This window comes from Pseudomonas sp. BIGb0176 (assembly GCF_024810175.1).
Taxonomy (GTDB): Bacteria; Pseudomonadota; Gammaproteobacteria; order Pseudomonadales; family Pseudomonadaceae; genus Aquipseudomonas; species Aquipseudomonas protegens.
The window spans coordinates 674,874-785,845 of sequence record NZ_JANUEC010000004.1 but is presented as its reverse complement, the minus strand read 5'-3'; the positions used below and the strand labels follow the sequence as shown (position 1 = coordinate 785,845).

Below are 110,972 nucleotides of genomic sequence, written 5' to 3'. Positions count from 1 at the left end.
GCCTGGATGCGCGGCTGATTCGTGGCTACGACCAGAAGATCCTCGCCAGCCGGCGCTTCGAAGTGCGCCAAGCGCTGGCTGAAACCGGGGTGCCGGCGGTGGTCACAGGATTTGGCCAGGCCGGCGATGCGCTGACCCGGCAAGTGGTGGATTGGGCAGTGGGGCAGGGCAATCGGGCGCTGAAACATTGAGAGCCCTTTCGCCGGCAAGCCGGCTCCTACAGAGGGAGTAGGAGCCAGCTTGCCGGCGAAGGCTCGCTCAACTCATCCAAAGAACCAGTAGCAAACCGCAATCGCCGCCACCACACCGGCGAATTCCGCCAGCAAGGCACAGCCCACGGCGTGCCGCACCCGCTGGATGCCTACCGCGCCGAAGTACACCGCCAGCACATAGAAGGTGGTTTCGGTACTGCCCTGGATGGTGGCCGCCACCAGGGCCGGGAAGCTGTCCACGCCTTGGGTCTGCATGGTCTCGATGAGCATGGCCCGTGCCGCACTGCCCGAGAACGGCTTGACCAGGGCAGTGGGCAAGGCGTCCACGAAACGTGTGTCCCAACCGGCCCACTCCACCAGATGACGAATGCCGTCGAGACCGAAATCCAGGGCCCCGGACGCCCGCAGCACGCCGATGGCGCAGAGCATCGCTACCAGGTATGGCAAGAGGCTCTTGGCGACGTCGAAGCCCTCCTTGGCGCCCTCGACAAAGGCCTCGTAGACCTTGACCTTGCGCAGCGCGCCGACCACCAGGAACAGCATGATCAGCCCAAACAGCGTGAGGTTGCCGAGAATCGACGACAGGGACGCCAGGGCCGTGGCCGACAGGGTGGCCAGCAAGGCCATGAAGGCGCCCAGGGCCAGGGCCCCGGGAACCAGGTAGGCCAGTACCACCGGGTCCCACATGCGCAGGCGCTGCATCACCGCGACCGACAGCAGGCCCACCAGGGTCGAGGCGCTGGTGGCCAGGAGAATCGGCAGGAACACCAGGGTCGGGTCCGCCGCGCCTTGCTGGGCGCGGTACATGAAGATGGTCACCGGCAGCAGGGTCAGGGACGAGGCGTTGAGCACCAGGAACAGGATCTGCGCATTGCTGGCAGTGGTGGCGCTGGGGTTGAGTTCCTGCAGGGCGCGCATGGCCTTGAGGCCGATGGGCGTGGCGGCGTTGTCCAGGCCCAGGCCGTTGGCGGCGAAGTTCAGGGTGATCAGGCCCAGGGCCGGGTGCCCCGGCGGTACTTCCGGCATCAGGCGCTTGAACAGCGGCCCCAGGACCTTGGCCAGCCACTCGACGATTCCAGCCTTCTCGGCGATGCGCAGAAAACCCAGCCACAGGGTCAGGGTGCCGAACAGCAGGACCATGACCTCCACCGACAGCTTGGCCATGGCGAAGATGCTTTCCACCATGGCAGCGAAGATCCCGGCGTTGCCACCCACCAGCCACTGCGCCAGGGCCGACACGGTTGCCACGATAAAGAAGCCAAGCCACAGGCCATTGAGCATCGGTCATACCCCTCGAAAGATGCGGCGAATGATAGCGGGGCGGGCAGAAACGACAAACCCCGGATTAACCGGGGCCTGTCATCTGTAGGGGCTGGATTGCTGTCGAAGGCGATCTGCAGGCAGCTGAAGGGCTTGGGGCCTCTTCGCTGGCAAGCCAGCTCCTACACAATAGGCGCTTAGCCTTTGGACGCTTCGCCTGCTGGCAGTTTTTCCTTGCTGCGCCAGTGCGGCAGGGAGTTCCAGTAGCGCTGGCCCTTGGCGTCGTCGTACATGCCTTCCCAACGGGAGATGACCAGTACCGCCAGGGCGTTGCCGATCACGTTCAAGGCGGTACGCGCCATGTCCATCACACGGTCGACACCGGCGATGAAGGCCAGGCCTTCCAGAGGAATGCCGACGCTGCCCAGGGTGGCCAGCAGGACCACGAAGGACACGCCCGGAACCCCGGCGATACCTTTGGAGGTGACCATAAGGGTCAGCACCAGCAGCAGTTGCTGGCTGATGGACAGGTCGATGCCGTACAGCTGGGCGATGAAGATCGCCGCGATGCTCTGGTACAGGGTCGAACCGTCGAGGTTGAACGAGTAGCCGGTCGGCACCACGAAGCTGCAGATGGCTTTCGGCGCGCCGTAGGCTTCCATCTTCTCAATCACCCGCGGCAGCACGGTTTCCGAGCTGGCGGTGGAGTAGGCCAGGACCAGCTCATCCTTGAAGATGCGCATCAGCTTGATCACCGAGAAGCCGAACAGGCGGGCGATCAGGCCGAGGATCACGAAAGCGAAGAAGGCGATGGCCACGTACACCAGGATCACCAGCTTGGCCAGCGGCAGCAGGGAGGCGAAACCGAAGTTGGCGACGGTCACCGCGATCAGTGCAAATACGCCGATAGGGGCGTAGTTCATGATCATGTGGGTGACTTTGAACATGCTTTCCGAAACGCCCTGGAACATCTTCACCAGCGGTTCGCGCAGGTCGGACTGCAGGCTCGACAGGCCCAGGCCGAACAGCACCGAGAAGAAGATGATCGGCAGCATCTCGCCGCGGGCCATGGCCGCGAAGATGTTCGATGGAATCAGGTTGAGGATGGTCTCGATGAACGCGTGTTCATGCTGCACCTCGGCCGCAGTGGCCTGGTACTTGGAGATGTCCACGGTGCCCAGGGTGCTCATGTCGATGCCTGCGCCCGGATGGAACAGGTTGGCCAGCAGCAGGCCGACGACGATGGCGATGGTGGTCACGATTTCGAAGTAGATGATGGTCTTGAGGCCGATGCGCCCCAGTTTCTTCGCGTCACCGACACCGGCGATGCCGACGATCAGCGAGGAAATGACGATCGGGATCACGATCATCTTGATCAAGCGGATAAAGATATCGCCCGCAGGCTGCAGGACGTTGCTGATCCACCAGGCCTTTTCAGCACTGAAATGATTGAGCAGCGCGCCAATCGCAATCCCCAGGACCAGACCGATGAGGATCTGCCAGGCGAGGCTTAATTTTGCCTTCTTCATATCATTACCCTTACTTCAGTTGGACTCGGGCTGATGCGCGAACTGGAACGCTCAATGGCGGAAAAGTTTGTGCATCGGCCCCCGTATAAGGTCATCCCGAACGAGCATTTACGGCTCTCTGCGGGCGAAAAAAGGCGCAACTATTCCGATGCTAGGGAGGCACGTCTAATGCCGTAAACGCCTACCCTATGCCGAATCGGCATGAGTTTTTCCAAACAAAACGAGCGTCCCAACCGGTTCGAATACGACATTTCGGCAGGCAAAAATGCCGTGAAACGGCCATTTCAGGCGGCGTGCAGGCTTGTCGGAGGGGTCAGGAAAAAGGCTAAAAAAGTTTAGGATTGCTCTGATTCGGGCGCCCGGAAACGCTGCGCAATTCGCACAAAGTTTCTCGATATACGGTCGCAGAGAAACACCAGGAAACGTTTGATCGGAGTCAAAGGAAGATTTTTTCCCGCGCGAGCACGGAAATTGTCAGACGGGCGGCTCTAGCACAGGACTTTGCCATTCAAGCACGCCGCAAGCTCATCAGGTCGGTGGCCGACCTGGGAGCTTGCGCCGCCGCTCTTTCCTGACCCGGCCCTTGCGGAGGCACTCCCTGTACCCCTAGGTCACTCCGATCACCCGTGGATCAGAACATCCCGGCCCCTTGGTCATGCACTCGCCCTCCTCGGGTGGTGCAACAGCCGAAAGCGCCAGGGCGGCCCTTTCGTCTATCTGTTATGCAATATCGGCAATTTGCACATCAGTACCAGTTCGGGTCCTTGCGCAACTGCTCCTGGAGCAGCGCTTGCATGCCGTCATCGGGCTTGCCGAGGAACCGATAATTGGCGTGGCGGGTCGGTGACTTGTCCGCGGGCAAACCCGCCGGCACGTCCACCAGCATCGCGTAGGCATGCTTCTTGTCGAAACTGAAGGCCACAATCAAACGCTGGTTCTGACAACTCTGAGCGGTTTCGCACAGAGGGCCCACCAGATACTGATCGCCGTCTTCGGTCATGGCATTCATCTGTTGCGGCGCATCACCCGAGAGGTTCATCACCCACTCGGGCAGGCGCTCCTCCTTGTGCACGACCCCCTGCCAGGTTTCACGAAACTGCGGGTCCGACCCCAGCAGCTGATTGGCTCGTGCCTGGCCATCATTGGCCGCCGACGCCAGGGCGCTGGCGCCCAGCAGCAGCGCGGCAGTCAATGTCTTCAACGAGAGACTCATGGTCAGCCTCGGCCTCGACGGCCAAAGAAGAACGAAGCGATGAACATCACCAGGAACACCACAAAGAGAATCTTGGCGATACCCGTGGCGGTGCCCGCGATACCACCGAAGCCCAGGACCGCAGCGACAATGGCAATGATCAGGAATGTGATTGCCCAGCTCAGCATGATGATTCTCCTTACTCTTCTATTAGTGGTGCTGCCTATGGAGCCAGCCCGGCGCCGCCGATTGCGGGCCCGGCCTTGGTGCTAGAACACCCAGCGTTCCTGACGTGGCGCGTCCGCGACCGGCTGTGCCTGGTCGACGGCCATCAGTTGCATGGGGGCCTGGTCGTTGAGCTGGCTGCTCACCGAACTGAAATGGGTCTGGGTGAAGTGATGAACCGGCACGCGCGGCGCGGGTGCCTGGCTGTCCTGCCAGCGCTGGAACTGTTGCCCGGCGATCAGGGTGACCAGCAACGCCAGAACGGCGAAGAGGCCTTGCTGGAGATGCAGTGGCGCAATACGCAATTGGGCAAGACGTTGGCGATTCATCCTGAAACTCCTCCCACACTGGTGGTGATGTTGTTATGGAAGCCACGGCCGGCGCTTCTCGATGAGAGGGATATTGCAGGCTGCATGCCAGCTTTTTCTTTGAAATTAAATTCAATAAAATCAAATACTTAAATCAAATTACCAAAAGCATTCCACACGCATACTGCACGATGCCCCCATGCCGGCCGTGCGAAATGCACGATGTCCCGGGAAAACAGTGAGCGTTTTTTGATCACAGGGGGAACTTTGATGAATGGCCAATAGCCTGATACAGACCCACCCAGCAGCTACTCTGGGTAAAACATGCGTAATTTCAGCCTGTTAGCCGTTTCAGCCGGAGATATCTAACCTGCTGGCGCTGGAATGGATCAGAATCAACCTTGCAACTTGCCCGATTTTTCCGGGACTAAATAAAGATCATTCATTAAGGAGCCTCGGGAAATGGAGTCAGCGCCGGAGAATCAAGGCCGCATCCTTCTGGTGGATGACGAATCCGCAATCCTTCGCACCTTCCGCTACTGCCTGGAAGACGAGGGCTACACCGTGGCCACCGCCAACAGCGCGGCGCAGGCCGATGCTCTGCTGCAACGCCAGGTATTCGACCTGTGCTTCCTCGACCTGCGCCTGGGCGAAGACAACGGCCTCGACGTACTGGCACAAATGCGGACCCAGGCACCATGGATGCGGGTAGTGATCGTCACCGCTCACTCTGCCGTGGACACCGCAGTAGATGCGATCCAGGCCGGCGCCGCAGACTACCTGGTCAAGCCCTGCAGCCCCGACCAGTTGCGCCTGGCCACCGCCAAGCAGCTGGAAGTACGCCAGCTCTCGGCACGCCTGGAAGCCCTCGAAGGTGAGGTACGCAAGCCCAAGGACGGCCTGGACTCCCACAGCCCGGCAATGAAAGTGGTGCTGGAAACCGCGCGTCAGGTGGCCAGCACCGACGCCAACATCCTTATCCTCGGCGAGTCCGGCACCGGCAAGGGCGAGTTGGCGCGGGCCATTCACGGCTGGAGCAAACGCGCCAAGAAATCCTGCGTGACCATCAACTGCCCCTCGTTGACTGCCGAACTGATGGAGAGCGAACTCTTCGGCCACAGCCGCGGCGCCTTTACCGGGGCCAGCGAGAGCACCCTGGGCCGGGTCAACCAGGCCGATGGCGGAACCCTGTTCCTCGACGAGATCGGCGACTTCCCGTTGACCCTTCAACCCAAGCTGCTGCGCTTCATCCAGGACAAGGAATACGAGCGCGTCGGCGACCCGGTAACCCGCCGCGCCGATGTGCGCATCCTCGCCGCCACCAACCTCAACCTTGAAGACATGGTGCGCGACGGGCGTTTCCGCGAAGACCTGCTGTACCGGCTGAACGTCATCACCCTGCACCTGCCGCCCCTGCGCGAGCGCAGCGAAGATATCCTGACCCTGGCCGACCGCTTCCTCGCCCGCTTCGTCAAAGAGTATTCGCGCCCGGCCCGGGTCTTCAGTGATGAAGCCCGGGAAGCGCTGCTCAACTACCGCTGGCCGGGCAACATCCGCGAACTGCGCAACGTGGTGGAACGGGCGAGCATCATCTGCCCGCAGGAACGGGTGGAAATCAGCCACTTGGGCATGGCCGAGCAACCCACCAACAACGCCCCGCGGATCGGCGCCGCCCTGAGCCTGGACGAGCTGGAAAAGGCCCACATCGGTGCGGTCCTGGCCACCAGCGACACCCTGGATCAAGCCGCCAAGACCCTGGGTATCGACGCGTCGACGCTGTACCGCAAACGCAAACAGTACAACCTGTGAGCAACACCCTATGAAGTTAGCGATGAAACTGCGCACCCGGCTGTTTCTGAGCATCTCGGCCCTGATCACCGTGGCCCTCTTGGGCCTGGTGCTCGGGCTGGTCAGCGTGATGCAGATGGCCAGCACCCAGGAATCGCTGATCCGCAACAACTTCATCACCCTGGACCTGGGCCTCAAGCTGCGCCAGACCCTGGGCGACCAGCTGATCATCATGCTCGGCAAGCAGCCGGACCGCGCCGCCCTGGAAACCTCCCGGCAGCACTATCTGGAACTGCTCGACGAAGGCATCGCCCATGATCGGCAGACCCAGGTACAAAGTGGCTTCCAGCAGGCCCGTAGCGACTACCTGAGCTTCTACCAGGCCTTCGAGCGCAACAGCACCGCAAGCGGGCTGCATGACAACAACGAGCTGACCGAGCGCTTCAACGCCTTGCGCGGCGGGCTGATCAACGAACACAAGCGCGCCCTGGACAACATCAGCCAGGTGGAGCAGCAGGCCCGCAACCGTGCATGGCTGGTGGCCGGCCTTCTGGGCCTGGTGGCCCTGGCGGTGCTGATCATCGGCTTCGTCACGGCCCATGCCATCGCCCGGCGCTTTGGCGGGCCGATCGAAGCCCTGGCCAAGGCTGCGGACAAGATTGGCGAAGGCAATTTCGACGTCACCCTGCCCATTTCGGCGGCGGCGGAGATGAACCTGCTGACCCGGCGCTTCGGCATCATGGCCGAGGCCCTGCGCCAGCATCAGGCAACCAATGTCGATGAGCTGCTGGCCGGCCAGCAGCGCCTGCAGGCCGTGCTCGACAGTATTGACGACGGCTTGCTGATGATCGACCGCCAGGGCCGCCTGGAACACCTCAACCCCGTGGCCCAGCGCCAGCTGGGCTGGGACCAGGAGCGCCTCGGCCAGGGCCTGGGCAGCGCCCTGCAACGCCCGGAGCTGGATGAGCAGCTACAGCTGGTATTGCGCGGCGGCAACCTGGAACGGGCGCCGGACGACCTGGATATCGAGGTCGACGGCGAGTCGCGCCTGCTGACCTACAGCCTGACCCCCGTCAGCCATACCCAGGGCCATATTCTCGGCGCCGTGATGGTGCTGCACGATGTCACCGAGCAACGGGCGTTCGAACGAGTGCGCAGTGAGTTCGTGCTGCGCGCCTCCCACGAACTGCGTACCCCGGTCACCGGCATGCACATGGCCTTCGGGCTGCTTCAGGAACGCCTGCACTTTCCCGAGGAGTCCCGGGAAACCGACCTGCTCAATACGGTCAACGAGGAAATGCAGCGCCTGATGCAGTTGATCAACGACCTGCTGAATTTTTCCCGCTATCAGAACGGCCTGCAGAAACTCACCCTCGCTCCCTGCCCCCTGGAAGAGCTGCTGGTGCAGGCCCAGGGCCGCTTCAGCGAGCAAGCCCAACAGCAGGGCATCGACCTGCTGCTGGAGATCCAGGCGCCGTTGCCACGGCTGCATGCCGACCGCGCACAACTGGAGCGGGTGCTGGACAACCTGATCGACAACGCCTTGCGCCACACCGCCAGCGAGGGCCAGATCCGCCTGCAGGCGCGGCGCCATGGCGAGCGGGTGATCGTCAGCGTCGAAGACAATGGCGAGGGTATCGCCTATGGCCAGCAAGGGCGGATCTTCGAGCCTTTCGTCCAGGTGGGCCGCAAGAAGGGCGGTGCCGGCCTCGGGCTGGCGCTGTGCAAGGAGATCGTCCAGCTGCATGGCGGGCGCATGGGCGTCTACTCAAGGCCCGGGCAGGGCACCCAGTTCTATCTGGCCCTGCCGCTCTAGGGCTTCATGCTTCATCATCCAGGCGCCTGGCCACCAGCCGTCGGCCACGGGTAATCAGCTCAGTGAACTGCAAGGCACTCAGGGCATGGGCGAACAGCCAGCCCTGGCCGAAGCTCACGCCCTCGCTGCTGAGCAGCAGCGCCTGGTCCTCGAACTCGATGCCCTCGGCAATCACCTTGAGTTTCAACGCGTGGGCCATGCGAATGATGTGCGGCGCCACGCCGCTGCTGGCGGCATCGTGCCCCAGGGCATCGATGAACGCCTTGTCGATCTTCAGGCAATCCACCGGCAGGCTCTGCAGGTAGGCCAGGCTGCAATAGCCGGTGCCGAAATCGTCGATCAGCACCTGATGCCCGACATCGCGCAGGGCCTGCAGGTTGTTGCGCGCCACCACCACATCGATCAGCCCACGCTCGGTGACCTCGAAGGCGATCTGCCGGGCCGCTACCCGATGCGTGGCCAGCAGCCGCGCCATGACCATGCCGATCCGCGGGACCATCACGTCGCAGGCCGCCAGGTTGACTGAGATGTACAACTGGGGATTGGCCCGTAGCACATGCCCCAGTTGCTCCAGCAGGCGCTGCAGGACGAAGTCGGTGATCTGGCGGATCTGCCCGGTGTTCTCTGCCAGCGGGATGAACAGGTCAGGGCTGGTCAGGGTACCGTCCGGGCGGCGCCAGCGCAGCAGGGCCTCGGCCCCCACGCAGAGCCGGCTACTGAGATCGAAGATCGGCTGGTACAGCACCTGCAGCTCGCCGCGGCGCAGGGCCCCTTGCAGCTCCGCCCCCAGGGACTGGCGCTGGCGGACCAACTGATACACCAACCCACCGATGAACAGCGCCAGCACCAGGCTGGAGGGCAGCAACCACCACCAACCGTCGAGCACTTCGCCCTGCAGGCTGGCGCGGGGGGTGATCAGCACCAGTTGGTACTCGGGGTTGCGAGTGGGCATGCGATAGATCAGCAGGTCCGGGGTGACCTGCAAGGGCCCGTCGCGGCCCCCCCGCCAAGGCTGTGCGGGGGGCCAGGCATGGGCCGGGCCGAGCACCGGTATCGCCCGGGCACCATGATCCACCACCACCATCAGGCTGCCACCGGGAGGCAGATCGACCACATCGGTCAGGTGCCCGCGGGAAGTGGCCACGCGAAAGTTGCCGCGACCCAGCATCAGCGCAGCAAGGTTCTCATTGGGCTGGGTCGAGGTGTTGAGCCAGTAGCTGTAGGTCGGCCCGCGGATATCCGGCGGCCTGGCCGCCGGCAGGAGGTTCTGCCGTGGCCAGTTGGAACAAGTGTGGGTGGCGTCCCTGTAGGCCGCTTCATAAATGAAGCGATAGCTGTAGCTGACCTGCTGCAGAGCTGCGATGAGATCGGCGTTGCACTCGCGCAGCGGCTGCGCCTCCAGCACGTCGAGACCTTCGCGCAGTTGCCCGAACAACTGCTCCAGCCGCTCCAGGAAACGCTGCCCCTGGGCGTTCATCTGCTCGCTTTCCCGTTGCTGGACCTGGTGCATGGCCAGCCCGGCGCTGCCCAGCAGCAAAATCACCGCACTCAGCACAGCCGCCAGCATCGCCAGCGTCCAGGGGCGATGGAACCAGGTACGCAAGGGCTCGCGAGCGGCCGGCATCATGGGAGATCCGAAGGATTACCAATGAGTTATAGCAACTGATTGGACAATCGGCCCCAACCGTCCGGCGGCGTCATTATTTTGTCTGGTTGAGCACCATCAGGATGGCCGCGCTTTCTGCGTCCGGCGTACCATCGAAACGCCCCGGCCGGTAGTGCATCTGGAATGCGGCCAGGACGTTACGGGTCGCCTTGTCCAGCTCGCCGGTCTGCGGCGTGGCGTAACCCAGCTGGGCCAGTTGCTGCTGGTACCAACCGATGCTCGGCGGGCTCACGGTAAAGAACGCCTGCTGGCGTGCCACTGCCTGGGCATCGGGCCACAGTCCCAGGCCGGCCTCGGCCAGGCGTTTCCAGGGAAACAACGGGCCCGGATCCAGCTTGCGCATGGGGGCGATATCGCTGTGGCCAATGATGTGGCGCGGCGAGATGTTGTTGCGCTTGCTGATGTCCTTGAGCAGCACGATCAGGTTCTGGATCTGCGCTTCGCTGTAGGGGTACCAGAGCCGCCCGCTGGGGCCATCGCGGAACCCCGGGTTGACGATCTCGATGCCAATGGAACTGGAGTTGAGCCAGGTCCGGCCCTGCCACTGGCTGTCGCCGGCATGCCAGGCACGGTATTGCTCGTCCACCAGCTTGTAGATGGTGGCGGACTTGTCATCGCCGATCAGGTAGTGGCTGCTGACCTGGCCATGGGTCAACAGGGCCAGGGAGCGCTCCAGCGATGCCGAGGTGTAGTGGACGATGATGAACTGGGCGCGTTGATCGTAATTGACCGACGGGTGGCTGGTGTCGATGCGCGGGCCGCTGGCGCAGCCGGCGAGGATCAGCAGGGAGAGGGCAAGAGCAAGAAGTTTCATGGCAAAAGGCAGTACGCTGAAGACAATAATGCAACAGTGTAACGTACTGCCCTGGCGATCATGGGCAAAACAGCGCTTTCATTCAGCAAAGTGCTGGCTCCTCAACCAGCTTCCACCCGGTTACGGCCGGCATCCTTGGCCCGGTACAGCGCCTGATCGGCTCTTTTGATCACCAGATCGCTGCGATCACCGGCCTTGAACGCACTCAGCCCGACGGACACGGTGATGGTCACCGGCTCGCCCTTGAAATGGAACGGGCACGCCTCGATTGCCGCGCGCAGGGCTTCCACAATGCGCACACCCACCGGCCAGGGGGTGTTGGGCAGCAGCAGAACAAACTCCTCGCCACCGAAACGTGCGATGAAATCGCTGCCTCGCAGGCGTTTGCGCAGTACGTTGGCGATGATCTTCAACACCTTGTCACCAGCCAGGTGACCGTAGTTGTCGTTGATCCGCTTGAAATGATCGAGATCGAGCATGGCCAGCAGCAGGCTGTTGCCATGTTGTTGCCATTGGCCGACTTCATGTTCCAGGCGTTCGCTCCAGGCTGCACGGTTGGGCAGGCCGGTGAGCGGATCGATCAGCGCCTTCTGCCGCTGCTCTTCCAGGTGCTCACGGTAGCCCTGGGCTTCCTGCTCCATGCTCGAAACCCGCTCCGCCAGGCTTTGCAGACGGGCGGCCACTTCCCGTTCACGCTCGTCGCGCTGCTTCTGGTGGTGGTCCATGGTGCCCAGCAGGCCTTCCAGGTGGCTTTCCAGCACTTGCTTGAGGTCATCCAGATCGGCGGCCTCCTGCACGCTGCTTTGCAGGCCGTCGACCTGTTCACGGATCTGGCTGTCCATGGCCCGTGCTGCCGAACTGCTGTCGGCATGGCCGTCGCTGGCCGCCTGCAGGTTGCTCTGGAAGGCCTCCAGGCGCTCGTTGAGCTGCTTGAGGTAGGTCTCGAACTCATGCTGGCCAGAGTCGGTGATGGCCAGCATCAACACCGCCAGATCGTCGAGGATCGGCAGCAATTCGTACCAGTTCAGCCCATGCTGCAGACGATCGCGCATGGCCTCGGCCTGTGGCCGATGGCGCTCCGGCAGGCTCAGGTCGTCGAGCAGCCCCAGCAAGGTGTGCTCGATGTGCTTGGCCACCGAACTGTAGGAGGGCTCGGGCGAATCCGGCAGAGCGTAGAGCACATCGTGCTCCGACTGCTCCGGATCGATGGCGGCCAGGGCCTCGGCCATGACTGCCGGCAGGGGCAGGCTATCCAGCAGCACTGCCGGGGAAACCGTCGGCAGGGGCAACAACTCGTCGGGATTGAACGCGGCTTCGGCGACAGGCGCGGGCGGTGAATCGGAAGCGGCGACCACCCCGGGATCGACGGGCGCTTGTGGCTCCGCGACAGGCGAAATGGTTGCTTGAGGTTCGACCTCGATAGCGGGTACAGGCTCGGCGGGCGCCTCCTGCACCAGTACCGGAGGCACGAACGCCACCACCGGGGCCGGAGCGGGCACTGCAGCAACCTCCGGCTCGTCGCTGGCAACCGGCTCAGGTTCGAGCTGCGCTTCGGGCTGTGCCGTGGCGGGCGCGGCAGGCGCCGAAACCGCCTCAGGCAAGGCCTGGGTCGGCGTCTGATAGTGCTCGCGCGCGCCATCCTCCGGTGCTGGGGCTTCCTCGGCTTGTGGATGAGCCTCAGCCGCGGCTGCCGGGAGCGGCGGATTCGTCGCAACAGCTTCCTCCGCCGGGGCTGGCGTCTCGCTCGCCTCGCGGCTGCCGAACAGGCGCTGCAACAGGCTTGGGCGGTCGGGTTCGGCCGGGGTTTCCAGCTGGCTCAGGGCCTTGCCCTGCAGGCTGCTCAGTTCGCCGAGCAGCAAGGGAATTTCCCGCGCCTGGCCAACCCGGCCATCCAGTTGCTTGGCAAAGGCTTTCAGCGGACGGCTGACCTCCCGGGGCAGGGGCAGGGACTGCAACTGGCTGACCAGCGCCGTCAGCGCGCTGCTCATCTGCTCGACCCGGGTTTCCCGCCGCTGCTCGGAGTCCAGCACGGCTTTTTCCAGGCGCGGCAGCAGGGCAGCAAGCCCGGCGTCCATATCGTCGGTGCGTACCACCTCGCGCATTTCCTTCATGCACTGGTCGACCGCGCGATCGGTGCCCTCCGCCGCCAGGGTGCTGCGTACCAGGCCACGACGCAGCAAGTCGAGACGGGCCGCCCATCGGCGTTCGAGCTTTTCCTGCTGTTCGATACTTTTGAGGTATTTCTCTTTCCAGCGATTGGCGTCGTCGCTCATTCATCGGTTCCGCGAGGGGCAGGACTCAACGCGGGCAATGCATCAGCCGTGAGCGAACCCGGCAGACGAATCTCTACCGCGACCGGCAGGTGATCGGATATGGGTTGGGCCAGGACCTCCACGCGCTCCAGGGTCAGGCTGGGGCTGAGCAGAATATGGTCCAGGCAACGTTGCGGACGCCAGCTGGGGAAGGTCGCCTGCAGTTGCGGCGCCAAGAGGCTGAGGTCCCTTAGAGGGGAATGCTCCAGCAGGTCGCTGGCATGGGTGTTCATGTCCCCCATCAGCACCTGATGCTTGTAGCCGCCGATCAACTCGCGGATGTACGCCAGTTGCCGGGTTCGGGTGCGGGCACCGAGCGCCAGATGCATCATCACCACCACCAGTGCCTCGGGACCCTCGCCAAAACGCACGAGGATCGCGCCGCGCCCCTTGGGGCCAGGCAGCGGGTGGTCTTCGATGGCCCAGGGGCGCAGGCGGCTGAGCACGCCATTGCTGTGCTGAGCCAGGCGTCCCAGGTTGCGATTGAGCTGTTGGTACCAGTAGGGGAAGGCGCCCAGTTGGGCCAGGTGTTCCACCTGATTGACGTAGCCGGAGCGCAGGCTGCCGCCATCGGCCTCCTGCAGGGCCACCAGGTCGAAATCGCCAAGCAGGTTGCCGATTTTCTGCAGATTGTCGGCACGCCCATGATGGGGCAGCAGGTGCTGCCAACCACGAGTCAGGTAATGGCGATAACGTTCGGTGCTGATACCGACCTGGATATTGAAACTGAGCAAGCGCAGACGACTGTCTGCCGGCAGGCCGGACGACGCCAAATGGTGCTCGTTGACCTGCGGATCATGCAGGCCAACGATGCGTTCCGAGCTCCAGCGCGGCATGGCGGCGGGCGCTTACTTGGCTGCGCGCTCTTTGGCGATCAACTGGTCAGCCACGCTCAGCGCGCCTTCAGGACCACCGGCGGTGCCCAGGTCGAAACGATACTTGCCGTTGACCACCATGGTCGGTACGCCGGTGATCTGGTAGGCCTGGGCCTTTTTCTTGGCGTCTTCGACCTTGCCTTTGACGGCGAAGGAATTGTAGGTGCTCAGGAACTTGTCCTTGTCGACGCCTTCGCCAGCCAGGAACTCGGCCATCTCTTCAGGAGTAGCGAGCTTCTTGCCGCCATGGATGGCTTCGAATACGGCCTTGTGCACCTTGTGCTCGACACCCATGGCTTCAAGGGTGATGAACAGCTGGCCATGGATGTTCCAGATACCGCCGAACATGGCCGGGATACGGACGAAGTTGACGTCGGCCGGGAGTTTTTCAGCCCAGGGATTGATGGTGGGTTCGAAAGCGTAGCAGTGCGGGCAGCCATACCAGAACAGCTCAACCACTTCGATCTTGCCTGGCACGGCAACCGGAACGGCGCTGCTCAACTCGACATATTGTTTACCGGCTTCAAGCGGTTCGGCCGCTTGAGCGGTCACGCCAAACAGGCTGGCGGTGACGAGTGCGGCGCTGAGAATCAGATTACGCATGCTTTACTCCTGGACAATTTTGGCGCCTCGCTCGACCTGAATTCGACCAGGTCTTGGCGGGCTTGAGTTCGCTAGTGTAGCGGCAGACGCCATAAAAAAGGGCGGCCTGAGCCACCCTTTATGCTTGCACCGTCAGATTAATCAATCATTAACGTTGCCGTGGCTTAGCACCTTGGGCAACGCTGATCGTGCCGGCCTCAGTGCAGGCCCTGAATATAGCTGGACACCGCTTCGATGTCTTTGTTGCTCAGCTTGCCAGCGATGCTGCGCATCACCAGGGTATCGCCGTCGTTGGTACGGTTGCCTTCGCGGAAGTCGGTCAGCTGCTTGGCCACGTACTGTGCGTGCTGGCCGCCCAGATGGGGGAAGCCGGCTGCTGCGTTACCCGCACCGTTTGGCGAGTGGCAACCGGTGCAGGCAGGCATGCCCTGGTCCAGCTTGCCGCCACGGAACAGTTCTTCACCACGGGCCACGACTTTAGGATCTGCTGCGCCGACGCTGCCTTTCTGGCTGGCGAAGTAGGCGGCGATGTCAGCCAGGTCCTGATCGCTCAGGTTGGTCAACAGGCCTGTCATCTCCAGCACCTGGCGCTTGCCGGACTTGATATCGTGCAACTGCTTGTTCAGGTACTTTTCCCCCTGACCCGCCAGCTTGGGAAAGTTTGGCGCCATGCTGTTCCCATCAGGGCCGTGGCAAGCACCACAGACTGCGGCTTTCGCCTGACCGGCAGCAGCGTCGCCTGCGGCATGGGCGACACCTGTGATGCCCAAGGTCAACAGCAGACTCACGAGTAATTTGTTCATCAGCTAATCCAACTACGGCTAAGGGTTAAGAGTTATGGACCGGGATCACTCGCTCATCCAATGGATGATGACTCGGTAATCCTCGGCACTGCAGTCCATGCACAAACCACGCGGCGGCATCGCCTTGAAACCCTGGGTCACGTGTTGCACCAGCGTCTCCATACCTTGCGCCAACCTCGGCGCCCAAGCTTCCTGGTCGCCCTTGCGGGGCGCCGTGGGTAGTTGGCCGGAATGACAAGCCCCACAAACACGGTTGTACACAGCTTCCGGATCCTGTGTAGCCTGAGCGCCGTAAAACGGCATCAAGACACCGGCAGCTAGCAGCCATTTCGTCATAAAACGACCTTTTCAGGGTTGAGAGCGTGCTGCGTTCTAATGCGCATTCAAGGTTTATCGCTCTCGTGAACTTCATCCTACGCTGGGACAAAGCGCACACAAAATCTGCGGCATTATATACTGGCGTTACTGAAACGGAAACGACACCGCTCGCCGCGTCCACTCTCGGCATCGCCCCAATCGGAAATCCCATGCAACTCAAGAACCCCATCCTCGGTCTGTGCCAACAGGCTACGTTCATGCTCAGCGCCGCCAAAGTCGATCAATGCCCTGACGATGAAGGCTTCGAAGTGGCCTTTGCCGGGCGTTCCAACGCCGGCAAATCCAGCGCCCTGAACACCCTGACCCACGCCAGCCTGGCACGCACCTCGAAAACTCCGGGTCGCACGCAGTTGTTGAACTTCTTCAAGCTAGACGACGATCGCCGTCTGGTCGACCTGCCGGGCTACGGTTACGCCAAAGTGCCAATCCCGCTCAAGCAACACTGGCAGCGTCACCTGGAAGCCTACCTGGGCAGCCGCGAAAGCCTTAAGGGCCTGATCCTGATGATGGATATCCGTCATCCCATGACCGACTTCGACCTGCTGATGCTGGACTGGGCGGTCGCCAGCGGCATGCCGATGCACATCCTGCTGACCAAGGCCGACAAACTGACCTACGGCGCGGCCAAGAACACCCTGCTCAAGGTGCAGTCGCAGATCCGCAAGGGCTGGGGCGAAGCCGTCACCATCCAACTGTTCTCGGCCCCCAAGCGCATGGGCCTGGAAGAGGCCTACACCGTGCTGGCGGGCTGGATGGAACTGGCCGACAAAGGCGCCGAAGCCGAGGCCTGAGAGACGTAGGGAAAATTGCCTGGGGGATGATCAGGCAAGGCAAAAGCGCGGTGCGAAAGCGGAGTTTACTGGCTGTAAATGAGCATTTCGCGCCGCGCTTTTAACGCAGCATGATCATTTCCCAGGCGGTTTTCAGGCAAAAAAAACCCCGGACTTCGTATGGGGAGGGGGAAGTTCGGGGTTCAAGTTCTAGACCGCTAGGGCGGGGTCCAGATATCTGCCAACACTTAACACAACATAGGAGCATCGAAGGGCTTCACCAGCCATTCAGTAACTCTGAGTGGGCGTTCACCTATTTAGTTCCGGCCGGTTGCAAAAACTATTGGCAATAATCGATGAAATTTTCGGTGCTAATAGCTCTTCGCTAGTTTTTGCCGCGACACTATGCCGCGGCAAAAACACCTGAAAAGTGCCCTTAATGGGCCTCATCCCAGTTATTTCCCACCCCCACTTCCACCAATAACGGCACATCCAGGGTTGCGGCACCGCTCATGTGCCCGCGAATTTCCTCACGAACCTGGTCCACCAGGTCCTCGCGCACTTCCAGCACCAGTTCGTCGTGCACCTGGAGAATCACTCGGGCATCCAGCCCCGAGGACTCCAGCCAGTTGTCCACGGCCACCATGGCTTTCTTGATGATGTCTGCCGCGGTGCCCTGCATCGGCGCATTGATCGCGGTGCGTTCGGCGCCGGCGCGCTCCTGTGGCTTGTTGGAGTTGATCTCCGGCAGGTACAGGCGGCGACCGAAGATGGTCTCGACATAACCCTGGTCCGCGGCCTGGGCGCGGGTGCGGTCCATGTACTCGCGAACCCCCGGGTAACGCGCGAAGTAGGTGTCGATATAGGCCTTGGCCTGCTTGGTATCGACACCGATGTCCTTGCCCAGCTTCTGCGCGCCCATACCGTAGATCAGGCCGAAGTTGATGGCCTTGGCGCTGCGGCGCTGATCGGAAGTGACGTCCTTGAGCTCGACCTTGAACACCTCGGCCGCCGTGGCGGTGTGCACGTCCAGGTTGTTGCGGAAGGCGTTGAGCAAACCTTCATCGCGGGACAGGTGCGCCATGATCCGCAACTCGATCTGCGAATAGTCCGCTGCCAGCAGCTTGTAGCCTGGCGGCGCGATGAAGGCCTGGCGAATGCGCCGGCCTTCAGCGGTACGTACCGGAATGTTCTGCAGGTTCGGATCGCTGGAGGACAGCCGGCCGGTGGACGCTACCGCCTGATGATAGGAGGTATGGATGCGCCCGGTACGCGGGTTGATCTGCTCCGGCAGGCGGTCGGTATAGGTGCTTTTCAGCTTGCTCATGGAACGGTACTGCATCAGCACCCGCGGCAGCGGATAGTCGTCTTCCGCCAGCTTGGCCAGCACCTCTTCAGCCGTGGATGGCTGGCCCTTGGCAGTCTTTTTCAGCACCGGCAGGCCGAGCTTGTCGTAGAGGATGCTGCCCAGCTGCTTGGGCGAGCCCAGGTTGAACTCCTCGCCGGCGATCTCGAAGGCTTCGCGCTCCAGGGCGACCATCTTGTCCCCCAGTTCGATGCTCTGCACTCCCAGGAGCTTGTCGTCCACCAGTGCTCCCTGGCGCTCGATGCGCGCCAGGACCGGCACCAAAGGCATTTCGATATCGGTGAGCACGCTGGCCAGGCTCGGTATCGCGGTCAGCTTGTCGAACAGGACCTGGTGCAGGCGCAGGGTCACGTCGGCATCTTCCGCGGCGTAGGGGCCGGCCTGCTCAAGAGGAATCTGGTCGAAGGTCAACTGCTTGGCACCCTTGCCAGCGATGTCCTGGAAACTCACAGTGCTGTGGTCCAGGTACTTCTGCGCCAGGCTGTCCATGTCATGGCGGGTGGCGGTGGAGTTGAGCACGTAGGATTCGAGCATGGTATCGAAGGCCACGCCGCGCACAGTGATGCCATTGGCCTGGTCGCCGCCGATGGCGCAGTTGGCCAGGATGTTCATGTCGAACTTGGCGTGCTGGCCGACCTTGAGCAGCTTGGGATCTTCCAGCAAGGGCTTGAGGGCCAGCAGTACGCTGTCGCGATCCAGCTGTGCCGGCGCGCCCATGTAGGAGTGGGTCAGGGGAACATAGGCCGCTTCGCCGGCCTTGACCGAGAAGGACAGGCCCACCAGTTGCGCCTGCTGCGCATCGATCCCGGTGGTTTCGGTGTCGAAGGCAATCAGCTTGGCGCCCTTGAGCTTCTCCAGCCAGGCATCGAAACGCTCCTGGTCGAGGATGGTTTCGTACTGCAGCTCCAGCGGAGCTTGCTCCACAGTCTGCGGCGGCGGCACGGCGGCGGGTGTCGCCTCAGCGCCGCTGAGCTCGACACGCTTGGCATCGCGCTGCAACTCGTCGAGCCAGCTCTTGAACTCCAGCAGGCTGTAGAGCTCCACCAGCTTCTCGCGGTCCGGCTCGCCCAGGTGCAGGTCGTCGAGCCCGACATCCAGCGGCACGTCGACCTTGATGGTCGCCAACTGATAGGAGAGGAAGGCCATTTCCTTGTGTTCTTCGAGCTTGGCCGGCAAGGTCTTGGCCCCGCGGATCGGCAGGGTCGGTACGATATCGAGCTGTTCGTACAGCTCCTTCAACCCGCCATTGACCCCGACCAGCAGGCCGGAAGCGGTCTTCGGACCAATGCCCGGCACCCCGGGAATGTTGTCGGAAGAGTCGCCCATCAGCGCCAGGTAATCGATGATCTGCTCGGGAGCGACGCCGAATTTCTCCTTCACGCCTTCCACGTCCATGCTGCTACCGGACATGGTGTTGACCAGGGTAATGTGCCCGTCCACCAGCTGTGCCATGTCCTTGTCGCCAGTGGAAATCACCACCGGGCGGTCCGCTGCCGCGCTGCTGCGGGCCAGGGTGCCGATCACGTCATCGGCCTCGACCCCTTCCACGCACAACAAGGGGAAACCCAGGGCGATCACGCTGGCGTGCAACGGCTCGATCTGCACCCGCATGTCGTCGGGCATGCTCGGACGGTTGGCCTTGTATTCGGCATACATGTCATCGCGGAAGGTCCCGCCCTTGGCATCGAAGACCACGGCGAACGGGCTGTCCGGGTACTGTTTGCGCAGGCTCTTGAGCATGTTCAACACGCCCTTGACCGCGCCGGTAGGCAGGCCTTTGGAGGTGGTCAGCGGAGGCAGCGCGTGGAACGCGCGGTACAGATATGAAGAACCGTCCACCAGGACGAGGGGGGCTTGGCTCATGAGCGGGATCAACCTTTTCGGCGGGTCCGGCGCTAGAATAGCGGGACCGTTGACGACAAAGGGACAAGGTTATCATGCGCACACTAAATCGCTTGCTGCTGACCGGCTTGATTGCAATCGCTCCATTGGCCGCGATCGCCGCAGAAGATGCGCCATCAGCGGACCCGGAAGTAACCATTCGCACGGAAGGCGACAAGACCATCCAGGAATACCGGCAAAATGGCTTCCTGTATGCCATCAAGATCACGCCAAAGGGCGGCAAACCCTACTTCCTGGTGCGTGCCGATGGCTCGGACGGCAACTTCATCCGTTCGGATCAGCCGGATATGCTGATCCCTTCGTGGAAAATCTTTGAGTGGTAAACCACTCCGACTTCAACTCAATGGCGCTGGCTGGATAGCAGCGCCCGTACTGGCAGTTTTTAACCATGTCTGTGTTCACCCCCCTGGCTCGGCCCGAGCTGGAAACCTTTCTCGCCCCGTATGGGCTCGGCCGCCTGCTTGATTTCCAGGGGATCGCCGCTGGTAGCGAAAACACCAACTTCTTCATCAGCCTGGAACGGGGCGAGTTCGTCCTGACCCTGGTGGAACGTGGCCCGGTCCAGGAAATGCCGTTCTTCATTGAACTGCTGGACGTGCTGCACCAGGCCAACCTGCCAGTGCCCTATGCCCTGCGCACCACCGACGGCGTCGCCCTGCGCGAACTGGCGGGCAAGCCGGCGCTGCTGCAACCGCGGCTGGCGGGCAAGCACATCAAGCAGGCCAACGCCCAGCACTGTGCCCAGGTCGGTGAGCTGCTCGGCCACCTGCACGTGGCCACCAAGGACCACATGATCAAGCGCAAGACCGATCGCGGCCTGGACTGGATGCAGGAAGAGGGCAGGCAACTGCTGTCGCACCTGGCCCCCACGGCCCAAGACCTGCTGCAACGGGCCCTGGATGAAATCGCCGCTCAGAAGATGAAGATCCTCGCCCTGCCCCGGGCCAACATCCACGCCGATCTGTTTCGCGACAACGCCATGTTCGAAGGCACCCACCTGACCGGCCTGATCGACTTCTACAACGCCTGTTCGGGACCGATGCTCTACGACGTGGCGATCGCCCTGAATGACTGGTGCTCCGACGATGAAGGCGTACTCGACGGCCAACGGGCCCGAGCCCTGCTGGGCGCCTACGCGGCGCTGCGCCCGTTCACTGCGGCAGAGGCCGAACTCTGGCCGACCCTGCTGCGGGTAGCCTGCGTGCGCTTCTGGCTATCGCGGCTGATCGCCGCCGAGAGCTTCGCCGGGCAGGACGTGCTGATTCACGATCCGATGGAGTTCCAGCAGCGCCTGGCGCAGCGGCAACAGGTCAGCATCGCGCTGCCGTTCGCCCTGTAAAACGCTTCGCGGGCAAGCCCGCTCCTACAGAGATACGCTCAACCTGTAGGAGCGGGCTTGCCCGCGAAAGCCCTCGCGCAACAATCCCCGCTTAAAGCTGCTCCAAGCAGCCCGCCAGATCATTCCCCAACTTCTCCAGCACCTGCTCATAGCCTTGAGCGGTTGCCGGCGTGTAACCGCCCAACGCATCCAGCTCCGCCAGTTTCACCGGCAGGCCGGCCACCAGGGTTTCCGCCAGGCGTGGGCGCAGGGGCGGCTCGCTGAATACACAGGTCTTGCCCACCTGCTGCAAGCGCGCGCGCATGGCGGCGACGTGCTGGGCCCCCGGCTGGACTTCCGCTGCCACGCTGAACACCCCGGCGTGCTTGAGGCCGTAGGCGTCCTCGAAGTAGTCGAAAGCTTCGTGGAACACGAAGTAAGACTTGCCGGCGATCCCCGCCAGGCGGGCTTTCAAGCGGGCATCCAGGGCATCCAGACGCTCGCTGAACGCCTTCAGGTTGCTCTGGTAGCGGGCGGCATTGGCCGGGTCGGCGGCGCTCAGGTCCGCGGCCATGCGGGTGGCGATCACCCGGGCATTGACCGGCGACAGCCAGAGGTGCGCGTCCAGGGTGCCGGGGCGATGATCATGGTCATGTTCGTCGGCATCTTCAGCGTGGGAGTGGCTATCTTCGGCAAAGTGCCGGAGTTTCATGCCCGGCAGGTCCTGTACCGCCACCGAGGGCAGGCTACGGCCCTTCAGCACCCGCGGCAGGAAGCCTTCCATGTCCGGGCCGATCCAGTACAGCAGGTCCACACTCTGCACCTTGCGCACGTCCGAAGGGCGCAGCGCGTAGTTGTGCGGGGAAGCTCCGGGCGGCAGCAGCACCTCGGGAACCGCCACGCCATCCTGCACGGCGGCGGCAATCAGTTGCAGCGGCTTGATGCTGGTCAGCACCCGCACTTCGGCCTGGGCCGAGCCGATCGCGAACAGGCTGAAGGTAAAAGCGACAAAAAGGCGAAAAAGTCTGGGCACGATGGACACTCGAGGAGGCGAGAACGGGTAACATAATAACGTCTCTCACAAACCTCGTCGCCGCTCATGCCTAAAACACCCCTTGCCAGCCGTCCACACGACCACTCTCACTGCGTACACAGCGCACTGTCTGAGGCCGACGCCCTGTGCGCACGGCAAGGCCTGCGCCTGACCGCCCTGCGCCGGCGGGTGCTGGAGCTGGTGTGGCAAAGCCATAAGCCCCTGGGGGCCTACGACATCCTGGCCGTGCTCAGCGAGCAGGACGGCCGTCGCGCCGCCCCGCCAACGGTTTACCGGGCGCTGGATTTCCTCCTGGAAAACGGCCTGGTGCACCGCATCGCCTCGCTCAATGCCTTTGTCGGCTGCAACCACCCCGAGCACGCGCACCAGGGCCAGTTCCTGATCTGCCGCGAATGCCACGCCGCCATCGAGCTGGAACAGAAATCCATCAGCGACGCCATCATCAGCAGCGCCCGCGACGTCGGCTTCGTGGTCGAGGGCCAGACCGTCGAAGTGGTCGGGCTCTGCTCGGGCTGCCAGGGGGCTTGATGAGCAATGCGTTGATCCGCCTCGAGCAGGTCGGGGTGACCTTTGCCGGGCAGAACGTGCTGGAGAACATCCAGCTCAGCGTCGAACCCGGCCAGATCGTCACCCTGATCGGCCCCAATGGCGCCGGCAAGACCACGCTGGTGCGCGCCGTGCTCGGCCTGCTCAAGCCCGACACCGGCAGTGTCTGGCGCAAGCCCAAACTGCGGGTGGGCTACATGCCGCAGAAGCTTCATGTCGACCCGACCTTGCCGCTGTCGGTGCTGCGCTTTCTGCGCCTGGTGCCGGGAGTGGACCGTACCCGGGCGCTGGCAGCGCTCAAGGAAGTAGGTGCCGAGCAGGTGATCGACAGCCCGGTGCAGAGCATCTCCGGTGGCGAGATGCAGCGTGTGCTGCTGGCCCGGGCGCTGCTGCGCGAGCCGGAGCTGCTGGTGCTCGATGAACCGGTGCAAGGCGTCGACGTGGCCGGCCAGGCCGAGCTCTACAGCCTGATTACCCGCCTGCGCGACCGTCACGGCTGCGGCGTGCTGATGGTCTCCCACGACCTGCACCTGGTGATGAGCACCACCGATCAGGTGGTCTGCCTCAATCGCCACGTCTGCTGCTCTGGCCACCCCGAGCAGGTCAGCGGCGACCCGGCCTTCGTCGAGCTGTTCGGCAAGAACGCACCGAGCCTGGCGATCTACCACCACCATCACGACCATGCCCACGACCTGCATGGTTCGGTCGTCACCCAGCCCGCTTCGGGCCACGCCCATGTCCATGGAGAAAACTGCAAGCATGGCTGATTTTCTGCTCTACGCCCTGCTCGCAGGCCTGGCCCTGGCGGTGGTTGCCGGCCCCTTGGGGTCCTTTGTGGTCTGGCGTCGCATGGCCTATTTCGGCGACACCTTGTCCCACGCCGCGCTGCTCGGCGTGGCCCTGGGCTTTCTGCTGGATGTCAGCCCGGCGGTAGCGGTCACGGTCGGCTGCCTGCTGCTGGCGGTGCTGCTGGTGACCCTGCAACAGCGCCAACCCCTGGCTTCCGACACGCTGCTGGGGATTCTTGCACCCAGCACCCTGTCTCTGGGCCTGGTGGTACTAAGCTTCATGCATGAAGTGCGAATCGACCTGATGGCCTACCTGTTCGGTGACCTGCTGGCGATCAGCCCGGGCGACCTGGCGTGGATTCTCGGCGGTAGCGCGGCGGTGCTGTTGCTGCTGGTGGCGCTGTGGCGCCCCTTGCTGGCGATCACCGTGCACGAGGAGCTGGCCAGGGTCGAAGGCCTGCCTGTGGCCTCGCTGCGCCTGGCGCTGATGCTGCTGATCGCCGTGGTGATTGCCGTGGCCATGAAGATTGTCGGGGTGTTGCTGATCACTTCGCTGTTGATCATCCCGGCCGCTGCGGCACAGCGTCACGCCCGCTCGCCGGAGCAGATGGCCCTGGGCGCCAGCCTGCTGGGCATGCTCGCGGTGTGCGGCGGGCTGGCGCTGTCCTGGTTCAAGGACACACCGGCCGGGCCGTCGATCGTGGTCACCGCCGCCACACTGTTTCTGCTGAGTTTTGTTCTGCCCCGTCGAGGGGTGTAGACTTGCTCGCTTTTTGCGCAATTAGAGAGTCGCAGGAATGAAGCCGTTCGCCTCCCGTTATCTGCTCCTTGTCGCATTTTCCCTGCTACTGGGAGCCTGCCAAAGCACGCCACCAGCGGCCACCGAGGTCCCTGATGCACGGGCCACGGCCATCGCGCAGCTGGAACAAAACATCGCCAGCAGCGAACTGGCCACCGCGGAAGATCAACTCAGCGCCTTGCAGGCGCAGACGCCCGACGACCCGCAACTGGTGCAGTACCAGCGGCAGTTGGCCGAAGCCTATCTGCAGCGCAGCCAGATCGTCCTGCAGAAGGGCGATGTGAACGCCGCAGCCACGGCCCTGAGCCGTGCCCGGGCACTGATGCCCAAGGCTCCGGCGCTGACCGGTGGGGTCAACAATGCCATTGCCCACGCCCGCAAGGCGGAGCTGGACAAGGCCGAAGCCGCCCTGAAGGCCGCCGAAGCGCGCCCTGCGGCCAAGCTGATCGATCCGACCGCCGAGAGCACCACCGTCGCCTTGAACGTCACTGATATCCGCAAGCTGCGGCACCAACTCGATGCCCTGGCCGCCGATGTAGTGAATTACCAGTGCGACGTGAGCATCCAGGTACCACGCACCGAGGATTACCCCTGGCTATCGACCCTGCTCGGCAAGCGGGTGAAGAAGCTCGACCCGGACTTTGAACAGAAGATCAGTCGGCAAATCGTGCGCCATGTACCGGCGCAGATGGTGCTGACCCCGCGCAAGGCGCAGTAAAGCCTTCGCCGGCAAGCCGGCTCCTACACGGAGCAGGCTTGTCGGAGAAAGTGTGTTCAAGCCGGGATTGCCTTGGCCTTTTCCTCTCGGCTCCAGACCCGATGTTGCGCGATGGCGGCAATGAACGCCTTCAGCGCCTTGGCATCGCCCCCCACGATCAAGCCTTCATCCGCCTCCAGCCGCAGGCTGTGCAACAGCTCCCGGGCATCGCCGTGCAAGGCAATCGCCTTGAGGTGCTTGTACGCCTCCAGCAAGTAATGCAGGGCCACGCCATTGCCGCTCAAGGCCTTGATCGACTGCGCACCTCCGGGCACGAACACCGCATCGAAAGCCACCGATGGCAAGCCCTCCATGGACGCATCCACCGGCAGGCTCTTGCCGTCCGCCGTGGCGACCGGCGCCGAGGTCGGCCCCAGTAGCTTGGCGTGCGCCCCTTCGGCCTTGAGAGCCTTCTTCAGCGCATCGATCACTGCACCATCGACGCCGTTGGCCGCCAGAATCGCCACCTTCCGGGTTTTGATATTGCCCGGCAACAGGTTCGCCTGGCTCAGGGCCGGCGAGCACGAGAGCGAAGTCTTGCGCTCCGCCACCGTGGCTTTCTTCGGCGCCGCCAGCCCGAGGTTCTCGGCCACTCGCGCGGCCAGTTGCAGGTCGATGTTGGCCAGAATCTCGTTGACCTGGCGTTCGCGGATCCATTCACGTTCCACCTTGCCCAGCTCAAAGCTGTAGGCGGCGATGATGTGCTCCTGCTCGTGCTTGCTCATGCTCTTGTAGAAGAGCCGCGCCTGGGAGAAATGGTCGCTGAACGATTCGCTGCGCTGGCGGATCTTGTGCGCATCGATACGCTCGTTGTAACTCTCGAAGCCGCCATCCTCGGCCGCCGGTGGGGTTTCCCGGGGCCAGCCGCCGTCGATGGAATTGGGCTCATAGGAGGCCCGGCCCTTGTCCAGGGTGATGCGGTGCATGGCGTCGCGCTGGCTGTTGTGGAAGGGCGCCAGCGGCCGATTGATCGGCAATTCGTGGAAGTTCGGCCCACCCAGGCGGCTGATCTGGGTATCGGTGTAGGAAAACAGCCGTCCTTGCAACAGCGGGTCGTTGGAGAAGTCGATCCCGGGCACTATGTGCCCCGGGCAGAAGGCGACCTGCTCGGTCTCGGCAAAATAGTTGTCCGGGTTGCGGTTCAGCACCATCTTGCCCAGGGGCGTGATCGGCACCAGCTCCTCGGGAATCAGCTTGGTCGGGTCGAGGATGTCGAAATCAAAGTTGTGCTCGTCTTCCTCGGCGATGATCTGTACACCGAACTCCCACTCCGGGTAATCCCCGGCTTCGATCGATTCCCACAGGTCGCGGCGATGGAAGTCGGTGTCCTTGCCCGCCAGCTTCTGCGCCTCATCCCAGACCAGCGAACAGGTACCCACCGTCGGCCGCCAGTGGAACTTGACGAAGCTCGACCGGCCCTGGGCGTTGATCAGGCGAAAGGTATGCACGCCAAAGCCCTGCATGGCCCGCAGACTTTTCGGAATGGCCCGGTCGGACATGGCCCAGATCACCATGTGCGCCGATTCCGGCTGCAGCGAGACAAAGTCCCAGAAGGTGTCATGGGCCGAGCCGCCGGTGGGTATTTCGTTGTGGGGTTCGGGTTTCACGGCGTGTACGAAATCGGGGAACTTGATCGCGTCCTGAATGAAGAACACCGGCATGTTGTTGCCCACCAAGTCGAAGTTGCCTTCGTCAGTGAAGAACTTCACCGCAAAGCCGCGCACGTCACGCACGGTGTCGCCAGAGCCTCTTGGCCCCTGGACCGTGGAAAAGCGTACGAACACTGGTGTTTTCTTCCCCGGATCACGCAGGAAACCGGCCTTAGTCAATGCCGAATGGTTGTCATAGCTCTGGAAGTAACCATGGGCACCCACCCCTCGGGCATGCACGATGCGCTCGGGAATCCGCTCATGGTCGAAGTGGGTGATCTTCTCCCGCATGATGAAGTCTTCCAGCAGCGAAGGCCCACGAGCACCGGTTTTGAGGGTGTTCTGGTTGTCGGCGATCTTCACCCCCTGGTTGGTCCGCAGGGCCTGCCCGGTGGCGTCGGAGCGGAACGTCTCCAGGCTCTTGAGCTTGCTGTTGCTGTTGCCGCGGTCCAGGGTGTCGGTCCCGGCCATCTGGCTTTTTGGGGTATCGGGCTTCTTCGTGCTCATCAGGCAAAACTCCTCGTTGGCGAAATCCCTGGCGTGCCGGGGCTTCGTGGGCAAAGGCCTCCAGGCACGGCACCTGGCGGCTTTCGAGTGACTTAACTAATGACTGACGAGAAGGTGCGAGCGTTCCTTTTTTATGACCTTTGATCGCGTTATTGCCAAATGGCAGGATGATTGCGAAATAAATGCTAAGAACCTCTATACGGACAGGCTAAAATGCGCGCCCGGCTAACCGCTGATCCTTTTCTAACGCGCCCCACAAGGTTCGCTACGTGATCGAGTTTCAAAACGTCCATAAAACCTACCGGGTCGCCGGTAAGGATATTCCCGCCCTGCACCCGACCAGCCTTCGGGTCGAGAATGGCCAGGTGTTCGGCCTGATCGGCCACTCCGGTGCGGGTAAAAGTACTCTGCTGCGCCTGATCAACCGCCTGGAAAACCCCAGTGGCGGCACCATCGTCGTCGACGACGAAGACGTCACCGCCCTGGACGCCAGTGGCCTGCGCCGCTTCCGCCAGCAGGTCGGCATGATCTTCCAGCACTTCAACCTGCTGTCGTCCAAGACCGTGGCCGACAACGTCGCCCTGCCCCTGACCCTGGCCGGCGAGCTGTCGCGCAGCGACATCGACCGCCGGGTGGCCGAGCTGCTGGACCGGGTCGGCCTGGCCGACCACGCGAAGAAATACCCGGCGCAGCTGTCCGGCGGCCAGAAGCAGCGCGTCGGCATCGCCCGCGCCCTGGCCACCAAGCCGAAGATCCTGCTGTGCGACGAGGCCACCAGCGCCCTGGACCCGCAGACCACCGCCTCGGTCCTGCAACTGCTGGCCGAGATCAACCGCGAGCTGAACCTGACCATCGTCCTGATCACCCACGAGATGGACGTGATCCGTCGCGTCTGTGACCAGGTGGCGGTGATGGACGCCGGCGTGATCGTCGAACAGGGCCCGGTGGCCGACGTGTTCCTGCACCCCAAGCACCCGACCACCCGGCGCTTCGTCCAGGAAGACGAGCAGATCGACGAGAACGAGCAGCGCGACGACTTCGCCCACGTACCGGGGCGCATCGTGCGCCTGACCTTCCAGGGCGATTCCACCTACGCGCCGCTGCTGGGCACCGTGGCCCGGGAGACCGGGGTCGACTACAGCATCCTCGCCGGACGCATCGACCGCATCAAGGACACCCCTTATGGGCAACTGACCCTGGCCATCACCGGCGGTGACATGGAAGCGGCCTTCGCCCGCTTCACCGCGGCGGATGTCCACATGGAGGTGCTGCGCTGATGGATACCTTCTTCGCCAACATCGACTGGCTGGAAATCTGGCTGGCCACCGGCGACACCCTGATGATGCTCGGCGGCTCGCTGCTGTTCACCGTACTGCTGGGCCTGCCACTGGGCGTGCTGCTGTTCCTCTGCAGCCCGCGCCAACTGCTGGAGCAGAAGTCGCTGTATGCGCTGCTGTCGCTGGTGGTCAACATCCTGCGTTCGCTGCCGTTCATCATCCTGCTGATCGTGATGATTCCCTTCACCGTACTGATCACCGGCACATCGCTGGGGGTTGCCGGGGCCATTCCACCGCTGGTGGTCGGCGCCACGCCGTTCTTTGCCCGGCTGGTGGAAACCGCCCTGCGCGAAGTGGATCGCGGCATCATCGAGGCCACCCAGTCCATGGGTGCCAGCACCCGGCAGATCATTACCAATGCCTTGCTCCCGGAAGCCCGCCCGGGCATCTTTGCCGCTATCACCGTGACTGCCATTACCCTGGTGTCCTACACCGCCATGGCCGGCGTGGTGGGGGCCGGTGGCCTGGGCGACCTGGCGATCCGCTTCGGCTACCAGCGCTTCCAGACCGATGTGATGGTGGTGACCGTGGTGTTGCTGCTGGTGCTGGTCCAGGTTCTGCAAACCGTCGGCGACAAGCTGGTGGTGCACTTTTCCCGCAAATAAAATTGCCGGCCCAGGCCGGCAGGCGCCCGGGGTCGGGCGACTTACAAGGAGCTTGTTGGATGAAAAAACTACTCGTCGCTTTCGCAGCCGTTGCCGCGTTCTCCGCGCACGCCGCCGAAACCCTGACCGTGGCCGCCACACCAGTGCCCCACGCCGAGATCCTGGAGTTCGTCAAACCGGCCCTGGCCAAGGAAGGCGTGGACCTGAAGGTCAAGGTCTTCACCGACTACGTGCAGCCCAACGTGCAAGTCGCCGAAAAGCGCCTGGACGCCAACTTCTTCCAGCACCAGCCCTACCTGGATGAGTTCAACAAGGCCAAGGGCACCAAGCTGGTGAACGTTGCCGGTGTTCACGTCGAGCCCCTGGGTGCCTATTCCAGCAAGTACAAGCAGCTCTCCGAACTGCCGGGCGGCGCCACCGTGGTGATCCCCAACGACGCCACCAACGGCGGCCGCGCGCTGTTGCTGCTGGACAAGGCCGGCCTGATCAAGCTCAAGGATTCCAACAACATCCTGGCCACCATCAAGGACATCACCGAGAACCCCAAGGACCTGAAGTTCCGTGAACTGGAAGCCGCCACCATCCCGCGCGTGCTGACCCAGGTCGACCTGGCGCTGATCAACACCAACTATGCCCTGGAAGCCAAGCTGGATCCTTCCAAGGACGCCCTGGTGATCGAAGGCAAGGATTCGCCTTACGTGAACATCCTGGTGGCCCGTCCTGACGACAAGGATTCGGACGCCATGAAGAAGCTGGTCGCGGCCCTGCACAGCCCTGAAGTGAAGCAGTTCATTCTCGAGAAGTACAAAGGCGCCATCGTGCCGGCGTTCTGATCGGTTGCAGAAACACAAACGGGGCGCCTTGGGGCGCCCCGTTTCGTTGTAGCCGCTGCCGAAGGCCGGGATAAGGCGCCCAGCGTCTTCCAAGGGCCTCAGGAGCGCGTCCTCTTCGAGGCCGATCGCAGCCTGCGGCAGCGGCTACAGGGTTCAGCGGTTCAGCGGTTCAGCGGTTCAGCGGTTCAGCGGTTCGAGCATGTAGCGTTATTTGCGCTGCAGCATCACAGGCAGTTGGGCCACCAGCTTCTGGTTGTTCAGCGGAGCACGGATGAAACCGCGCTGGGTGCCGTCCGGGCCGATCACCGCCAGGTTGCCGCTGTGGTCCACGGTGTAGTTGGGCTTGCTGGTATCGGCCGGGATGAAGGGAATGCTCACGGCGTTGGCGAGCTTCTGCAGGTCTTCCACCGAGGAGGCGGTCAGGCCCTTGAAGTCCTTGTCGAAGTAGCCCAGGTACTGCTTGAGCTGCTGCGGGGTATCACGGTTGGGGTCGACGCTGACCAGGACCACCTGCAGCTTGTCCACCGCATCCTTGGGCAGCTCGCTCTTGATCTGCCGCAACTGGGCCAAGGTGGTGGGGCAGATGTCCGGGCAGAAGGTGTAGCCGAAGAACAGCAGCGACCATTTGCCCTTCAGCTCGTCGATCACCACTGGCTGGCCGTCTTGGTCGACCATCTTCACCGCAGGCAGGGTACGGCTTTGCGGCAGCAGGATGATGCCCGCATCGATCAGTGCAGTGGGGTCGCCCTGACCCTTGCCGGACAGTACTTTGTTGACGGTAAGCCCCAGCACCAGGGCAACCAGGGCAACGAGAATAAAGACGGTTTTCTGAGTTCGAGTCATAGGTTCAACAATAGGTAGTGGTCTACGAGCAGGGCGATGAACAGCAGGAACAAGTAATAAATAGAGTACTTGAAGGTGTTGATCGCCGCGTGCGGCCGAGTGCCACGGTACAGCACCCAGGCCCATTGCAGGAAGCGCCCGCCCAGGGCCAGGGCACACACCAGGTACAGCACGCCACTCATGTGGATGACATAGGGCAGCAGGCTCACCGCCAGCAGGGCAAAGGTGTAGAGCAGGATGTGCACCTTGGTGTAGTGCTCGCCATGGGTGACCGGCAGCATCGGGATATCGGCCTTGGCGTACTCCTCTTTGCGGTGGATGGCCAGGGCCCAGAAGTGCGGCGGGGTCCAGGCGAAGATAATCAACACCAGCAGCAGCGGTTCGGCGCTCATGTGCCCGGTGGCGGCGACCCAGCCCAGCAACGGTGGAGCCGCGCCGGCCAGCCCGCCGATCACGATGTTCTGCGGCGTCGCGCGCTTCAGAAACCCGGTGTAGACCACCGCATAGCCCAGCAGCGAGGCCAGGGTCAGCCAGGCCGTGAGTGGGTTGGTGAAGGTCAGCAGCAGCGCCTGCCCGGCTAGCGCCAGGAGCAGGGCAAAGGCCAGCGCCGCTCGTGGCGATACCCGGCCTTCGGCCAGGGGCCGCTTGTGGGTCCGGGCCATCAGCGCGTCGATGCGCCGGTCCACCACATGGTTGACCGCCGCCGCCCCGCCCGCGCACAGGGCAATGCCCAGGTTGCCGAACACCAGCACCGTCCACGGAACTCCGGCGCGGGTGGCGAGGAACATGCCCACCAGCGAGGTGATCAGCATCAGCACCACCACCTTGGGTTTGGTCAGTTCCAGGTAATCGCGCCAGATCGCCTGGGGGTGCTGACGTTCGCCGATCAGAGTCGCCATGGCATCTCTCCTTTGATGGTGATGGGACCCGCCATCTGTTTACGCGGGCTGAGCCGCCAGCCCAGGGGCAGGCGATCCCGGGCCCGTACCAAGCTGGTACGGGCGTGGTAGTTGACCAGCACCAGGGTCAGCAGCAGCGCCGCCCCCCCGGCGTTGTGGGCCACGGCCACCGGCAGTGGCAAATGAAAGAACACGTTGCTCAGGCCCAGGCTGACCTGCGCCCCCAGCGCCACCAGCACCAGCCCGGCCAGGCGGGTCATGCCGGTCTGCCGCAGCTGCCAGGCCAGGCCCAGCAACACCAGGGTCACCAGCACCGCGCCGATCCGGTGGGTCATGTGGATGGCGGTGCGGGCATCGCTGTCCAGTTGCCCGCCCAGGTAGTTGGGGCCGATGTGCTGGGTCAGGTGGAAGCCGTTGGCGAAGTCCATGTTCGGCCACCACTGGCCATGGCAGGTGGGCAGGTCGATACAGGCCACCGCCGCGTAGTTGGAACTGACCCAGCCACCCAGGGCGATCTGCCCGATCACCAGCACCAGCCCGGCGGTGGCCCAGTACTGCAAGCGCCGCGGCACGATCAGCGCCGGCAATACCCCGGACAGGCGCAAGGTCAGCAGGAACAACAGGCTCAGGGTGGCGAAACCGCCCAGCAGGTGCGCGGTGACCACTTGCGGCCAGAGCTTGAGGGTCACTGTCCACATGCCGAAGGCCGCCTGGGCGAACACCACTGCCAGGAGGAACAGCGGCAGCTTCAGGGGCTGCACCGGATGCCGGCGATGGGTCCAGGCCCGGGCCGCCAGGAGCACGATCAGCAGCCCCAGGGTACCGGCGAAGTATCGGTGGATCATCTCGTTCCAGCCCTTGTGGGCCTCCACCGGGGTATCGGGAAAATGCAGCTCGGCATGGGCCAACTGGGCTTCGCTTTTCGGCACGCTGATAAAGCCGTAGCAGCCGGGCCAGTCCGGGCAGCCGAGGCCGGCATGGGTCAGCCGGGTGTAGGCGCCGAGCAGCACCACGATCAGGGCCAGCAAGGTGGCAAACAACGCGAGGCGAAATCCAGGTTTGGCCATGACGATGCCCTTATCCGATGTTCGACAGTTTCAGCAGGTGGCGCAGGTCGTTGAGCAGGTCCTTGCCCTTGACCCGGGCGTCATAGCGCAGCACCAGGTTGCTGTGGGGGTCGACGATCCACAGCTGCGGCGCCTCCTTGTCGTTGGCGCCCTTGGTGAAGGTCGCCAGGTCCAGGGGGTAGCGTTGCAGTTGCGGGTATTCCCGCTGCAGCTTGGCTTCGTATTCGGCGCTCAGGGGCCGGGCGCTGGCCAGGGCATGGCTGGCCCGCGAGGCATCACGGCCCAGGGCGATCTGGATCTGCCGCGCCAGGTACACCAGTTGCTGGCAATCCACTGCGCACTCCCCGGGCGCGGTGACCAGAACCTGCCAGCGATCCTCCTCGGCCTGCACGCCGATCTGGGCGCGGGTCTGGCCATTGCCGATAAGCTCGCCGTGATAGCTGCGGCTTTCCGGTACCCAGAACTGCAGCTTGTACATACCGGTGGCAAGGATCATCGGGCCGATCACCATCAGCAGGATCAGCACCAGTTGCCAGCGGCCGCGCCGCCGGTTGGGCGCCTGGGCGTCAGAGATGTTGGGTGGATTCATGGCCGTTCCCATGGCGTTTCTCCCGAGTGTTGTGCCAGCCGAAATAGAGATAGAGAGCGAACAGCGCCAGGGCCATGGCGAACCACTGCACCGCATAGGCCTGGTGTTTTTCCGGGCCCATGGCGACCACCGGCCATTCGGTCAGGTAGGCCCCTGGGCCCGACTCCAGGCGCACTTCATGGTCGAAACCGCTGCGGCCCAGCTCGGCCCAGAGCGCTTGTGGCGCCACGGCGGTAATCAGCCGCGGCCAGCTTGCGCCGCTGGGGTCGGCGTGCAGCTGGAATGCCGCGCCCGGCGAAACGTAGACCCAGGCATCCAGGCTCAGGCTCTGCTGCGGGGTGCTGAATACGGGAGGCGTGCGCCGGTCGGGCCAGGGCAGCCAGCCGCGGTTGACCAGCAGCCAGCGACCGCTGGCCTGGTCGAGGAAGGGTTGCAGCAGCTCGACCCCGACCTTGCCGTCATGCAGGCGGTTATCCAGCAACAGGCTGTGGTCGGCATCGAAATGACCGTGCAGGCGTACCCGGCGAAAAGCCGGATCCTCGCTGGCCAACAGCTCGAACAGGGCCACCGGCTCCGCCGCACGGCGCTCGGCGTAGCTGGCCAGCAACTGGCGCTTCTGCTCGCCCCGGCCCAGTTGCCAGAAGCCCAGGGCAATCAGCACCGGCAGCAGCAAAAGCACCACCAGGGTCGGCCCGATGCCCGGCCGGAAGCCCTTCATGGCTGGCCTGCAAGGCTGAGAAATCCACTCGCTATACTGCTGTACATCGCGTTTCCCCCGGAGTCCCACCATGCTCAAAGCAGCCATCGTCCTGATGCTGATTGCCACGGTTGTCAGCCTGTTCAGCGGCCTGTTCTTTCTGGTCAAGGACGACAGTTCATCCAAGCGCCTGGTGACCTCACTGAGCATTCGGGTCGCGCTGGCCGTTGTCACCGTCGGCTTGATCGCCTGGGGTTTCTTCAGCGGCCAGCTGGTCTCCCACGCGCCCTGGTAGGGCGCCTCAGAGCACGTAGACGAAAACGAACAGGCCGATCCAGACCACGTCGACGAAGTGCCAGTACCAGCTGGCGGCCTCGAAGCCGAACTGGTGCTCGGCGTCGAAATGCCCGCGCATGATGCGCATCAGCATCACGAACAGGATCAGGGTGCCAATGGTCACGTGGGCACCGTGGAAACCGGTGAGCATGAAGAAGGTGGCGCCGTAGATCCCCGAACCCAGGGTCAGCCCCAGCTCGTGGTAGGCATGGATGTATTCCTCGGCCTGAAAGCCCAGGAAGGCGCAACCCAGCAGCACCGTCAGCGCCAGCCAGATCTTCAGCGCGCCCCGATGGCCTTTCTTCAAGGCGTGGTGGGCGATGGTCACGGTGACGCTGGAACTCACCAGCAGGATGGTGTTGAGCAGCGGCAGGCCCCAGGGGCTGATGGTGCCCTTGGGCGGCGGAAAGAGTTTCGGGTCGGGGTTGTTGAGCAGCGGCCAGACGAACTCGAAGTTCGGCCACAGCATGTGGGCGATGCCCTTGTGCCCCTCACCGCCGAGCCAGGGCCCGGACATGTGCCGCACATAGAACAGCGCACCGAAGAAGGCCATGAAGAACATCACTTCGGAAAAGATGAACCAGCTCATGCCCCAGCGGAACGAGCGATCGAGCTGGGCGCTGTAGAGCCCGGCGCGGCTTTCCTTGACCACCGCACCAAACCAGCCGAACAGCATGTAGGCCAGCAGCAGGCCGCCGACGAAAAAGATCAGCGGGCCGTGGGATTCCGGTCGCGCAGCCTTGAGGTCGTTGAACCAGATACCCAGGCCCACCACGGTGACGAACATGCCCACCGTTGCGATGATCGGCCACTTGCTCTGGGCGGGAACGTAATAGTGCTCATGAGTCGCCATGGGTTGTTCTCCTTATCGGGCACGCTAGATCGTCTAGCCACCGTTCTTGGCGGCAACCGCCACCGGTGGATGACGCGCGGTGATATCGAACAGCGTGTAAGCCAGCGTCAGGTGCTTCACATCCTTGGGCATGTCACGGTCAACGATGAAACGCACCGGCATCTCGATCTTCTCGCCCGGCTGCAGCACCTGCTGGGTAAAGCAGAAGCACTCGGTCTTGTGGAAATACATGGCCGCGCTGCTGGGGGAGATGCTCGGGATCGCCTGGGCGCTCATCGGGTGGTCGCTGGGGTTGCGGGCGATGAAGATCATCTCGTTCACCGCCCCCGGATGGACCACGATGTCATCGGACTTGGGATAGAAATCCCAGACCATGTCGATGGCATTGGTGGACAGGAACTGCACCCGCACCTGGCGCGATACATCCACCTGCTGCCCCTGGTCCGCATACTGCCCACCGGTCTTGCCGTTGATCCCCAGGGCCTTGCACATCACGTCGTAGATCGGCACCAGGGCAAAACCGAAGACGAACATCGCCACCACCACCAGCAACAGGCGGGTCACCAGTTTCTTCAGCGTTACCTCGGCCATCTCAACGTCCTCCCAAGCCTGCAGGAGCCGGCTTGCCGGCGAAGCGGGTACCATACTCTGGCGCCTTCGCGAGCGAGCTCGCTCCTACAGCACAGATGTTCATTTCACTTCCGGCGGGGTGACAAAGGTGTGGTACGGCGCCGGCGAGGGAATACTCCACTCCAGGCCTTCGGCACCTTCCCAGGGTTTGGCCGGAGCCGCTTTGCCGCCGCGGATGCACTTGATGACGATGAACAGGAAGAAGATCTGCGTCGCACCGAAAGTGAAGGCACCGATGGAGGACACCATGTTGAAGTCGGCGAACTGCAGGTTGTAGTCCGGGATCCGCCGCGGCATGCCCGCCAGCCCCACGAAGTGCATGGGGAAGAACGCCATGTTCATGCCGACGAAGGACAGCCAGAAGTGCAGCTTGCCCAGGGTCTCGTCGTACATGTGCCCGGTCCACTTGGGCAGCCAGTAGTAGGCCGAGGCGAAGATCCCGAAGATCGCCCCCGGCACCAGTACGTAGTGGAAGTGCGCCACCACGAAGTAGGTGTCCTGGTACTGGAAGTCCGCCGGGGCAATGGCCAGCATCAGCCCGGAGAAACCGCCGATGGTGAACAGGATGACGAAGGCCACCGCGAACAGCATCGGTGTCTCGAAGGTCAGCGAGCCCTGCCACATGGTACTCACCCAGTTGAACACCTTGACTCCAGTGGGCACGGCGATCAGCAGGGTGGCGTACATGAAGAACAGCTCGCCCACCAGCGGGATGCCCACCACGAACATGTGGTGCGCCCAGACGATGAACGACAGGAAGGCGATCGCCCCGGTGGCATAAACCATCGAGGTGTAGCCGAACAGTGGCTTGCGGCTGAAGGTGGGGATGATCGAGCTGACCGCGCCGAAGGCCGGCAGGATCATGATGTACACCTCGGGGTGGCCGAAGAACCAGAACACGTGCTGGAACAACACCGGGTCACCGCCGCCGGCCGCACTGAAGAAGCTGGTGCCGAAATGGATGTCCATCAGCATCATGGTCACCACCCCGGCCAGTACCGGCATCACTGCAATCAGCAGGAAGGCGGTGATCAGCCAGGTCCAGACGAACAGGGGCATCTTCATCAGGGTCATGCCCGGGGCTCGCAGGTTGAGGATGGTGGCGATCACGTTGATCGCGCCCATGATCGAGCTGACGCCCATCAGGTGGATGGCGAAGATGAAGAAGGTCACGCTTTCCGGGGCATAGGTGGTGGACAGGGGGGCATAGAAGGTCCAGCCGAAGTTCGGCCCGCCGCCGGGCATGAACAGGGTCGAGATCAGCAACAGGAAGGCCGCCGGCAGCAGCCAGAAGCTGAAGTTGTTCATCCGCGGCAGGGCCATGTCCGGCGCGCCGATCATCAACGGGATCATCCAGTTGGCCAGGCCGACGAAGGCCGGCATCACCGCACCGAAGACCATCACCAGGCCATGCATGGTGGTCATCTGGTTGAAGAACGCCGGCTCGACGATCTGCAGCCCGGGCTGGAACAGTTCGGCACGGATCACCATGGCGAACGAGCCGCCCAGCAGGAACATGCAGAAGCTGAACCACAGGTACAGGGTGCCGATGTCCTTGTGGTTGGTGGTCAGTACCCAGCGCATCAGGCCCTTGGCCGGGCCATGGGCGTGGTCATCATGGCCGGCGTGGCCGTGGTCATCGATCACAGCACTCATGTCCTGTCTCCTGCGAGCGAATGGACTGGATGATCGGCGGCGAAACGCCGCGACCGGTTGCGCACATACCCCATGAGCCGGCTCATTTGCTTTCCGCCTGCTTCAGCGCCAGGACTTCCTTGGGCGTCACCATGTCGCCCTTGTTGTTGCCCCAGGCGTTGCGTTCGTAGGTGACGACGGCGGCGATGTCGACTTCCGACAGCTGCTTGCCGAAGGCGGCCATGGCGGTGCCCGGCTTGCCGTGGAACACCAGGCTCAGGTGAGCCTCCTTGGGACCGGTAGCGATCTTCGAGCCCTTGAGGGCCGGGAACATCGGCGGCAGGCCCTGGCCTTCCGCCTGGTGACAGGCAACGCAGGTGGTGTGGTAGATCTTGTCACCGCGGGCCACCAGCTCGTCGAGGGTCCATTCCTTGCTGGTCAGCTCCTTGAGCTTGGCCGCCTCGGCCTTGCGCTCGCCCATCCAGGTGTCGTAGTCGGCCTGGCTCTTGACCTCCACCACGATCGGCATAAAGCCGTGGTCCTTGCCGCACAGCTCGGCGCATTGGCCACGGTAGATGCCGGGCTTGTCGACCCGGGTCCAGGCCTCATTGACGAAACCCGGGATAGCATCACGCTTGACCGCAAAGGCCGGCACCCACCAGGAGTGGATGACGTCGGCGGCGGTCACCAGAAAGCGCACCTTGGCCCCCACTGGCAGTACCAGCGGCTGGTCGACCTCCAGCAGGTAGTGCTCGCCCTTGGTGCTCTGGTTGTGGATCTGGTCGGCGGGGGTGGCCAGGTTGCTGAAGAACTCCACGTCCTGGCCGAGGTACTTGTAGTGCCACTTCCACTGATAGCCGGTGATCTGGATATCCACGTCCGGCTCGCTGGTGTCGTACATCTTGATCAGCGTCGCCGTGGCAGGCACGGCCATGGCCACCAGGATCAGGAAGGGAATGATGGTCCAGAGGATTTCCACCGTGGTGCTTTCGTGGAATTTGGCCGGGACCTGGCCGACGGAACGGCGGTGAACGATCATCGACCAGAACATCGCACCGAAGACGATGACGCCGATCACCACACAGATCCAGAAGATGGTCATGTGCAGGTCGAATACCGCGTGGCTTATCTCGGTCGCCCCAGGCGTCATATTCACGGTCCAGGCGGCTTGCGCCTGGCTGAATACCGACCACAACAGGAGGCCCATCCAGACATGTGGATGTCGCATCATTGCGGGTTCCCCTTATCGTTCTTGTTATCCCGCCGGCTTAACACCTGCGGCAAGGGAGCGGCTGCCTAGACTACGAACTTAAACCGGCCGAGCCTTCGCTGCATTTGCAGTCGGGCGTCATCAGCTAACTTCATACAAGGGCGAGTATAGACAGCGACTCCCACCTCGCAACGCGAGGGCGTAAATCAGCTGAAACACTAATAAGGAGGTTTGCAGGCCACGGCGGGAAAGGGATCGAGTGCCCTGGATGGCGAAACGATATAACCGTGGTGACTAAGCATGAAATAATTATGACAAATGCGTCTTAAGCGCTTTTGTAAGCAGGCTAACTTATGTTCTCCCTATTCAATTGCCCTTGTTCCCTGGAGTTTTCATGAACACCGCCGCATTGCGCGAGCAGATCAAACTGGCCCAGCAGCACGAAGCCAGTACCGGCCTCCTGACCCGTCAGTTGGAGAGCCAATTGCCTCACCTGCACCCCGCCATCCAGCTGCCCGAAGTCGACGCCAAGGGCGTCATGACCCGTTTTGTCAGCGCCTATATCGACCAGGTTCCAGACCTTCTGGACGCCGCCAACTCTGTAGCCCGGGAAGCCGGCATCGAGTCGCAGATCAAGCCGGTGCTGAAGATCGCCGAGCAATTCTTCCTCCAGCCGCCGGCCATCATGGATGGCCACGTCGGCCTCGACGGCCTGCTGGATGAAGCCTATCTGGCCCACCGTCTGGTGGAAGAGGTCAACGACCTGTACATCAAGCATTTCGGCCGTCCGCTGATCCCTCTGGACATGACTGTCGCCAACCTCATCGCCCACCAACTGATCGGCGAAACCTTCGCCAACCAGCTGGACGAAGCGGTGCACCACGCCGTCGACGCCATGCTCGACGAAGAAAGCTTCGCCCTGGAGTCGGTGGAAGCCTACCGCGAGAAACTCAGCAGCCCGGACACCGAGGCCGCCTGGAAACGCTGGCCTTGCCTGTCACGCCAACTGGGCGTGGAACTGGAACTCGACCAGCCAGCCGCCTGACCCACTCCTCGCCAGCAAGGCTCGCAGCGAGCCTTGTGGCGAAGGGCCTGGCTTGCCCAAGCCCCTCCCGGCCACCCGGCGATTCAACCTCTCGCCGCAGCCGCCCCCACGCCGCTGGTGGTGGTCAACCGGCCCTCCAGGCGCCGCTTCAAGCCCCGCGTTTCGATCACCAGCCGCGAGCCCTTGGCACTGTTGGCCCGATTCCAGTCTTCCAGCAACTCCAGGCACGCATGGTCGATATAACTGAGGTTGCTGAGGGGCACATGCACAGTAGTGGCCGGGGGAATCGTCGCCAGCACCCGAGTCAGGGCCGGCACCTTGAGAAAGGTCGCAGCGCCCACCAGACGCAACTCCATCTCGCCTTCCTCTGCCAGGTCGATCAGGCTGATCTTCAAGCGCGACGCCTTGAACGCCAGCTTGGCCAGGGTCAGGGCAAAGCCGATCAGTACCCCGGTCAGCAGGTCGCTGAAGACAATCGCCAGGGCCGTCACCGCGTAAGTCAGCATCGGCATGCGCCCGTAGCGCCCCAGGCCGCGAAAGACCTTGAGGTCCACCAGCTTGAAGCCGGTGTAGACCAGCACCCCCGCCAGGCTCGCCACCGGAATGCTCTGCAGCACGCTGGACAGCACCAGCACGAAACCCAGCAGCCACAGGCCATGGAAAATCGTCGAATAACGGGTCTGGGCCCCGGCCTGGACATTGGCCGAGCTGCGCACGATGACCCCGGTCATGGGCAGGGCACCCAGCAGACCGCAGAGCATGTTGCCCACGCCCTGGGCCGACAGTTCACGGTCGAAGTCCGAGCGCTGGCCGCTGTGCATGCGATCCACCGCGGCGGCGGACAGCAGGGTTTCGGCACTGGCGATAAAGGCCACGGCGAAGGCGGCGATCAGCAGGTTGGGGTCCGCCAGGTTGAGCAGGTCGGCGGGGCGCAGCCAGTCGATGGCCTCGGCCAGGTTGGCCGGCACCTCGACGCGCTTCACCGGCAGCGCCAGCAGCAGGCTGGCCAGGGTCGCCAGCCCGACACCGAGCAGGGCACCGGGGATGAACCGCAGCGCCTGGGGCCGCCACTTGTCCCAGCCCCACATCACCGCGATGGTCGCCAACCCCAGCAAGCCAGCCTGCCACCCCAGGCTCGGCAAGGCCTGCGCCAGAGCCTGGGGAAAGCCCACAAGGTTATCCAGGCCCGAGGCCTGGGGCGCGGCATCGAGCATCACATGCACCTGGGACAGCACGATCAGCACGCCGATGCCCGCCAGCATGCCGTAGACCACCGCTGGCGCCGTGACCCGGAACCAGCAACCCAGGCGCAGGCGCCCGGCCAGCAATTGCAGCAGCCCGGCCAGCAGCAGGATCGGCCCGAGCATGGCCACCCCATGCTGGCGCACCAGCTCGAACACCAGCACCGCCAGCCCGGCCGCCGGCCCGCTGACCTGCAAGGGCGAGCCCGCCAGCCAGCCCACCACCAGGCCACCGATGATCCCGGTGATCAGGCCCTTGGCCGGCGGCAGGCCCGAGGCAATGGCGATCCCCATGCACAGGGGCAGGGCCACCAGAAACACCACCACCGAAGCCAGCAGCTCCCGTGGCAGGACACTTTTCAACTGTGCTGCACGCATGACAGTTCTCCCGACTTTTCTTCAGGCGTGGCAAAGCCGGGCCGCCAGATGGCAGCCCTGGCTACAACCACTCAGGGGGATTGAGGTGGGATCAGAAACGCGCTTTGGGCGTCGCTACCGGGATCGGGTGGCTGCCATCCAGAGGCAGGAAACACCCCTTGTCGGCGTCGTAGGCCTTGATCGAGCTGGTCTCGATGTCATAGACCCAGCCATGGATGAACAACTGGCCGTTGGCCATGCGCGAGGCCACGGAAGGATGGGTGCGCAGGTGCTGCAGTTGAGCAATGACGTTCTCTTCGGTCAGCACATGCATGCTGGAGGATTCGTCGGCGCAATCGCAGTTCTCGTGGACCATGGTCCGCGCCACTTCGGCGTGGCGCAGCCAGGCCTTGACCGTGGGCATCTTCTCCAGGCTCTGCGGGTTGAGTACCGCGCGCATGGCGCCGCAATCCGAGTGCCCGCAGACGATGATGTGATGCACCCCCAGGGCCAGCACCGCGTACTCGATCGCCGTGGAGACACCACCGTTCATCTGCCCGTAGGGCGGCACCACGTTGCCCACGTTGCGGGTCACGAACAGATCGCCCGGGGAGCTTTGGGTGATCAGCTCGGGAACGATGCGCGAGTCGGCGCAGGCAATGAACATCGCCCGCGGCCGCTGAGCGGTGGCGAGTTTCTTGAACAGCTCTTCCTGCTGCGGGAAGACTTCATGATGAAAATGCAAAAAGCCGTCAACGATGTGCTGCAGCGCTGCATCGGCGGTCTCGGCGACTTCTGTGGGTGCCGGAGCCGACGCAGCCAACGGCTGTTTATCCTTGTCACTCATGATTCATCCTCTCTGTCGGATTTGGTGAATTTTCCAGAAATATCCGGCACGACGCCAGCCATCGATAAAAAAACCACCGACCCGCTGGCGGCGACCCGTAGGTCACTCGATGAACAAGGTAGCCATGAATACTTAACTCAAACTGAACGGAAGGCTCTAGAACGCCACTATGAGCGATGGCAAAAGGCGACCAGAGTACCTCGGGAACGCTGCGCCCACTACTCAACGATAGGCCAATGCCGCTCACAACAACGACATCTGCCCGCCCGGCGGACAGAAGGCTGAACAGTCGAGATCGAAACCCTCGCGACGGTTGAGCCCCAGACGCTTGAGCGCCTTGGCAAAACGCTGGGCCAGCAGATCGGCGAAGGACCCTTCACCGCGCATGCGGGCGCCAAAACGGCTGTCGTAGAGCTCACCGCCACGGCTCTGGCGGATCAGGCTGAGCACATGGGCCGCCCTTTGCGGGTAATGCGCCGCCAGCCACTCCTCGAACAGCGGCGCCACTTCCAGGGGCAGGCGCAGCATCATGTAGGCCGCGCTCTGCGCCCCCGCGGCATGGGCCTCGCTGAGCAGGCTTTCCAGCTCGCTGTCGTTGATCATCGGAATCATCGGCGAACACAGCACGCCCACCGGGATGCCCGCCCCGCGCATCACCCGGATGGCCCGCAAGCGCGCCTTGGGCGCCGCCGCCCGGGGCTCGAGAATGCGCTTCAACTCATCGTCCAAAGTGGTCAGGCTGATCATCACCGCCACCAGGCGCTGGCGCGCCAGCTCGCTCAGCAGGTCCAGGTCCCGGAGGATCAACGAGCCCTTGGTGACGATGGTCACCGGGTGTCGATAGCGCAGCAGCACCTCCAGGGTGCGCCGGGTCAACTGCTGTTCGCGCTCGATGGGCTGGTAGGGATCGGTATTGGACCCCAGGTTGATCGGTGCGCAGCGATAGCCGGGCTTGGACAGTTGCTGCTCCAGCAGGGCCGCGGTGTTGCTCTTGGCGATCAGCTTGGTTTCGAAATCCAGCCCCGGGGACAGGTCCCAATAGGCGTGGCTGGGCCGCGCGTAGCAATAGATGCAACCGTGCTCGCAACCGCGATAGGGGTTGATGGAGCGGTCGAAGGGCAGGTCCGGCGAACTGTTGCGGGTGATGATCGACTTGGCCGTTTCAAAGCGCACCTCGGTGCCCTGGGTCAACGGCACTTCCTGGTACCAGCCATCATCCTCGGCCACCGAACGATTGGGCGCAAAACGGTTGTGCGGATTGCTCGCGGTACCGCGACCACGGGGAGGCAGGGGGTTGAACATGGAAGTACTCCATAACTGTATGTACATACAGTAATGGAGCTGGAATTACCTGACCAGCACCGTCGGACCGAAACCCACCCCTGCCAGCGGACGTTCCCCAGTGCGACACAAGGCGTACCGCATCCTTGGCCGACAAGCCGGCTACTGCGGGCGTGTGGCGTTAGGGTATAAGGCAGGCTCAAAGAACAGGAGCACAAGCATGCCCAGGACACCCGGCACGCTGGAAAAGATTTTCTACGCCGCAGAGGCCTACCTCCCCAGCTACGAACAAGGTGCCGACCTGATCATTGTCAGGGCCCCCGACGGGCAGTTGTGGGGAGTGGCCTGCGAATTCGAGCTGTGCACCCAGGACATCGAAAAGGCCACTGTGAGCGACCAGCAACCTTTCGATGAAGCGGACCCGAAGTTCGCCGAGGTGCGCTGGAGCCCCTGCCACGACGGCATCGGCCTGCTACCCGCAAGCTGGCAAGACCTGATGACCGCCGGGCTGGCGGACTGCATTGCCGGCTATCAACTGGAAAGCCGCCTGGGCATCCAGCGCTTCACCCAGGGCTGAACGGCCATCCCGGGCCGGCGCCCGCAGCGAGCGCCGGCCTTGGGGTTAGTGGCTGGTGACCTGCCCCAGGTCGTCGTTGGAGGTGCTCTGCAAGTCGCCGTTGCGCAGCGCCGCCACATCCCCGGGCTTCACCGCCGAGGCCTGGTTGCCCCAGCTGCTGCGGATGAAGTTGACCACATCGGCCACCTCCTGATCCGACAGGCGCCAGGCGAAGGCCGGCATGGTGAAGGTCGAAGGCGCGCTGTGGGTCGCTGGCAAGGTGCCGCCCTTGAGCACGATATGGATCAGCGAGGTGGCATCCGCCGATTGCAGCACGGGGTTGCCCGCCAGCGCCGGGAACACCCGGGTGTAGCCGTGGCCGTCGGTGCGGTGGCAGGCCGCGCAGTTGTCGATGTACACCGCCGCGCCCGGCTTGCTGTCGTCACCGTTCCACAGGGCCTGGGCCACTTGCTTGTCGTACTGGTGCGGCTGGTCCTTGGGGTCATTGGCCGGCAGGGACTTGAGATAGCGGGCAATCGCCGTCAGGTCGGAATCGGACATGTACTGCATGCTGTGGACCACCACATCGCTCATGCCGCCGAACACCGCGCTGCGATCACTGCGACCGGTCTTGAGGAACTGCACCAGTTGCTCTTCGCTCCAGCTGCCCAGGCCATCCTTGTGATCGCCACGCAGGCTTTTGGCGATCCAGCCCTCCAGCGGCGCGCTGCCAGACAGGAAGTCGCTGCCATCGCTGGCGCTCAGGGCCTTCTCCTGCATGGTCAGGGCCCGTGGCGTGTGACAGGCGCCGCAGTGGCCCAGGCCTTCCACCAGGTAGGCACCGCGGCTGATCACCGGATCGCTGCCAGCCACAGGTGCCGGGGTCTCCACGCTCGGGGCGAACATCCAGCGCCAGATGGACAACGGCCAGCGCATGCTCAGGGGCCAGGGAATGTCACTGTCCTGGTTGTCCCGGGCCACCGGTGCCACGCCCTTCATGAAGTAGGCATACAGCGCCTGCATGTCGGCGTCGCTGACTCGGGCGTAGGAAGGAAACGGCATGGCCGGGTACAGGGTGCTGCCGCCCTTGGCCACGCCATGGCGCACGGCTTTGTCGAAGTCCTCGAAGCTGTAGTCGCCGATGCCGGTCTTGTCCGGGGTGATGTTGGTGGAATAGATCACGCCGATGGGGGTCTCCATCGGCAGCCCGCCGGCGAACGGCTTGCCGTCCTTGGCGGTATGGCAGGCTACGCAGTCACCGGCGCGGGCCAGGTATTCGCCCTGTTGCACCAGGGCTTGCTGATCCGCTTCGGCAGCATTGGCGGCTGCGCTGCCCAGCAGCGCCAGGGTGGCGATAACGAGTGCTTTCATGGTCATCGCTCCTTATGCCTGAACCAGCGGGCCGGGGTTTTTCAGGTACTGCTCGCGGATCGCCCGGGCCGACCAGTAGGTCAACGCTGCCACCAGGCCGGTAGGGTTGTAGCCCAGGCCTTGAGGGAAGGCCGAAGCCCCGGGCACGAAGACGTTGTGCACGTCCCAGCTTTGCAGGTAGCGGTTCAGGGCGCTGGTCCTGGGGTCGGTGCCCATGATCGCGCCGCCGTTCAAGTGGGTGGTCTGGTAGGACGCAGTGTTGAAGTGCTCACCGACCTTCTTGCCCAGCAAGGCAATGGCCTTGGGGTTCATCGCCTCGGCGATCTTGCCCATTTTCTCCACCATGAAGCGGTTCATCTTGATGTCGTTTTCCTGCCAGTCGAAGGTCATCCGCAGCAGGGGCAAGCCGTAGGCATCGCGGTACACCGGGTCCAGATCCAGGTAGTTGCCACGGTAGGACTGATGCGCTCCGTGGGCGTCCATGGAGACCTGATGGGTGTAGTAGTCGGCGGTGGCTTTCTTCCAGGCACTGCCCCAGGCCGGGGTACCCGGCGGGTTGGAGGTGCCGGCGATGGGCCGGCTGCCGGCCTGGTTGACCCACATCGGCGAGCCGCCGACAAAGCCGTGGGGGCCGTGGTCGAAGTTGTCGGCGTTGAAGTCGTCCACCGCCACACCGTTGCCGCCGGCGCCGATGAAGTTGTTGGTGTGCACGTCCTTGTCGAAGTAGGCCTTGATGGTGGCCATGTTCTGGTAGGCGAAATTCTTGCCCACCACGCCTTCGCCGGTGATCGGGTCGTAGGGCTTGCCGATGCCCGACAGCAACATCAGGCGCACGTTGTGGAACTGGAAGGCGCCGAGGATCACCAGGTCCGCCGGCTGCTCGATCTCGCGGCCCTGGCCATCGACGTAGGTGACGCCGGTGGCGCGGGTCTTGCTGCTGTCGAGGTTGACCCTGAGCACGTGGGAATTGGGCCGCAGCTCGAAGTTCGGCAGCGGCTTGAGGGCCGGCAGGATGTTCACGTTGGGCGAGGCCTTGGAGTACATGTAGCAGACGTAGCCGCTGCAGAAGCCGCAAAAGTTGCACGGCCCCATCTGTGCGCCATAGGGGTTGGTGTAAGGCCCCGAGGTATTGGCCGACGGCAGGTTGTAGGGCTTGTAGCCCACCTCATTGGCCGCTTTCTGAAACAGCTGTGCGGAATAGGTGTTCTTCTGCGATTCCAGCGGGAAGTGGTCCGAGCGATCCGGCGCATAAGGGTTGCCGCCCTTGCCGTCGCCCACCAGTTGGCCCTTCACGGTCCAGGCCTGGCCCGAAGTGCCGAAGACCTTTTCCGCGTAGTCGAAGAACGGCTCCAGCTCTTCATAGCTGACGCCGAAGTCCTGGATGGTCATGTCCTTGGGGATGAAGTTCTTACCGTAGCGTTCTTCGTAGTGGCTGCGCATGCGCAGCTCGATGGGGTCGACCCGAAAGTGCACCCCGGACCAGTGCAGGCCGGCGCCGCCCACGCCATTGCCCGGCAGGAAGGCCCCCAGTTGCCGGTTGGGCAGAGCCACGTCGTTGACGCTGTGGCGGATGGTCACCGTCTCTTTGGAAATGTCCTGGAAGAGTTTCTTGCGCACGCTGTAGGTGAGTTCGTCGATCACCTGGGGATAGTTGCCATCCGGGTAGGTGTCCTGCATCGGCCCGCGTTCCAGCGCCAGCACATTGAGCCCGGCCTCGGTCAGTTCCTTGGCCATGATCGCGCCGGTCCAGCCGAAACCGACGATCACTGCGTCGACCTTCTTCATCACTGTTGCCATGCTCAAGCCCTCTCGCCGCGAATCGATACAGCCGGGAAGGGGTATTGCTCGTTGCGTTCCACCCAATCCATGAAATCGGCGCGAGCGCCGGGAAAGCCGATCAGGGTCCAGCCCACCAGGCCTTTATTGCCCCCGTGGATCGGATCGCTGAAGAAGCCTTCCTTGGTGTTCTGCAACAGCAGATTGAAGAAAAGCTTGGCCGGGACCGCGTCGAACTGCGGGGTTCCGGCCTCCAGTTGCTTGAGCAAGTCGTCTCGGGTAGCGCTGTCTTGCGCAGCAAATGTTTGCCCCTTGAGCTCTTTGCACCACGCATCCGTGGCGGCAATGCCCCGGCGATAGATGTCCTTGGGCACCAGTTTGCTCTGCCAGCCCATCTCCGGTGCGGCATCGGCCTTGAACGGGCCTTGCATGTACCACAGGGCGCCAGCGGCGTAGGGGGTATTCATCTGCCGGTCGATGTATTCCGGCACGCCGGCTTCCAGGGCGCCCGGGCCCATTTCATCGGCAGGGATCAGGCGTTCCACCGCGGCCTTGATGAAGGCCCACTCCTCGGCGGTGAAATAGCCCGGCTCATAGCCCTGGCCGCTGCCGGCGGGCTGCTTGCCCGGCGTGGCCGGTGTGGCAGCGGCGGCCGTTTCAGGTACAGCCGCCAGCAGGGAGCCGCCCAGGCCGGTGCTGGCGACGGTGACCACAGGGATCAAGGTCAGGGATTTACGCAAGAACTCACGCCGCGGGTTGTCTCGATCTTGATCAGACATGGGTGCACCTCATCAGGCATTGATGGATTGGTCAGCCGCGTCATGGCGCGACTTTGTGTTTTGGCAACGCAAAAGGCCGGGAAGACCCGGTTTTATGAACACATCAGCAAACTTTAGTTACAAATGGTAGCAGGCTAAGCATCCAGATGAATCGTTTCAGGCGGAAAAAAGATCAGAAACCGCCGGAAAAAGCGGATCAGCTTCACGATTCTTTGACAGGGGGCTCACGGGGCTTTGACCCCGGCAAATCGATACTGCGCGGCATTGAATCCCCTCATCGGTGATCCCGCGCATGTCGAGCATTCGTTTCATCCCGGCCCTTTGCCTGTCGTTGCTGGCGCTGCTGGCCGGGCCCCAGGTACAAGCCGCAGAGGCCCCCTCCAGCCGCCCGGACCAATGGGCGCAGCCAGTGGAAAAGCAGTACAACCTGTACCAGATGTCCCCGACCCTGTATCGCAGCGCCCTGCCGGACAAAGGCGCGGTGCCGCTGCTGCAGCAGCTCAAGGTGGCAACGGTGATCAACTTCCTGCCGGAATCCGACGCCAGCTGGCTGTCGGCACCGGGCATCAACCAGGTGCAGTTGCCTTATCGCACCAACCATGTGGACGACGCCGATGTGCTCAAGGCCCTGCGCGCGATCCAGAGCGCCGAAGCCCAGGGCCCGGTGCTGATGCACTGCAAGCATGGTTCGGACCGCACCGGCCTGATGTCGGCCATGTACCGGGTGGTGATCCAGGGTTGGAGCAAAGAAGAAGCGCTGAATGAAATGACCCAGGGTGGGTACGGCGACAGTTCACACTTCAAGGATGGCATTCGCTACATGATGCAGGCCGATGTCGACAAACTGCGCACCGCCCTGGCCAATGGCGATTGCAGCACCAGCGTATTCGCCACCTGTTCGGTGAAGAGCTGGTTCGAGACGGTGAGCGCGACCAGGCCGCTGAGCAACTGAGCGCCACACCCTGTGTACGAGCGAGCCTGCTTGCGAAAACCCAGGGATCGAAAGAAGGGCGGCGAATCGCTTCGCCGGCAAGCCGGCTCCTGGAGGGGAGCCGGCTTTTTACTGCGGGGTCAGTCAGTCTTTTTCTTCAACTTGGGGTTGGGGAAAAACTGCACCGATTGCACCTTGATGTCCGCCACCTTGGGCGTCGCGCTGTTGACCCGGGTCCCGAGTTCCTTGGGCACCGACAGCCCCTGTTCGTTGAGGGTGTCGGAGTAGCCACAGGCCACGCACTCGCGATGAGGCACATCGTCCTCACTCCACATCATCAGCTTGTCCTGCTCACTGCACGCCGGGCATACCGCCCCGGCGATAAAGCGTTTCTTGGTCTTCACGGGTGCGTCACTCATGCTGCCGCGTCCTCGCTGAGGCCGCTGTGGCGCAAGAGTGCGTCAATCGACGGCGCCCGTCCGCGGAAATCGACGAACAGCACCATAGGTTCCTGGGAGCCGCCACGGGCCAGGATCGCCTCGCGGAACGCACGCCCGGTGGCCGAATTGAGCACACCCTCTTCCTCGAACCTGGAGAAGGCGTCGGCCGACAGCACTTCCGCCCACTTGTAGCTGTAGTACCCCGCGGCGTAACCGCCGGCGAAGATGTGCGCGAAGCTGTTGGGGAAGCGGTTGTAGGCCGGCGGGCGCATCACCGAGACTTCGTCGCGCACGGTTTCCAGCACTTGCAGCACGCTGCGGCCGTCGCCGTGGGTGGCGTGCAGTTCGAAGTCGAACAGGGAAAATTCCAGCTGGCGCACCATCATCAGCCCGGACTGGAAGTTCTTCGCCGCCAGCATCTTCTGCAGCAGGTCCTGGGGCAGCGGTTCGCCGCTTTCATAGTGGCCGGAGATCAGTGCCAGGCCTTCCGGCTCCCAGCACCAGTTTTCCATGAACTGGCTCGGCAGCTCGACGGCGTCCCAGGCCACGCCGTTGATCCCGGACACTCCGGCGTGCTCGACCCGGGTCAGCAGGTGGTGCAGGCCGTGGCCGAATTCGTGGAACAGGGTGGTGACTTCATCGTGGGTCAGCAAGGCCGGCTTGCCGCTGACCGCCGGAGTGAAGTTGCACACCAGGTTGGCTACCGGGCTTTGCAATACCCCGTCCAGCGTGCGACGGCGATCGCGGGCACCGTCCATCCAGGCACCGCCGCGCTTGTTGGCGCGGGCATAGAGGTCGAAGAAGAAGCGGCCGACGTGCTGGCCGTTTTCCTTGATCTCGAACAGGCGCACGTCCGGGTGCCAGGTATCGAAACCTTTCTGCTCGGCGATCTCGATGCCGTACAGGCGCTGGACAATGGCGAACAGCCCGCTCAGCACCTTGTCGATGGGGAAATAGGCGCGCAGGGCTTCCTGGGAAACGCTGTAGCGCTGCTCACGCAGCTTCTCGCCGTAGAAACCGCTGTCCCAGCTTTGCAGGTCGGGGCAACCCTGTTCGGCGGCGTAGGCCTTGAGCTGCTCCAGGTCCTGGGCGGCAAACGGCTTGCTGCGCTTGGCCAGGTCCCGCAGGAAGCTCAGCACCTGGTCGCTGGACTCGGCCATCTTGGTGGCCAGGCTCAACTCGGAGAAGCTGGCGAAACCCAGGAGCTTGGCCAACTCCTGACGCAGGTCGAGGATTTCTTCCATCACCGGACCGTTGTCGTTCTGACCGGCGTTAGGGCCCTGGTCCGACGCGCGGGTGCTGTAGGCGGCATAGACTTCTTCGCGCAGGGCACGGTCCTGGGCGTAGGTCATCACTGCGTAGTAGCTGGGGAATTCCAGGGTGATCAGCCAGCCTTCCAGGTCCTTGGCCTGGGCGGCGGCTGCCATTTGCGCCTTGGCCGAGTCGGTCAGGCCGGCCAGGGCGGCTTCATCGGTGATGTGCTTGGTCCAGGCCTGGGTGGCATCCAGCAGTTGGTTGGAGAACCGGCTGCCCAGCTCGGAAAGCTTGCTCTGCACCTCGGCATAACGCTTTTGCTGCTCGGGCGGCAGGTCGATGCCCGACAGGCGGAAGTCCCGCAGGGAGTGTTCGAGGATAGTCTTCTGCGCCACGTCGAAACCGGCGGCTTCCGGGCTCTTGGCCAGGGCGTCGAAGGCCTGGAACAGCTCGCGGTTCTGGCCCATTTCCGTGGAATAGGCGCTCAGGGCCGGCAGGCAGGCCTCGTAGGCTTCACGCAGTTCGGCGCTGTTGCACACTGCGTTGAGGTGGCTGACCGGGCTCCAGGCAGCGCCCAGGCGATCATTGAGCTCGTCCATGGCCAGCACCAGGCCAGCCCAGGTCGGCTGGGTGGCTTGGGTCTTGAGGATGTCAGCGATGGCGGCGCGGTTGTCAGCCAGGATCTGTTCGATGGCCGGTTGCACATGCTCGGCGCGGATCGCCGAGAACGGCGGCAGGTCGTAGGGCTGCAGAAGAGGGTTGTTCACACTCACGGTGGGCACCTTGGCTGGAAGAAACATTGAGCCATCTTAATTACAATCGACGCCCACCGCAGCTATAGCCCCCATTAATAAATCTCAGAGAGGCATTCGCACTTGGCCATTCGCAGCTACCAGAACCACACCCCGAACCTGGGCGAGCGGGCCTTTGTCGACCACTCGGCGGTGGTCATCGGCGACGTGGAAATCGGCGCCGACAGCTCGGTCTGGCCGCTGACCGTGATCCGCGGCGACATGCACCGCATCCGCATCGGCACGCGCACCAGCGTGCAGGACGCCAGCGTGCTGCACATCACCCACGCCGGCCCGTTCAACCCCGACGGCTTCCCGCTGATGATCGGCGACGACGTGACCATCGCCCACAAGGTCATGCTCCACGGTTGCAGCATCGGCAGCCGGGTGCTGATCGGCATGGGCAGCATTGTCATGGATGGCGCGGTGGTGGAGGACGATGTGATAGTCGGCGCCGGCAGCCTGGTGCCACCGGGCAAGCGCCTGGAAAGCGGCTTTCTCTATGTGGGCAGCCCGGTGAAGCAGGCACGCCCGCTGACCGACAAGGAGCGCGCCTTCTTCACCTACAGCGCCGCCAACTACGTGAAGCTCAAGGACCTGCACCTGGCCGAAGGCTACGACCGGCCCTGACCCCCCTTGCACAGCCCAGGAATCCCCATGCATTACCAAACCGTACTGTTCGACCTCGACGGCACCCTCACAGACCCTCGCGAGGGCATCACCCGTTCGATCCAGTTCGCCCTGGGCAAACTGGGCATCGACGAGCCGGACCTGAACAAACTGGAGCACTTCATCGGCCCGCCGCTGTTGCAGGCCTTCATGCAGTTCTACGGCTTCGACGAGGCCCGGGCCTGGGAAGCGGTGAACTTCTATCGCGAACGCTTCAAGGTCACCGGCCTGTATGAAAACCGCGTCTTCGATGGCGTCACGCCGCTGCTGGAAACCCTCGGCGGGCAAGGGCGGCAACTGTACATCGCGACCTCCAAGCCCTGGGTCTTCGCCCGGGAGATCGCCCGTCACTTCGACTTCGCCAAGCACTTCAAGGTGATCTACGGCAGCGAACTGGACGGCACCCGCACCGACAAGGTGGAGCTGATCGCCCATCTGCTGGAGCAGGAGCAACTCGACCCTGCCAGCACATTGATGATCGGCGACCGCAAGCACGACCTGATCGGCGCCAGGCGCAACGGGCTGGACGCGGCGGCGGTGGGGTATGGCTTTGGCAGCCATGAGGAATTGACTGCCGAAGCCCCGGCCTATCACTTCCAGACCCTGGGCGAGCTGCACCAGGCGTTTTTGCCGCGTTAGGGCAGAGGCTTCGCCGGCAAGCCGGCTGCTACAGGCCCGAAGCAGGAGCCGGCGCCAGGGCGACGGTGTCCTGCAACCGGATCAGGGCCGCCTTGCGCACCTCGGCCGGCAAACGTCCCAGCGTCTCCACGGCGGCGAAGAATGCCGGCCAGTCCCCCTTCACCTGCCTGAACAAGGCGGCAAACGCCGGCACCCATTGGTCATACAGGCCGAAGGGCAGCAGCCGGGCATTGTTCAGCGGGGCGTTGACCCAGGCGTCATAGCGCTTGGAACCCGCCCACTGGCTGTCGCGCAACTGCCGATACTCGCTGCGCATGCGCTCGAACTCCGCGGCCTTGCGCTGGCGCATCTGCTCGGCGGGCAAGGGCAGGGCATACAGCTGCTCCAGGCGCTTGCGGGTATCGAGCACCAGCTGGGTGAACTGGTCACGCTGGCGCAACTCGCCGTCGCTCAATGGCGCCAGCCCGCGATAGGCGCGCCACTGGCGGGTGCCTTCCTGCTCGACGAAGGTGGCGTAGGACTCGTTGAACTCGGTGTCGTCCTTCACATAGAAGCGCTGGTGCGCCAGCTCGTGGAAGATCAGGGTCGCCAGGCGCTCGTCGCCCCAGTGCATCATCGAACTGATGATCGGGTCATCGAACCAGCCCAGGGTGGAATAGGCCTCGACCCCGCCGATCGCCACGTCCATGCCCTTCAACTGCTGCAACGCCGCCTCGCCCCGGGCCGCGCCCTGGCTGTAATAGCCGCGGTAAGCCACGCAACCGGCAATGGGAAAGCAGTGGGTTTGCGGGTTCAGGGAAAACTCCGGGGTGGCGAACACGTTCCACACCACATAGGGCCGCCCGATGTCGACGTACAGCCGATAGCTGCGGTTGTCCGGCAGGTGCAGGTGCTCGCTGGCAAAGCGGCGTGCCTGCTGCGACTGGGCCAGATGGGCACGCAGGCTCGCATCGCGGCTCGGGTCGGCGACGACTTGCGCCACCGGCACACGGGCTCGCAGCAGCTGCAATTGGCCACTGGCCAGTTGGCTGTAATAACCGACGCTGCTGCAACCGTTGAGCAGCAAAAGCATCAGTGCCGGAAACAAAAACCGTAAAAGAGGATCAAGTAACCCATGGCTTGAACACGGCCTAGTCAAATCGAATCATCCACAGAGAGTCTGTCCGCAAGACTATCTCGCCAGCCTGGAGTTTCGCCATGCGCGTGTTGCTGTTGACCACCGGCCTGCTGACCCTCGGCGGTTGCGCCGGCCTGCCCGACCCCGACCCGGCCCAGGCCTGGGTCGACCTGGCTCCGCCCCGGGACACCCACCTGCAGGCATTGGAGGTGGACGCCAAGAACATCGATGATCCGCGCTATTTCCAGGTCCAGCCCGGCAGCCATGAACTGACCCTGCGCTACCAGTTCGCCGTGCAACCGAGCAACATCGGGCCAGACGCCGAGCCGCTGTGGCGCGATTGCCAGCTGAACGTGAAATTCAAGGATTTCGGTGCCGGCCAGCGCTACCAGGTACAGGCCGGGAACATCGGTTTCCACCCCTGGGCCAGGCTCTACGACGAGCAGCACACCCTGCTCGACAAAGCCCGGCCGGCAGGCTGCCAGCGCAGTTGAACGGCGCTATGCTGAGGGCCTCTCGCTCACTCGGCCCCAGTCATGCGTCCATTTCTACTGTTTCTCGCCCTTGGCACCCTCAGCGCCTGCACCACGCCCCTGCCGGGCGTCGATCCGCAACAGGCCTGGATCGACCTGGCCACCCCGACGCCCGGGGGCAAGCTGGTCATGGCCGAACGCCTGGACAACCAGCGCCTGGACGACGGGCGCTTCTTCCAGGTCAGCCCCGGCAGCCACGAATTGATGGTGCGCTTCGATTTCGAAGTGTTCGCCGGCGGCATGGGCATGAACAACGATCCCCAGGAGCGCCTGTGCTACCTGAGCCTGCGCTACGACCATTTCCAGGCCGGCCACCGCTATCGCCTGGAGGCGCGCAACCTGGGGTTCACCCCCAGCGCCCGGCTGTACAACGCCCAGCGCGAAATAGTCGCCGAGGAGCGCATGATCAACTGCGTGCCCTGAGTCGGGTCAGCGATCGTTCTTCTGATAGATGATCTTCCTGGTGCCGTTTTCACAGCTGCCGACCACCATGTTGTTGTCGTGGACCTCGTCGTTGGTGACGATTTCCAGGGTGTAGGAAGGTACGCCCTGGGCCTGGATCTTGGCTTCGATCTCGGCCTTGAGTTCCTCGCAGGGCTTGGGCGCGGCCAGGGCCGATGTGGCCAGCGCACAACTAACAACCGCCAAGGCAAAACGTTTCATGATCTAAAGCTCCCTTGCTGCGGTGCACACGGGGGTGCGCTGAAGCCGCAGTCGCGTATTCGACCACAGGTGCTTGTCCGCCGCACAGGCGCATTCGCCGGCAAGCCCGCTCCTACGGACCGGTGCAGGAGCCGGCTTGCCGGCCAAGCAGTTGCCTCAACTCAGCAGCGTCGCATCCAGGCTGATCTTGGCGTTGAGCACCTTGGACACCGGGCACCCTTCCTTGGCCTTCTTGCTCAGCTCATCGAACTGCTGCTGGCTGGCACCGGGGATCTTCGCCTTGAGGATCAGGTGCACCGCGGTAATGGCAAAGCCGCCATCGACCTGGTCCAGGGTCACTTCTGCCTGGGTGTCGATGCTGTCCGCCTTGAGCCCGGCCTCGCCAAGGATCATGGAAAAGGCCATGGAGAAACAGCCCGCGTGGGCCGCGCCAATCAGTTCCTCCGGGTTGGTCCCCTTGCCGCCTTCGAAACGCGCCTTGAAACCGTAGGGCGCCTCACGCAACACGCCGGTTTCGGTCGAGATCGAGCCAATGCCGGTTTTCAGGTCACCTTCCCAGTGCGCCGAGGCTTTCTTTTTGATGCTCATCGCTTTCTCCTCAAGAACCGGTGCGAAAGTTCGCACCCTGATGTTTTTTGTTGCCTAAGGGTTCTGAGGATAGATCCGATGGCAAAGTTCAGCCGTTGTCGCCGATGCCCGTTTACCCGACAAATTCACTCAGGCTATTGAAACTCGGGTATATGCCCACATTGCATAGATCTGACTTACAGACTTCGGCAGGTTTTGGCTCATGACAAAAGCCTGCGCACCCCAAGGAGAAGCAGGCTTATGAAACCGCTGTCCGCTGTTAAATACTCGACCCTCGACCTGGTGCCCGTGCGTGAAAACGGCAGCCCGGGGCAGTCCCTGCGCAACTCCCTGGACCTGGCGCAGCATGTGGAGAAGCTCGGTTACACGCGCTTCTGGGTCGCCGAGCACCACAACATGGACGGTATCGCCAGTTCCGCTACCTCGGTGCTGATCGGCTACCTGGCGGGTGGTACTTCGACCATTCGTGTCGGTTCCGGCGGGGTCATGCTGCCCAACCACGCGCCCCTGGTGATCGCCGAACAGTTCGGCACCCTGGAAAGCCTGTACCCGGGGCGCATCGACCTGGGACTGGGCCGCGCCCCTGGTTCCGACCAGATGACCGCCCGCGCCCTGCGCCGGGAACGTTCCGGCAGCGCCGACGATTTCCCTGAGGACGTGGCCGAACTGATGGCCTACCTGGGCGCGCGTACCCCCGAACAACGGGTGATCGCCATGCCGGGCACCGGCACCAACGTGCCGGTATGGCTGCTGGGCTCCAGCCTGTTCAGTGCACAACTGGCCGGGGAACGGGGCTTGCCTTACGCCTTCGCCTCGCATTTCGCACCGCGCTACCTGCACGAGGCGATTCGCGTCTACCGCAACCACTTCAAGCCTTCGGCGGTGCTCGACAAGCCTTATGTGATGCTTGGCGTGCCGCTGGTGGCAGCCGACACCGACGAACAGGCCGATTACCTGGCGACTTCGGTGTACCAGCGCATCCTGGCGCTGATGCGTGGCCAGAGCCTGGTCCAGCGCAAACCGGTGCAAAGCATGGACGGCCTGTGGCTACCCCATGAGAAGGAAGCGGTCGCCAGCTTCCTCGGCCTGGCGATGGTCGGCAGCCCGGCGAAAATCCGCGCCAAGCTGCAGGTGCTGATCGAGCAGACCGGAGCCGATGAGCTGATCTTCACCTGCGATCTGTACGAACACGCCGATCGGCTGCACTCCTACGAGCTGCTGTCACAGGTGATGAAAGGCTGAAACGACAGGCATGAAAAAGCCGACGTTCTGCGTCGGCTTTTTTTTGACCATCCACAAGGCTCAACCGCGCTTGTAGACAATTTCCTTGGTACCGGCTTCGCAGGAGCCGACTACCTTGCCATCCGCCGCCGCGCCCTTGTCCACCACTTCCAGCGAGTAGTGCGTGGCGCCGTTGGCGTCGATCTTGGCGGCAATCTCGCTCTTGAGTTCTTCGCACGGCTTGCCAGCGGCAAGGGCTGTTCCCGCAAGACTCAACAAAGCAGCAGCTAATACTAGTTTTTTCATCGGTCACATTCCCTGGTCGGATCAAAAGAGGCGGCATTGACGCCTGCCTGACAGAGGCTCAAGACACTTGTAGCGCTTTGCCATTTCCTATGGCACTCGGCCAGCGCACAAGTTCCAGAGCCTAGCTCAAGCCTTCAACTATTGGCAATTCGGAAGCCCACCTTGAGCGTGACCTGAAAATGCGCCGCTTTGCCGTCCTTGATATGGCCCCGGGTTTCAGTCACTTCGAACCATTCCAGGTGCTTGATGCTCTTGTGCGCTTCCGCCAGCGCGTTGTTGATCGCATCTTCGATGCTGTTCGGCGACGAACCCACCAGTTCGACTTTCTTGTAAGTGTGATGATCAGTCATGGCGCTCTCCTTTTTAGCTGTGAATTACAGCCTAGCAGTGATTTTTCTTATTACTTGTGGCGCCTGCGCCCAAGGCTAAGTTCAGATTTTCTGCACTTTCCCAACACGCCGCAGTCGGAACCTACACAGCCCATTCACCACCCTGCAGGAGAGCCGACATGGCCAACACCTCGTTACGCAAAGCCTCACTGGAAAGTATGGAAGCCGAGATCTCCAGCCTGCTCAAATCGCTGGAAAGCCTGAAGGACGATGCGTCCGACGAGTCGCGCAAGACCCTCAAGGCGCTCAAGAGCAATGCCGAAAGCGCGCTGAAGCATTCGCGCAGCCTGCTCAGCGATGCCTATGAAGAAGTCAAAGTGAAAACCCGTGAAACCGGGATCGCGACCCGCGACTATGCCCAGGAACACCCCTGGACCACCGCCGGGGTTGCCGTGGGTGCCATCGGCCTGCTGGCCGCCTATCTGCTGTGCAAGCGCGGCGACTAAAGCTGCTGGCGCAGTTCGTTTTCCAGCCACTGCGCCAATTGCCGGGCGCGCCCATCAGCGGCGCGCTTGGGTAACCACAGCGCCAGTTGCCCCGGGGTGTCGGAAAAACCCCAGGGCGCAACCAGCCTGCCCGCCAGCAAGTCCTCGGCCACCAGCGGCTGCGGGGCAATTGCCACCCCCAGGCCCGCCACGGCCGCCTCCAGCAAATAATACAGATGCTCGAAACCCTGCCCGTACTTCAACGTTTCGGGATTCAGGTCGTTGCGCCGTGCCCAACTGGGCCAGGCCTGGGGGCGGGAAGTAGTGTGCAGCAGGGCCTCGCTGGCCAGGACGCCAGCCGGCGCCTGCCGCAGGCGTGGATAACCGGCATAGCGCGGGCTGAGCACCGGGCCGATGCGTTCGCTGGCCAGTTCATAGACCTGCATGTCCGCCGGCCAGGGCGGCTCGGCAAAGACCAGCAAGGCATCCAGGCCCGGGCGCCGGGGGTCGAGGTCGCCTTCACCGGCCGAAAGGTGCAGGCGCAGGTCCGGCAGGTCGGCGTTCAGGCGCCCCAGGCGCGGGATCAGCCAGCGCGCCAGCAGGCTTCCGGAACAGCCCAGGACAAAGGGCGCATCGGCGCTGCCCTGGGTCAGCTCGGCGCAGACATCCCGCAGGCGCTCGAAGGCCTCGCTGCTGGCATCGCGCAGGCGAATGCCGGCATCTGTGAGTTTAAGGCCACGGCCTTCCTTGACGAAAAGGCTCAGCCCCAGATGTTCTTCAAGCACCTTCAACTGCCGACTGACCGCGCCGTGGGTGACGTGCAGCTGTTCGGCCGCCTGGCTGACGCTATTGAGCCGGGCAGTGGCTTCGAAGGCCCGCAGGGCATTCAGGGGAGGCAGGTCGCGGCTCATTTTATCTGTGAGTTTTCCTGACAGGTTGCGGCGATCTTATCGGTTTTCAGCATCGGATGTCAGGGGTAGAGTGGGCTCCATTGTGTTTCTACGAAGCGGTCTTTCCACCAGGCCTTCTTTCTCCAAACTTCCCCCGGGAGCGCTGCAATGACCCAGTCCCAATTACGCAATGGCCCTGACGACAACGGCCTGTTCGGCGCATTCGGCGGCCGTTACGTGGCCGAAACCCTGATGCCGCTGATCCTCGACCTGGCCCGCGAATACGAAAAGGCCAAGGAAGATCCCGAATTCCTCAAGGAACTGGCCTACTTCCAGCGCGATTACGTGGGCCGCCCCAGCCCGCTGTACTTCGCCGAACGCCTGACCGAGCACTGCGGCGGCGCCAAGATCTACCTCAAGCGTGAAGAGCTGAACCACACCGGCGCGCACAAGATCAACAACTGCATCGGCCAGATCCTGCTGGCGCGGCGCATGGGCAAGAAACGCATCATCGCCGAGACCGGCGCCGGCATGCATGGCGTGGCCACCGCCACCGTGGCCGCGCGTTTTGGCCTGGATTGCGTGATCTACATGGGCACCACCGACATCGAGCGCCAACAGGCCAACGTATTTCGCATGAAGCTGCTGGGCGCCGAAGTGATCCCGGTGGTGGCCGGCACCGGCACCCTGAAGGACGCGATGAACGAAGCCCTGCGTGACTGGGTGACCAACGTCGACAGCACCTTCTACCTGATCGGCACCGTCGCCGGCCCGCACCCGTACCCGGCCATGGTCCGCGACTTCCAGGCGGTCATCGGCAAGGAGACCCGCGAGCAGATGCAAGCCCAGGAAGGCCGCCTGCCGGACAGCCTGGTGGCGTGCATCGGTGGCGGTTCCAACGCCATGGGCCTGTTTCACCCGTTCCTTGACGACAAGAGCGTCGAGATCATCGGCGTCGAAGCCGCCGGCTACGGCATCGAGACCGGCAAGCATGCCGCCAGCCTCAACGGCGGCGTACCCGGCGTACTGCACGGCAACCGCACCTTCCTGCTGCAGGACGACGATGGCCAGATCATCGACGCCCACTCGATTTCCGCCGGCCTCGACTACCCCGGCATCGGCCCGGAACACGCCTGGTTGCACGATATCGGCCGCGTCGAATACACCTCGGTGACCGACGACGAAGCCCTGGCCGCGTTCCACCAGTGCTGCCGCCTGGAGGGCATCATCCCGGCCCTGGAAAGCGCCCATGCCCTGGCCGAAGTCTTCAAGCGCGCGCCAACCCTGCCCAAGGATCACCTGATGGTGGTCAACCTCTCGGGCCGTGGCGACAAAGACATGCAGACCGTCATGCACCACATGCAACAGTCCCAGCAGGAGAAACACTGATGAGCCGCCTGCAAACCCGCTTCGCACAGCTTAAAGAACAGAATCGCGCCGCCCTGGTAACCTTCGTCACCGCCGGCGACCCGAACTACGACACCTCCATGGCGATCCTCAAGGGCCTGCCCGCAGCGGGCGCCGACGTGATCGAACTGGGCATGCCCTTCACCGACCCGATGGCCGACGGCCCGGCGATCCAGCTGGCCAACATCCGTGCCCTGGGGGCCAAGCAAAACCTGGCGAAAACCCTGCAGATGGTTCGCGAGTTCCGCGAAGGCAACAGCGACACCCCGCTGGTGCTCATGGGCTACTTCAACCCGATCCACCACTACGGCGTGCCGCGCTTCATCGCCGACGCCAAGGCCGCCGGTGTCGATGGCCTGATCGTGGTGGACATGCCGCCGGAACATAACAGCGAACTGTGCGACCCGGCCCAGGCCGCCGGCATCGACTTCATCCGCCTGACCACACCGACCACCGACGACGCCCGCCTGCCCAAGGTGCTCAACGGCAGCTCCGGTTTCGTCTACTACGTTTCCGTGGCCGGGGTCACCGGTGCCGGTGCCGCCACCCTGGAACACGTGGAAGAAGCCGTGGCCCGCCTGCGTCGCCACACCGACCTGCCCATCAGCATCGGTTTCGGCATCCGTACTCCGGAGCAGGCAGCCGCCATCGCTCGCCTGGCCGACGGCGTGGTAGTGGGCTCGGCGCTGATCGACCACATCGCCAGCGCCGAGTCTGCCGAGCAGGCGGTGGATGGGGTGCTGAGCCTGTGTGCGGCGCTGTCCGAGGGCGTACGTAAGGCCCGCGTCAGCTGAGGGTAAAGTTCCTGATACAGAGGAATTAGCGCCTCGAGACACAGACTAAGCAGCAAGACCCGGGGGTTCGCGACCAAGGTGGCGAACCCCTTTTTGCTGTGTGTGTTGCGAGGAATACCTGATGAAAATGCCCAAACGTCTGATTGCCGGTGCCGCGGTGCTGATGCTCAGCGCCAGCCCGTTGCTGCAGGTCATGGCCGACGAGCGCGGCGGCTATGATCGTGGCGGGCCACAACAGGGCTATTGGGACAACCGTGGCAACGAGCACCGTGGCCCGGGGGATGATCGCCGCGGCGGCCCGCCACGGGATTTCGGCCCGGTGCGCCAGACCATCCGCGACAACCACGGCTACTTCGTCCGGGGCGCGCCGCCGCCTCCCGGCATCCACCTGGTGCGCGGCCAGCCACTGCCGCGCGGCTACTACGGCGAACGCCTGGAGCCCCGGGCCCTGTCGCGCCTGCCGGTGTACCCGGGGTACGAATGGCGACGCATGGGGGGCGACATCGTGCTGATCGCCGTGGGCACCGGCATCGTCTACGAGATCCTCGACGGCGTGCTCTACTGACCTCACCCGACCGGCCGGCCCCTGCAGGAGCCGGCTTGCCGGCGGTCCGTCGCCCTCAGAACCCCCTCAGGTCCAGTGGCCGCATAGCCCCCATCCAGATCGCATGGTCGGTGTGGTCCAGCAGGTCATCACCGGTATCCGGATGCAGGAACACCACCAGCCCCTGGCGATTGAGGGCCAGCCACGGCACCACCTGGGCAAACACCTCGGGGCTGAACGCCAACTGGCAGCTCCAGTCCGGATGCGGCCCCACCGGCCGCTCGTGGACCCGGCCCATTTTCAGTTCGAACAGCTGCGCCGCCCGTTCGCACAAGGCCCGAGCCTGGTCGATGGTGCTGGCGTCAAAGTAGACATGGGCGTGGTAGCCCTTGATCCGTTGCATGCAAACCCTCGCAATCAAGACGAACCCTCAAGGCTCGCCACAGGTCACAACCGGTACCTGTGGAAAATAAGGAAGCCAGGCCATGAAAAATGCCGAAACTCCGGTGGTCAAACTGGTGCTCTATGGTGCCATGAGCAGCCTGGGCAGTGCGTTGATGGCAGAGAGCCTGAGGCGCCAGCATGAGGTGATCGCCATTCTCGACGACCTCACCGCGCTGGCCCCGCGCCCAGGCCTGCGCGCCAAGGGCGGCGACCTGTTCGACCCGGACCGGGTCAAGCAGAGCGTAGCCGGTAGCTCGGCGGTGATCTGCCTGCTGGATGCCCCCGATCTGCCCGGCAGCACCACGCCCGGCCAGGCCCCCGACCCGGTGAACCAGGTACGGGCAGTGGATGCCCTGATCGAAGGCATGCAGGGCGCCGGCATCCGTAGGTTGATGCTGGTGGGGGAGTTCAGCGTTCTCGACAACCCGCCCTCCAGCACCAGCCTGCCTCACCATGCCGCGCAGGAAATCCTCGATGCACTGCGCAGCAGCGCGCTGGACTGGACCCTGATCAACGCGCCGCGGGGCGTGGCCGGGCTGGGTATCGAGCATTTCAACCAGGTTGGCGACAGCCTCGAGCCGGGGCTTGCCGAGCCGCTGCGACGGCTCAACGGCGTGGCAATCGGCATCAGCGACGAGCTGCGCCTGAATCTGCACCTGCGCGAGCATGTGAGTTTCATCGCCACCCAACCCCAGGCCGCCACCTAGCGGGCAATGGACGGCAGCGCCAGCCCCTTGAGGCTCTGGGCGCTGCCGGCCTGCTCGCTCATCAGCCAGTCGACGAAACGCTGGATCAGCGGGCCGCGGCGCTTGCGCTGGGGCAGCACCACGTAATAGCCGTAGGCGGACAGCGCGCTCTCGGCGATGGGCCGGCACAGCAGGCCCTGCTCCAGCAGGTCATCCACCAGGTGACGCCAGCCGATGGCCACGCCCTGGCCGCCGATGGCTGCCTGGATCAGCAGGGTGTAATTGTCGAAGCGCAATTGCCCTGGGGCCGGCGCACCCGCAAGGCCCAGCTCGCGAAATACCCCGCTCCAGTCGAACCAGTGGTTGCTGCCTTCACCCCGCAGGTGCAGCAGCGGCAGTTCCAGCAGGGAAGGGGCGGGCAGCGGCGCAGCACGGTCCTTGAGCAGCAGCGGGCTGCACACCGGAAACACTTCTTCGCTGAACAGCCAGTGGCTTTCCCCCTGCCTGAAGCGCCCGTCGCCGAACAGCACCGCCACGTCGATATCGCTGCGCAGCATGCTGTGGCTGCGCTCGCTGGTGACCAGGCTCACATCCACCTGGGGGTTGGCCTCATGAAAGCGATGCAGGCGGGGCATCAGCCAATAGGCGGCGAAAGCGAAATCCGTGGCCACCTGCAGCACCTCATGCTGATGCTGCTGGCTGAGGGCGCTGAGGCCGGCATCGATGCTCTGCAGGCCGGCCTGGACCTGATCCAGCAACAAGGCTGCAGACTCGGTGAGCTCGATGCCCCGGTAGATGCGGTCGAACAGGCGCACCCCCAGCTGCCCCTCCAGGCGCTTGATCTGCTGACTGATAGCCGGCTGGGTGGTGCCCAGTTCCACCGCCGCGGCGGTGAAGCTGCGCAGGCGCGCGGCTGCTTCGAACACCCGGAGCAGGTCCAGGGACAGGTCGCCAAGGGCTTCATACATAAGCTGTGCTTATCCTAGTCATTGCTGTACATGGGCTTTACCACCAACAGCATGGGATCCATGCTCGATTGCAGCACTTTCGCATAACCATCGAATATGGAATGCCGCGAATCCATGAAGCGCAAGAACATTCTTTTCATCATGGCCGATCAGATGGCCGCACCCTTGCTGCCGTTCTACGGACCCTCGCCGATCAAGCTGCCTCACCTCAGCCGGCTGGCCGCCCAGGGCGTGGTCTTCGACGCCGCCTACTGCAACAGCCCCTTGTGCGCACCCTCGCGCTTCACTTTGGTCAGCGGCCAGTTGCCCAGCCGGATCGGCGCCTACGACAACGCCGCGGACTTCCCCGCCGACGTGCCTACCTACGCCCACTACCTGCGGCGCCTGGGCTACCGCACTGCGCTCTCGGGCAAGATGCACTTCTGCGGCCCGGACCAGTTGCACGGTTATGAAGAGCGCCTGACCAGCGATATCTACCCCGCCGACTATGGCTGGGCGGTGAACTGGGACCAGCCCGATGTGCGCCCCAGCTGGTACCACAATATGTCCTCGGTACTGCAGGCCGGCCCCTGTGTACGCACCAACCAGCTGGATTTCGACGAGGAGGTGGTGTTCAAGGCCCAGCAATACCTGTTCGACCATGTGCGCGAGGCCGGCGACCAGCCGTTCTGCCTCACCGTCTCCATGACCCACCCCCACGATCCGTACACCATTCCCAGGGCCTTCTGGGACCTGTACCGCGACGACCAGATTCCACTGCCGCAGACCCCGCCCCAAAGCGAGCTGGATCCGCATTCCCAGCGCCTGCTCAAGGTCTACGACCTGTGGGACAAGCCCTTGCCTGTGGATAAGATCCGCGACGCGCGCCGCGCCTACTTCGGCGCCTGCAGCTACATCGACAGCAACGTCGGCAAGCTGCTGCAGACCCTGGAAGACACCGGGCTGGCGGACGACACGCTGATCGTGTTTTCCGGCGACCACGGCGACATGCTCGGCGAGCGCGGCCTCTGGTACAAAATGCACTGGTTTGAAATGGCCGCCCGGGTACCGCTGCTGATCTGTGCACCGGGGCAGTTCACTGCCGGCCGGGTCAGCGCCGCTGTCTCCACCGCCGACCTGCTGCCGACCCTGGTGGAGCTGGCCGGCGGCCGGGTCGAGCCCGACCTGCCGCTGGATGGCCGCTCCCTGGTCCCGCACTTGCTAGGGCAGGGCGGGCACGACGAGGTGTTCGGCGAATACATGGCCGAAGGCACCATCGGCCCGCTGATGATGATTCGCCGCGGTGCCTACAAGTTCATCTACAGTGAAGACGACCCCTGCCTACTCTTCGACCTGCACCACGACCCGCAAGAGCGCTGCGACCTTGGCCAGTCGCCCGAGCATCGGCCGCTGTTCGCCGCGTTCCTGGCAGAGGCCCGGGCCAAGTGGGACATTCCGCGCATTCACCAACAGGTCCTGGCCAGCCAGCGCCGCCGCCGGCTGGTGGCCGAGGCGCTGAACCGGGGCAAACTCAAGAGCTGGGACCACCAGCCGCTGGTAGACGCCAGCCAGCAGTACATGCGCAACCACATCGACCTCGATGACCTGGAGCGCAAGGCCCGTTATCCACAACCCTGCCAAAACCAATAAAACGTAAGGGGAAAAGCATGCAAAGGTTATCCACAGCACTGACGCTCGGGCTTCTGGCCCTGGGCAGCGCATCCGCTTGGGCCGACTCGTGCGAGACCGTGAAGATGGCCGACCCGGGGTGGAGCGATATCGCCGCCACCAATGCCATCACCGGCTTCCTGCTGGACGGCATGGGCTACAAGGCGAAGATCGACACCCTGGCCGTGCCCATCACCTTCGGGGGTCTGAAGGATGGCCGGGTGGATGTATTCCTGGGTAACTGGATGCCGGCGCAGCAAGGCTTCCATGACAAGTTCGTGGCCAATGGCGACGTCACCCAGCTGGCCAAGAACCTGGAAGGGACCGAGTTCACGCTGGCGGTGCCGGACTATGTGTGGGAGGCCGGAGTGCATGATTTTGCCGACCTGGACAAGTTCGCCGACAAGTTCGACAAAAAGCTCTACGGCATCGGCTCCGGCGCGCCGGCCAACCTGTCGCTGCAGGAAATCATCAAGAGCAACCAGTTCAACCTGGGCCAGTGGAAGCTGATCGAGTCCAGTGAACAGGCAATGCTCGCCGAAGTGTCCCGGGCCACGAAAAAGCAGCGCTTCATCACCTTCCTCGGCTGGACTCCACACCCGATGAACGTGCAGTTGAAGATGCGCTACCTGACCGGCGGCGAAAAGTACTTCGGCGCCAGCGGCAGCGTCTACACCCTGACCCGCAAGGGTTATGCACAGGCTTGCCCGAACGTCGGCAAACTGCTGGGCAACCTGCGGTTCACCCAGGAGATGGAGAACAGCATCATGGCCGCGGTGGTCAACAGCAAACTCAGCAACACCGAGGCCGCCAAGGCCTGGATCAAGGCCCACCCGGCAGTGCTGGAGCAATGGCTGGAGGGAGTGCGAACCATTGATGACAAAGAGGCCCTGGCAGCGGTGAAGAGCAGGTTGTAGCCCGAGGTGCGCCGGCCATTCGCCGGCAAGCCGGCTCCTGCACCCAAAGCCTGGCAATGCTTTACCCTGGCCCACCGAATCAACCCACCCGTGAGGAACCATGGCCTGGCCCGACCGCCAATCTCTCCTGCCTTTGCTGAGCTGGCTGCCGCGCCAGACCCGGGCCAGCGTCGGCCGTGACCTGCTGGTGGGCCTGAGCGGCGCGATCCTCGCTCTGCCGCAATCCATCGCCTATGCCCTGATCGCCGGCCTGCCCCCGGAGTACGGGCTATACGCGGCCATAGTCCCGGTGCTGATCGCCTGCCTGTGGGGTTCATCGTGGCACCTGATCTGCGGCCCCACGGCGGCGATTTCCATCGTTCTCTATGCCAGCGTCAGCCCCCTGGCAGTGCCGGCCTCCGAGGACTACATCACCCTGATCCTGCTCCTGACGCTGTTGGCCGGGGTCTTCCAGTGGCTGCTGGGAATGCTGCGCTTCGGCGCCCTGGTGAACTTCGTCTCGCACTCGGTGGTGCTGGGCTTCACCCTCGGCGCGGCGGTGGTCATCGCCCTGGGCCAGTTGCCCAACCTGCTGGGGCTGGAACTGCCGAACCAGGCCACCGCCCTCAACAGCCTGAGCCAGTTGCTGCAGCACCTGGGCGAGGTGGACCGGCCTTCGCTGCTGCTGGGGCTGGGCACCCTGGCGCTGGGGGTCGCCTTCAAGCTGCTGGCGCCGCGCTGGCCCGGCCTGCTGCTGAGCCTGGTGTTCAGTGCCCTGGTGGTATGGCTGCTGCCAGGGGTGTTTGGCCATGTGCAACTGGTCAGCGCCTTCGTTGGCCGGCTGCCGCCGTTTAGCCCATTGCCCCTGGACCTGGAACTGATCCTGCGGTTGCTGCCCAGTGCAGTGGCGGTGGGCATGCTCGGGCTGGTCACCAGCCTGTCGATTGCCCGCTCGCTGTCAGCACGTTCGGAACAGTTGCTGGACGCCAACCAGGAAGTCCGCGCCCAGGGCCTGTCGAACATGGTCGGGGCGTTTTTCTCCGGCTACCTGTCCTCGGGCTCCTTCACCCGCTCCGGCTTGAGCTACGAGGCCGGCGCCTGCTCGCCCCTGGCCGGGGTGTTCTCGGCGCTGTGGGTGGCGCTGTTCGCCGTGGCCGGCGCCGGGCTGATCGCCCATATCCCGATCCCGGCCATGGCCGGCAGCATCCTGCTGATCTGCTGGGGGCTGGTGGACCACCGGGGCATTCGCGCGCTGTTCCGGGTCAGCCGCGCCGAGTTCGTGGTGATGAGCCTGACCTGCGTCGCCACCCTGCTCCTGGAGTTGCAGACCGCGATCTATGCCGGGGTCCTGGCGTCGCTGTTCTTCTACCTCAAGCGCACTTCGCAACCGCGGGTGCAGCAGTCCAGCGAAGGCGATGAAGACATCCTGCGGGTCGGCGGTTCGATTTTCTTCGGCGCCAGCCATTACCTGCAGGTGCGCATGCAGCGCTGCCACGCGCCCAGGCTGGTGATCGACGCACGGCAGATCAACTTCATCGACTATTCAGGGGTGGAGATGCTGCACCAGGAAGCACGCCGCCTCAGGCGCCAGGAGCGCAGCCTGATCCTGCGCCGGGCACGGCAGGCGGTGAAAGAAGAGTTGATCAAGCTCGAAGGCCCGGAACGCTGCCCGATCCACTTCGAAGACTGAACCCCATCCGTAGGAGCCGGCTTGCCGGCGAAGAGGCCCTTGGACCTGGCGCCAGTCTTGAGGCCGCCTTCGCTGGCAAGCCAGCTCCTACGAGGAGGGAGGGGTTACTGCGCCAACTGGCGACGCAGTTCAGCCAGCACCGGGGCACTGTCGGGGCGCACGCCGCGCCATAGGTAGAAGGCTTCCGCCGCTTGCTCGGCCAGCATGCCCAGGCCATCCAGCACCAGGGCCGCGCCCTGTTCACTGGCCCAGCGGCAGAACGGTGTCGGCTCCTTGGCGTACATCATGTCGTAGCACACGGTCTTGCCCGCCTCGATCAGGCTGCCGGCAATCGGCGGCAGCTCGCCCGAAAGGCTGGCGGAGGTGGCATTGATGATCAGGTCCACCGACTCCTGCAGCCAGTCGAAGCCGCTGGCCGATACCGGCCCCAGGTCGGCGAACAACTCCGCCAGCAGCTCAGCCTTTTCCACGGTGCGATTGGCGATTACCAAGGCCTCCGGCTGCTCGGCCAGCAATGGCTCCAGGGCACCACGGACCGCGCCGCCAGCCCCCAGCACAAGGATGCGCTTGCCCTTGAGGCTGACCCCGGCGTTCACCGTCAGGTCGCGCACCAGTCCGGCGCCGTCGGTGTTGTCTCCCAGCAGAGTGCCGTCCGCTTGCTTGCTCAGGGTGTTCACCGCACCGGCGCGCTGGGCCCGTTCGGTCAGGCTGTCGCACAGGCGATAGGCCTCTTCCTTGAACGGCACCGTGACATTGGCCCCTCGCCCGTGGGCGAAGAAACTGCGAGCGGTGCCGGCGAAATCATCCAGGGGCGCCAGCAGGGTGTTGTACTCCAGCTGCTGGCCGGTCTGCTGGGCGAACAGCCGATGGATCAGCGGCGACTTGCTGTGGCCGATCGGGTTACCAAAGACAACGTACTGATCCATCTCTCATCCCATTTGCTCAACACAGGGGTAGGAACCGCATCCGCCTTGAAGGCCTTTTCGCCGGCAAGCCGGCTTCTACACAGTGGGTGCGGTTTAGTTGCTGGCTGCCAGCCAGTCGCGATCCTGCAGGAAGTATTCGGTCAGGCGCGCTTCTTCGCTGCCCGGCTCGGCCTTCCAGTCATAGCCCCAGCGCACTTGTGGCGGCAGCGACATGAGGATCGACTCGGTGCGCCCGCCCGATTGCAGGCCGAACAGGGTGCCACGGTCGTAGACCAGGTTGAACTCCACGTAGCGGCCCCGGCGAAATTCCTGGAATTCCCGCTGCTGCGCGGTGTAGGCCGCGGCCTTGCGGCGCTGGACGATGGGCAGGTAGGCCTCGATGTAAGCGTCGCCAATGGCGCGCATGAAGGCGAAACTGGTGTCGAAGTCCCATTCGTTCAGATCGTCGAAGAACAGGCCGCCGATGCCCCGCGGTTCATTGCGGTGCTTGATGTGGAAATAGCTGTCGCACCAGGCCTTGTAGCGTGGATAGACGTCGGCACCGAAGGGCGCGCAGGCGCGCTCGGCAACCCGGTGCCAGTGCACGCAGTCATCGACGTTGCCGTAGTAGGGGGTCAGGTCGAAACCGCCGCCGAACCACCAGACCGGCTCTTCGCCTTCCTTCTCGGCGATGAAGAACCGCACGTTGGCGTGGGAAGTCGGCACATGGGGGTTGTGCGGATGGATCACCAGGGACACGCCCAGGGCCTCGAAGCCACGGCCGGCCAGCTCGGGCCGATGGGCACTGGCCGATGGCGGCAGGCCGCTGCCGAATACATGGGAGAAGTTCACCCCACCCTTTTCGATCACTGCACCGTCGCCGATCACCCGGGTACGCCCGCCACCACCGGCAGGCCGGGTCCAGGCGTCCTCGATGAAGCGTGCGCCACCGTCTTCGGTTTCCAGTGCAGCGCAAATGCGGTCTTGCAGGTCGAGCAGGTAGGCTTTCACGGCCTCGGTGCGGGTAGTCATGGCATCACCTTGAATCGGGCAAAGCTACGCGGCGCTAGGGATGGAGCACGGGCCGGCGCAAATGGGCGCGTAGCATAACACCGCGCCGGGGCGCTCCGCAGTTGACGAAGGTCAAGCAGAGGAGTCCGATAGAGCACTTTCACGACACGTCCGAGGAGAGAATGCAGATGGCCAAACGTATCCAGTTCCGCGCCCATGGCGGCCCCGAAGTGCTCGAATATGTGGATTACCAACCGGCGGAACCGGGCCCGCAACAGGTTCGCGTCAGCAACAAGGCCATCGGCCTGAACTTCATCGACACCTATTTCCGCAGCGGTCTCTACGCACCGCCCGCCCTGCCTTCGGGCCTGGGGGCCGAAGGCGCGGGCGTGGTCGAGGCCGTAGGCAGTGCCGTGACCCGTTTCAAGGTCGGCGACCGCGTGGCTTACGGCAGCGGCCCACTGGGGGCCTACAGCGATGTGCATGTGCTGCCCGAAGCCAACCTGGTACGCCTGCCGGACGCCATCAGCTTCGAACAGGCCGCCGGGGTCATGCTCAAGGGCCTGACCGTGCAGTACCTGCTGCGCCAGACCTATGAACTCCAGGGCGGCGAAACCGTGCTGTTCCACGCCGCTGCCGGCGGTGTCGGCTCCCTGGCCTGCCAGTGGGCCAAGGCCCTCGGGGTAAAGCTGATCGGCACCGTCAGCTCGCCGGAAAAAGCCGCCATCGCCAAGGCCCTGGGCGCCTGGGAAACCATCGACTACAGCCATGAAGACGTGGCCCAGCGAGTGCTGGAACTGACCGGCGGGAAGAAGTGCCCGGTGGTCTACGACGGCGTGGGCAAGGACACCTGGCTGACCTCCCTGGACTGCCTGGCCCCACGCGGGCTGATGGTCAGCTTCGGCAACGCCTCTGGCGCAGTGGACGGGGTCAACCTGGGGATTCTCTCGGCCAAGGGCTCGCTGTACGTGACTCGGCCGACCCTGGCCAGCTACGCCAACAATGCCGAGAACCTGCAGCGCATGGCCGACGACCTGTTCGGCATGATTGCCAGCGGCAAGCTGAAGATCGAGATTGGCCAGCGCTTCGCCCTGGCGGATGCGGCCAAGGCCCATATCGAACTGTCGGCACGACGCACGACTGGCTCGACTGTGCTGCTGCCTTGAACGCCTTCGCCGGCAAGCCGGTTCCTACCGAGTATCGTAGGAGCCGGCTTGCCGGCGAAGCGCTTCAGGAAGGCCGAACTACCTTGCCGGTAGCCAGGTCACGGATCAGGCTCGGGTTCTTGCGCCCGCCCAGGCTGCCACTGAGGACCAGATCCAGTTGCCCACGGAAATACTGCTCGATGCGCAGCCGCGTGCGCGCCGCCGGGCGCCCCTGGGGGTTGGCCGAGGTGGAAATCAGCGGGCCCACCAGGGAGCACAGCTCACGCACCAGCGGATGGTCGCTGACCCGCAGCGCCACCGTGTCATGGACCCCGGTGACCCACTCGGGCAACAGGTTCTGATGGGGCACCAGCCAGGTATTGGGCCCCGGCCAGGTGCTGGACATGCGATCGATCCAGGTGTCCGGGAAGTCCTCGAAGAGGAAATCGAACTGATGGATGTTGTCAGCGATCAGGATCAGGCCCTTGTCCACCGACCGTGACTTGATTGCCAGCAGGCGATCCACCGCCTCTTCATTCCACGGATCGCACCCCAGGCCCCAGACCGCTTCGGTTGGATAGGCAATCACCGCCCCTGCGCGAATCTCTCGTGCGGCTTGCTGCACGCGCCAACTGCTGACCATTGCCGACTCTCCAGATAAAAGCTGTGCGCAGTTTACCGATCCTGCTTATAAAACCTAGCTCAGACGCGCATACCAACGCCCATTTTCATGGACCGCACGGCCTTCGATCTCCAGCTCGGTCAGGGCCGCCAGCACCCGGGGCAGGGGCCAGCCGCTGGCGCTGGCCAAGGCTTCGCTGCTGTGGGGCGCCGCATGCAGCAAGGCCAGCAACGGGTGGGTACAGGCCGCTGTCGGCAGCGAGGCGCTGGGCGGCAGGTTCTGCCAGCCGGCCAGGGTCTCCAGGATGTGCTGCACGCTTTCCACCAGCACCGCGCCGTCGCGGATCAACTGGTGGCAACCCCGGGCACCGGGGTGGTGGATAGAACCGGGGATGGCATACACCTCGCGGCCTTGCTCCGCCGCCAGCCGCGCGGTAATCAGCGAACCGCTGGCGACGCTGGCCTCCACCACCAGCACGCCCAGGGCCAGGCCACTGATGATTCGATTGCGCCGGGGGAAGTGTTCCGCACGCGCCGGGGTGTCCAGCGGGAACTCGGAAACCACCGCGCTGCCCTGGTCGATCATGGCCCTGGCCAGGGCCCGGTGCCGCTGTGGATAAAAATTTTCCAGGCCAGTGCCCAGCACGCCCACGGTGCGCCCGCCAACATCCAGGGCCGCCTGATGGGCAGCGCCATCGATGCCCAGGGCCAGACCGCTGGTGATGACAAAACCGGCACGGGCCAGGCTGCGGGAAAAGGCCCCGGCGGTGTCCAGCCCCGGTCGCGATGCGCGACGGCTGCCCACCATCGCCAACTGCGGCCGTTCGAGAATCGAGGGGTCGCCGGCCACGAACAGCAGCGGCGGCGCATCCTCGAGTTGCGCCAGCAAGGGCGGGTAGCCGGGCTGGTCCCACATCAGCAAATGCTGGGCCTGGCTATCTATCCAGGCCAATGCGCGACGGGCGCCGTCGCGCACCTGGGGGCTGCGCCGGGCCTCGCTGCAGGCCGGCGGCAGGTCCAGGGAACGCCAGGCACTGGCCGGGGCACTGAGTGCTTTAGAAGCGCAACCGAATGCCTGAAGCAGGCGCTGAAAACGCATCGGCCCGAGTTCGGGCAGGACGTGCAAGCGCAATCGAGCTTCCAGTTCTGCCGGGGAAATGCTGCCGCTCATCGAGTTCGACATGGATCATCCTTGATCGTCAGGGCTCCAGCCTGAGCTGGAACAAGCTGTGGATAACTCTGTTGGTAACTTGTTGAGGAAAGATCTCCCTCAGGGGTTGCGGACCTTGTCCAGCACCGCCAGCGAACGCGTGGCCTTGAGTACCAATCCGTAGCTGAGCCTGTCGTAGCTGCGGAACACCATCAGCCAGCCGGCCGCCTCGTCGGGGATTTTCAGCGGCTCGCCGGTTTGCCGGTCGCGCACGGTTTCACCGGTCTTGATCACCGCCAGTACGTTGCCCTCCAGCAGGCCGTCGCGGCGCCCGCGGTTGAGGGTCACCACATCCAGGGCGCCGATCTGGGTGACCCCTCGGGGCACGTCGATGATCAGCCCTTCCACCGGCCGTTGCGGGGCACTGGGGTTGAAGGAGCCCGGCAACCCCGAGGTATCGGCGGCCAGCAAGCGATCACCCAGGCGCACTTCCTGGTTGCTGCTCTGCAAGGCGAGGGTGGCCAGGTCACCTTCGCTCGCCACCACCCGGGCGCTGCCGATGGCGTCGGCGTTGACCCCCAGCAGTTCCTGGCTCAGGGGGTCGCGGTAGACCTTGCCCTGGCGGAACAGCTCATAGACCGGCTGCTCAGGGTCCAGCCGGCCACGGGCGAAAAGCCGGTCGCCCATGCCACCCAGCACCCGCTCGCCCTCGCCGGCCACGATATACGGCGCCTGCTCCAGGGCCCCGGGCTGATCGACGATGCGGTTGTCCAGCAAGAAGCTGCTGATCGCTTGCAGGGGAATGCTCGGAATCGGGGCAGGGGGCAGGCGCCGGGCCTGGGGCGCGAGCTTGACCGTCGGCGGAGCCGCTGGTCGCTCCAGCTGCAGGTGTGGCGGGCCGTCATTGCGCACCAGTTGCAGGCGGTCACCAGGGAAGATCTGCCCGGCGAAGCCCGCGGGCCAGAGCTCGCGCCATTGCCAGGGCTGCTGCAGATACAGGCTGGCGACGCCCCACAAGGTATCGCCCGGCTGCACCCGATAGTGCTGTGGATAACTGTCCCGCAGTTGCACCTGGGCCTGGCCGATGGCGGTCCAGCCCGCCAGCAGCAGGGCGAACAGTGATTTCCTCATGGGCTGAATCCCTTTATTATGTGCGTTCGCGTGAAACGCCAGAGCCTGCACGGCTCGCTCCATCCCAGAGCACGTTTTGCACCGGCGGCCCAGGTCCAGAACCTGCGCGGACGCCGACTCCGCCCTTACTTCACACGTGTAGCAATTACGCTTATGGCCATTTTAAACATCCTCGAATTCCCTGATCCGCGCCTGCGCACTATCGCCAAACCAGTGGCCGTAGTGGACGACGAAGTGCGTCAGTTGGTCGACGACATGTTTGAAACAATGTATGAGGCCCCAGGCATCGGTCTGGCGGCGACCCAGGTCAACGTGCACAAACGCGTGGTGGTCATGGACCTGTCCGAAGACCGCAGCGAACCACGGGTGTTCATCAACCCCGAGTTCGAAGCCCTGACCGACGAGATGGACCAGTACCAGGAAGGCTGCCTTTCGGTACCGGGCTTCTACGAAAACGTCGACCGCCCGCAACGGGTCAAGATCAAGGCCCTGGACCGCGACGGCCAGCCCTACGAACTGATCGCCGAAGGTTTGCTCGCCGTGTGCATCCAGCACGAATGCGACCACCTGAACGGCAAGTTGTTCGTCGACTACCTGTCCACGCTCAAGCGTGACCGGATCAAGAAGAAGCTGGAAAAGCAGCATCGCCAGCAGGCTTGATGACCGTCTTGCAAAGGCTTGCTACGGCAAGCCTTTTTCTTTTCCGCATGTTTAACATCGAGAATTCCCATGACTGAGCCACTGCGCATCGTCTTTGCCGGCACCCCCGAATTCGCCGCCGAACACCTCAAGGCCCTGCTCGACAGCCCTTACCAGATCGTTGCGGTCTACACCCAGCCGGACCGTCCGGCGGGGCGCGGGCAGAAGCTGATGCCCAGTCCGGTCAAGCAGCTTGCTCTGGAAAACGACATCCCCGTGCTGCAACCGCCGACCTTGCGCAATGCCGAGGCTCAAGCCGAACTGGCAGCGCTCAAGCCGGACCTGATGGTGGTGGTGGCCTACGGCCTGATCCTGCCCCAGGCGGTGCTGGATATTCCGCGCCTGGGTTGCATCAACAGCCACGCTTCGCTGTTGCCACGCTGGCGCGGTGCCGCGCCGATCCAGCGTGCGGTGCAAGCCGGTGACGCGCAAAGCGGGGTGACCGTGATGCGCATGGAAGCCGGCCTGGATACCGGGCCGATGCTACTCAAGGTCAGCACCCCGATCAGCGCCGAAGATACCGGCGGCAGCCTCCACGACCGCCTGGCCGAGATGGGCCCGCCCGCAGTGCTGCAAGCCATCGAAGGCCTGGCCGCCGGCACCCTGGAAGGCGAAGTCCAGGACGACAGCCTGGCCACTTACGCCCACAAGCTGAACAAGGACGAGGCGCGCATCGACTGGAGCCGCCCGGCCGTGGAACTGGAGCGCCTGGTGCGGGCCTTCAACCCCTGGCCGATCTGCCACAGCAGCTTGAATGGCGAAGCGCTGAAAGTGCTGGCCGCCACCCTGGCCGAAGGCAAGGGCGCGCCGGGGGAAATCCTCGGCGCCAGCAAGGACGGCCTGATCGTTGCCTGCGGTGAGCAGGCGCTGTGCCTGACCCGCCTGCAACTGCCCGGGGGCAAGGCGCTGAACTTCAGCGACCTGTTCAACAGCCGCCGCGAGAAATTCGCCATCGGCACCGTCCTCGGCCAGACGGCGGACGCCCAATGAACCCGCGCCTGGCCGCCGCAAAGGCGCTGACTGCCGTGCTCAACGGCAAGGCCTCGCTCAACAGCTCGCTGCCGATCCAGCTGGACAAGGTCGAGGCCCGGGATCGCGGCTTCACCCAGGACCTGGCCTTCGGCACCGCACGCTGGCAGCCGCGGCTGTCGGCGCTGGCGGCCAAGCTGCTGCAGAAGCCGTTCAAGGCAGCCGACGCCGATGTCGAAGCATTGCTGCTGGTGGGCCTCTATCAGTTGCTCTACGCCCGGGTTCCGGCCCACGCCGCCATCGGTGAAACCGTGGGCTGCGCCGACAAGCTGAAAAAGCCCTGGGCCAAGGCCCTGCTCAATGCCGTGCTGCGGCGCGCCCAACGCGAAAGCGAAACGCTGCTGGCCGAGTTGGAGCACGACCCGGTGGTGCGCACCGCACACCCGCGCTGGTTGCAGAAATCCCTCAAGGCGTTCTGGCCCGAGCAGTGGGAAGCCATCTGCGCCGCCAACAACGCCCACCCGCCGATGATCCTGCGGGTCAACCGCCGGCATCACTCCCGCGATGCCTACCTGAAGCTGTTGAGCGAAGCGGGGGTTGCGGCCAAGGCTTGCGTCTATAGCCAGGACGGCATCGTCCTCGACGAAGCCTTGGATGTACGCAGCCTGCCGGGCTTTGCCGAAGGCTGGATCAGTGTGCAGGACGAGGCCGCGCAACTGGCCGCCGAGCTGCTGGAACTGGCGCCGGGGCAACGGGTGCTGGACGCCTGCTGCGCCCCGGGCGGCAAGACCTGCCACATCCTCGAAGTGCAACCGGCCCTGGCCGGCGTAGTGGCGGTGGACCTGGAGGCCAAGCGCCTGGTGCGGGTACGGGAAAACCTCGACCGCCTGGGGCTCGACGCCCAATTGATCGCCGCCGATGGCCGCGACACCCAGGCCTGGTGGGACGGCAAGCCGTTCCAGCGGATCCTGCTGGACGCGCCATGCTCGGCCACCGGGGTGATCCGCCGCCATCCGGATATCAAGCTGACCCGCCAGCCCGAAGACATCGCCGCCCTGGCGCAACTGCAAGGCGAACTGCTGGATGCCATGTGGCAGGCCCTGGAAGTGGGCGGCATCCTGCTCTACGCCACCTGCTCGACCCTGCCCACCGAGAACACCGAGGTCATCGAGGCCTTCCTGGCCCGCACCCCGGGGGCTCGTGAATTGGACATCGGCGGCCAACTGGGGCAGCCTGCCGCCGGCCTCAAGCAGCCCCACGGACGCCAGTTGCTGGCGCAAGAGGGCGGCCACGACGGCTTCTACTACGCCAAGCTGATCAAGATCGCCGCAGCTCGCGGCTAAACGGTTTTAAGGGAGTGACTGGATGAAAATCATCATCCTCGGCGCCGGGCAAGTGGGTGGCACGCTGGCGGAACACCTGGCCAGCGAAGCCAACGATATCACCGTGGTCGACACCGACGGCGAACGCCTGCGCGACCTCGGCGACCGCCTGGACATCCGCACCGTGCAGGGCCGCGCCTCGTTCCCGACGGTGCTGCGCCAGGCCGGCGCCGACGACGCCGACATGCTGGTGGCGGTAACCAACAGCGACGAGACCAACATGGTCGCCTGCCAGGTGGCCCACACCCTGTTCCACACCCCGACCAAGATCGCCCGGGTGCGCGAAGCCGCCTACCTGACCCGCGCCGGGCTGTTCGACAACGATGCGATCCCGGTGGACGTGCTGATCAGCCCCGAGCAGGTGGTGACCAACTACATCAAGCGCCTGATCGAGCACCCCGGTGCGCTGCAGGTGATCGACTTCGCCGAAGGCAAGGCGCAACTGGTGGCGGTCAAGGCCTACTACGGTGGCCCGCTGGTGGGCCAGCAACTGCGCCAGCTGCGCGAGCACATGCCCAACGTCGACACCCGGGTGGCGGCGATCTTCCGTCGCGACCGGCCGATCATGCCCAAGGGCGATACGGTGATCGAGGCCGACGACGAAGTGTTCTTCATCGCCGCCAAGGCCCACATCCGCGCGGTGATGAGCGAGATGCGCCGCCTGGAGGAATCCTACAAGCGCATCGTCATCGCCGGTGGCGGGCAGATCGGCGAGCGCCTGGCCGAGGCCATCGAAAGCCGCTACCAGGTGAAGATCATCGAGATGAACCCGGCCCGCTGCCGCTACCTCTCCGACACCCTGGACAGCACCGTGGTGCTGCAGGGCAGCGCCTCGGACCGCGACCTGCTGCTGGAAGAGAACATCGCCGACGCCGATATCTTCCTGGCCCTGACCAACGACGACGAAGCCAACATCATGTCCTCGCTGCTGGCCAAGCGCCTGGGAGCGAAGAAGGTGATGACCATCATCAACAACCCGGCCTACGTCGACCTGATCCAGGGTGGCGATATCGACATCGCCATCAGCCCGCAGCTGGCCACCATCGGCACGCTGCTGGCCCACGTGCGCCGCGGCGATATCGTCAGCGTGCACTCCCTGCGCCGGGGCGCGGCGGAAGCCATCGAGGCCATCGCCCACGGCGACGCCAAGTCGAGCAAGGTGATCGGCCGTGCCATCGAGAACATCGGCCTGCCGCCGGGCACCACCATCGGCGCGATCATTCGCGACGAAGAAGTGCTGATCGCCCACGACGACACGGTGATCGAAGCCGGCGACCACGTGATCCTGTTCCTTGTGGATAAAAAACACATCCGCGACGTGGAGAAACTGTTCCACGTCGGCCTGAGCTTCTTCTGATCAACAACTCTGTAGCCGCTGCCGAAGGCTGCGATCGACTGCGCAGCAGGCGCTGCCCTTGCGAAGGCTGTACGGGCCTGATCGCAGGCTACATGAGCCCACAGGAGTGACAACGATGCTTGAATCCCTGGAAAAAATGCTCGCCAAGGGTGTGGATAACGCCCTGCTGCGCTTCGGCCTGGGCAAGGGTTACCTGGATCAGGGCGATTTCGCCAAGGCCGCCGAGCACCTGCAACGTTGCGTGGCCTTCGACCCCAAGTATTCCGCGGCGTGGAAGTTGCTGGGCAAGGCCTGCCAGGGGCAGGGCGACCTGCCGGCAGCGCGCCAGGCCTGGGAACAGGGCCTGGAAGCGGCCCGGGGCCACGGCGACAAGCAGGCGGAAAAGGAAATGACGGTGTTCCTGAAAAAACTCGACCGCCAGTCTCAAGGCTGACCCCACCCCTCCTCGGTAGCCGCTGCTGCAGGCTGCGAACGAGCTGGGCGGCACTCCGATGCACTGCTCGCTAGCTCTGAAGACCCGCACAGGCTCGACAAGAGAGCGCCAAGCAAGGCCCTTCGGTCCTTTTCGCAGCCTCGCGGGCTCGGCAACGGCTACAGGGCTATTTCACAGGTAGCGCAGGGCGATCCCTTCCGCGTCCACTTGCACCACTTCCATGCGCACCCGCGGCGCCGTCACCGGCAGGCCCTGGACCTGGCCGTAGACCACCGCGCCCTTGGGCAGTCTTGCCAGGGCCGGGCTCTGTACATAGACGCCGCTGGCGGACAGGTTGCGGGTCTGCCCCAGGCATTCGCCGATGCTTTCGTGGGAAATCTTGATGCGGAACGACTTGCGATGATCGGACATCTTCTGCGCCCTTGTTCGGTGTGCTGTGGATAACTCCCGATGCGGGGTTATCCACAGATCGTGCCAGCTCCCTCAGTACCAGCGCGCCTCGCCAGGCGGGCGCTTCTTGAAGCGTTTCATGCTCCACATGTACTGGCTCGGATAGGCCCCCACATAACGCTCGACCACCTTGCTCATGGCCGCGCAGGAGGTTTCGGTATCGGTGCTGTACATGTCTTCCGGCGCCGCTTCGAGGATCACCTTGTAGCCCGAGCCGTCGGGCAGGCGCAGGGCATGGAGGAACACGCCGACCGCCTTGCCGCCGGCCAGCATGTTCGGCACGAACTTGCTGGTCAGGGCCTGGGTGGCGAAGAAGGGCACGAAGATCCCGGCGGATTCGGCCGGTTCCGGGTCGGCGGGGATGCCCACTGCCCCCCCTTTGCGCACTTCCTTGATGACGCTGAGGATGCCTTCCTTGGTGGAAGCCGCCACGCGGTTGCCCAGTTGCACCCGCTGCTTGCGCAGCAGTTCGTCCACTGCCTTGAGCTTGGGCGGACGGTAGAAAATGATCGGTTTGCACTGGCTGCAATAGAAGTGGTTGAGCACTTCCCAGTTGCCCAGGTGGCTGGTGATGCCAACCACGCCCTTGCCCGAGGCCAGGGCGTCCTTGAGCACTTCCAGGCCCTCGACTTCACGCACCAGGGCAATGGAACGCTCGGCCGGCCAGATCCAGGCGCAGGCGCTTTCAGTCAGGGACTTGCCGATGTCCTTCAGGCTCTGGCCCACCAGGCGCTCGCGTTCCGCCGGGTCCATCTGTGGAAAACATTTGGCCAGGTTGATACGCACCACCTCGCGGGAACGATTGGGCGTCTTCCACATGATCCAGCCGATGGCTGCGCCGACCGCCTGCACCGCGCGCCAGGGCAGCAGGGCAAACAACCGCAGAGCACCCACCAGCAGGGCGCCTTTGAACTTATCCACAAATGACTCCTGATCTTGGTCATGAAGCGTGTCGCCAGCCGGCTATTCTAACCGCGCATCGGCCAGGATGGCGTACCGATCACAGTCCAGGGTGTGGTCCATGACCATCCCCGAGGCCTGCATCAGCGCATAACAGATGGTCGGGCCGACGAAAGTGAAGCCGGCCTTGCGCAGGCCGCGGCTCATGGCTTCGGCCTCCGGCGTCACCGCCGGCACTTCGCTGCGGTCGTTGAAATGGTTGATCTTCGGCACGCCACCGACGAAGGCCCAGAGAAAGGCCACCGGGTCTTCCAGCTCCAGCCAGGCCTGGGCATTGCGCCGCGCGGCGTTGAGCTTGAGGCGGTTGCGGATGATGCCCGGGTCCTGCATCAGGTCGTCGATCTCGGCATCGCTCATCTGCGCCACACGCTGCACATCGAAGCCGAACAGCACCTGGCGATAATGCTCGCGCTTCTTCAGCACGGTGATCCATGACAGCCCGGCCTGGAACCCTTCGAGCAATAACAACTCGAACAAGCGCTGCCCATCGCGCAGCGGCACGCCCCACTCCTGATCGTGATAAGCCATGTACAGCGGATCTTCGGAACACCAAAAGCAGCGTGGCATAAGGCTCCAGGGGGCGTGCGCAGGACTGAATCGGGTATACTCCCGCTCCTTAAATCGCAGCCCAAGTAACAGGTGAATTTCGTGAGCCAGCCTACGCCAGCCGTGCGTACCTTCCAAGACTTGATCCTCGCCCTCCAGCAGTACTGGGCCGAGCAAGGTTGTGTGGTACTTCAGCCCTACGATATGGAAGTAGGCGCCGGCACTTTCCACACCGCTACCTTCCTGCGGGCCATCGGCCCGGAAACCTGGAACGCCGCTTATGTGCAGCCCAGTCGTCGCCCGACTGACGGCCGCTACGGCGAAAACCCCAACCGCCTGCAGCACTACTATCAGTTCCAGGTGGTCTTGAAGCCCAACCCGGAGAACTTCCAGGAGCTGTACCTGGGTTCCCTGAAGCACGTGGGCCTGGACCCGCTGGTGCACGACATCCGCTTCGTCGAGGACAACTGGGAATCGCCGACCCTGGGCGCCTGGGGCCTGGGCTGGGAAGTCTGGCTCAACGGCATGGAAGTGACTCAGTTCACCTACTTCCAGCAAGCCGGTGGCATCGAGTGCTACCCGGTGACCGGTGAAATCACCTACGGCCTGGAACGCCTGGCCATGTACCTGCAGGGCGTGGATTCGGTGTACGACCTGGTGTGGGCCGACGGCCCGTTCGGCAAGGTCACCTATGGCGATGTGTTCCACCAGAACGAAGTGGAGCAGTCGACCTACAACTTCGAACACGCCAACGTCGAGAAGCTGTTCGAACTGTTCGATTTCTACGAAAGCGAAGCCAAGCGCCTGATCGAGCTGGATCAGCCACTGCCGCTGCCGAGCTATGAAATGGTCCTCAAGGCCTCGCACACCTTCAACCTGCTGGATGCACGCCGGGCTATCTCGGTCACCGCACGCCAGCAGTACATCCTGCGTGTGCGCACCCTGGCGCGTTCCGTTGCGCAAGCCTACCTGCTGGCCCGTGCCAAGCTGGGCTTCCCGATGGCAACCCCGGACCTGCGTGATGAAGTGTTGGCTAAGTTGGAGGCGGCACAATGAGTGCGCAAGATTTTCTGGTTGAACTGGGCACTGAAGAACTGCCACCCAAAGCCCTGAACACCCTGGCCGAAGCCTTTCTGGCCGGCATCGAAAAAGGCCTGCAGAGCGCCGGCCTGAGCTTCCAGGCCAAGCACGTATACGCCGCGCCACGGCGCCTGGCGGTGCTGATCACCCAACTGGCCACCCAGCAGCCGGATCGCAGCATCAACCTCGACGGCCCGCCACGCCAGGCAGCCTTCGATGCTGAAGGCAACCCGACCCAGGCGGCCCTGGGCTTTGCCAAGAAGTGCGGCGTCGAACTCAGCGAGATCGACCAGAGCGGCCCGAAACTGCGCTACAGCCAGAGCATCAAGGGCAAGCCGACCGCCAGCCTGCTGCCGACCATCGTCGAAGATTCGCTGAACGACCTGCCGATTCCCAAGCGCATGCGCTGGGCCGCGCGCAAGGAAGAGTTCGTGCGCCCGACTCAATGGCTGGTGATGCTGCTGGGCGATGAGGTCATCGACTGCACCATCCTCGCCCAGAAGGCCGGTCGCGACTCCCGCGGCCACCGCTTCCACCACCCGCAAAGCGTGCGCATCACCGCGCCGGCCAACTACCTGGCCGACCTGCGTGCCGCCTACGTGCTGGCCGACGCCAACGAGCGTCGCGAGCTGATCAGCAAGCGCACCGCGGAACTGGCGACCCTGCAGGAAGGCACGGCGATCGTCCCGGCGGACCTGCTGGACGAAGTGACTGCCCTGGTCGAATGGCCGGTGCCACTGGTGTGCTCGTTCGAGGAACGCTTCCTCGAAGTACCCCAGGAAGCCCTGATCACCACCATGCAGGACAACCAGAAGTACTTCTGCCTGCTGGACGTGGACGGCAAGCTGCTGCCGCGCTTCATCACCGTGGCCAACATCGAGAGCAAGGACCCGCGCCAGATCATCGAGGGCAACGAGAAAGTCGTGCGCCCACGCCTGACCGACGCCGAGTTCTTCTTCAAGCAGGACAAGAAGCAGAAGCTCGAAGACTTCAACCTGCGCCTGCAGAACGTGGTCTTCCAGGAAAAACTCGGCAGCGTCTACGACAAGGCCGAGCGGATCTCCAAGCTGGCCGCCTTCATTGCCCCGCGCATCGGCGGCGATGCCCAGCGCGCCGCCCGTGCCGGCCTGCTGTCCAAGTGCGACCTGGCCACCGAGATGGTCGGCGAGTTCCCGGAGATGCAAGGCATCGCCGGCTACTACTACGCCCTCAATGACGGCGAGCCGGAAGATGTCGCCCTGGCCCTGAACGAGCAGTACATGCCACGTGGCGCCGGCGCCGAGCTACCCAGCACCGTGACCGGTGCCGCCGTGGCCATCGCCGACAAGCTGGACACCCTGGTGGGGATCTTCGGCATCGGCATGCTGCCCACCGGCAGCAAGGACCCCTACGCCCTGCGTCGCGCGGCACTGGGCGTGCTGCGGATCCTGATCGAGAAGAAGTTCGACCTCGACCTGAACGACGCCGTGGCCTTCGCCGTCAGCGCCTTCGGCAGCAAGGTCAAGGCCGCCGGCCTGGCCGACCAGGTGCTGGAGTTCATCTTCGACCGCCTGCGTGCCCGTTACGAAGACGAAGGCGTGGATGTGGCCACCTACCTCTCGGTGCGTGCCCTGAAGCCGGGTTCGGCCCTGGACTTCGACCAGCGCGTGCAAGCCGTGCAGGCCTTCCGCAAGCTGCCGGAAGCCGCCGCCCTGGCTGCGGTGAACAAGCGCGTGTCGAACCTGCTGAGCAAGATCGAAGGCAATGTGCCGACCACCGTCGAAGCCAAGTACTTCGACAACGCCAACGAGTTCTCCCTGTACTCGGCGATCCAGCAGGCGGACCAGGCGGTACAGCCTATGGCCGCAGCTCGTCAGTACAGCGAGACCCTGGCCCGCCTGGCCGCCCTGCGCGAACCAGTGGACGCCTTCTTCGAAGCGGTGATGGTCAATGCCGAGGACGCCAAGGTACGGGCCAACCGCTATGCGCTGCTGGCGCGTCTGCGGGGCCTGTTCCTGGGCGTGGCGGACATTTCGGTACTGAGCTGATCAGGTAGGGAACTGCTGTGAAACTGCTGATACTCGATCGTGACGGCGTGATCAATCACGACTCCGATGCCTACATCAAATCGGTGCAGGAGTGGATTCCGCTCCCCGGCGCGATCGAAGCCATTGCGCAGTTGAGCAAGGCCGGCTGGACGGTGGCGATCGCCACCAACCAGTCCGGCATCGCTCGCGGCTACTACGACCTGGCCACCCTCGATGCCATGCACGCGCGCCTGCGCGAACTGGTGGCGGAGCAGGGCGGCGAAGTCGGGCTGATCGTCTACTGCCCTCACGGGCCCGACGAAGGGTGCGCCTGCCGCAAACCGAAACCGGGCATGCTGCTAACCATTGCCGAGCATTACCAGGCAGAACTGACAGGTCTATGGTTTGTCGGTGACAGTCTCGGTGACCTGGAAGCCGCAAAAGCCGTCGACTCTCAGCCAGTATTGGTAAAGACCGGGAAAGGCGAAAAGACTCTGGGGAAAACCCTGCCGGTAGGCACCTTGATTTTTGACGACCTGGCGGCCGTTGCCGCTGAACTTATCCACAATTAGGCCCCTTCTGGCATCCTGACCAAGGACTGTTCGGGAGAGCGCTTTTTAACAGGCGGGCATGCCCGCAATGGTAAATGCCGCTATGTCGATCCTGCAGGCCATCAGAACCTTTTTCTTTTACCTGCTACTGGGCACCAGTTCCTTGCTGTGGTGCTCCCTGAGCTTTTTTATCGCGCCGTTCCTCCCATTCAAGGCGCGCTATCGCTTTATCAACGTCTACTGGTGTCGCTGCGCGCTGTGGCTGACCAAGGTATTCCTCAATATCCGCGTGGAAGTGAAGGGCGCGGAAAACGTCCCCGAGCGGCCTTGCGTGATCGTTTCCAATCACCAGAGCACCTGGGAAACCTTCTTTCTCTCGGCCTACTTCGAGCCCCTGAGCCAGGTGCTCAAGCGCGAGCTGCTGTATGTGCCGTTTTTCGGCTGGGCCATGGCCATGCTGCGGCCCATCGCCATTGACCGGGACAACCCCAAGGCTGCCCTCAAGCAGGTGGCGAGCAAGGGCGACGAGTTGCTCAAGGACAATGTCTGGGTACTGATCTTCCCTGAAGGCACCCGCGTGCCTTACGGCCAGATCGGCAAGTTTTCCCGCAGCGGCAGCGCCCTGGCGGTGAATGCCGACCTGCCGGTGCTGCCGGTGGCCCACAACGCGGGCAAGTTCTGGCCGAAGACCGGCTGGGCCAAGCGCCCCGGCACCATCACCGTGACCATCGGCGCGCCGATGTATGCCGAAGGCAGCGGCCCGCGGGCCATCGCCGAGCTCAATGACCGGGTGGCGGCCTGGAATGAACAGGCTCAACGGGATATGGGCTCATTGCCACCATTGGCCACTTCTACGGATAAGGTTGCTGTATGAGCTTCTGTGGATAACCTGTGTACGACTTTTCCTACAAGGCTTGAAATCTAATTATAAATCACTGATTTATATATATATTTCCCAAGCTCATAAAATGTGGAAAAACGTGCATAAGTTTTTCAGCAGACAAAAAAACCGGCCTTGGAGCCGGTTTTTTTCACCTGGGATATTCCCGGCCCTTCATTCCTCCAGCAAAGGCAGTTCGAGGATGAAGCAAGAGCCCCGACCCACCACGCTCTGGCAACTGATACGGCCCTGATGCCGGTCCACCACCGCCTTGACCATGGACAAGCCCAGGCCCAGGCCATCAATGCCCTTGGCCGAAGCAAAACGCTGGTACTGGCCGAACAGCTGGGGCAGATCCGCGGCATCGATACCCCGGCCTTCATCGCTGATCTCGCAGCGCAGCCAGCCTGAGGTACAACTGACCCGCACACTCACCCTGGACTCCACCGGGCTGTACTTGATGGCGTTTTCCAGCAGGTTGAACAGCGCCCGGGTCAGTAGCGACTGGTCCGCCAGCACCAGGCCTTCGGCCTCGTCGTCCAGGTCATGCTCCAGGTGAATGTCCTTCAACTGGGCCAGGGTCGTGGCCTGATCGAAGGCGTCCAGCACCAGCATGGCGAACATGCTCGGTTCGAACTGGTAGGCCTCCGACTCGGCCTTGGCCAACTGCACGAAGGCCTCGGTCAGAGCCAGGGCCCGGCGTACCTGCTGCTCGATCTGGCCGTACACCTGCCGGGGCGTCGCCGGCTGATGGCGCTGCACATCCAGCAAGGCCAGGATCGCCGAATGGGGCGCGCGCAGATCATGGGACAGAAAGCGCAACAGCACGCTGCGTTGCTGTTCGGCGTCGCGCTCGACGCTGAGGTCGGTGAGGCTCAGCAGCCAGCCAATGGCGGTATCGCTGTCCACCGGCAGCAGCGGCGCCAGTTCCATGCGCAGGCTGCGCTGCTGAACATCACGGAACTCCACCGCCGGCAGTTGTTCCAGCCGGGGGTACAAGGCCGGTTCCGTCAGGCCCGGGTAACCCAGGGCAGCCAACTGGGCAATCAGCCCTTCACCCACCAGGGAATGGGCAAACACTTCCCGTGCATTGCGGTTGGCCAGCAGGATCTTGCCGTCGGGGTCGCTGATCAGGGTCGCCACCGGCAGGTACTCCAGGCCATCGGCGATAAAACGCCGGGTGTCCCGGGTGCGGCTCAGGGCCTGCTCCAGAGCGACGATCTGCCCCTGCAGCACATCCCCGGCCGGGGCCTGGCTGCGCCGGCGTTCCGGCAACACCTTGGGCTCGCTGTCCAGGCGCGCCAGTTCCCAGCCGAAGTAGGCCAGGATCACGCTCAGCCGGCGCCAGTTCCAGATCAGGTAGGCCAGCAGCATGCCCAGCAGGCTGGCCACCGGCGACCACCAGTAGCCCAGCCGCAGCATCAATACCGAGCCCGCCAGGCCCAGCCCCATGCAACCCAGGGTTATCCACAGCGCGTGGCGCGGCCGCCACAGCAACAGGCCCAGCAACACAGCGGTCAGGGCCATGGACAGCAGCATCCCCGACCACTGGCCCAGGGCAACCACGCTGCGATGCTGGAGCAGGCCGTTGAGCAGGTTGGCCTGGATCTCCACCCCCGGGGTGGTGCCCTGGCTACCGGATTGCGGGGTCACGTAGCGGTCCCCCAGCCCCGGGGCCGTGGAGCCCACCAGGATCAGCCGGTCGCGCAGCAGCTCCGGCGGCACTTCGCCCCGCAGCACGCTGACATAGGGCACGCTGGGAAAGCCGGCGTCGGCGCTGATAAAGGGAATGCGCACCGGGTTGGACCGCAGCCACCCCTGGGCCACGCGAGGTTTGCCGGGCCCGGGCATATGGGGGAATGCCGGCTCGGCTTCGGTCAGTTGGTACAGCAGCCACGTCAGTTGCGCCCGGGGAGCCAGCACCGGGCCTTCGCGCAGGTAGACGCTGCGCACCGTGCCATCGGCATCCGCTTCGGCATTGATATGGCCCAGGCCGCGGGCGCAATTGCGCAGCAGCGGCACCGGCGGGATTTCCTCAATGTCCTGGCCATAGCGGGCAACGCCCTGGCGCAGCACCGGCAGGAACACATTGCCGGCCCGGCACAGGGCGGCAGCCAGGCGGGTGTCGTTTTCCACCGTGCTGCCGGGTTCACTGAGGATCACATCGAACAGCACCCCTTTGGCCTCGGCCGCGCTCAGCCGGTCCAGCAGTTGGCCATGAATGGCCCGCGGCCAGGGCCAGCGCCCCAGTTGCTGCAAGCTGTAGTCGTCGATGGTCACCAGCAGGATGCGCGGGTCCACCGGTAACGGGGTGAAGCGCCGCAGGTTGTCGTAGAACAGATTGTTCAGGGCCAGGCCGTGGCTCAGGGACAACACCGCAGTCAGCGGCAGAAGAATCAGGCTGACCCATAGCCACTCCCGCACCAGCCCGCGGAACAGGCGCTGAGCCTGGGTCGGTTCACGGCCTTCGGCTCGACGGCGCCACACGCTCATGGATGGCCCACCGGAGCGTTATTCAACACGGGTGGTCCTGGGGTAATAAAAGATGTCATAGACCCCGGTTTCGCCTTCCAGGCCGTGCTCATCGAACGCCGAAAGACGCACGTGATAAAAAAATGCCTGCAAGCCGGTGAAGTTGACCTGCGGGGTGCTGGAGAACTGCTCCTGCTTGATGTTCAGGAAGTCCTTGTCGGTGGCGACCTGGGCCCGGTAGCGGCTGGCCCCGGGCAAAGGTTGCAGGATCAGTTGCCAGATGGGCAGGGCACCGGTCTGTCCGGCCTGCCCCAGCAGCCTCGGCGCGGCCAGCAGTTCCACCGGCTTGAGCTCGCCCTGTTTCTGGATCCGCAGCCCCTGGCGCGCCATGACCTGGACTTCACCCGGCACCGGGCCTGCCGGTTTATCCACAGGGCGCTGACGCGTACGCCGCGGTGCCGGCTGCGGCGCGTCCTCTTCGCGATTCACCGCCACCTGGCCATTGAGCACCTCCACCAGGGATTGCTGATCGTCATTGCGTACCCGGAAGTGAGTACCGCGAACCCCCAGCACGCCCACCGGCGTAACGATCTGGAAACGGTCGTGATCACTGGTGCGCTTGATCACGTAGGACTCGATCTGGCCCTGTTCCAGCACAACCTGAGGGATGGCGTATTGGTTATTGAGTTGCAGGGTGACCTGGGAACTGGAAGGCAGCACCACCCGCGAACCGTCTCCCAGGGACAGGCTGACGAAGGCCGACGGCGAGGTCCTGACCCCTTCCTTCTCATCGATGCTCATGCCTTCCTGCAGGAGCACCTCGCGTCCCTTGGCGTCCAGCTTCCAGGCTTCGCCGGTCAGGTGTTCCACCGTCGCCGGCAGGGGCTGGCCACGGCACTGCTGGTTGTCATCGATATAGGGCAGCCGTGGCGCAGCCGCCTGTGCCGCACACAACGGCAGAATCAGCCCGGCCAACAGCAGGGCGACACGCGCGACCTGAGGCCGGCCGGTGGACGGAAAAGGGCAGAGGTCATTCATGGATGTGCTTAGAGCCTTTGGGAAAACCGCGGCGAAATCCTACGCACCATACCTGAGGCAGATCGTTGGCAGAAAGCCGAACGCTGCGGGATGTCGCCCAAAGACAGGAACCCGGTCGGGCGAGGGCGGAAACAGGGCAGGACGAGAAGAAAGTGACACGTCCCTGTGTCGGAACCGGAGCGACAGGTCGCCCGGCCCAAAGTCCTGAGGAGGCACTCCCTGTATTCCCCTTCAACGACGCACGCGAGCGCGCGTTGTCCCGCCAGCCTGGCGGTTGACACTCCCTGTGTCGGAGCACTTCCAGGTGCCCCCGTGTGCCACTCAGCGGGAAGCAATGTAACGCTGGCCGCAAAGCTGCGACGGATTTGCAATATTTGTTCAGAATCATTGCCTCGGCCTCTAGAACACCCAGCGTGGGGCCGGTGGCTGCAGGTTCGTGGGTAGCGCTGTCCGACCGATCACGGGCTCGGCGTCCAGGGTCAGGTTGGAGTCACTGCCAGCGGGCAGGGCAGACGCCGGGTATTGCCCGATGCCGGAGGGCTGACAGCAGCCCGCTGTGGAGGCTGGCACGGTACAGGCACTGATTCCCAGATAAGCCGCCAGCATCAAACTGAGAAGACGCACCGGATCATCGCCGCTGAATATTCTGACAAGCGCGACCTGGCCTTTCCTGAGCAGGTTCCCCATGGTTCTTTTCCTTGTTTGTACGAGCCGGTATCGTGCTGCTCAATAGCCCGACGGCCCGTGCTCCGGGCGCCTTACCGGCTATTTGATATCAGCGTACCGAGGGACCCGGGGCTCAAGAGCAATTCGCCACAATTGTTCAGATTCAGGCCAGGTGCCTAAACTTCCCCTCAGTCCGAGCCCGGCAGCCACGGCCTCGGGCGCTCTTGGAACCATAAGGAACTGCCTCGCATGCGTGTCGCGATACTGGATGACGAACCTGCGGAACTGGCGCGGGTGGAACAGACACTGCGAGAGATTCCCGGCCCCGGCGAACAGCCCTGGACCTTGCACAGCTTCGAGCGCGGAGAAGACCTGCTGCGCCAGTTGCGCCGGGAAACCTTCGACCTGCTGATCCTCGACTGGCAAGTGCCGGACCTCAGCGGCCTGTCCCTGTTGCGCTGGACCCGGGAACACATGGATTCGCCGCCCGCGGCCATCATGCTCACCAGCCGCGATGCCGAGAGCGATATCGTCCAGGCCCTGAACACCGGTGCCGACGACTACCTGAGCAAGCCGTTTCGCCCCAACGAACTCAAGGCCCGGGTCAACGCGGTACTGCGCCGCCATGGCTTGCAGCGCAACCACAGCGAAGAAGTGCAGAGTTTCAACGACCTGAGCTTCGATGATGCGGAACTGACCGTCACCCGCGCCGGCGCTCCCATCAGCCTTACCGAGCGCGAGTACCGCCTGGCCCGCTGCCTGTTCGCCAACCTGGGCCGGCCGCTGTCCCGGGAATACCTGTACGAACGGTTCTGGACCCATGAGGAAATCGTTTCCTCACGGCCCCTGGATACCCACATCTACCGCTTGCGCAACAAACTCGGGCTGACCGCGGATCGCGGCTGGCAACTGTTGACGATCTACGGCTATGGCTACCGCCTGGAAAGTGTCGCGTCGCCTGAAGAACAGGGCAGCTGACTGCTTGCCTTCAAAAGCGGCTTGATATCATTCCGAGTCCCGCCAGACATCTTCATAGCCGGCGCGGTCGATGATGAAACGCGTCCCGCTCGGCAGGTAAAGGTAATCGATAACCTCCGGCAACAGCTCGAGCAAATGCTCGGTGCACAGAGGCTGGTAGAAATCCACCGCAGTGGAATGTTCGCCGCAGTGGATAAACCAACTGACCGTGCCGTTTTCCGGCAACTCGACCCGGGTGCCATAGATGGGCGATTGCGCAAGCGAGCCTATGGCCAGTGCAATCATCGGCTCAGGGGCCTGGGGAGCAAGGTCGTAGCGTTCACAGATAAGCTGCTGTCTTTCGTTCATAGGGCCAGCCACCAATCGAGCAGGGTCTCGTCATCGGTGTCATCGAGGTTTTTATAGATGTTGGCGTAGTACCACTCGCTGCCCGTGGTCTCGCGAAAGCGGTTGAAGAACAGGGCGATGTTGTCCATGCCGTTTCGCGCCGGCACCGACAATGTCAGATTGCCCTTGTAGCGCCCGTCAAGCATGCCACCCAATTCGCTCGCCACATCCGCCGCCAGGGCAATGATGTGTTCTTCAGGGATGTGATCCGAATAGATATGGATGCAGAAGTTGCCGCCACGCTTGAGCACCACGGCGGGGGCCTGCGGATCCTTGATCGAGATGATATCGCCCTTGGCCAGGTTCAGCGCCAGCCCTGGTGAGTAGAGAATCTCGTAACTGTCCTCATCAATGCGCCGGACATGCAGCGGCTCATAGACCGGGCCGCGGCTGTTCTGCCCCGCGACAACCCGAATCGATATTTCCTGGTTTTCATCATCCATAACCCATTTCCGTGCGATTGCTGTTTCTACAAAGGGTGAAATGAGCCGAACCGGCTCAGCCGCGTAGCGGGGTCAACCGATCGATAAACACATCTCGAACGCGCCAGTTCAATGGCCGGATCGTCTCGCAGCTCAGGTGCCAGCACAGCACCTAGTGATCCCGCCAGGTGACGCACTCAAGTGAGGCCAGTGAAGAGCACTCGCTCAGGCGCGCAGGCTCAATGGCCTCGTGCTGTAAACAGGCATCTTCATAGGCGACATATTGGTCGTCGGTGATGGAGGCCAGGTATTGGTCGATTGCGCAAAAACTGACCTCGGGCGCGATGTCCACAGTGAACAGCGACAGGCCCCGGGTAACCGTGCACCTGGCGCCGAGGCTGCGCAGGTGCTGCACAATCCCCGAGCGCTCTGACTCGCGCTCGGCAAAAACCCGCAGCGTCGAGTGCCCGGATTGTCGCACCACGCGAGTCGCGATCCGCTCATGGGCATCGGCGCGAGTCAGCACCCAGTCCCCCTTGCTCACGCCATAGAGATAGTAGGGCGTGTTATCCAACTGGTAGACATCTGCCCCCCGCTGAACGCCCCACATCGACTCATACTCCACCGGTGGATAACCGTCAGCGTCGACGGTGAGCTTGAAAATGATCTTGTGAAACTGTGCTGTCGAGGTATCCATTCCATCTCACCGAGGCGCCGCCATGGGCCTCACAAACTGCCCGTAAAAGAAGTTTTCCTCGAAGGAAAATATGACCTCCGCACGGCCCCCGAAGGGGAAGCGTGCTTCATCGAATAGGTGGCTGCTTGTACCTGCCAAGGTCAACGTCCTTATTGTCCAGTTAACCTTCCACTTCCCAGGCCAGATCGGGATCAGCCGAGCCATAGGCCGAGAAATAAGCCAGGGCCTGTCTCGCTCGCTCTTTAGCCACACACTGATAGCGAGGGTAACTACCGGACTGGCCGCCCGCGACCAACTCAACCCGCTGATCATCAGGGGTGTCTGCGCTGAGCAGGGTCTGCAACGACTGGTCGACGTCCTGGGCGATAAAGACCACATACTGATCGGCCGCACCGCCCCCGATATGCATCAGGGTCTGATCACTGAAGAAAAAAACCGTCGAGCTGAAAGCCTTTCCGTCCAGGCGGTTGAACGCGGACAACACCTGCATCGAGTCGGGGTTTAACCACTCATGGGTGTGACAACGATTACCGGCATATTCATCTTCAACAATTTTCTTGAGCATTTGCCATGACTGCCTTGTCCGGATAAAAACGTAAATCGTTATGGATGAGGGATTGAACAATCTGCCAATAAAAAAGGCCAACGCAAGCGTCGGCCTTTTTATTTTCAGCTGTGTCGCTGGATCAGAAGTCCAGGTTGGACACCGCCAGGGCGTTGCTTTCGATGAAGTCGCGACGAGGCTCGACCGCATCACCCATCAGGGTGTTGAAGATCTGGTCGGCGCCAATGGCGTCTTCGATGGTCACCTTGAGCATGCGGCGCATGCTTGGGTCCATGGTGGTTTCCCACAGCTGGTCAGGGTTCATCTCGCCCAGACCTTTGTATCGCTGGATGGTGTGGCGCTTGGTGCTTTCCGCCATCAGCCAGTCCAGGGCCTCCTTGAACTCGGTTACGGCTTTCTTGCGTTCGCCGCGCTGAACATAAGCGCCTTCGTCCAGCAGGGTGCTCAGTTGAGCGCCGAGGGAGACGACGGTCTTGTAGTCGTTGCTGCCGAAGAAGTCGCGGTTGAAGGTGACGTAGTTGGACAGGCCGTGGGAGATCAGCTCGACCTCTGGCAGCCACACATTGCGTTCACGGTCTTCGCGCAGGCTGGCCTTGTAGACCAGGCCGGACTTCTCGGAAGTGCGCAGGCGGGCGTCGTACTTGGCCAGCCAATCCTGCATGGCGGCGTGGTCGGACAGTTGCTCCATGGTCACGGCCGGCAGGTAGATGAAGTGCTCGGTCAGCTCCTGCGGGTACAGGCGCGACAGGCGCTTGAGGGTCTTCATCACCATGCGGAAGTCGTTGACCAGGCGCTCCAGCGCCTCGCCGGAGATCCCGGGGGCTTCTTCGTTCAAGTGCAGGCTGGCATCTTCCAGAGCCGACTGGGTCATGTAGTCTTCCATGGCGTCGTCGTCTTTGATGTATTGCTCTTGCTTGCCTTTCTTGACCTTGTACAGCGGCGGCTGGGCGATGTAGATGTAGCCGCGCTCGATCAGCTCCGGCAACTGACGGAAGAAGAAGGTCAGCAGCAGGGTACGGATGTGCGAACCGTCGACGTCAGCATCGGTCATGATGATGATGTTGTGATAACGCAGCTTGTCGATGTTGTACTCTTCACGGCCGATGCCGCAGCCCAGCGCGGTGATCAGGGTGCCCACCTCTTGCGAGGAGATCATCTTGTCGAAGCGTGCCTTCTCGACGTTGAGGATCTTGCCCTTGAGCGGCAGGATCGCCTGGGTCTTGCGGTTGCGGCCCTGCTTGGCGGAACCGCCAGCAGAGTCACCTTCCACCAGGTAGAGTTCGGACAGGGCCGGATCCTTTTCCTGGCAGTCCGCCAGTTTACCCGGCAGGCCGGCGATATCCAGCGCGCCTTTGCGGCGAGTCATTTCACGGGCTTTCCGCGCCGCTTCACGAGCGCGGGCAGCGTCGATCATCTTGCCCACCACCAACTTGGCTTCGTTGGGGTTTTCCAGCAGGAAGTCGGAGAAGTACTTGCCCATTTCCTGTTCGACCGCGGTCTTCACTTCGGAAGAAACCAGCTTGTCCTTGGTCTGGGAGCTGAACTTCGGATCCGGCACCTTCACCGAGATGATCGCGGTCAGGCCTTCACGAGCGTCGTCACCAGTGGTGGCGACCTTGTGTTTCTTGGCCAGGCCTTCCTGCTCGATGTAGTTGTTCAGGTTACGGGTCAGGGCCGAACGGAAGCCCACCAGGTGGGTACCGCCGTCGCGCTGAGGAATGTTGTTGGTGAAGCACAACAGGTTCTCGTTGAAGCTGTCGTTCCACTGCAAGGCGATTTCCACGCCGATGCCGTCTTCACGCTGGATGTTGAAGTGGAACACCTGGTTGACCGCAGTCTTGTTGGTGTTCAGGTATTCAACGAATGCCCGCAGGCCGCCTTCGTACTTGAACAGCTCTTCCTTGCCGCTGCGCTCGTCCTTGAGGACGATGCCGACACCGGAGTTGAGGAAGGACAGTTCACGGATCCGCTTGGCCAGGACGTCCCAGCTGAAGTGGATGTTCTTGAAGGTTTCAGCCGAAGGCTTGAAGTGGATCTGGGTACCGGTGGTTTCGCTGTCACCAACGATTTTCATCCGCTCTTGCGGAACACCGTGGACATAGGTCTGTTCCCAGATCTTGCCGCTACGGCGCACGGTGAGGATCAGCTCCTCGGACAGGGCGTTCACTACCGATACACCTACGCCGTGCAGACCGCCGGAGACCTTGTAGGAGTTGTCGTCGAACTTACCGCCGGCGTGGAGCACGGTCATGATGACCTCTGCCGCCGAAACGCCTTCTTCTTTATGCACATCTACCGGGATGCCGCGACCATTGTCGCGCACGGTGATGGATTCATCCGGGTGGATGATGATGCTGATGTCGTCGCAATGGCCGGCCAGCGCTTCGTCGATGGAGTTATCGACCACCTCGAACACCATGTGGTGCAGACCGCTGCCGTCATCGGTGTCGCCAATGTACATACCGGGACGTTTGCGTACGGCATCCAAACCTTTCAGCACCTTGATGCTGGTCGAGTCGTACGTATTTTCTTCGCTCATGCCTTCACTCCCGATGGTCGTGGGTCTGGGTGATACGGCCTTGTTCCACGTGGAACAAAGCGACTGGCGTTTCCGTCTGCCAGCCTTCCCTCAATAATTCGTGGTCTACACAGGTGATAAACACCTGGCAGCGTAAGTCTTCCAACAAGCGACAAAGTGCGCGGCGATGCTGCTCGTCCAGCTCGGACGGCAAGTCATCCACCAGATAAATACACTGACCGCGGCGAGCCTGGCTCACCAGGTGCCCCTGGGCAATGCGCAAGGCACAGACCACCAACTTCTGCTGGCCACGGGACAAGATGTCCGCGGCGTTGTGTCCGCCTAAGCGCAGACGCAAATCAGCACGTTGTGGGCCGGCCTGGGTATGACCCATTTGCTGGTCACGGTGGAGGGCGGTCGCGAGCACTTCACTGAGCTCCCGGTCCTTGTCCCAACCACGGTAATAGCTAAGCGTCAGGCCCTCGAGCTGCAACAGTTCGCCCAAGGTCCGCTCAAAGACTGGTTTCAAGGCTTTGATATAAGCGCGGCGGTATTCATCGATTTCAGCGCTGGCCTGACACAGTTCCCGGTCCCAGGCCGCTTGCGAAGCGGCGTCAAGTGTACCATGCCGCAGCCATGAGTTCCGCTGCCGCAGGGCCTTCTGCAAGCGCTGCCAGGTGGACATGAAGCGTGGTTCCACATGGAACACTCCCCAATCCAGGAACTGCCGACGGATCTTCGGTGCGCCCTCCAGCAGGCGGAAGCTGTCCGGGTTGATCAACTGCAGCGGCAGGATCTCGGCCAACTGCGCCGCGCTGCGGGCATTCTGACCGTCGATGCGGATCTGGAATTCCCCCTGGCGATCACGGGATATCCCCAGGCTGCTATGGCCGCCCTCGGCCAACTCCACCTGGCCGAACACCGTGCAAGCCAGCTGCTCGTACTGGATCACCGGCAACAGGCGGGCACTGCGGAACGAGCGGGCAAGCCCCAGCAGGTGGATGGCTTCCAGCACACTGGTCTTGCCACTGCCGTTGGCGCCGTAGAGAAGGTTGATGCGGGGGGAGGGGGAGAAGGTCACCGGGTGCAGATTGCGCACCGCGGTGACCGAGACGCGACTGAGGGACATCTAGCTTCTGCTGAGCATGATTACAGGCGCATCGGCATGACAACGTAAGCCGAGTCGTCGTTGTCGGATTCCTGCACCAGCGCACTGCTGTTGGAATCGGACAGGATCAGGCGAACCTGTTCGGTGGTCATCACGCCCAGAACGTCCAGCAGGTAGCTGACGTTGAAGCCGATTTCCAGGGAACCGCCGTTGTATTCCACGCCCACTTCTTCTTCCGCTTCTTCCTGCTCCGGGTTGTTGGCCTGGATCTTCAGCTGACCATTGGCCAGTTGCAGACGGATGCCGCGGTACTTCTCGTTGGACAGGATCGCGGTACGGCTGAAGGCTTCGCGCAGCGCCTGGCGATCACCCAGTACCAGCTTGTCACCGCCTTTTGGCAGCACGCGCTCGTAATCCGGGAACTTGCCGTCCACCAGCTTGGAGGTGAAGGTGAATTCGCCGGTGGTGGCACGAATGTGGTGCTGGCCCAGGACAATGCTGACGTTGCCATCGGGCTCGGTGAGCAGGCGCGCCAGTTCCAGGATGCCTTTGCGCGGCACGATCACCTGGTGGCGATCCGGCTGGCCGATGTCCGCCTGCATCGAGCACATGGCCAGACGGTGACCGTCGGTGGCCACGGCGCGGATGATCCCGGCGGACACTTCCAGCAGCATGCCATTGAGGTAGTAGCGCACATCCTGCTGGGCCATGGCGAAGCTGGTGCGTTCGATCAGGCGGCGCAGTCGGCTCTGCTCCAGCTGGCAGGTCAACGAGCCCGGGCCTTCTTCCACAGTCGGGAAGTCGTTGGCCGGCAGGGTCGACAGGGTGAAGCGGCTACGCCCGGCCTTCACCACCAGCTTCTGCTCGTCGACCTTGATGTCGATCAGGGCATCGTTGGGCAGGCTCTTGCAGATGTCCATCAGCTTGCGCGCGGGAACGGTGATTTCCCCCGGCTCGGCTGGCTCTTCAAGTTGCACACGACCGACCAGCTCGACTTCCAGGTCGGTACCGGTCAGCGAAAGTTGCTGGCCTTCGACAACCAGCAGCACGTTGGAAAGCACCGGCAAGGTCTGGCGGCGTTCGACGACGCCGGCGACCAGTTGCAGGGGTTTCAACAGGGCTTCGCGTTGAATGGTGAAATGCATGGTCTAGTCCCTTGCCTTAATAAGCTGCGTTGGAGTCATCAAGTGGTCAGAGTACGCAGCAGGTTCTTGTAGTCCTCGCGGATGTCCGCGTCGGATTCCTTAAGTTCATTGATCTTGCGGCAGGCGTGCAGAACCGTGGTGTGGTCGCGACCGCCGAACACATCGCCGATTTCCGGCAGGCTGTGGTTGGTCAGTTCCTTGGACAGGGCCATGGCCACCTGACGCGGGCGGGCCACCGAACGGGAACGCCGCTTGGACAGCAGATCGGAAATCTTGATCTTGTAGTACTCGGCGACGGTGCGCTGGATGTTATCCACAGACACCAGCTTGTCCTGCAGCGCCAGCAGGTCCTTCAAGGATTCGCGAATCAGCTCGATGGTGATATCGCGGCCCATGAAGTGCGAATGGGCGATGACCCGTTTCAGGGCACCTTCCAGTTCACGGACGTTGGAGCGAATGCGCTGGGCAATGAAGAACGCTGCATCATGAGGCAGCTCGACCTTGGCCTGGTCGGCCTTCTTCATCAGGATCGCCACCCGGGTTTCCAGCTCAGGCGGTTCGACGGCCACCGTCAGACCCCAGCCGAAACGCGACTTGAGGCGCTCTTCCAGGCCTTCGATCTCCTTCGGGTAGCGGTCGCTGGTGAGAATCACCTGCTGGCCGCCTTCGAGGAGGGCGTTGAAGGTGTGGAAGAACTCCTCCTGGGAACGTTCCTTGCGGGCGAAGAATTGAATGTCATCGATCAGCAGCGCATCGACCGAACGGTAGAAACGCTTGAATTCATTGATGGCGTTGAGCTGCAACGCCTTGACCATGTCCGCCACGAATCGCTCGGAATGCAGGTACACGACCTTGGCATTCGGGTTCTTCTTTAATAGGTGGTTACCCACAGCGTGCATCAAGTGGGTCTTACCCAGGCCGACGCCGCCATAAAGGAACAGCGGGTTGTAGCCATGCTTGGGGTTGTCCGCCACCTGCCAGGCCGCCGCGCGGGCCAGCTGGTTGGATTTACCCTCGACGAAATTCTCAAAGGTGAAAGTGCGGTTCAGGTAGCTGGTGTGCTTGAGCGCGCCTTCTACCTGGACAGTACGCTGTTCGGCGCGTACCGGTGCCTGCTGCGAGCTGGCGCCCGCCATCGGGTCGAAGCTGTCACGAGAGGGTTCTTCGCTGACTTCGGCAGCCTTCTGCGCGGCGGCTTTCTTGGCCGGGGCAGAAGTGGGTGCCGGAGCGGGCGCGGGAGCAGCAGCCGGGGCAGCATTGGCTGCTGCGGCTTGCAGGGCTTGCGAAGCGGCAGCGGCCAGTGGCGCGTTAGGTGCGGCGCGAGGCGCCGAACTGCGTTTGCTGCCTATTAATAAGGAAAGAACCGGTGCCATGCCGTTGCCGTGTTCATCCAGCAGCTCGAGCACACGCCCCAGGTACTTTTCATTGACCCAATCGAGAACAAAACGATTCGGTGCGTATACACGCAACTCGTCGCCTTCGGCTTCGACCTGTAGCGGACGGATCCAAGTGTTGAATTGCTGGGCAGGCAGCTCATCACGCAGAAGCTCCACGCACTGCTGCCAAAGTTCCACTGACACGGATATCCCCTAAGTTGAAAGCCGGTGAGGCAAAAACAAGCGGCCATTGTAGCGATCAGCCGCCCACTTATCCACATGTAGCGTGTCCTCAGGACACTAAGAATCAACGCCTTACCCCGAATAAACACGACCAGCGGTATGTGCATAAGCTCTGTGGATAACCCCACTTGAGGCCATTGCACAACTCGGGGCGAAACTCTGTGGGTAACTCGCCTGTGGATAACCGACGGTTCCACACACAGGTTTTCCGATGGCGCAGCACAGGCAGGACACCGTTTCTCAACCGTGTTGTCATTCTCTGTACAGTACGGACTAGAAGGGCTTGAGTCAGTTATCCACAGATAAGGCCGCCCCTAGTCTTTATAAGCTTTACAGAAAAGCTTTAAATACTTTCCTTCTTTATTTTTATATCTAGCCGACCCTGGCTCACAACCCCGTACCCGGACATACATAGATAAAGGAAAAGCTGGTTGGAAATTGACCTAGAGGCTTGCTTTCTCTAGAATCGCCGATCTCTTAAAACGGGGGCCATTCCGGCCCGTTGTGGACGAACCAGGTAACACGACATGAAACGTACTTTCCAACCAAGCACTATCAAACGCGCTCGTACCCACGGTTTCCGTGCTCGCATGGCTACCAAGAACGGTCGTGCCGTCCTGTCGCGTCGTCGCGCCAAAGGTCGTGCGCGTCTGGCAGTTTGATAATCCGGCACTGGAGGTGAGTCAGGACTTCAGTCGGGAAAAGCGTCTGCTTACTCCCCGGCACTTCAAGGCGGTCTTTGACTCCCCTACCGGCAAGGTTCCGGGGAAAAATCTCCTGCTCCTTGCGCGCAACAACGATCTTGATCATCCCCGTCTGGGGCTCGTGATCGGGAAAAAGAGCGTAAAACTCTCCGTTGAGCGCAATCGCCTCAAGCGTCTGATGCGCGAATCGTTTCGTCTCCACCAGGACTCACTGGTCGGATGGGATATCGTTATCGTCGCGCGCAAAGGTTTGGGCGATGTAGAAAACCCCGAATTGATTCAGCATTTCGGCAAACTCTGGAAACGCCTGGCCCGCAACAAGCCGGTACCAGCAGCAAACTCCGAAACTGTAGGGGTAGACAGTCCCGATGCGTAAACTGGCACTCGTTCCGATCCAGTTTTACCGCTATGCCATTAGTCCTCTGATGGCCAATCACTGTCGTTTCTACCCCAGTTGTTCCTGCTACGCGTTGGAAGCCATCGAAAATCATGGCCTTCTGCGCGGTGGCTGGCTGACCTTTCGTCGTTTAGGTCGCTGTCATCCGTGGAATCCCGGTGGTTATGACCCGGTTCCACCTATCCCTACCTCCCGTTCTTCTTCGATGGCCGAGTAATCATGGATATCAAACGCACGATCCTGATCGTCGCCCTGGCAATCGTGTCCTATGTCATGGTTCTTAAATGGAACCAGGATTATGGCCAAGCTGCCCTGCCGACTCAGAATGTTGCTTCCAGCACGACCGCCCCGGGCTTGCCGGATGCGCCAACAGGCACTTCCGCTGCCAACGACGACATTCCGCGCGCGGCAAGCGACACCACCGCACCCGCTGAAGCGCCTGTAGCGGCAAGCAAAGATCTCATTCAGATCAAAACGGATGTGCTCGACCTGGCTGTCGATCCACAAGGTGGGGATATCGCGCAACTGCGTTTGCCACTGTATCCACGTCGTCAGGACCACCCGGAAATCCCGTTCCAGCTGTTCGATAACGGCAACGAGCGGACTTATCTGGCACAAAGTGGCCTGATTGGCAGCAACGGCCCGGACGCAAGCCCGGCCGGTCGCCCGATCTACTCGGCCGAGAAGAAAAGTTATCAACTGGCTGACGGTCAGGACCAATTGGTGGTGGACCTGAAGTTCAGCAAGGACGGCGTCAACTACATCAAGCGCTTCACCCTGAAGCGTGGCCTGTATGACATCACCGTTTCCTACCTGATCGACAACGAAAGCGCGCAGCCCTGGACCGGTGCGATGTTCGCCCAGCTCAAGCGCGACGCCAGTTCCGATCCATCCTCCAGCACCGCCACCGGCACCGCGACTTACTTGGGCGCCGCCCTGTGGACAAGTTCCGAGCCGTACAAAAAAGTGTCCATGAAAGACATGGACAAGGTGAACGAGGACAAATCCAAGGCACCCATCACTGAAAATGTTCAGGGTGGTTGGGTTGCCTGGCTGCAGCACTACTTCGTGACCGCCTGGATTCCGCCAAAAGGCGAGAACAACCAGGTTCTGGCGCGTAAAGACAGCAAAGGCAACTACATCATCGGCTACACCGGCCCTTCGATGACCGTTGCTCCGGGTGCCAAGGCTGAAACCAGCGCCATTCTGTACGCCGGCCCGAAAAGCCAGGCCGTGCTGAAAGAGTTGTCCCCAGGTCTGGAACTGACCGTGGACTACGGTTTCCTATGGTTCATTGCCCAGCCGATCTTCTGGCTGCTGCAACATATCCACAGCCTGGTGGGTAACTGGGGCTGGTCGATCATCTTCCTGACCATGCTGATCAAGGGGATCTTCTTCCCACTGTCGGCTGCCAGCTACAAGTCCATGGCACGCATGCGTGCAGTGGCTCCGAAACTGGCCGCGCTGAAGGAAAAATTCGGCGACGATCGTCAGAAAATGTCCCAGGCGATGATGGAGCTGTACAAGAAAGAGAAGATCAATCCGCTGGGTGGCTGCTTGCCGATCCTGGTGCAGATGCCGGTCTTCCTGTCCCTGTACTGGGTACTCCTGGAAAGCGTGGAAATGCGCCAGGCACCGTTCATGCTGTGGATTACCGACCTGTCGATCAAGGATCCGTTCTTTATCCTGCCGATCATCATGGGCGCCACCATGTTCATCCAGCAGCAGCTGAACCCGACGCCTCCGGATCCGATGCAGGCCAAGGTGATGAAAATGATGCCGATCATCTTCACCTTCTTCTTCCTGTGGTTCCCGGCGGGTCTGGTGCTGTACTGGGTAGTGAACAACTGCCTGTCGATCGCTCAACAGTGGTACATCACTCGTAAGATCGAAGCGGCTACCAAGAAAGCAGCTGCCTGACCTACGCTGTGGATAACCACACAAGACGCCCCCTAGTGGGGCGTTTTGCTATCTGTCACTTTTGTCTGGATGTCGGGTTATGAATGTCCCTCGTGAAACCATCGCTGCCATTGCTACCGCCCAGGGCCGCGGCGGCGTGGGTATCGTACGGATTTCCGGGCCCCTGGCGGGCGCGGCAGCCAAAGCCATCAGCGGCCGTGAGCTGAAGCCGCGGTTTGCCCATTACGGGCCGTTTCTCAGTGAGCAAGAAGAAGTCCTGGATGAGGGGATTGCCCTGTATTTCCCCGGGCCGAACTCCTTCACCGGCGAAGACGTGCTGGAACTGCAGGGCCACGGCGGCCCGATTGTTCTCGACATGCTGCTGCAGCGCTGCCTGGAACTGGGCTGCCGCCTGGCTCGGCCGGGAGAATTCAGCGAGCGTGCGTTCCTCAACGACAAACTGGACCTGGCCCAGGCCGAAGCCATTGCCGACCTGATCGAGGCCAGTTCGGCACAGGCTGCGCGCAATGCCCTGCGTTCGTTGCAAGGGGCGTTCTCCCAGCGTGTGCATAACTTGACCGAGCAACTGATCGCCCTGCGGATCTATGTCGAAGCGGCGATCGATTTTCCCGAGGAAGAAATCGACTTCCTTGCCGATGGCCATGTGTTGAGCATGCTCGATGCAGTGCGTGACGAGTTATCCACAGTACTGCGTGAAGCCGGACAGGGCGCCTTGCTGCGCGATGGCATGACCGTGGTGATCGCCGGGCGCCCAAATGCCGGCAAATCCAGCCTGCTCAACGCCCTGGCTGGGCGCGAGGCTGCCATCGTCACCGATATCGCCGGCACCACTCGGGACATCCTGCGCGAACATATCCACATCGACGGCATGCCGTTGCACGTGGTGGACACCGCAGGGCTGCGGGACACCGAGGACCAGGTGGAAAAGATCGGAGTCGAACGGGCCCTCAAGGCCATCAGCGAGGCCGACCGGGTGTTGCTGGTGGTGGACGCCACCGCGGCGGAAGCAGCGGACCCCTTCGCCCTGTGGCCGGAGTTTCTCGAACAGCGACCAGACCCGGCCAAGGTCACGCTGATTCGCAACAAGGCCGATCTGACCGGTGAACCCATTGCCCTGGAAACCTGTGACGATGGCCATGTCACCATCAGCCTCAGTGCCATGGCCGCGGGCAGCGGGCTGGAACTGCTGCGTGACCACCTGAAAGCCTGCATGGGCTATGAACAGACGTCCGAAAGCAGCTTCAGTGCGCGCCGCCGGCACTTGGAGGCATTGCGCTACGCCAGTGCCGCCCTGGAACATGGCCGGGCACAGTTGACCCTGGCAGGTGCCGGCGAACTGCTGGCCGAGGACTTGCGCCAGGCCCAGCAATCGCTGGGGGAAATCACCGGGGCCTTCAGTTCCGATGACCTGCTGGGGCGGATCTTCTCCAGCTTCTGCATCGGCAAGTAATCATCCTTCCGAGCAAGCGCCTGTGGACAACTCCCTCCGGGATACCGTCTGCGGGCGTTACCTTTATCCCCCATCCAAGCCCGCTGCGACATTGAGTAACAGCGCCTGCCTGAAAATCAGCGCTTTATCCCCCGGTTAATCAGCCGATAGCCGTCATATCGCAGAAGTTCGCGTAAACGCCGACTTGGTTCCCTATTTGCATCCATTTCTTGTACAGGTTTATACATCTCGGGAAATTCCCCGGCATGCGTCGCCTGGGCCGACGGTTGGAAGCCGGCTGGTCTTCATGAACCTGCATTCAAGGAGCTGAAATGGCTGACGCGGGCACTGTTCTACAGCGTGGCCTGAGCACCCGGCACATCCGCTTCATCGCCCTGGGCTCTGCCATTGGCACAGGCTTGTTCTACGGTTCGGCGGCCGCCATTCAACGGGCGGGGCCTTCGGTCCTGCTGGCCTATCTGATTGGCGGCGCAGCCATCTACCTGACCATGCGCGCCCTAGGAGAGATGGCAGTCAGGACTCCTGTTTCAGGCTCTTTCGGACATTACGCCAGCAGTTATCTGGGACGTTTTGCGGGGTTTCTCACCGGTTGGAGCTACGCCTTTTCCATGCTCATGGTGTGCTTGGCTGACGTCACCGCATTCGGCGTCTACATGGGCCTGTGGTTTCCCGATACTCCCCGCTGGATCTGGGTGCTGAGCATTGTCCTGGGCATTGGCGCCTTGAACCTGTGCAGCGTAAAGGTGTTCGGCGAGCTGGAGTTCTGGCTGTCGCTGCTCAAGGTTGGCGCCATTGTGGCCATGATCGTCGGCGGCTTTACCCTGCTGTTCTTCGGCATCCAGCTTGGGGAGGAACAAAGCCGGGGAGGGCTGGCCAATCTCTGGGAATATGGCGGCTTTTTCCCTAATGGCGTGGAGGGCATGATCGCCTCCTTCACCATCGTCATGTTCGCCTTTGGTGGAATCGAAGTCATCGGCATCACCGCCGGCGAGGCCAAGGACCCGCAGCGCATGATCCCCAAGGCCATCAACTCGGTACCGCTGCGGATCCTGATCTTCTACGTACTGACCTTGCTGATTCTGTTGACCCTGGCTCCCTGGTCGAGCATCGGTAGCCATGGCAGCCCGTTCGTGCAGATCTTCAGCAGCCTGGGGATCAGTTCGGCGGCCACGGTGCTGAATATCGTAGTGATTTCCGCCGTGGTCTCGGCCATCAACAGCGATATCTTCAGTGCCGGGCGAATGATGTATGGCATGGCGGCGATCGGGCAGGCGCCGGCAGTGTTCGCCAGGACCTCCCGCTTCGGCGTGCCCTGGATGACGGTGTTGGTCATGTCGGTGGCGTTGCTGCTGGGGGTGCTGCTCAACTACTGGATCCCGCAGGAACTGTTCCTGATCTTTGCCTCGCTGGTGACCTTTTCCGTGGTCTGGGTCTGGCTGATGATCCTGCTGTCACAAATGGCCATGCGTCGTGGCATGAGTGCCCAGGAAATCGACGAACTGAAGTTTCCGGTACCCCTGGGCGCAGCGGGTCAGGCCTGTGCCGTGGTTTTCATGTTGTTCATCTTCGGTGTGCTGGGCGCATTTGCCGATACGCGCCTGGCACTGTATGTGGGGCTGGGCTGGTTGGCGCTGCTGTCGCTGGCCTATTGGATATGGATCAAACCGGATACCACCGGCTCGGCCGCCGCCGAGCCCGGTATCGGAACTCAGGAAAAGGGATAACCCATGGGATCGTTCGAGTTGCCGCCTACAACCATTGAAGCCTTTCAGCGCGATGGCGCTGTGTGCATTCGCCAACTGTTCAGCAGCGATGAAGTCGGCCTGCTGGAGCGGGGGATCGAGCACAACCTGGCGTTTCCCAGCGAACGGGCCAAGGTCGCCAGCCGTCCGGACGACCCTGGCTGGTTCTTCGAGGACTTCTGCAACTGGCAAGAGAACCCGGCCTATCGGCAGTTCATCTTCCAGAGCCGGGTTGGCCACGTGGCTGCGCAACTGATGGGCAGCGATCAGGCTCGCCTGTATCACGACCACCTGCTGGTCAAGGAACCCAATACCCGGCAACGCACGCCCTGGCACCAGGACCAGCCGTACTACAACGTCGAAGGCCGGCAGAACTGCAGCATGTGGATGCCGGTGGACCCGGTGGCCCGGGAATCGACCCTGGAGTTCATTGCCGGCTCGCACCTGGGGCCCTGGCTGATGCCGCGAACCTTTCTCGACAACCAGGCCAGGTGGTTCCCCGAGGGCAGCCTGGCTGATCTTCCGGACATCGAGGCCGATCGTTCAGCATGGAACATTCTGGGCTGGGAACTGCAGCCCGGCGACGCAGTGTTTTTCCACATGCTGACCCTGCATGGGGCCGGCGGTGTAGGCGGAAATAGACGACGGCGGGCATTTTCCCTGCGTTTTCTCGGAGAAGACATGCGCCATGCCCCGAGACCATGGCGAACCTCACCGGAATTCCCCGGCCTGGTCGAACAGTTGGCCGCCGGCGCCGCTCTGGAACATGAGCTGTTTCCACGTTTGTGGCCTCGCGACCTGGCCTGAACGGGCATTTATCCACCGGCAGGTCGCGCTCGCGGCCTGTCTTTTCGCGTTATCCAGCTTCCATTTTCGTTCTTTGCCCTGGGCGAAGGGGGGTAGCTGTGGGCGTCTATCAGTGGAAAGCAGGTTTTTCTGTGGATTAAGCCCTGTGAATAACTGCCCTTCAGCTCAGTTGATAACCGGGCTCCAAAACTGAGGAAAACCACCCCTGTGGATAACCACCCCATTCATCCACAGGCTTAAACCGGTTATCCAAGGGCCTCATGGCTACCTAATCACAGAGTTTAAAATCTCTGTACACAAGCTAAATAGCGGTGTGTAGCGATCTATCCACAGATAGGGTGGTGTATAAGAATAAACATAAAAACAAGGTTTTAATAAATCTCTCTCTTTTAATTTCTATTGTCCGCCAGTCATCCACAGCTGGTTAAATTTTGTGCAAAGGGTTCTTTAGAAAGGTCGAAGTCCCTATACTTGCCGCCTTGGTCCAAAAACCAACCCGACAACTACTCCTAATTACTCCTACTTGAAGCAGGCACGAGGTGCGTGGTGGATTTCCCTTCCCGTTTTGAAGTGATCGTCATCGGCGGCGGTCATGCCGGTACCGAGGCAGCACTTGCATCAGCACGCATGGGGGCAAAAACCCTGTTGCTGACGCATAACGTGGAAACCCTCGGTGCCATGAGCTGCAATCCCGCGATCGGCGGCATTGGCAAGAGCCACCTGGTCAAGGAAATCGATGCCCTGGGCGGCGCGATGGCCATGGCTACTGATAAGGGCGGCATCCAGTTTCGCGTGTTGAACAGCCGCAAAGGCCCAGCCGTGCGCGCTACCCGCGCCCAGGCCGACCGTATTCTGTATAAGGCAGCTGTTCGCGAGATTCTGGAAAACCAGCCCAACCTGTGGATATTTCAACAGGCGGCTGACGACCTGATCGTTGAACAGGATCAGGTCCGTGGTGTTGTGACCCAGATGGGCCTGCGTTTCTTCGCCGAATCCGTGGTGTTGACCACCGGTACCTTCCTCGGCGGACTTATCCACATCGGTATGCAGAACTACTCCGGCGGTCGTGCTGGTGATCCGCCCTCGATTGCCCTGGCGCAACGACTTCGGGAACTGCCTCTGCGTGTCGGCCGCCTGAAAACCGGCACACCGCCGCGTATTGATGGCCGTTCTGTGGATTTCTCGGTAATGACCGAGCAACCTGGCGATACCCCGATTCCCGTGATGTCGTTCCTGGGGTCGAAAGAGCAGCATCCACCGCAAGTCAGTTGCTGGATTACCCACACCAACGCCCGCACCCACGAAATCATTGCTTCGAACCTCGACCGTTCGCCGATGTACTCCGGGGTGATCGAAGGTATTGGCCCGCGTTACTGCCCGTCGATCGAAGACAAGATCCATCGCTTTGCCGACAAGGAAAGCCACCAGGTCTTCATCGAGCCCGAAGGCCTGACTACCCACGAGCTGTACCCGAACGGGATATCCACCTCCCTGCCATTCGACGTGCAACTGCAGATCGTGCAGTCGATTCGCGGCATGGAAAACGCCCATATCGTGCGCCCGGGCTATGCCATCGAGTACGACTACTTCGACCCGCGGGACTTGAAGTACAGCCTGGAAACCAAAGTCATCGGTGGCCTGTTCTTCGCAGGCCAGATCAATGGCACCACCGGCTATGAAGAAGCCGGTGCCCAAGGTTTGCTGGCCGGGGCCAACGCGGCACTGCGTGCTCAGGGCAAAGACAGCTGGTGCCCGCGTCGCGACGAGGCCTATATCGGGGTACTGGTGGATGACCTGATTACCCTGGGCACCCAGGAACCGTACCGGATGTTCACCTCCCGGGCGGAATACCGCTTGATCCTGCGTGAAGACAACGCCGACCTGCGTCTGACCGAAAAAGGTCGCGAACTGGGGCTGGTGGATGACGTGCGCTGGGCCGCTTTCTGCAAGAAACGCGAAGGCATTGCCCAGGAAGAACAACGTTTGAAGTCCACCTGGGTTCGTCCGGGTACCGAGCAGGGTGATGCCATTGCACAAAAATTCGGCACGCCGCTGACCCACGAATACAACCTGCTGAACCTGCTGAGCCGTCCAGAAATCGACTACGCTGGTCTGGTCGAAGTGACCGGGCAAGGCGCTGAAGATCCACAGGTCGCCGAACAGGTCGAGATCAAGACCAAGTACGCCGGCTACATCGATCGCCAGCAGGACGAAATTGCTCGCCTGCGCGCCAGTGAAGACACCAAATTGCCTGTGGATATCGATTACAGCGGTATTTCCGGCCTGTCGAAGGAAATCCAGAGCAAGCTCGGAGCGACCCGCCCGGAAACCCTGGGCCAGGCCTCGCGGATTCCCGGTGTGACCCCGGCAGCGATCTCCCTGTTGATGATTCACTTGAAAAAACGCGGCGCGGGCCGTCAGTTGGAGCAAAGCGCTTGAGTTCTATGGTCACCCCACAACACGCGGATGAGTTATCCACAGGCGCTCGCCAGCTCGGCGTCGAACTGAGCCCGACCCAGCACCAATTGCTGCTGGGTTACCTGGCCCTGTTGATCAAGTGGAACAAGGCCTACAACCTCACTGCGGTGCGCGATCCCGATGAAATGGTCTCCCGCCATCTGCTCGATAGCCTGAGCGTGATGTCGTTCATCGAAAACGGCCGCTGGCTGGACGTCGGCAGCGGTGGCGGCATGCCCGGCATCCCGCTGGCGATCCTGTTTCCCGAGTCGCAAGTCACCTGTCTGGACAGCAACGGCAAGAAAACCCGCTTCCTGACCCAGGTCAAACTCGAACTCAAGCTCGAAAACCTGCAAGTTATCCACAGTCGGGTCGAAGCCTTCACCCCTGAGCAGCCTTTCAACGGGATCATTTCCCGGGCGTTCAGCAGCATGGAGAACTTCACCAGCTGGACCCGCCACCTGGGCGACCGCGATACACGCTGGCTGGCAATGAAGGGCGTCCATCCCTCGGATGAGCTGTTAGCATTGCCGGCAGACTTCCACCTCGATAGCGAACACGCCTTGGCCGTACCCGGTTGCCAAGGCCAACGCCATCTGCTGATACTGCGCCGCACGGCATGATTGGGAACACAAGCAAGAATGGCTAAGGTATTCGCGATAGCGAACCAGAAAGGTGGCGTGGGCAAGACCACCACCTGCATCAACCTCGCAGCATCCCTGGTAGCGACCAAGCGCCGGGTGCTGTTGATCGATCTTGATCCACAGGGCAACGCCACCATGGGTAGCGGTGTGGATAAACACGGTTTAGAAAACTCGGTCTATGACCTGCTGATCGGTGAGTGCGACCTGGCCCAGGCCATGCATTTCTCCGAGCACGGCGGTTACCAGTTGCTGCCGGCCAACCGCGACCTGACGGCCGCGGAGGTGGTGCTGCTGGAAATGCAGATGAAGGAAAGCCGTCTGCGCAGCGCCCTGGCGCCAATCCGTGAAAACTACGACTACATCCTGATCGACTGCCCGCCGTCGCTGTCGATGCTCACCCTCAACGCCCTGGTCGCCGCCGATGGGGTCATTATCCCCATGCAGTGCGAGTACTACGCGTTGGAAGGTTTAAGCGACCTTGTGGATAACATCAAGCGCATCGCCGAACTGCTCAACCCGGAGCTGAAGATCGAAGGCTTGCTGCGCACCATGTTCGACCCGCGCCTGAGCCTGATGAACGATGTTTCCGCGCAGCTCAAGGAACACTTCGGCGATCAGCTGTATGACACCGTGATTCCGCGCAACATCCGTTTGGCCGAAGCGCCGAGCTACGGTATGCCGGCGTTGGCGTACGACAAACAATCCCGTGGTGCGCTGGCCTATCTGGCCCTGGCGGGCGAGATGGTTCGCCGGCAACGTAAACAATCCCGCGTCGCAGCCGCCCAGCCAACTTAAGGAATCCCCATGGCCGTCAAGAAACGAGGTCTCGGACGTGGACTGGATGCACTGTTGAGTGGTCCGACTGTCAGTGCCCTGGAAGAACAAGCGGTGCAGGCCGACCAGCGTGAGCTGCAGCACCTGCCCCTGGACCTGATCCAGCGTGGCAAGTACCAGCCGCGCCGGGATATGGACCCGCAGGCACTGGAAGAACTGGCCAACTCGATCAAGAGCCAGGGTGTGATGCAGCCGATCGTGGTCCGTCCCATTGGTGGTGGTCGTTTCGAGATCATCGCCGGTGAACGCCGTTGGCGCGCCAGCCAGCAGGCCGGCCAGGAGACCATCCCGGCGATGGTCCGCGATGTGCCGGATGAAACCGCCATCGCCATGGCGCTGATCGAGAACATCCAGCGCGAAGACCTCAATCCCATCGAGGAAGCGGTGGCTCTGCAGCGCCTGCAGCAGGAGTTCCAGTTGACTCAGCAACAGGTCGCCGAAGCGGTGGGCAAGTCCCGCGTCAGCGTGGCCAACCTGCTGCGCCTGATTGCCTTGCCTGAGGTGATCAAGACCATGCTGTCCCACGGCGACCTGGAAATGGGTCATGCCCGTGCCTTGCTCGGATTGCCGGAAAATCAACAGGTTGAAGGGGCGCGACACGTTGTCGCACGGGGCCTCACCGTGCGCCAGACCGAGGCCCTGGTTCGCCAGTGGCTGAGCGGCAAACAGGAACCTGCTGAACCGGTCAAGCCAGACCCGGATATCGCCCGTCTCGAGCAGCGCCTGGCCGAGCGCCTGGGCTCTGCGGTGCAGATCCGCCACGGCAAGAAGGGTAAAGGTCAGCTGGTGATCGGCTACAACTCCCTGGATGAGCTGCAAGGCGTCCTCGCTCACATCCGCTGAAACATTTCCTTATGTAGCGCGCAGTCGGAAATCACTACCCGGCAGTTGAATAGGGGCTGAACCGCCCCTATACTCTGCGCGCATTTTGTCGGCACAAATTATGCCAAGTTAATGAATTCTGGCAGCCGACCCTTGAGGAGCAAGAGCGATGGAAACCCGCACGCCAAACCGCTTGCCGTTTCATCGCTTGGCGGTTTTTCCGGTTTTACTGGCTCAGTTGATCATTTTACTGATAGCCGCTCTGGCGCTCTGGCAATGGCGTGGAGTCGTAGCCGGATACTCAGGCCTTTGCGGAGGACTGATAGCCTTGCTACCCAATGTGTATTT

112 protein-coding genes (2 of these 112 cut by a window edge) are annotated in these 110,972 nt (G+C 62.9%); 53 read left to right on the top strand and 59 right to left on the bottom strand.

Going from position 1 to position 110,972, the window contains the following annotated elements; genetic code table 11:
* Window positions 1–191, top strand: the 3' end of a protein-coding gene (locus tag M2395_RS26745) for an ABC-type transport auxiliary lipoprotein family protein (RefSeq protein WP_011058484.1). 439 nt of this gene lie to the left of the window's left edge; the window shows 191 of its 630 coding nt (coding positions 440–630); its start codon lies beyond the left edge, outside the window; its stop codon occupies window positions 189–191.
* 72 nt (window positions 192–263) lie between these two features.
* Here the strand turns inward: M2395_RS26745 and M2395_RS26740 are convergent, their stop codons facing one another.
* The 5 genes from M2395_RS26740 to M2395_RS26720 form a co-directional block, all read right to left on the bottom strand.
* Window positions 264–1,493: a nucleoside recognition domain-containing protein gene (locus tag M2395_RS26740; protein ID WP_123431167.1), complete on the bottom strand. Its 1,230-nt coding sequence runs from the start codon at window positions 1,491–1,493 to the stop codon at window positions 264–266.
* Window positions 1,494–1,669: 176 nt separating this feature from the next.
* Window positions 1,670–3,001, bottom strand: a complete 1,332-nt coding sequence (gltP, locus tag M2395_RS26735) for a glutamate/aspartate:proton symporter GltP (protein ID WP_011058482.1) — start codon at window positions 2,999–3,001, stop codon at window positions 1,670–1,672.
* 745 nt (window positions 3,002–3,746) lie between these two features.
* A complete protein-coding gene (locus M2395_RS26730; RefSeq protein WP_015633660.1) occupies window positions 3,747–4,214 on the bottom strand; it encodes an inhibitor of vertebrate lysozyme family protein in 468 nt (155 codons plus the stop codon).
* Window positions 4,215–4,216: 2 nt separating this feature from the next.
* A complete protein-coding gene (locus tag M2395_RS26725) occupies window positions 4,217–4,381 on the bottom strand; it encodes a DUF1328 domain-containing protein (RefSeq protein ID WP_003170804.1) in 165 nt (54 codons plus the stop codon).
* 81 nt (window positions 4,382–4,462) lie between these two features.
* A complete protein-coding gene (locus M2395_RS26720; RefSeq protein WP_015633659.1) occupies window positions 4,463–4,747 on the bottom strand; it encodes a hypothetical protein in 285 nt (94 codons plus the stop codon).
* A gap of 441 nt (window positions 4,748–5,188) precedes the next feature.
* Here M2395_RS26720 and algB point away from each other — a divergent pair, with 441 nt between their 5' ends.
* Both algB and M2395_RS26710 read left to right on the top strand, forming a co-directional pair.
* Window positions 5,189–6,535 carry a sigma-54-dependent response regulator transcription factor AlgB gene (gene algB, locus M2395_RS26715; protein ID WP_011058479.1) on the top strand — a complete coding sequence of 449 codons (1,347 nt, stop codon included), beginning with the start codon at window positions 5,189–5,191 and terminating at the stop codon, window positions 6,533–6,535.
* 10 nt (window positions 6,536–6,545) lie between these two features.
* Window positions 6,546–8,330, top strand: coding sequence for a KinB sensor domain-containing domain (locus M2395_RS26710; RefSeq protein WP_011058478.1), 1,785 nt, complete (start codon window positions 6,546–6,548; stop codon window positions 8,328–8,330).
* Window positions 8,331–8,334: 4 nt separating this feature from the next.
* Here the strand turns inward: M2395_RS26710 and M2395_RS26705 are convergent, their stop codons facing one another.
* The 7 genes from M2395_RS26705 to M2395_RS26675 all read right to left on the bottom strand — a co-directional run bounded on the left by M2395_RS26705 (window position 8,335) and on the right by M2395_RS26675 (window position 15,739).
* Window positions 8,335–9,957, bottom strand: a complete 1,623-nt coding sequence (locus M2395_RS26705; protein ID WP_123431166.1) for an EAL domain-containing protein — start codon at window positions 9,955–9,957, stop codon at window positions 8,335–8,337.
* 73 nt (window positions 9,958–10,030) lie between these two features.
* Entirely contained in the window at window positions 10,031–10,810 is a 780-nt protein-coding gene (locus M2395_RS26700; protein WP_011058476.1) for an N-acetylmuramoyl-L-alanine amidase, read from the bottom strand.
* A 101-nt stretch (window positions 10,811–10,911) separates the two neighbouring features.
* Entirely contained in the window at window positions 10,912–13,083 is a 2,172-nt protein-coding gene (locus M2395_RS26695) for a GGDEF domain-containing protein (RefSeq protein ID WP_053160580.1), read from the bottom strand.
* Window positions 13,080–13,958: an endonuclease/exonuclease/phosphatase family protein gene (locus M2395_RS26690; RefSeq protein ID WP_011058474.1), complete on the bottom strand. Its 879-nt coding sequence runs from the start codon at window positions 13,956–13,958 to the stop codon at window positions 13,080–13,082. Before M2395_RS26690 ends, M2395_RS26695 begins: the two co-directional genes overlap by 4 nt.
* A 12-nt stretch (window positions 13,959–13,970) precedes the next feature.
* A complete protein-coding gene (locus tag M2395_RS26685; protein WP_011058473.1) occupies window positions 13,971–14,600 on the bottom strand; it encodes a thiol:disulfide interchange protein DsbA/DsbL in 630 nt (209 codons plus the stop codon).
* Between the two features lie 197 nt (window positions 14,601–14,797).
* Entirely contained in the window at window positions 14,798–15,403 is a 606-nt protein-coding gene (locus tag M2395_RS26680; protein WP_011058472.1) for a cytochrome c, read from the bottom strand.
* A 45-nt stretch (window positions 15,404–15,448) separates the two neighbouring features.
* Entirely contained in the window at window positions 15,449–15,739 is a 291-nt protein-coding gene (locus M2395_RS26675) for a cytochrome c5 family protein (RefSeq protein ID WP_015633654.1), read from the bottom strand.
* A 191-nt stretch (window positions 15,740–15,930) separates the two neighbouring features.
* Here M2395_RS26675 and yihA point away from each other — a divergent pair, with 191 nt between their 5' ends.
* On the top strand, window positions 15,931–16,572 hold the full coding sequence (gene yihA / locus M2395_RS26670) for a ribosome biogenesis GTP-binding protein YihA/YsxC (protein ID WP_011058471.1): 642 nt from the start codon (window positions 15,931–15,933) through the stop codon (window positions 16,570–16,572).
* 415 nt (window positions 16,573–16,987) lie between these two features.
* Here yihA and polA read toward each other — a convergent pair whose 3' ends face one another.
* Window positions 16,988–19,780, bottom strand: a complete 2,793-nt coding sequence (polA, locus tag M2395_RS26665; RefSeq protein ID WP_123431165.1) for a DNA polymerase I — start codon at window positions 19,778–19,780, stop codon at window positions 16,988–16,990.
* A gap of 74 nt (window positions 19,781–19,854) precedes the next feature.
* On the opposite strand from polA, the gene M2395_RS26660 reads away from it, so the two are divergent.
* Both M2395_RS26660 and M2395_RS26655 read left to right on the top strand, forming a co-directional pair.
* Window positions 19,855–20,142 carry a DUF2782 domain-containing protein gene (locus M2395_RS26660; RefSeq protein WP_011058469.1) on the top strand — a complete coding sequence of 96 codons (288 nt, stop codon included), beginning with the start codon at window positions 19,855–19,857 and terminating at the stop codon, window positions 20,140–20,142.
* A 65-nt stretch (window positions 20,143–20,207) separates the two neighbouring features.
* Window positions 20,208–21,158 (top strand): homoserine kinase, encoded by a 951-nt coding sequence (locus tag M2395_RS26655; RefSeq protein ID WP_123431164.1) that lies wholly within the window; start codon window positions 20,208–20,210, stop codon window positions 21,156–21,158.
* Between the two features lie 91 nt (window positions 21,159–21,249).
* Here M2395_RS26655 and M2395_RS26650 read toward each other — a convergent pair whose 3' ends face one another.
* On the bottom strand, window positions 21,250–22,170 hold the full coding sequence (locus tag M2395_RS26650; protein WP_210671238.1) for a zinc ABC transporter substrate-binding protein: 921 nt from the start codon (window positions 22,168–22,170) through the stop codon (window positions 21,250–21,252).
* A 66-nt stretch (window positions 22,171–22,236) separates the two neighbouring features.
* On the opposite strand from M2395_RS26650, the gene zur reads away from it, so the two are divergent.
* Genes zur through M2395_RS26630 form a run of 4 tightly spaced genes read left to right on the top strand, consistent with a single transcriptional unit; the run spans window position 22,237 to window position 25,042 of the window.
* Complete coding sequence (gene zur / locus M2395_RS26645; RefSeq protein ID WP_011058466.1) at window positions 22,237–22,719, top strand: zinc uptake transcriptional repressor Zur; 483 nt, start codon at window positions 22,237–22,239, stop codon at window positions 22,717–22,719.
* Window positions 22,719–23,504 carry a zinc ABC transporter ATP-binding protein ZnuC gene (gene znuC, locus M2395_RS26640; protein WP_011058465.1) on the top strand — a complete coding sequence of 262 codons (786 nt, stop codon included), beginning with the start codon at window positions 22,719–22,721 and terminating at the stop codon, window positions 23,502–23,504. The genes zur and znuC overlap by 1 nt, the downstream gene beginning before the upstream one ends.
* Window positions 23,497–24,285 (top strand): zinc ABC transporter permease subunit ZnuB, encoded by a 789-nt coding sequence (znuB, locus tag M2395_RS26635; RefSeq protein WP_011058464.1) that lies wholly within the window; start codon window positions 23,497–23,499, stop codon window positions 24,283–24,285. The genes znuC and znuB overlap by 8 nt, the downstream gene beginning before the upstream one ends.
* Window positions 24,286–24,322: 37 nt before the next feature.
* Window positions 24,323–25,042 carry a PA5502 family lipoprotein gene (locus M2395_RS26630; protein ID WP_041114991.1) on the top strand — a complete coding sequence of 240 codons (720 nt, stop codon included), beginning with the start codon at window positions 24,323–24,325 and terminating at the stop codon, window positions 25,040–25,042.
* 56 nt (window positions 25,043–25,098) lie between these two features.
* On the opposite strand, the gene katE is transcribed toward M2395_RS26630, so the two are convergent.
* Window positions 25,099–27,291, bottom strand: a complete 2,193-nt coding sequence (katE, locus tag M2395_RS26625; RefSeq protein ID WP_227454110.1) for a catalase HPII — start codon at window positions 27,289–27,291, stop codon at window positions 25,099–25,101.
* Window positions 27,292–27,506: 215 nt separating this feature from the next.
* Here katE and M2395_RS26620 point away from each other — a divergent pair, with 215 nt between their 5' ends.
* From M2395_RS26620 to M2395_RS26610, 3 genes are read left to right on the top strand one after another with little or no spacing between them, the layout of a single operon-like run.
* Window positions 27,507–28,514, top strand: coding sequence for a methionine ABC transporter ATP-binding protein (locus M2395_RS26620; protein ID WP_011058461.1), 1,008 nt, complete (start codon window positions 27,507–27,509; stop codon window positions 28,512–28,514).
* A complete protein-coding gene (locus tag M2395_RS26615) occupies window positions 28,514–29,179 on the top strand; it encodes a methionine ABC transporter permease (RefSeq protein ID WP_011058460.1) in 666 nt (221 codons plus the stop codon). The genes M2395_RS26620 and M2395_RS26615 overlap by 1 nt, the downstream gene beginning before the upstream one ends.
* 59 nt (window positions 29,180–29,238) lie before the next feature.
* Complete coding sequence (locus tag M2395_RS26610) at window positions 29,239–30,012, top strand: MetQ/NlpA family ABC transporter substrate-binding protein (protein ID WP_015633648.1); 774 nt, start codon at window positions 29,239–29,241, stop codon at window positions 30,010–30,012.
* Window positions 30,013–30,219: 207 nt separating this feature from the next.
* Here M2395_RS26610 and M2395_RS26605 read toward each other — a convergent pair whose 3' ends face one another.
* From M2395_RS26605 to M2395_RS26585, 5 genes are read right to left on the bottom strand one after another with little or no spacing between them, the layout of a single operon-like run.
* Entirely contained in the window at window positions 30,220–30,855 is a 636-nt protein-coding gene (locus M2395_RS26605; protein ID WP_047290209.1) for an SCO family protein, read from the bottom strand.
* Window positions 30,852–31,754 (bottom strand): heme o synthase, encoded by a 903-nt coding sequence (cyoE, locus tag M2395_RS26600; RefSeq protein WP_077933154.1) that lies wholly within the window; start codon window positions 31,752–31,754, stop codon window positions 30,852–30,854. Before cyoE ends, M2395_RS26605 begins: the two co-directional genes overlap by 4 nt.
* Entirely contained in the window at window positions 31,742–32,821 is a 1,080-nt protein-coding gene (locus M2395_RS26595) for a heme A synthase (RefSeq protein ID WP_123431162.1), read from the bottom strand. Before M2395_RS26595 ends, cyoE begins: the two co-directional genes overlap by 13 nt.
* A gap of 10 nt (window positions 32,822–32,831) precedes the next feature.
* Entirely contained in the window at window positions 32,832–33,422 is a 591-nt protein-coding gene (locus M2395_RS26590; RefSeq protein WP_015633644.1) for a hypothetical protein, read from the bottom strand.
* Window positions 33,388–34,128, bottom strand: a complete 741-nt coding sequence (locus tag M2395_RS26585; RefSeq protein WP_123431161.1) for an SURF1 family protein — start codon at window positions 34,126–34,128, stop codon at window positions 33,388–33,390. Before M2395_RS26585 ends, M2395_RS26590 begins: the two co-directional genes overlap by 35 nt.
* A 70-nt stretch (window positions 34,129–34,198) precedes the next feature.
* On the opposite strand from M2395_RS26585, the gene M2395_RS26580 reads away from it, so the two are divergent.
* Window positions 34,199–34,402 carry a twin transmembrane helix small protein gene (locus M2395_RS26580; protein WP_011058453.1) on the top strand — a complete coding sequence of 68 codons (204 nt, stop codon included), beginning with the start codon at window positions 34,199–34,201 and terminating at the stop codon, window positions 34,400–34,402.
* Between the two features lie 6 nt (window positions 34,403–34,408).
* Here M2395_RS26580 and M2395_RS26575 read toward each other — a convergent pair whose 3' ends face one another.
* The 4 genes from M2395_RS26575 to coxB form a co-directional block, all read right to left on the bottom strand.
* Complete coding sequence (locus tag M2395_RS26575; protein WP_015633642.1) at window positions 34,409–35,296, bottom strand: cytochrome c oxidase subunit 3; 888 nt, start codon at window positions 35,294–35,296, stop codon at window positions 34,409–34,411.
* Between the two features lie 33 nt (window positions 35,297–35,329).
* The gene (locus M2395_RS26570; RefSeq protein WP_011058451.1) at window positions 35,330–35,887 is read right to left on the bottom strand and encodes a cytochrome c oxidase assembly protein; all 558 of its coding nucleotides are present in this window, start codon (window positions 35,885–35,887) and stop codon (window positions 35,330–35,332) included.
* A gap of 99 nt (window positions 35,888–35,986) precedes the next feature.
* Window positions 35,987–37,582 carry a cytochrome c oxidase subunit I gene (gene ctaD / locus M2395_RS26565; RefSeq protein WP_011058450.1) on the bottom strand — a complete coding sequence of 532 codons (1,596 nt, stop codon included), beginning with the start codon at window positions 37,580–37,582 and terminating at the stop codon, window positions 35,987–35,989.
* 82 nt (window positions 37,583–37,664) lie between these two features.
* On the bottom strand, window positions 37,665–38,792 hold the full coding sequence (coxB, locus tag M2395_RS26560; protein WP_011058449.1) for a cytochrome c oxidase subunit II: 1,128 nt from the start codon (window positions 38,790–38,792) through the stop codon (window positions 37,665–37,667).
* A gap of 373 nt (window positions 38,793–39,165) precedes the next feature.
* Between coxB and M2395_RS26555 the strand changes: the two genes are divergently transcribed.
* Complete coding sequence (locus M2395_RS26555) at window positions 39,166–39,816, top strand: hypothetical protein (RefSeq protein ID WP_015633641.1); 651 nt, start codon at window positions 39,166–39,168, stop codon at window positions 39,814–39,816.
* An 83-nt stretch (window positions 39,817–39,899) separates the two neighbouring features.
* On the opposite strand, the gene M2395_RS26550 is transcribed toward M2395_RS26555, so the two are convergent.
* The 3 genes from M2395_RS26550 to M2395_RS26540 all read right to left on the bottom strand — a co-directional run bounded on the left by M2395_RS26550 (window position 39,900) and on the right by M2395_RS26540 (window position 43,563).
* Window positions 39,900–41,435: a SulP family inorganic anion transporter gene (locus tag M2395_RS26550; protein WP_011058447.1), complete on the bottom strand. Its 1,536-nt coding sequence runs from the start codon at window positions 41,433–41,435 to the stop codon at window positions 39,900–39,902.
* Window positions 41,436–41,526: 91 nt separating this feature from the next.
* Window positions 41,527–42,261, bottom strand: coding sequence for a carbonic anhydrase (locus tag M2395_RS26545; protein ID WP_011058446.1), 735 nt, complete (start codon window positions 42,259–42,261; stop codon window positions 41,527–41,529).
* Between the two features lie 243 nt (window positions 42,262–42,504).
* On the bottom strand, window positions 42,505–43,563 hold the full coding sequence (locus M2395_RS26540; RefSeq protein ID WP_123431160.1) for a PA0069 family radical SAM protein: 1,059 nt from the start codon (window positions 43,561–43,563) through the stop codon (window positions 42,505–42,507).
* A gap of 199 nt (window positions 43,564–43,762) precedes the next feature.
* On the opposite strand from M2395_RS26540, the gene M2395_RS26535 reads away from it, so the two are divergent.
* Entirely contained in the window at window positions 43,763–44,119 is a 357-nt protein-coding gene (locus M2395_RS26535; RefSeq protein ID WP_123431159.1) for a hypothetical protein, read from the top strand.
* A 45-nt stretch (window positions 44,120–44,164) separates the two neighbouring features.
* Here the strand turns inward: M2395_RS26535 and M2395_RS26530 are convergent, their stop codons facing one another.
* Genes M2395_RS26530 through M2395_RS26520 form a run of 3 tightly spaced genes read right to left on the bottom strand, consistent with a single transcriptional unit; the run spans window position 44,165 to window position 48,024 of the window.
* Window positions 44,165–45,469 (bottom strand): cytochrome c, encoded by a 1,305-nt coding sequence (locus M2395_RS26530; RefSeq protein ID WP_123431158.1) that lies wholly within the window; start codon window positions 45,467–45,469, stop codon window positions 44,165–44,167.
* Between the two features lie 12 nt (window positions 45,470–45,481).
* Entirely contained in the window at window positions 45,482–47,266 is a 1,785-nt protein-coding gene (locus M2395_RS26525) for a GMC family oxidoreductase (protein ID WP_019095987.1), read from the bottom strand.
* 2 nt (window positions 47,267–47,268) lie between these two features.
* Window positions 47,269–48,024 (bottom strand): gluconate 2-dehydrogenase subunit 3 family protein, encoded by a 756-nt coding sequence (locus M2395_RS26520; protein WP_053160567.1) that lies wholly within the window; start codon window positions 48,022–48,024, stop codon window positions 47,269–47,271.
* A gap of 292 nt (window positions 48,025–48,316) precedes the next feature.
* Here M2395_RS26520 and M2395_RS26515 point away from each other — a divergent pair, with 292 nt between their 5' ends.
* Window positions 48,317–48,976, top strand: coding sequence for a tyrosine-protein phosphatase (locus tag M2395_RS26515; RefSeq protein ID WP_015633635.1), 660 nt, complete (start codon window positions 48,317–48,319; stop codon window positions 48,974–48,976).
* A 119-nt stretch (window positions 48,977–49,095) separates the two neighbouring features.
* Here M2395_RS26515 and M2395_RS26510 read toward each other — a convergent pair whose 3' ends face one another.
* Window positions 49,096–49,374, bottom strand: coding sequence for a YheV family putative zinc ribbon protein (locus tag M2395_RS26510; protein ID WP_011058440.1), 279 nt, complete (start codon window positions 49,372–49,374; stop codon window positions 49,096–49,098).
* Complete coding sequence (prlC, locus tag M2395_RS26505) at window positions 49,371–51,449, bottom strand: oligopeptidase A (RefSeq protein ID WP_019095604.1); 2,079 nt, start codon at window positions 51,447–51,449, stop codon at window positions 49,371–49,373. Before prlC ends, M2395_RS26510 begins: the two co-directional genes overlap by 4 nt.
* A 75-nt stretch (window positions 51,450–51,524) precedes the next feature.
* Here prlC and M2395_RS26500 point away from each other — a divergent pair, with 75 nt between their 5' ends.
* Together M2395_RS26500 and M2395_RS26495 are read left to right on the top strand one after the other, a co-directional pair.
* Window positions 51,525–52,070: a gamma carbonic anhydrase family protein gene (locus M2395_RS26500; RefSeq protein ID WP_123431157.1), complete on the top strand. Its 546-nt coding sequence runs from the start codon at window positions 51,525–51,527 to the stop codon at window positions 52,068–52,070.
* Window positions 52,071–52,097: 27 nt separating this feature from the next.
* Window positions 52,098–52,748 (top strand): HAD family hydrolase, encoded by a 651-nt coding sequence (locus M2395_RS26495; protein WP_123431156.1) that lies wholly within the window; start codon window positions 52,098–52,100, stop codon window positions 52,746–52,748.
* A 28-nt stretch (window positions 52,749–52,776) separates the two neighbouring features.
* Here M2395_RS26495 and M2395_RS26490 read toward each other — a convergent pair whose 3' ends face one another.
* Window positions 52,777–53,886 carry an aminopeptidase gene (locus M2395_RS26490; protein ID WP_123431155.1) on the bottom strand — a complete coding sequence of 370 codons (1,110 nt, stop codon included), beginning with the start codon at window positions 53,884–53,886 and terminating at the stop codon, window positions 52,777–52,779.
* 59 nt (window positions 53,887–53,945) lie between these two features.
* Here M2395_RS26490 and M2395_RS26485 point away from each other — a divergent pair, with 59 nt between their 5' ends.
* Together M2395_RS26485 and M2395_RS26480 are read left to right on the top strand one after the other, a co-directional pair.
* The gene (locus M2395_RS26485) at window positions 53,946–54,359 is read left to right on the top strand and encodes a hypothetical protein (RefSeq protein ID WP_011058435.1); all 414 of its coding nucleotides are present in this window, start codon (window positions 53,946–53,948) and stop codon (window positions 54,357–54,359) included.
* Between the two features lie 42 nt (window positions 54,360–54,401).
* Entirely contained in the window at window positions 54,402–54,821 is a 420-nt protein-coding gene (locus M2395_RS26480; protein ID WP_077933151.1) for a hypothetical protein, read from the top strand.
* Between the two features lie 6 nt (window positions 54,822–54,827).
* Here M2395_RS26480 and M2395_RS26475 read toward each other — a convergent pair whose 3' ends face one another.
* Window positions 54,828–55,061, bottom strand: a complete 234-nt coding sequence (locus M2395_RS26475) for a DUF1161 domain-containing protein (RefSeq protein ID WP_011058433.1) — start codon at window positions 55,059–55,061, stop codon at window positions 54,828–54,830.
* A 156-nt stretch (window positions 55,062–55,217) separates the two neighbouring features.
* Window positions 55,218–55,649: an OsmC family protein gene (locus tag M2395_RS26470; RefSeq protein ID WP_011058432.1), complete on the bottom strand. Its 432-nt coding sequence runs from the start codon at window positions 55,647–55,649 to the stop codon at window positions 55,218–55,220.
* 240 nt (window positions 55,650–55,889) lie between these two features.
* Between M2395_RS26470 and M2395_RS26465 the strand changes: the two genes are divergently transcribed.
* Window positions 55,890–56,891, top strand: coding sequence for an LLM class flavin-dependent oxidoreductase (locus M2395_RS26465; RefSeq protein ID WP_123431154.1), 1,002 nt, complete (start codon window positions 55,890–55,892; stop codon window positions 56,889–56,891).
* 60 nt (window positions 56,892–56,951) lie between these two features.
* On the opposite strand, the gene M2395_RS26460 is transcribed toward M2395_RS26465, so the two are convergent.
* Window positions 56,952–57,176 (bottom strand): DUF1161 domain-containing protein, encoded by a 225-nt coding sequence (locus tag M2395_RS26460; protein ID WP_011058430.1) that lies wholly within the window; start codon window positions 57,174–57,176, stop codon window positions 56,952–56,954.
* Between the two features lie 134 nt (window positions 57,177–57,310).
* Window positions 57,311–57,526 (bottom strand): dodecin, encoded by a 216-nt coding sequence (locus M2395_RS26455; RefSeq protein WP_011058429.1) that lies wholly within the window; start codon window positions 57,524–57,526, stop codon window positions 57,311–57,313.
* A 158-nt stretch (window positions 57,527–57,684) separates the two neighbouring features.
* Between M2395_RS26455 and M2395_RS26450 the strand changes: the two genes are divergently transcribed.
* Window positions 57,685–58,011, top strand: a complete 327-nt coding sequence (locus M2395_RS26450; protein ID WP_011058428.1) for a YqjD family protein — start codon at window positions 57,685–57,687, stop codon at window positions 58,009–58,011.
* Here M2395_RS26450 and M2395_RS26445 read toward each other — a convergent pair.
* A complete protein-coding gene (locus M2395_RS26445) occupies window positions 58,008–58,901 on the bottom strand; it encodes a LysR family transcriptional regulator (RefSeq protein WP_011058427.1) in 894 nt (297 codons plus the stop codon). The genes M2395_RS26450 and M2395_RS26445 overlap by 4 nt on opposite strands.
* Window positions 58,902–59,048: 147 nt before the next feature.
* Between M2395_RS26445 and trpB the strand changes: the two genes are divergently transcribed.
* From trpB to M2395_RS26430, 3 genes are all read left to right on the top strand, one after another.
* Window positions 59,049–60,269: a tryptophan synthase subunit beta gene (gene trpB / locus M2395_RS26440; RefSeq protein WP_015633628.1), complete on the top strand. Its 1,221-nt coding sequence runs from the start codon at window positions 59,049–59,051 to the stop codon at window positions 60,267–60,269.
* The gene (trpA, locus tag M2395_RS26435; RefSeq protein WP_123431153.1) at window positions 60,269–61,081 is read left to right on the top strand and encodes a tryptophan synthase subunit alpha; all 813 of its coding nucleotides are present in this window, start codon (window positions 60,269–60,271) and stop codon (window positions 61,079–61,081) included. Before trpB ends, trpA begins: the two co-directional genes overlap by 1 nt.
* A gap of 121 nt (window positions 61,082–61,202) precedes the next feature.
* The gene (locus M2395_RS26430; protein ID WP_015633626.1) at window positions 61,203–61,646 is read left to right on the top strand and encodes an anti-virulence regulator CigR family protein; all 444 of its coding nucleotides are present in this window, start codon (window positions 61,203–61,205) and stop codon (window positions 61,644–61,646) included.
* A gap of 55 nt (window positions 61,647–61,701) precedes the next feature.
* Here the strand turns inward: M2395_RS26430 and M2395_RS26425 are convergent, their stop codons facing one another.
* Window positions 61,702–62,028 (bottom strand): DOPA 4,5-dioxygenase family protein, encoded by a 327-nt coding sequence (locus M2395_RS26425; RefSeq protein WP_077933149.1) that lies wholly within the window; start codon window positions 62,026–62,028, stop codon window positions 61,702–61,704.
* An 82-nt stretch (window positions 62,029–62,110) separates the two neighbouring features.
* Here M2395_RS26425 and M2395_RS26420 point away from each other — a divergent pair, with 82 nt between their 5' ends.
* Window positions 62,111–62,776 carry an NAD(P)-dependent oxidoreductase gene (locus M2395_RS26420; protein ID WP_041774015.1) on the top strand — a complete coding sequence of 222 codons (666 nt, stop codon included), beginning with the start codon at window positions 62,111–62,113 and terminating at the stop codon, window positions 62,774–62,776.
* Here the strand turns inward: M2395_RS26420 and M2395_RS26415 are convergent.
* On the bottom strand, window positions 62,773–63,723 hold the full coding sequence (locus M2395_RS26415) for a choline sulfate utilization transcriptional regulator (RefSeq protein ID WP_015633623.1): 951 nt from the start codon (window positions 63,721–63,723) through the stop codon (window positions 62,773–62,775). The genes M2395_RS26420 and M2395_RS26415 overlap by 4 nt on opposite strands.
* 114 nt (window positions 63,724–63,837) lie before the next feature.
* On the opposite strand from M2395_RS26415, the gene betC reads away from it, so the two are divergent.
* The 3 genes from betC to M2395_RS26400 all read left to right on the top strand — a co-directional run bounded on the left by betC (window position 63,838) and on the right by M2395_RS26400 (window position 67,956).
* A complete protein-coding gene (gene betC, locus M2395_RS26410; protein ID WP_123431152.1) occupies window positions 63,838–65,352 on the top strand; it encodes a choline-sulfatase in 1,515 nt (504 codons plus the stop codon).
* Between the two features lie 17 nt (window positions 65,353–65,369).
* Window positions 65,370–66,287: a choline ABC transporter substrate-binding protein gene (gene choX, locus M2395_RS26405; RefSeq protein ID WP_011058419.1), complete on the top strand. Its 918-nt coding sequence runs from the start codon at window positions 65,370–65,372 to the stop codon at window positions 66,285–66,287.
* 100 nt (window positions 66,288–66,387) lie between these two features.
* Window positions 66,388–67,956, top strand: coding sequence for a SulP family inorganic anion transporter (locus M2395_RS26400; protein WP_011058418.1), 1,569 nt, complete (start codon window positions 66,388–66,390; stop codon window positions 67,954–67,956).
* A gap of 104 nt (window positions 67,957–68,060) precedes the next feature.
* On the opposite strand, the gene aroE is transcribed toward M2395_RS26400, so the two are convergent.
* Both aroE and hemF read right to left on the bottom strand, forming a co-directional pair.
* Window positions 68,061–68,882, bottom strand: a complete 822-nt coding sequence (aroE, locus tag M2395_RS26395) for a shikimate dehydrogenase (protein ID WP_077933144.1) — start codon at window positions 68,880–68,882, stop codon at window positions 68,061–68,063.
* Window positions 68,883–68,975: 93 nt separating this feature from the next.
* On the bottom strand, window positions 68,976–69,893 hold the full coding sequence (hemF, locus tag M2395_RS26390) for an oxygen-dependent coproporphyrinogen oxidase (protein ID WP_077933143.1): 918 nt from the start codon (window positions 69,891–69,893) through the stop codon (window positions 68,976–68,978).
* A 167-nt stretch (window positions 69,894–70,060) separates the two neighbouring features.
* Between hemF and M2395_RS26385 the strand changes: the two genes are divergently transcribed.
* Window positions 70,061–71,038 carry an NADPH:quinone reductase gene (locus tag M2395_RS26385; RefSeq protein ID WP_026020270.1) on the top strand — a complete coding sequence of 326 codons (978 nt, stop codon included), beginning with the start codon at window positions 70,061–70,063 and terminating at the stop codon, window positions 71,036–71,038.
* Window positions 71,039–71,102: 64 nt separating this feature from the next.
* Here M2395_RS26385 and M2395_RS26380 read toward each other — a convergent pair whose 3' ends face one another.
* The 3 genes from M2395_RS26380 to M2395_RS26370 form a co-directional block, all read right to left on the bottom strand.
* A complete protein-coding gene (locus tag M2395_RS26380; protein ID WP_011058414.1) occupies window positions 71,103–71,660 on the bottom strand; it encodes an L-threonylcarbamoyladenylate synthase in 558 nt (185 codons plus the stop codon).
* A 54-nt stretch (window positions 71,661–71,714) separates the two neighbouring features.
* Window positions 71,715–72,821 (bottom strand): DNA-processing protein DprA, encoded by a 1,107-nt coding sequence (gene dprA / locus M2395_RS26375; RefSeq protein ID WP_077933142.1) that lies wholly within the window; start codon window positions 72,819–72,821, stop codon window positions 71,715–71,717.
* Window positions 72,822–72,908: 87 nt separating this feature from the next.
* Entirely contained in the window at window positions 72,909–73,919 is a 1,011-nt protein-coding gene (locus M2395_RS26370; protein WP_123431151.1) for a LysM peptidoglycan-binding domain-containing protein, read from the bottom strand.
* Window positions 73,920–74,072: 153 nt separating this feature from the next.
* On the opposite strand from M2395_RS26370, the gene def reads away from it, so the two are divergent.
* From def to M2395_RS26345, 5 genes are all read left to right on the top strand, one after another.
* Window positions 74,073–74,579 (top strand): peptide deformylase, encoded by a 507-nt coding sequence (gene def, locus M2395_RS26365; protein WP_011058411.1) that lies wholly within the window; start codon window positions 74,073–74,075, stop codon window positions 74,577–74,579.
* A 69-nt stretch (window positions 74,580–74,648) separates the two neighbouring features.
* Window positions 74,649–75,608, top strand: a complete 960-nt coding sequence (gene fmt / locus M2395_RS26360; RefSeq protein WP_011058410.1) for a methionyl-tRNA formyltransferase — start codon at window positions 74,649–74,651, stop codon at window positions 75,606–75,608.
* Window positions 75,605–76,930 carry a 16S rRNA (cytosine(967)-C(5))-methyltransferase RsmB gene (gene rsmB, locus M2395_RS26355; protein ID WP_011058409.1) on the top strand — a complete coding sequence of 442 codons (1,326 nt, stop codon included), beginning with the start codon at window positions 75,605–75,607 and terminating at the stop codon, window positions 76,928–76,930. The genes fmt and rsmB overlap by 4 nt, the downstream gene beginning before the upstream one ends.
* A 22-nt stretch (window positions 76,931–76,952) precedes the next feature.
* Window positions 76,953–78,326, top strand: a complete 1,374-nt coding sequence (gene trkA / locus M2395_RS26350) for a Trk system potassium transporter TrkA (RefSeq protein WP_011058408.1) — start codon at window positions 76,953–76,955, stop codon at window positions 78,324–78,326.
* A 115-nt stretch (window positions 78,327–78,441) separates the two neighbouring features.
* Window positions 78,442–78,759, top strand: a complete 318-nt coding sequence (locus M2395_RS26345) for a tetratricopeptide repeat protein (RefSeq protein WP_011058407.1) — start codon at window positions 78,442–78,444, stop codon at window positions 78,757–78,759.
* Between the two features lie 171 nt (window positions 78,760–78,930).
* On the opposite strand, the gene M2395_RS26340 is transcribed toward M2395_RS26345, so the two are convergent.
* The 3 genes from M2395_RS26340 to M2395_RS26330 all read right to left on the bottom strand — a co-directional run bounded on the left by M2395_RS26340 (window position 78,931) and on the right by M2395_RS26330 (window position 80,736).
* Window positions 78,931–79,170: a PilZ domain-containing protein gene (locus M2395_RS26340; protein ID WP_011058406.1), complete on the bottom strand. Its 240-nt coding sequence runs from the start codon at window positions 79,168–79,170 to the stop codon at window positions 78,931–78,933.
* A 72-nt stretch (window positions 79,171–79,242) separates the two neighbouring features.
* Window positions 79,243–80,130, bottom strand: coding sequence for a lysophospholipid acyltransferase (locus M2395_RS26335; protein ID WP_011058405.1), 888 nt, complete (start codon window positions 80,128–80,130; stop codon window positions 79,243–79,245).
* Window positions 80,131–80,172: 42 nt separating this feature from the next.
* Window positions 80,173–80,736 (bottom strand): DNA-3-methyladenine glycosylase I, encoded by a 564-nt coding sequence (locus M2395_RS26330; RefSeq protein ID WP_011058404.1) that lies wholly within the window; start codon window positions 80,734–80,736, stop codon window positions 80,173–80,175.
* An 81-nt stretch (window positions 80,737–80,817) separates the two neighbouring features.
* Between M2395_RS26330 and glyQ the strand changes: the two genes are divergently transcribed.
* From glyQ to M2395_RS26310, 4 genes are all read left to right on the top strand, one after another.
* On the top strand, window positions 80,818–81,771 hold the full coding sequence (gene glyQ, locus M2395_RS26325; protein WP_003177094.1) for a glycine--tRNA ligase subunit alpha: 954 nt from the start codon (window positions 80,818–80,820) through the stop codon (window positions 81,769–81,771).
* On the top strand, window positions 81,768–83,822 hold the full coding sequence (glyS, locus tag M2395_RS26320) for a glycine--tRNA ligase subunit beta (protein WP_053154783.1): 2,055 nt from the start codon (window positions 81,768–81,770) through the stop codon (window positions 83,820–83,822). The genes glyQ and glyS overlap by 4 nt, the downstream gene beginning before the upstream one ends.
* 17 nt (window positions 83,823–83,839) lie before the next feature.
* On the top strand, window positions 83,840–84,373 hold the full coding sequence (gmhB, locus tag M2395_RS26315; RefSeq protein WP_015633611.1) for a D-glycero-beta-D-manno-heptose 1,7-bisphosphate 7-phosphatase: 534 nt from the start codon (window positions 83,840–83,842) through the stop codon (window positions 84,371–84,373).
* Between the two features lie 82 nt (window positions 84,374–84,455).
* Window positions 84,456–85,226, top strand: coding sequence for a 1-acyl-sn-glycerol-3-phosphate acyltransferase (locus M2395_RS26310; protein ID WP_041114926.1), 771 nt, complete (start codon window positions 84,456–84,458; stop codon window positions 85,224–85,226).
* 180 nt (window positions 85,227–85,406) lie between these two features.
* Here the strand turns inward: M2395_RS26310 and M2395_RS26305 are convergent, their stop codons facing one another.
* The 3 genes from M2395_RS26305 to M2395_RS26295 all read right to left on the bottom strand — a co-directional run bounded on the left by M2395_RS26305 (window position 85,407) and on the right by M2395_RS26295 (window position 89,429).
* Entirely contained in the window at window positions 85,407–87,725 is a 2,319-nt protein-coding gene (locus M2395_RS26305; protein WP_123431150.1) for a CHASE2 domain-containing protein, read from the bottom strand.
* Between the two features lie 18 nt (window positions 87,726–87,743).
* Complete coding sequence (locus M2395_RS26300; protein WP_041114922.1) at window positions 87,744–88,742, bottom strand: FecR domain-containing protein; 999 nt, start codon at window positions 88,740–88,742, stop codon at window positions 87,744–87,746.
* 399 nt (window positions 88,743–89,141) lie between these two features.
* Window positions 89,142–89,429, bottom strand: a complete 288-nt coding sequence (locus tag M2395_RS26295; RefSeq protein ID WP_041114921.1) for a hypothetical protein — start codon at window positions 89,427–89,429, stop codon at window positions 89,142–89,144.
* Window positions 89,430–89,657: 228 nt separating this feature from the next.
* Here M2395_RS26295 and M2395_RS26290 point away from each other — a divergent pair, with 228 nt between their 5' ends.
* Window positions 89,658–90,386 (top strand): response regulator transcription factor, encoded by a 729-nt coding sequence (locus M2395_RS26290; RefSeq protein WP_011058398.1) that lies wholly within the window; start codon window positions 89,658–89,660, stop codon window positions 90,384–90,386.
* Between the two features lie 27 nt (window positions 90,387–90,413).
* Here the strand turns inward: M2395_RS26290 and M2395_RS26285 are convergent, their stop codons facing one another.
* The 8 genes from M2395_RS26285 to dnaA form a co-directional block, all read right to left on the bottom strand.
* Window positions 90,414–90,734, bottom strand: coding sequence for a hypothetical protein (locus M2395_RS26285; protein WP_015633607.1), 321 nt, complete (start codon window positions 90,732–90,734; stop codon window positions 90,414–90,416).
* The gene (locus M2395_RS26280; protein ID WP_041114916.1) at window positions 90,731–91,216 is read right to left on the bottom strand and encodes a DUF4265 domain-containing protein; all 486 of its coding nucleotides are present in this window, start codon (window positions 91,214–91,216) and stop codon (window positions 90,731–90,733) included. The genes M2395_RS26285 and M2395_RS26280 overlap by 4 nt, the downstream gene beginning before the upstream one ends.
* A 151-nt stretch (window positions 91,217–91,367) precedes the next feature.
* Window positions 91,368–91,892 carry a DUF4265 domain-containing protein gene (locus M2395_RS26275; RefSeq protein WP_123431149.1) on the bottom strand — a complete coding sequence of 175 codons (525 nt, stop codon included), beginning with the start codon at window positions 91,890–91,892 and terminating at the stop codon, window positions 91,368–91,370.
* Between the two features lie 160 nt (window positions 91,893–92,052).
* On the bottom strand, window positions 92,053–92,457 hold the full coding sequence (locus M2395_RS26270) for an Imm1 family immunity protein (protein ID WP_015633604.1): 405 nt from the start codon (window positions 92,455–92,457) through the stop codon (window positions 92,053–92,055).
* Window positions 92,458–92,578: 121 nt separating this feature from the next.
* Window positions 92,579–94,996 (bottom strand): DNA topoisomerase (ATP-hydrolyzing) subunit B, encoded by a 2,418-nt coding sequence (gene gyrB, locus M2395_RS26265; RefSeq protein ID WP_011058394.1) that lies wholly within the window; start codon window positions 94,994–94,996, stop codon window positions 92,579–92,581.
* Between the two features lie 4 nt (window positions 94,997–95,000).
* The gene (gene recF, locus M2395_RS26260; RefSeq protein WP_123431148.1) at window positions 95,001–96,104 is read right to left on the bottom strand and encodes a DNA replication/repair protein RecF; all 1,104 of its coding nucleotides are present in this window, start codon (window positions 96,102–96,104) and stop codon (window positions 95,001–95,003) included.
* Window positions 96,105–96,124: 20 nt separating this feature from the next.
* Entirely contained in the window at window positions 96,125–97,228 is a 1,104-nt protein-coding gene (gene dnaN, locus M2395_RS26255) for a DNA polymerase III subunit beta (protein ID WP_011058392.1), read from the bottom strand.
* Between the two features lie 38 nt (window positions 97,229–97,266).
* On the bottom strand, window positions 97,267–98,808 hold the full coding sequence (gene dnaA, locus M2395_RS26250) for a chromosomal replication initiator protein DnaA (protein WP_011058391.1): 1,542 nt from the start codon (window positions 98,806–98,808) through the stop codon (window positions 97,267–97,269).
* A 566-nt stretch (window positions 98,809–99,374) separates the two neighbouring features.
* Here dnaA and rpmH point away from each other — a divergent pair.
* The 12 genes from rpmH to M2395_RS26190 form a co-directional block, all read left to right on the top strand.
* Window positions 99,375–99,509, top strand: a complete 135-nt coding sequence (gene rpmH / locus M2395_RS26245; protein ID WP_003213577.1) for a 50S ribosomal protein L34 — start codon at window positions 99,375–99,377, stop codon at window positions 99,507–99,509.
* A 16-nt stretch (window positions 99,510–99,525) separates the two neighbouring features.
* Window positions 99,526–99,927, top strand: coding sequence for a ribonuclease P protein component (rnpA, locus tag M2395_RS26240; protein WP_026020269.1), 402 nt, complete (start codon window positions 99,526–99,528; stop codon window positions 99,925–99,927).
* Window positions 99,920–100,165: a membrane protein insertion efficiency factor YidD gene (gene yidD / locus M2395_RS26235; protein WP_003213574.1), complete on the top strand. Its 246-nt coding sequence runs from the start codon at window positions 99,920–99,922 to the stop codon at window positions 100,163–100,165. Before rnpA ends, yidD begins: the two co-directional genes overlap by 8 nt.
* Window positions 100,166–100,167: 2 nt before the next feature.
* A complete protein-coding gene (gene yidC, locus M2395_RS26230) occupies window positions 100,168–101,868 on the top strand; it encodes a membrane protein insertase YidC (protein ID WP_011064394.1) in 1,701 nt (566 codons plus the stop codon).
* A gap of 79 nt (window positions 101,869–101,947) precedes the next feature.
* The gene (gene mnmE, locus M2395_RS26225; RefSeq protein ID WP_041120513.1) at window positions 101,948–103,318 is read left to right on the top strand and encodes a tRNA uridine-5-carboxymethylaminomethyl(34) synthesis GTPase MnmE; all 1,371 of its coding nucleotides are present in this window, start codon (window positions 101,948–101,950) and stop codon (window positions 103,316–103,318) included.
* 311 nt (window positions 103,319–103,629) lie between these two features.
* Complete coding sequence (locus M2395_RS26220) at window positions 103,630–105,042, top strand: amino acid permease (RefSeq protein ID WP_123431147.1); 1,413 nt, start codon at window positions 103,630–103,632, stop codon at window positions 105,040–105,042.
* Between the two features lie 3 nt (window positions 105,043–105,045).
* Window positions 105,046–105,867, top strand: a complete 822-nt coding sequence (locus M2395_RS26215; protein ID WP_015637576.1) for a phytanoyl-CoA dioxygenase family protein — start codon at window positions 105,046–105,048, stop codon at window positions 105,865–105,867.
* Between the two features lie 546 nt (window positions 105,868–106,413).
* A complete protein-coding gene (gene mnmG, locus M2395_RS26210) occupies window positions 106,414–108,306 on the top strand; it encodes a tRNA uridine-5-carboxymethylaminomethyl(34) synthesis enzyme MnmG (RefSeq protein WP_011064390.1) in 1,893 nt (630 codons plus the stop codon).
* 5 nt (window positions 108,307–108,311) lie between these two features.
* Complete coding sequence (gene rsmG, locus M2395_RS26205; RefSeq protein WP_015637574.1) at window positions 108,312–108,947, top strand: 16S rRNA (guanine(527)-N(7))-methyltransferase RsmG; 636 nt, start codon at window positions 108,312–108,314, stop codon at window positions 108,945–108,947.
* An 18-nt stretch (window positions 108,948–108,965) separates the two neighbouring features.
* A complete protein-coding gene (locus M2395_RS26200; RefSeq protein WP_011064388.1) occupies window positions 108,966–109,763 on the top strand; it encodes a ParA family protein in 798 nt (265 codons plus the stop codon).
* A gap of 9 nt (window positions 109,764–109,772) precedes the next feature.
* Entirely contained in the window at window positions 109,773–110,645 is an 873-nt protein-coding gene (locus M2395_RS26195; RefSeq protein WP_011064387.1) for a ParB/RepB/Spo0J family partition protein, read from the top strand.
* A 148-nt stretch (window positions 110,646–110,793) separates the two neighbouring features.
* Window positions 110,794–110,972: the 5' portion of a F0F1 ATP synthase subunit I gene (locus M2395_RS26190; RefSeq protein ID WP_015637573.1), read on the top strand. It continues 229 nt past the right edge of the window; the window shows 179 of its 408 coding nt (coding positions 1–179); the start codon lies at window positions 110,794–110,796; the stop codon falls past the right edge of the window.

What these genes read in the sequence shown, in the direction of transcription:
- M2395_RS26580 (WP_011058453.1), top strand. Translation starts at nt 34,199, where the DNA reads ATGCTCAAAGCAGCCATCGTCCTGATGCTGATTGCCACGGTTGTCAGC.
- M2395_RS26605 (WP_047290209.1), bottom strand. Translation starts at nt 30,855, where the DNA reads ATGACTCGAACTCAGAAAACCGTCTTTATTCTCGTTGCCCTGGTTGCC.
- rsmG (WP_015637574.1), top strand. Translation starts at nt 108,312, where the DNA reads ATGGTCACCCCACAACACGCGGATGAGTTATCCACAGGCGCTCGCCAG.
- M2395_RS26430 (WP_015633626.1), top strand. Translation starts at nt 61,203, where the DNA reads ATGAAAATGCCCAAACGTCTGATTGCCGGTGCCGCGGTGCTGATGCTC.
- choX (WP_011058419.1), top strand. Translation starts at nt 65,370, where the DNA reads ATGCAAAGGTTATCCACAGCACTGACGCTCGGGCTTCTGGCCCTGGGC.
- yidC (WP_011064394.1), top strand. Translation starts at nt 100,168, where the DNA reads ATGGATATCAAACGCACGATCCTGATCGTCGCCCTGGCAATCGTGTCC.
- M2395_RS26550 (WP_011058447.1), bottom strand. Translation starts at nt 41,435, where the DNA reads ATGCGTGCAGCACAGTTGAAAAGTGTCCTGCCACGGGAGCTGCTGGCT.
- M2395_RS26590 (WP_015633644.1), bottom strand. Translation starts at nt 33,422, where the DNA reads ATGGGAACGGCCATGAATCCACCCAACATCTCTGACGCCCAGGCGCCC.
- yihA (WP_011058471.1), top strand. Translation starts at nt 15,931, where the DNA reads ATGCAACTCAAGAACCCCATCCTCGGTCTGTGCCAACAGGCTACGTTC.
- M2395_RS26290 (WP_011058398.1), top strand. Translation starts at nt 89,658, where the DNA reads ATGCGTGTCGCGATACTGGATGACGAACCTGCGGAACTGGCGCGGGTG.
- M2395_RS26455 (WP_011058429.1), bottom strand. Translation starts at nt 57,526, where the DNA reads ATGACTGATCATCACACTTACAAGAAAGTCGAACTGGTGGGTTCGTCG.
- M2395_RS26680 (WP_011058472.1), bottom strand. Translation starts at nt 15,403, where the DNA reads ATGAACAAATTACTCGTGAGTCTGCTGTTGACCTTGGGCATCACAGGT.
- M2395_RS26595 (WP_123431162.1), bottom strand. Translation starts at nt 32,821, where the DNA reads ATGGCCAAACCTGGATTTCGCCTCGCGTTGTTTGCCACCTTGCTGGCC.
- M2395_RS26540 (WP_123431160.1), bottom strand. Translation starts at nt 43,563, where the DNA reads ATGTTCAACCCCCTGCCTCCCCGTGGTCGCGGTACCGCGAGCAATCCG.
- M2395_RS26520 (WP_053160567.1), bottom strand. Translation starts at nt 48,024, where the DNA reads ATGTCTGATCAAGATCGAGACAACCCGCGGCGTGAGTTCTTGCGTAAA.
- M2395_RS26585 (WP_123431161.1), bottom strand. Translation starts at nt 34,128, where the DNA reads ATGAAGGGCTTCCGGCCGGGCATCGGGCCGACCCTGGTGGTGCTTTTG.
- M2395_RS26545 (WP_011058446.1), bottom strand. Translation starts at nt 42,261, where the DNA reads ATGAGTGACAAGGATAAACAGCCGTTGGCTGCGTCGGCTCCGGCACCC.
- trkA (WP_011058408.1), top strand. Translation starts at nt 76,953, where the DNA reads ATGAAAATCATCATCCTCGGCGCCGGGCAAGTGGGTGGCACGCTGGCG.
- M2395_RS26525 (WP_019095987.1), bottom strand. Translation starts at nt 47,266, where the DNA reads ATGGCAACAGTGATGAAGAAGGTCGACGCAGTGATCGTCGGTTTCGGC.
- polA (WP_123431165.1), bottom strand. Translation starts at nt 19,780, where the DNA reads ATGAGCCAAGCCCCCCTCGTCCTGGTGGACGGTTCTTCATATCTGTAC.
- M2395_RS26380 (WP_011058414.1), bottom strand. Translation starts at nt 71,660, where the DNA reads ATGGTCAGCAGTTGGCGCGTGCAGCAAGCCGCACGAGAGATTCGCGCA.
- yidD (WP_003213574.1), top strand. Translation starts at nt 99,920, where the DNA reads ATGCGTAAACTGGCACTCGTTCCGATCCAGTTTTACCGCTATGCCATT.
- M2395_RS26215 (WP_015637576.1), top strand. Translation starts at nt 105,046, where the DNA reads ATGGGATCGTTCGAGTTGCCGCCTACAACCATTGAAGCCTTTCAGCGC.
- M2395_RS26630 (WP_041114991.1), top strand. Translation starts at nt 24,323, where the DNA reads ATGAAGCCGTTCGCCTCCCGTTATCTGCTCCTTGTCGCATTTTCCCTG.
- M2395_RS26445 (WP_011058427.1), bottom strand. Translation starts at nt 58,901, where the DNA reads ATGAGCCGCGACCTGCCTCCCCTGAATGCCCTGCGGGCCTTCGAAGCC.
- recF (WP_123431148.1), bottom strand. Translation starts at nt 96,104, where the DNA reads ATGTCCCTCAGTCGCGTCTCGGTCACCGCGGTGCGCAATCTGCACCCG.
- def (WP_011058411.1), top strand. Translation starts at nt 74,073, where the DNA reads ATGGCCATTTTAAACATCCTCGAATTCCCTGATCCGCGCCTGCGCACT.
- M2395_RS26280 (WP_041114916.1), bottom strand. Translation starts at nt 91,216, where the DNA reads ATGGATGATGAAAACCAGGAAATATCGATTCGGGTTGTCGCGGGGCAG.
- glyS (WP_053154783.1), top strand. Translation starts at nt 81,768, where the DNA reads ATGAGTGCGCAAGATTTTCTGGTTGAACTGGGCACTGAAGAACTGCCA.
- M2395_RS26415 (WP_015633623.1), bottom strand. Translation starts at nt 63,723, where the DNA reads ATGTATGAAGCCCTTGGCGACCTGTCCCTGGACCTGCTCCGGGTGTTC.
- cyoE (WP_077933154.1), bottom strand. Translation starts at nt 31,754, where the DNA reads ATGGCGACTCTGATCGGCGAACGTCAGCACCCCCAGGCGATCTGGCGC.
- gltP (WP_011058482.1), bottom strand. Translation starts at nt 3,001, where the DNA reads ATGAAGAAGGCAAAATTAAGCCTCGCCTGGCAGATCCTCATCGGTCTG.
- M2395_RS26700 (WP_011058476.1), bottom strand. Translation starts at nt 10,810, where the DNA reads ATGAAACTTCTTGCTCTTGCCCTCTCCCTGCTGATCCTCGCCGGCTGC.
- gyrB (WP_011058394.1), bottom strand. Translation starts at nt 94,996, where the DNA reads ATGAGCGAAGAAAATACGTACGACTCGACCAGCATCAAGGTGCTGAAA.
- M2395_RS26570 (WP_011058451.1), bottom strand. Translation starts at nt 35,887, where the DNA reads ATGGCCGAGGTAACGCTGAAGAAACTGGTGACCCGCCTGTTGCTGGTG.
- aroE (WP_077933144.1), bottom strand. Translation starts at nt 68,882, where the DNA reads ATGGATCAGTACGTTGTCTTTGGTAACCCGATCGGCCACAGCAAGTCG.
- M2395_RS26275 (WP_123431149.1), bottom strand. Translation starts at nt 91,892, where the DNA reads ATGGATACCTCGACAGCACAGTTTCACAAGATCATTTTCAAGCTCACC.
- znuB (WP_011058464.1), top strand. Translation starts at nt 23,497, where the DNA reads ATGGCTGATTTTCTGCTCTACGCCCTGCTCGCAGGCCTGGCCCTGGCG.
- M2395_RS26740 (WP_123431167.1), bottom strand. Translation starts at nt 1,493, where the DNA reads ATGCTCAATGGCCTGTGGCTTGGCTTCTTTATCGTGGCAACCGTGTCG.
- algB (WP_011058479.1), top strand. Translation starts at nt 5,189, where the DNA reads ATGGAGTCAGCGCCGGAGAATCAAGGCCGCATCCTTCTGGTGGATGAC.
- M2395_RS26690 (WP_011058474.1), bottom strand. Translation starts at nt 13,958, where the DNA reads ATGCCGCGCTGGAGCTCGGAACGCATCGTTGGCCTGCATGATCCGCAG.
- trpB (WP_015633628.1), top strand. Translation starts at nt 59,049, where the DNA reads ATGACCCAGTCCCAATTACGCAATGGCCCTGACGACAACGGCCTGTTC.
- M2395_RS26305 (WP_123431150.1), bottom strand. Translation starts at nt 87,725, where the DNA reads ATGAGCGTGTGGCGCCGTCGAGCCGAAGGCCGTGAACCGACCCAGGCT.
- M2395_RS26495 (WP_123431156.1), top strand. Translation starts at nt 52,098, where the DNA reads ATGCATTACCAAACCGTACTGTTCGACCTCGACGGCACCCTCACAGAC.
- M2395_RS26720 (WP_015633659.1), bottom strand. Translation starts at nt 4,747, where the DNA reads ATGAATCGCCAACGTCTTGCCCAATTGCGTATTGCGCCACTGCATCTC.
- coxB (WP_011058449.1), bottom strand. Translation starts at nt 38,792, where the DNA reads ATGATGCGACATCCACATGTCTGGATGGGCCTCCTGTTGTGGTCGGTA.
- M2395_RS26370 (WP_123431151.1), bottom strand. Translation starts at nt 73,919, where the DNA reads ATGAGGAAATCACTGTTCGCCCTGCTGCTGGCGGGCTGGACCGCCATC.
- M2395_RS26330 (WP_011058404.1), bottom strand. Translation starts at nt 80,736, where the DNA reads ATGCCACGCTGCTTTTGGTGTTCCGAAGATCCGCTGTACATGGCTTAT.
- mnmE (WP_041120513.1), top strand. Translation starts at nt 101,948, where the DNA reads ATGAATGTCCCTCGTGAAACCATCGCTGCCATTGCTACCGCCCAGGGC.
- M2395_RS26470 (WP_011058432.1), bottom strand. Translation starts at nt 55,649, where the DNA reads ATGAGCATCAAAAAGAAAGCCTCGGCGCACTGGGAAGGTGACCTGAAA.
- zur (WP_011058466.1), top strand. Translation starts at nt 22,237, where the DNA reads ATGCCTAAAACACCCCTTGCCAGCCGTCCACACGACCACTCTCACTGC.
- M2395_RS26400 (WP_011058418.1), top strand. Translation starts at nt 66,388, where the DNA reads ATGGCCTGGCCCGACCGCCAATCTCTCCTGCCTTTGCTGAGCTGGCTG.
- M2395_RS26730 (WP_015633660.1), bottom strand. Translation starts at nt 4,214, where the DNA reads ATGAGTCTCTCGTTGAAGACATTGACTGCCGCGCTGCTGCTGGGCGCC.
- M2395_RS26340 (WP_011058406.1), bottom strand. Translation starts at nt 79,170, where the DNA reads ATGTCCGATCATCGCAAGTCGTTCCGCATCAAGATTTCCCACGAAAGC.
- M2395_RS26465 (WP_123431154.1), top strand. Translation starts at nt 55,890, where the DNA reads ATGAAACCGCTGTCCGCTGTTAAATACTCGACCCTCGACCTGGTGCCC.
- M2395_RS26200 (WP_011064388.1), top strand. Translation starts at nt 108,966, where the DNA reads ATGGCTAAGGTATTCGCGATAGCGAACCAGAAAGGTGGCGTGGGCAAG.
- M2395_RS26510 (WP_011058440.1), bottom strand. Translation starts at nt 49,374, where the DNA reads ATGAGTGACGCACCCGTGAAGACCAAGAAACGCTTTATCGCCGGGGCG.
- prlC (WP_019095604.1), bottom strand. Translation starts at nt 51,449, where the DNA reads ATGTTTCTTCCAGCCAAGGTGCCCACCGTGAGTGTGAACAACCCTCTT.
- M2395_RS26420 (WP_041774015.1), top strand. Translation starts at nt 62,111, where the DNA reads ATGAAAAATGCCGAAACTCCGGTGGTCAAACTGGTGCTCTATGGTGCC.
- M2395_RS26515 (WP_015633635.1), top strand. Translation starts at nt 48,317, where the DNA reads ATGTCGAGCATTCGTTTCATCCCGGCCCTTTGCCTGTCGTTGCTGGCG.
- M2395_RS26300 (WP_041114922.1), bottom strand. Translation starts at nt 88,742, where the DNA reads ATGAATGACCTCTGCCCTTTTCCGTCCACCGGCCGGCCTCAGGTCGCG.
- rpmH (WP_003213577.1), top strand. Translation starts at nt 99,375, where the DNA reads ATGAAACGTACTTTCCAACCAAGCACTATCAAACGCGCTCGTACCCAC.
- M2395_RS26655 (WP_123431164.1), top strand. Translation starts at nt 20,208, where the DNA reads ATGTCTGTGTTCACCCCCCTGGCTCGGCCCGAGCTGGAAACCTTTCTC.
- M2395_RS26480 (WP_077933151.1), top strand. Translation starts at nt 54,402, where the DNA reads ATGCGTCCATTTCTACTGTTTCTCGCCCTTGGCACCCTCAGCGCCTGC.
- M2395_RS26575 (WP_015633642.1), bottom strand. Translation starts at nt 35,296, where the DNA reads ATGGCGACTCATGAGCACTATTACGTTCCCGCCCAGAGCAAGTGGCCG.
- rsmB (WP_011058409.1), top strand. Translation starts at nt 75,605, where the DNA reads ATGAACCCGCGCCTGGCCGCCGCAAAGGCGCTGACTGCCGTGCTCAAC.
- trpA (WP_123431153.1), top strand. Translation starts at nt 60,269, where the DNA reads ATGAGCCGCCTGCAAACCCGCTTCGCACAGCTTAAAGAACAGAATCGC.
- dprA (WP_077933142.1), bottom strand. Translation starts at nt 72,821, where the DNA reads ATGTCGAACTCGATGAGCGGCAGCATTTCCCCGGCAGAACTGGAAGCT.
- M2395_RS26475 (WP_011058433.1), bottom strand. Translation starts at nt 55,061, where the DNA reads ATGAAACGTTTTGCCTTGGCGGTTGTTAGTTGTGCGCTGGCCACATCG.
- M2395_RS26485 (WP_011058435.1), top strand. Translation starts at nt 53,946, where the DNA reads ATGCGCGTGTTGCTGTTGACCACCGGCCTGCTGACCCTCGGCGGTTGC.
- M2395_RS26685 (WP_011058473.1), bottom strand. Translation starts at nt 14,600, where the DNA reads ATGCGTAATCTGATTCTCAGCGCCGCACTCGTCACCGCCAGCCTGTTT.
- M2395_RS26695 (WP_053160580.1), bottom strand. Translation starts at nt 13,083, where the DNA reads ATGAGCGACGACGCCAATCGCTGGAAAGAGAAATACCTCAAAAGTATC.
- M2395_RS26285 (WP_015633607.1), bottom strand. Translation starts at nt 90,734, where the DNA reads ATGAACGAAAGACAGCAGCTTATCTGTGAACGCTACGACCTTGCTCCC.
- M2395_RS26530 (WP_123431158.1), bottom strand. Translation starts at nt 45,469, where the DNA reads ATGAAAGCACTCGTTATCGCCACCCTGGCGCTGCTGGGCAGCGCAGCC.
- M2395_RS26555 (WP_015633641.1), top strand. Translation starts at nt 39,166, where the DNA reads ATGAACACCGCCGCATTGCGCGAGCAGATCAAACTGGCCCAGCAGCAC.
- ctaD (WP_011058450.1), bottom strand. Translation starts at nt 37,582, where the DNA reads ATGAGTGCTGTGATCGATGACCACGGCCACGCCGGCCATGATGACCAC.
- M2395_RS26310 (WP_041114926.1), top strand. Translation starts at nt 84,456, where the DNA reads ATGTCGATCCTGCAGGCCATCAGAACCTTTTTCTTTTACCTGCTACTG.
- M2395_RS26385 (WP_026020270.1), top strand. Translation starts at nt 70,061, where the DNA reads ATGGCCAAACGTATCCAGTTCCGCGCCCATGGCGGCCCCGAAGTGCTC.
- M2395_RS26710 (WP_011058478.1), top strand. Translation starts at nt 6,546, where the DNA reads ATGAAGTTAGCGATGAAACTGCGCACCCGGCTGTTTCTGAGCATCTCG.
- hemF (WP_077933143.1), bottom strand. Translation starts at nt 69,893, where the DNA reads ATGACTACCCGCACCGAGGCCGTGAAAGCCTACCTGCTCGACCTGCAA.
- betC (WP_123431152.1), top strand. Translation starts at nt 63,838, where the DNA reads ATGAAGCGCAAGAACATTCTTTTCATCATGGCCGATCAGATGGCCGCA.
- M2395_RS26450 (WP_011058428.1), top strand. Translation starts at nt 57,685, where the DNA reads ATGGCCAACACCTCGTTACGCAAAGCCTCACTGGAAAGTATGGAAGCC.
- M2395_RS26615 (WP_011058460.1), top strand. Translation starts at nt 28,514, where the DNA reads ATGGATACCTTCTTCGCCAACATCGACTGGCTGGAAATCTGGCTGGCC.
- znuC (WP_011058465.1), top strand. Translation starts at nt 22,719, where the DNA reads ATGAGCAATGCGTTGATCCGCCTCGAGCAGGTCGGGGTGACCTTTGCC.
- M2395_RS26725 (WP_003170804.1), bottom strand. Translation starts at nt 4,381, where the DNA reads ATGCTGAGCTGGGCAATCACATTCCTGATCATTGCCATTGTCGCTGCG.
- M2395_RS26195 (WP_011064387.1), top strand. Translation starts at nt 109,773, where the DNA reads ATGGCCGTCAAGAAACGAGGTCTCGGACGTGGACTGGATGCACTGTTG.
- M2395_RS26270 (WP_015633604.1), bottom strand. Translation starts at nt 92,457, where the DNA reads ATGCTCAAGAAAATTGTTGAAGATGAATATGCCGGTAATCGTTGTCAC.
- M2395_RS26460 (WP_011058430.1), bottom strand. Translation starts at nt 57,176, where the DNA reads ATGAAAAAACTAGTATTAGCTGCTGCTTTGTTGAGTCTTGCGGGAACA.
- M2395_RS26610 (WP_015633648.1), top strand. Translation starts at nt 29,239, where the DNA reads ATGAAAAAACTACTCGTCGCTTTCGCAGCCGTTGCCGCGTTCTCCGCG.
- dnaN (WP_011058392.1), bottom strand. Translation starts at nt 97,228, where the DNA reads ATGCATTTCACCATTCAACGCGAAGCCCTGTTGAAACCCCTGCAACTG.
- M2395_RS26220 (WP_123431147.1), top strand. Translation starts at nt 103,630, where the DNA reads ATGGCTGACGCGGGCACTGTTCTACAGCGTGGCCTGAGCACCCGGCAC.
- M2395_RS26675 (WP_015633654.1), bottom strand. Translation starts at nt 15,739, where the DNA reads ATGACGAAATGGCTGCTAGCTGCCGGTGTCTTGATGCCGTTTTACGGC.
- M2395_RS26660 (WP_011058469.1), top strand. Translation starts at nt 19,855, where the DNA reads ATGCGCACACTAAATCGCTTGCTGCTGACCGGCTTGATTGCAATCGCT.
- fmt (WP_011058410.1), top strand. Translation starts at nt 74,649, where the DNA reads ATGACTGAGCCACTGCGCATCGTCTTTGCCGGCACCCCCGAATTCGCC.
- M2395_RS26295 (WP_041114921.1), bottom strand. Translation starts at nt 89,429, where the DNA reads ATGGGGAACCTGCTCAGGAAAGGCCAGGTCGCGCTTGTCAGAATATTC.
- M2395_RS26345 (WP_011058407.1), top strand. Translation starts at nt 78,442, where the DNA reads ATGCTTGAATCCCTGGAAAAAATGCTCGCCAAGGGTGTGGATAACGCC.
- M2395_RS26705 (WP_123431166.1), bottom strand. Translation starts at nt 9,957, where the DNA reads ATGATGCCGGCCGCTCGCGAGCCCTTGCGTACCTGGTTCCATCGCCCC.
- M2395_RS26535 (WP_123431159.1), top strand. Translation starts at nt 43,763, where the DNA reads ATGCCCAGGACACCCGGCACGCTGGAAAAGATTTTCTACGCCGCAGAG.
- M2395_RS26425 (WP_077933149.1), bottom strand. Translation starts at nt 62,028, where the DNA reads ATGCAACGGATCAAGGGCTACCACGCCCATGTCTACTTTGACGCCAGC.